The organism is Ciceribacter sp. L1K23 (assembly GCF_018122705.1).
In the GTDB taxonomy this organism is placed as follows: Bacteria; Pseudomonadota; Alphaproteobacteria; order Rhizobiales; family Rhizobiaceae; genus Allorhizobium.
The window spans coordinates 3,220,703-3,328,265 of record NZ_JAGRRC010000001.1 but is presented as its reverse complement, the minus strand read 5'-3'; the positions used below and the strand labels follow the sequence as shown (position 1 = coordinate 3,328,265).

Genomic DNA, 107,563 nt, shown 5'->3' with positions numbered 1-107,563 from the left:
GATTAAGATCACGAAAATCTAAGACCAAAACACCACCTGACCGCGCACCTCAAAACAAGAAAACCCGCCAAGCAAAAATCGGCGGGTTTGTCAGCGGTCTGGCCCGCTTCATCGAAGCGGGTTTTTTGCAAATGAGCCTCGTCAGGCAGCGTTTGATGCCTGTTCCTCGTTGAGGAAGGTGAAGATGGCTTGGGCAGAATCAGTGGCGCGAAGCTTGCTGACCATGTCCTGATCCCGCAAAACGCGCGCTATACGGGAGAGCGCCTTAAGATGATCGGCCCCGGCACCTTCCGGCGCAAGCAGCAGGAAAGCGAGATCGACCGGCTGGTCATCGAGGGCCTCGAAGTCGACCGGTGTTTCCAGTCGGGCGAAGACCCCAACAATGCTCTGGATACTGGTGAGCTTGCCGTGCGGTATGGCGATGCCGTGGCCAACGCCTGTGGAGCCAAGGCGCTCGCGCTGCAAGATGACGTCGAATATCTCCCGTTCCGGAATGGATGTGATCTTGGAGGCTTTTGCCGCCAGTTCCTGCAACAACTGCTTCTTTGAATTCACCCTCAGAGCGGGGATGATCGCATCCTGTTGCAGTAGGTCTGCCAAGGCCATTTTAAAATCCTTCACTCCGCAGAGATGAATGACACGGACCGGCCAGAGCCAGCCCGTGGCTGCATCAGCCCTTGATATTGGTCGAGTCGATCCAGCCGATGTTGCCGTCGTTACGGCGATAGACGATGTTGAGGCCGTCCTTTCCCGGGCTGCGGAAAAGCAAAACGGGCTCGTCGGTCATGTCGAGCGCCATGACGGCGGATGCTACCGTCATCGTTCGTAGTTTCTTGGTGCTTTCCGCGACGATCGTCGGCGCGAAATCTTCGGGAACCTCTTCCTGTTCCTCCGGCATCGCATCCATCACGGCGTAGGCAACTTCGACATGGTTGCCCGAATTCGTCGCATGATGGTCTTTCAGCCGACGCTTGTACCGGCGCAGACGCTTTTCGATCCTCTCAGCCGCGGCGTCGAACGCCAACTGCGGATCGTTCGCCTGACCAGCAGCATGCAGGTTGATCCCCGTGTCCAGGTGAATCATGCAATCGGCCGAAAAGCGCGATGACGATTTCGTGACGGTGATCTGTCCTGAATACCCTCCGTCGAAATATTTGGTGACTGCGTCGGAGACGCTACCCTCGATTCGCTGCCGGAAAGAATCGCCTATTTCCATATGTTTGCCGGAGACACGCACACTCATGGAGTTTCCCTTCTTATTCTAATTTACGGGTACCAGTTTACGCCAAGCCGTGCGTGCATCCAAGCGTTTCGAGCATTTCATGTCGCTCGTCTTAGGGATAAGAGGTCTTCACCGGCGAAGCTCTGCGTGCGACATTTTCCCGGTCTGTCGGGGCGGGCTTCTAGCCCCAGAGTTTTGCGGAGTCAACGCCGCAAAGCCTGTTTTCGGGCTCTTATCCGGCCGAAACCTTGGCAATCGCTCGCTTCTCGCGACGCCTTTGCACGGACGAGGGAATGTTCATGGCCTCTCGGTACTTCGCGACGGTTCGTCGCGCGAGATCGACACCGCCGCGCTTCAACGTCAGCACGATGTCGTCGTCCGACAGAACAGCTTCAGGGCTTTCCTGGGAGATAAGCTGCCGAATTCGGTGGCGAACAGCCTCCGCCGAATGCGCATCCCCGTCGTCGGCTGAACTGATCGAGACGCTGAAGAAATATTTCAATTCGAAGAGGCCACGGGGGGTCAGAATGTACTTGTTGGTCGTCACACGACTGACGGTCGACTCGTGCATCTTGATACCGTCGGCCACCGCCTTGAGGTTCAGGGGCCGGAGGTGGTCGACGCCCAGCCGCAGAAACGCATCCTGCTGGCGGACAATTTCGCTTGCGACCTTCGCGATCGTCTTTGCGCGCTGGTCGAGGCTGCGGGTCAACCAGTTGGCGTTTTGCAGGCAATCGGACAGAAAGGCCTGGTCGGCGCCGCGAGATGTTCCCTTCTTCGAGACCTCGACGAGGTAGCTCTGGTTAATTAATACGCGCGGCAGGACATCCGGATTGAGCTCTACGATCCACCCGCCATCGCGACCGGCGCGAACGATTATGTCCGGTATCACGGCTTCGCTGATCGTCGCCTCAAACCCGCTACCGGGCTTAGGATTCAACTTGCGGATTTCCCCAAGCATGTCGATCAGGTCTTCCTCGTCAACGCCGCAAAGACGTTTCAGCGTGGTGAAATCACGCTTCGCCAGCAGTTCCAAATTGTCGACGAGGGCACGCATCGCAGGATCGAGACGGTCGCGAAGCTTGAGTTGTATGGCCAGGCACTCGCTGAGGGTGCGCGCGAAAACCCCGGGTGGATCGAGCGTCTGCAAAGTGTTCAGCACGTCCTCGATGTGGCTGGAAGTGGTGCCGAAGCGTTCCACAGCCTCACCGATGTCGGCACGCAGATAACCGGCTTCGTCAAGCTGATCGATCAAGGTGAGCGCGATCAGTCTGTCTCCGGAGTTGGTTATTGCGAACGGCAGCTGCTGCAGGAGGTGGTCGCGAAGGCTCGTCTGACCCGCGACGAAATCATCCAGATCGAAGCCATCGCCGCTGGTTGCCCCCGGCATGGACTTCCATTGGCCGATCAGTTCCGGAGCGTCGGCCCTTCCGGGGCTTGCCTCGTCGGCGTAGGCCTCGCCGAAGTTCGCATCCAGCCGGTCGTCGAGGGTGTCGCCTTTGCCGCCTTCGTACCAGTCGCTGGCGAGCGAGGGGGCCGCCACGTCTCCGTCGGCATGGTCGGTATCGGCGCTGCTCTCGTTGCCGCCGGAATAGGCATCATCGCCCGAATTGTCATCATCAGACGATGGAATTTCCAGAAGCGGATTTTTTTCCACTTCCTGGGCGATGAATTGGGTGAGTTCCAGATGGGTCATCTGCAACAGCTGAATGGACTGCATCAGCTGCGGAGTCATGACCAAAGATTGACTTTGTCGCAGGTAAAGATTGGCCGACAATGCCATGGCGGACGCTAAACTCCCCTACACTTGCCCCCTGGCACGCCCTCGGGAATACCAGTTGCCCCAACTGGCCCAAAAATTGCTTTTTTAGATCGTTTGGTCAAGCGTTCATGCCGGAGGGAAGAAATTTTCTCCCTTTGGGCGCTTACAAACTGAATTTGTCGCCGAGGTAAAGGCGTCGAACGTCCGCATTGTTGACGATGTCGTTGGCCCGCCCATGCGTGAGCACCTCGCCCGCATGGATGATATAGGCTCTGTCGATGAGACCCAGTGTTTCGCGAACATTGTGGTCGGTGATCAGGACACCGATACCGCGCGCCGTCAGATGGCGGACAAGGTTCTGGATATCGGACACCGAGATGGGGTCGACACCCGCAAACGGTTCGTCCAGCAACATGAAAGTTGGGTCTGTCGCCAGCGCGCGCGCGATTTCCAGGCGACGGCGTTCGCCCCCGGAGAGAGCCACAGCGGCGGATTTGCGCAGTTTCTCGATGTGGAATTCATCGAGCAGTTCATCGAGCTTCCGTTCGCGCTTCTGCCGGTCGCTTTCGTGCACCTCCAGCACTGCGCGGATATTGTCTTCGACCGACAGTCCCCGGAAGATCGACGCCTCTTGCGGTAGGTAGCCGACGCCGAGCCTTGCGCGGCGATACATCGGCATCGTTGTCACATCGTTGCCGTCGATGGCAATCATGCCCATGTCGACGGGAACGAGACCGGTGATCATGTAGAAGCATGTCGTCTTTCCCGCGCCATTCGGGCCAAGCAGGCCGACAGCTTCCCCCCGCCGCACTACCATGGAGACGCCGTTCACAACGCGCCGCGAATTGTAGGTTTTCGTCAGGCCGCGAGCGATCAGCGTGCCATCGTAGCGCGCTTTGTCGAGCGTCGGTGCCTCGGAACCGGTCGGCTGGTCGTGCTTGGCGCCGAAAAGAGCAGGGAGTCGGGGAATTTTCACGTCAATCCGGTCTCAGTTGTTTTGCCGAGACTTCGGATCGAGCTGTATCTGTACGCGGCCGCCGCAGCTTTCCAGCCTTGCCTCTCCCGAGCGCATTTGCACTGTGAGTTTGCATCCGACGAAAACGTTCTGACCTTCGGAAAGGACCACACGATCGCCTTCCAGAACGAAAATTTCGGTGTCGAGGTTGAAAAAGCCCTTTTCAGCCGTCGCCTGCTGGGTGCCCGACGACAGGAAAACGGTGTCGGAGACGTCGATCTTCTCGATATCCGCGTTACCCGACGTCACGGCTGTTCCCTCGCCCCGGTAGTGTACGACCATACGCCCTGAGCGCAGCATGGTTGTTCCTTGCACGACCTTCACATTGCCAGAAAAGATTGCCGACTTTTCCTGTTCGCGAAACTGCAGTTCGTCGCTTTCGATCTGGATCGGCTGGTCGTTAGACAACTTCAGCCCATCCATGTTGCTGGTGGTGTTCTGCGAACGGGCTATCGCGGGCGGCAAAAGCGCCAAACCGGCGGCGATCAGCATTACCGAAAGTCTACCTTTGCGTATCATCTTGCCGGCCTTCAATTGCCCTGTTTGCGAATGGCGGAGGGTTCGATGTTCACTCGAACCGCTCCCGAGAAAACGATCGTCCGACCGTTATCGGTTATCTTCATGGAGTCTGCAACAATGGCCGCTTGTTCTGCCTTGATCGAAACCGGATCGGGGGTTTCCATCTTGCCGCCCTTGACGTCAAGATGGGCGGATTGAAAGTTGGCCTCGACACCGCTGCTGAGACGGATCGTGAAAGGTGCCGTCATGTCGAGCCTGTCCGAAGACCGGTCAAAAATGCCGCTGATCGCCTCGACTCTCGCGATCACCTTCTCGTTTAGTGGTACTGCGGCGGCGATCGTTTCAAGCGTGATGATGTTGGGGTTGGCAATATCCTGAAGGGCGCGCTCGGCTCGCATCGAGTAGCTTATGCCGTCGCGGTTCCGGCCCGATATAGCAGGCTTCTCCATCACCACTTTGCCGTTTTCTATGCGCGCGCCTTCAAGTTCGATGTTTTCCGGCAGATAGGCACGGATGACCGAGACGGCGATGAAGGAGAGGGAGATGAGGATGGCCGCGATCGGCAGCAGGACTTTTAATCGCTCGACACGACGGGTGTGCCGAACCGCTGCCGCATAGGCGCTGTTCGCCGTTCCGGCGGCGGGCGACTGTGCCTCTGCTAACCTGTTCAGCATCAAAGAACCTTGTTGAATTCCGGCATTTGCAGCGCCACAGCGATAGCGCCCGTGCGTTCGGCCGGAGAATTCGCATTATTGCAGGCGATTGCCAATATGGAAATTGCATCACGGTTTACAAGCCCGTGAAGGCCTTGCGGCGCCGGAGAGGGTCTTGAAATGCGACGGTGGGAAGTTGTTTCTTGACGGTACTGACCATGTTTGGCACTTTGTGCCCTCTTTCATGAAGTTGTTCAGGGGGCAACCGTGATCAAATCGGAACTGGTGCAGATCGTCGCCGCGCGCAATCCGCACCTTTATCATCGCGACGTCGAAAACATCGTAAACGCCGTTCTCGATGAAATCACCGATGCCCTTGCTGCGGGTAACCGCGTCGAGCTTCGGGGCTTCGGAGCCTTCTCGGTGAAAAACAGGCCATCTCGTTCAGGCCGCAATCCGAGAACCGGTGAGACGGTGTTTGTCGAGGAGAAGTGGGTTCCTTTCTTCAAGACAGGTAAGGAACTGCGCGAACGGCTGAATCCCGGCATGGGCGACGACGATAGCGATTGATCGATCGCCTGACTGTTCCCTATATGTAGGTTCGACCGGCACCCGGCTGTTCGCCGAGGTGACTGCCGTTGCATAGCAGAGGGAAATACCATGCTCCGCAAGATCATCACTCTCGTCGTCCTCGTACCGCTCGGTATCGTGCTGATCGTCCTTTCGGTCACGAACCGCCAGAGCGTGACCCTTGCGCTCAATCCCTTCCGCCCCGAGGATCAGGTGCTGTCGCTGACGGCGCCGTTCTTCGTGTTTCTCTTCGTCGCATTGATGATCGGCCTGTTGGCGGGTTCCTTTGCCACCTGGCTGTCGCAGGGCAAGCACCGCAAGCGCGCCAGGGTGGAAAAGAAGACAGCGCTGAAATGGCAGGCGGAGGCCGACAAGCACAAGAACCGGGCCGAGCAGATCGCCGTGCAGGCCCTGCCAAGTCCGCAGTCGAAGTAACGGGGCTTTCCCTGGGGCAGGTGGAATGGTAGTTGCGCCGTCTTTGGTGGCAACAGAAGTCGGAAGTCGCGTTTTGAAGAAGAGGGAACAGAGGTCCAGCAAAGGATCGCCATCACAGCGTGGCGCCGGGGGACCACCGAGGCGCGATGGCCGCCCGGGCGTTCGCAATGGCGACCAGCAGCGAAAGGCGGCGCCTATCGCCGAAACGAACACGCCGTCGGCTGAACCGGCGCGCGGACTGTCGCCGAGAAGTGGCGAGCGTCCCGCCGAGCGGGTGCCGCTCATTCTTGAATCGGATGCGGCGGGCGATTTCCACTTGATCGACAGTGGGAACGGTCAGAAGCTCGAACAGTATGGATCTTACCGCATAGTTCGTCCCGAAGCCCAGGCGCTTTGGAAACCCTCATTGCCAGACCATGTTTGGAATGGCGCCGATGCGGTCTTTACCGGCGACACTGACGAAGACGGCATGGGGCGCTGGCGCTTCCCCCGGGAGGCTCTTGGGGAGACCTGGCCCCTTTCATTGCTGGGTGTGGATTTTCATGGGCGTTTCACGGCTTTCCGCCACGTCGGGGTCTTTCCGGAGCAGATCGCGCATTGGTCCTGGATGAAAGAGCGGATCGAGACCGAGAAGCGAACACTGAAAGTGCTCAACCTCTTCGGCTATACGGGTGTCGCTTCGCTGATCGCAGCCGCTGCAGGCGCGGAGGTGACGCATGTGGACGCCTCCAAGAAGGCGATAGGCTGGGCGCGTGAGAATCAGGCCCTCAGCCGCCTCGACAAGGCGCCGATACGTTGGATCTGCGATGACGCGATGAAGTTCATTCAGCGCGAAGAACGCCGCGGCAACCGCTACGACATCATCCTGACGGATCCTCCGAAGTTCGGCAGGGGCCCGAATGGCGAGGTCTGGCAACTGTTTGATAATCTGCCATTGATGCTCGATATCTGTCGCGAATTGCTGTCGCCCAAAGCGCTCGGTCTGGTGCTGACCGCCTACTCCATACGGGCAAGCTTCTACTCCATCCATGAACTGATGCGTGAGACGATGCGCGGAAAGGGTGGCTGGGTCGAATCCGGGGAACTGGTGATCCGCGAGACGGGTCTCGACGGCAAGGCGCCAAATCGTGTTCTTTCAACTTCCCTTTTCAGTCGCTGGGTGCCGAAATGAATAACGACATCAGGCACGACGGGGCCCGGCGGGTCGGTCAGGTCAAGGAGGTCACCAGCCTTGCCAATCCCATCGTCAAGGACATCAAGGCGCTGTCTCAAAAGAAGACGCGCGACGAGACGCGATCCTTTATCGCGGAGGGCCTGAAGCTCGTCATCGACGCGCTCGATCTTGGCTGGACGATCAAAACCCTCGTCTATTCGAAGGCTGCCAAGGGCAAGCCGGTGGTCGAAAAAACCGCCGCCCGGACCATTGCGGCCGGTGGCCTTGTCCTGGAAGTCAGCGAAAAGGTCATGTCCGCGATCACCCGTCGCGACAACCCGCAGATGGTAGCGGGAGTTTTTGAGCAGCGATGGATGCCGTTGAAAACGGTATCGCCGGTTTCTGGGCAGACCTGGATCGCACTGGATCGCGTTCGTGATCCCGGCAATCTCGGTACGATCATTCGCACGGCTGATGCCTCCGGAGCATCGGGGATCATTCTGGTGGGTGATTGCACTGATCCCTTCTCGATGGAGACGGTCCGCGCAACCATGGGCTCCGTTTTCGCGGTGCCCGTGGTCAAAGCAACGGTCGGGGAGTTCCTTGCCTGGAAACGTGCGGCAGGCGTGAATATCGTCGCCACCCACCTTGCGGGTGCGGTTGACTACCGGACGATTGATTACCGGTCGCGTCCCGTCGTGCTTTTGATGGGCAATGAGCAGTCGGGGCTCCCCGACGAACTGGCCTCGGCGGCCGACTCCCTCGCGCGAATTCCCCAGTCAGGCATGGCGGATTCGCTCAATCTCGCTGTCGCGACGGGTGTCATGCTGTTCGAAGCAAGACGGCACCTGCTCTCGCTCGGAGACCATGCCTGATGGCCGGACGCACCTTGTTTTCACGTCCGATGCCGGCGGTGATCTTCGTGGTTACAATGCTGTTTCTCGATCAGTTGATCAAGTATCTCGTCGAGATCGAACTGCCGATGCACGAACTGGTCCCTGTCATGCCGTTCCTCGCGCTCTACCGGACCCATAACCTGGGAGTGGCGTTTTCAATGCTGTCGGGAATGGACGGCTGGTTCATTGTCGGTCTTCGGATTGTCATCGTGGGCTTTGTCCTATGGATGTGGCGGCGCACGGACTACACCCATCACTTCGCACATCTCGGTTACTCACTGATCATCGCAGGTGCCATCGGCAATATCATCGACCGTTTCGTGTACGGGCATGTCGTCGACTATATTCTGTTCTACACCGGCACATGGTCGTTCGCCGTGTTCAACCTCGCAGACGCCTGCATAACGATCGGAGCGGGACTCGTTCTGGTCCAGGAGTTCCTCGTACCTCACCCGAAGGACAAGGCCTGACCTGCTTTGCGTCAGTCGCGGCAGCGTGGCTTGCGTCACGAAGTTGTCGTAGAAGCGTGGTTTATGACCCGGAAAAGTAGGGCGGAGACGAATCGCCATGGGCATCGAAATTCTGGATCGCTCGACAGTCGCTGACGCAGTCACCGGACCGTCAACAGCCGATACGCAGACCATTCTTGACGTTCTTGGCCGGATCGGAAATCTTGAGACCCGTCTGGCGCGCACCGAGCGTGAAATAGACGCTGCCCAGGCGCTGCGGTTCAAGGTGTTTGCCGAGGAGATGCACGCCATCCTGCCACCGGAAGCCATGCGTCGGCAGCGTGACGCCGACCAATGGGATGCGGTCTGCGATCATCTACTCGTCCTGGACCGCTCGCTGGAAGGTGATGCGGAGGACCAGATCGTTGGAACCTACAGGCTCCTCCGACAGGAAGTCGCCTTAGACCATGGCGGGTTCTATTCTGCGTCGGAATTCCAGGTAGGTGATCTCCTGTCCCGGCATCCCGGCAAGCGCTTCATGGAACTGGGGCGCTCCTGTGTATTGCCTCCGTATCGAACCAAGCGCACCGTGGAATTGTTGTGGCAGGGGAATTGGGCCTATGCTCTCAGATACGGTGTCGATGCCATGTTCGGCTGCGGATCCTTCCCCGGGGTGCGTCCCGAGGAGCACGCCTTGGCGCTGTCGTTCCTCCATCACAACGTAGTTGCAAAAGGCGACTGGCACGTCAGCGCGCGTCCGGAACTTCATCGCGAGATGGATCTCATGCCGAGCGAAGCCGTGAATCCGAAACGGGCGCTACTGGCAATGCCGCCGCTTATCAAGGGTTACTTGCGCCTCGGTGCGATGGTGGGCAGTGGCGCGGTAGTCGATCAGGCCTTCAACACCACCGACGTGCTGATTTTGCTTCCCATCTCCAGCATTTCCGACCGCTATATCAACTACTACGGCGCCGACGCCGGACGCTTCGCGAGCTGAGGCGGCGGCTCACTTTTTCAACAAGACGATGTATCGTGGGGATCAAGCGGCAAGTCGCCGACTTCGCGCAGACTCATCTGGGTCACCGCAGGGTGTATCAGGGGATCACGCCGCCAACCCTCGGCGCCGCCCTTCTCTGTCAAAAGCGTCCGGACAATCAACGAAATCTTATAGAATATCTTGAGCATGGGCCGGTGTCCTCAGTTGGTCGCCCTATTCGGTCGACCTCAATTGCCCAAAATAAAGGGATGTCACAGCATCGCCCATTGATGCTTTCGGCACAGAGCTATAGATTTTCTGCATGAGGAACTTGAATGTCATGACCCTGAACGGTCTGAGGGCGGTGGAAGCCGTGGGGCGGCTGGGATCGCTACAGGCAGCATCCGACGAACTGGGTGTGACCATCGGCGCGGTCAGCCAGCAGGTGATCAAATGCGAAACACAGCTGGGACGGTCACTCTTCGCACGCGAGCCGCGTGGTCTCGTAGTCTTGCCGGGCGCTCGAGACTTCGTGACGCGACTGACCGAAGCCTTCGGTGGCTTGTCCCGTGCCGTGGACTGGATACGACACGAGAGGGAGGACGTCCTGACGATCTCTGTCGCTCCGGTCTTTGCGGCGAGATGGCTCGTCTTCAGGCTGGGACAGTTTGCCGAGCTTTACCCAGACATCCGCATCCGCCTGGACGCTACCGACCGCCTGATCGATCCGAATGTAGGCGATGTCGATCTTTGCATTCGCGTCGGAAAGGGTCGATGGTCCGGCGTGCAGGCCCACCTTTTGCTGCAGCAGCAGGTCTTTCCCGTCTGCTCCCCGGCAATGGCATCGAAGCTGTCGACACCCGCTGACATTCTGGACATGCCGTGGGTTGTCGATGCCCGGGCGATGTTTTCGCGAGACCTTTGGCTGGGTCGCGCCGGTCTGCCAATCGGCCGGGTGGTAGCCCGTCACGTTTTCAATGAAGCGTCGCTTTGTCTCGACGCCGTGATCGCCGGCCAGGGTGTGATGCTTGCGTGGCAGACGCTTGCCTCGCACGCCATCCAAAGCGGCCAGTTGGTCGTTCCATTCGGCCCGTTTCTGGCGACCGGCGATGCCCATTATCTGGTGACGGCGGAAAACGCGGCACGCGACCCGAAAGTCGAGGCTTTTGAAGCTTGGCTTCGGCAGGCGCTTAAAGACGACATGGCGGCACTGAACGCCTTCGTCCGAACGGCAGGCATCGAGCCGGCGGCGCTTTGAGTCTCTAGTGGGCGTTGTAAGCAGCGATTGTCGCCATGTTGACAATATCCGTATCCTTGGCGCCGTACTGTGCGATCTGCACCGACTTCTGAAGGCCGACGAGCAATGGCCCGATGACCGTCGAGCCCCCGAGTTCCTGTAGCATCTTCGTCGAGATCGCCGCAGAATGGATGGCGGGCATGACCAGCACGTTCGCGGTGCCGGAGAGGCGGCAGAACGGATACTGCTCCATGCGATGCGTGTTCAGCGCCACGTCCGCGCCCATCTCCCCGTCGTATTCGAAATCGACGTGACGCCGGTCGAGGATTTTCACCGCCTCGCGCAAACGCTCAGATCGCTCTCCGGTCGGATGTCCGAAGGTCGAATAGGCAAGCAGCGCAACGCGCGGCTCATAGCCCATCCGGCGGGCGACGCCTGCCGCTTCCTCGGCGATGTCGGCAAGTTCCTCTGCCGTCGGCATGTCGTGCACTGCCGTATCGGCCACGAGAACCGTACGACCGCGCGTGAGCGCCAGCGACACGCCGATCACCCGGTGGCCTGGCTCGGCGTCGATGCACCGACGGACATCCTCGAGCGCCGTCGAATAATTGCGCGTCGTACCCGTCACCATGGCGTCGGCATCACCAAGCGCGACCATGCAGGAGGCAAAATGGTTGCGGTCCGTGTTGATCAGACGCTGGCAATCGCGGTGGAGATATCCCTTCCGCTGCAGCCTGGAATAGAGATAGTCGGTATAGGCCTCGACACGCGTCGAGACGCGGGCGTTGACGAGTTCGATGCCAGGCCGGTCGAGATCGATGCCGGCTCTGGCCGCTGTTGCTTTCAGTGGCTCGTCGCGACCGAGCAGGATCGCCGTGCCAAGCCCCTGCGTCGCGAACGAGATGGCCGCGCGCATCACCTGTTCCTCCTCGCCCTCGGCGAAGACCACGCGCTTCGGATGCTTCTTCACGCGCTCGTAGAGCCGCTGCGTTGTCGCAGCGATCGGGTCGCGTCGAGCTGAAAGTTCGCGCGCATAGGCATCGAGATCCTCGATTGCCTTTCCAGCGACGCCGCTTTCCATCGCTGCCCGCGCGACGGCAACAGGAATGGCGGAGATGAGGCGCGGATCGAAAGGTACGGGAATGATGTATTGCGGCCCGAAGCGCGGACGGTTGCCCTGATAGGCTGCCACCACGTCGTCGGGCACGTCCTCGCGGGCAAGATCGGCGAGAGCCTCCGCGGCGGCGATCTTCATCGCCTCGTTGATCTGCGATGCGCGAACGTCGAGCGCGCCCCGGAAGATATAGGGAAAGCCCAGGACGTTGTTCACCTGGTTCGGGTAATCGGAACGCCCGGTCGCCATGATCGCGTCGGTGCGGATTTCGGCGACCTCTTCCGGTGTGATTTCGGGATCGGGATTGGCCATGGCGAAGATGATCGGGTTTGGCGCCATCGAACGGATCATGTCGGCGGAAAAAGCGCCCTTCTGAGACAGGCCGAACACGACGTCGGCTCCGGCCATGGCCTCGGCCAGAGTGCGTGTCTCCGTCTTCACCGCGTGCGCCGATTTCCACTGGTTCATGCCTTCCATGCGGCCCTGATAGATGACACCCTTCGTGTCGCAGAGGATGATGTTTTCCGGACGGAAGCCCATGCTTTTGATGAGTTCGACGCAGGCGATGGCCGCAGCGCCCGCGCCGTTGCAAACCAGCTTCGTCGTCTTGAAATCGCGACCTGTCAGTTCCAGCGCGTTGATAAGACCGGCTGCCGCGATGATCGCGGTGCCGTGCTGATCATCGTGGAAGACGGGGATATCCATCAATTCGCGCAGGCGCTGCTCGATGATAAAGCAGTCGGGTGCCTTGATATCCTCGAGATTGATGCCGCCGAACGAAGGGCCGAGATAGCGGACGCAGTTGATGAACTCGTCGACATTCTCGGTGTCGACTTCGAGGTCGATCGAGTCGACGTCTGCGAACCGCTTGAAGAGAACGGACTTGCCCTCCATCACCGGCTTGGAGGCAAGCGCCCCGAGGTTGCCGAGGCCGAGAATTGCCGTACCGTTCGAGATGACGGCAACCATGTTGCCGCGCGTGGTATAGTCATAGGCCGTTCTTGGGTCTGACGCGATGGCCTTGACCGGCACCGCCACTCCGGGTGAATAGGCGAGCGAAAGGTCGCGCTGCGTTGCCATCGCCTTCGTTGGCGTAATCTCAAGCTTGCCGGGTCGGCCCTGCGCGTGAAAATCCAGCGCTTCCTGTTCAGTGACGGACGTCTTGGCCTTTCCGGCCTTGTCGTTTGTCGGCATGTTCCCTCGACCTAGTTGTGGGCAGCGTCTCGCGCGGCCGCCCTTGCTGTTGTTTTTGGTCTCCCAAGGCCGTTAGTGTTGCACGTCGCTTTTTGAAAGAAAACATTCCGCTCGTGAGCATCAACAACCCCCTTGATATCGAGGTCCTGAAGGCCGCCGAACTTGCCTCTGAGGAGAGCCGTGCCTCGGCGACGCCGATGATGGAGCAGTTCATCGAGATCAAGGCGAACAATCCCGATAGCCTGCTGTTCTACCGGATGGGCGATTTCTACGAGCTGTTCTTCGAGGATGCGGTGGAGGCGTCCCGTGCGCTCGGCATTACGCTCACCAAGCGCGGCCAGCACATGGGCCAGGACATTCCGATGTGCGGTGTGCCGGTGCACGCGGCCGACGATTATCTGCAAAAGCTGATTTCCCTCGGTTTTCGTGTCGCCGTTTGCGAGCAGGTCGAGGATCCCGCAGAAGCAAAGAAGAGAGGATCAAAGTCGGTCGTTCGCCGGGATGTGGTGCGTCTCGTGACCCCTGGCACGCTGACGGAGGAAAAGCTTCTTTCCCCTTCCGAGTCGAACTACCTCATGGCGCTTGCCCGCATACGCGGCGCGTCGAGTTCCATGGCGCTCGCCTGGATCGATATCTCGACCGGCGTCTTTAGGCTAGCGGAGACCGACGAGCAGCGGCTGCTGGCTGATATCCTGCGGATCGAGCCGCGGGAACTGGTGCTTGCCGACAATCTGTTCCACGATCCCGAATTACGTCCGGTCATGGATGTCCTTGGACGTATCGCCGTTCCTCAGCCGGCGTTGCTCTTCGACAGCGCGACTGCCGAAGGACGTATAGCCCGCTATTTTGGTGTTGCAACGCTGGAAGGCTTCGGCAGTTTTTCCAGGGTCGAGATGGCTGCCGCCGCCGCTGCGGTGGCCTATGTCGAGAAGACCCAGATTTCCGAGCGTCCGCCGCTTGGCTTGCCGGAACGGCAGAATGCATCGTCTACGATGTTCATCGATCCGGCAACGCGCGCCAACCTTGAGCTCGTCAAGACGCTGTCCGGCGATCGCAACGGTGCGTTGTTGAAGGCCCTCGATCGCACGGTCACCGGCGGGGGGGCACGATTGCTGGCCGAGCGTCTGATGTCACCGCTTACGGATCCGGGACTGATCGCGGAACGACAGGAGGCAATTGCCTTCCTGCTCGCCGAACCCATGTTGAGCGACCGCCTTCGCGATCTGCTGAAACGGGTTCCGGACATGCCCCGCGCGCTGTCGCGTCTGGCATTGGACCGTGGCGGACCTCGCGATCTCGGCGCGATTTGCCTCGGTCTTGGCGCTGCCCGCGAAATTGCAGGGCTGCTTGCCGATCATATCGGGCTGCCGGATGAGCTGGCAAACGCGCTTGCCGATTTGCAGGCCCTGCCCAGCCGTCTGGAAGAGAGACTTGCGACCCTACTCGCCGATGATCTGCCGCTACTGAAGCGTGACGGCGGTTTCTTGCGCGATGGTGCTCGCTCGGATCTGGACGAGGCGCGCGCGCTCAGGGACCAGTCGAGGCGCGTCATCGCCGGCCTCCAGCTGCAATATTCCGACGAGACCGGGATCAAATCGCTGAAGATCAAGCACAACAACGTGCTCGGCTATTTCATCGAGGTCACGGCCAACAACGCCGGCCCGTTGACGGAAGGCGAGGCGAAGGCACGCTTCATCCACCGTCAGTCGATGGCCAACGCGATGCGGTTCACAACCACCGAATTGGCCGACCTCGAAACGCGGATTGCAAACGCTGCCGGTCAGGCTCTAACGATCGAACTGGAAGCCTTCGAAGCCATGACTGCCGATGTCGTGACCGCCGCCGAGGCGATCAAGCGCGGGGCAAAGGCGCTCGCCATTGTCGATGTAGCCGCCGCTTTGGCGGCCTTGGCCGAGGAACAGGGCTACTGCCGTCCGATGGTCGATGACAGCCGCATGTTCAGGATCGTTGCCGGACGTCACCCCGTTGTCGAGCAGGCATTGCGTCGGCAGTCGGCCGGACCGTTCATTGCGAATGGTTGCGATCTTTCGCCTGTGGCGCACGGAAGCGATGGTGCGATCTGGTTGCTCACCGGCCCCAACATGGGTGGTAAGTCGACTTTCCTTCGCCAGAACGCGCTGATCGCGATCATGGCGCAGATGGGATCCTTCGTGCCGGCGGGCGCAGCCCATATCGGTGTCGTTGACAGGCTCTTTTCCCGCGTCGGCGCTTCCGATGACCTGGCGCGGGGGCGATCCACCTTCATGGTCGAGATGGTCGAAACGGCGGCGATCCTCAACCAGGCGAGCGAACGCTCGCTGGTGATCCTCGACGAGATCGGTCGCGGAACGGCCACCTTCGACGGCTTGTCAATCGCCTGGGCGGCTGTCGAGCATCTGCATGAGGTCAATCGCTGCCGCTCTTTGTTCGCCACCCATTTTCATGAACTGACGCAGCTGTCGGAAAAGCTGCCTCGTCTCTCGAATGCGACGATGAAGGTGAAGGAATGGCAGGGCGACGTGGTGTTCCTGCACGAGGTTGGACCCGGCGCGGCTGACCGTTCCTATGGCATCCAGGTGGCTCGTCTCGCCGGCCTGCCTGCCTCCGTAGTAGCTCGCGCCCGTGAAGTGTTGACGCTGCTTGAGGATGCCGACCGCAAGAATCCGACCAGCCAGCTCATCGACGATCTGCCTCTGTTCCAGGTCGCCGTGCGGCGCGAGGAAACCGCTCGGTCTGCTTCGCCGCTTGCCTCGAAAGTCGAGGATATGCTCCGTGCGCTCGATCTGGACGATCTTACGCCGCGTCAGGCGTTGGACGCGCTTTACGCGTTGAAGCAAGAACTTGGCAAACCTTGATCGCTAATATGCTGTAACCGGCCCCTCAAAAGCGCTATAGCGCAGTCACTGCGCGTGCTCACCAATTGAAAGCGAAGACGCCATCCATGGCCCAGCCGACGATAGACAATAGCGATATCCTCGATACCGCCGCCTTGAAGGCGGAGTGCATGAAAACCGCCGTCGCCAATGCCGGACACGTGCTGAACGCCCGCGCAGCTTTGCTGCCGGTGCTGAAACAGGCCGTCGCCGAGGCACGTGAGGTCGCGCGACGGAAACTTTTCGAAGATGGCAGTGGTCTCGCCTGTGCACAGCGTCTGTCCTGGCTGCAGGACCAGTTGATCTCCATCGTCTATGAGGCCGTTGTCGCCCACATTTATCCGGAAAAAACCGATTCCATCGCCGTGGCCGCGGTCGGTGGCTACGGTCGCGGCACCTTGGCGCCCGGCTCGGATATTGACCTTCTCTTCCTGACGCCGGCAAAGGTGTCGCCCAATATGCACAAGGCGGTTGAGTTCATGCTCTACCTGCTCTGGGATATTGGTTTCAAGGTGGGTCATGCCACGCGCACGCTTGACGAATGCATCCGCCTTTCAAAGACCGACATGACCATTCGGACTGCTGTGCTGGAGTCCCGCTTCATTTGTGGCAAGGCCGACCTGGTCGCTGAGTTGATCCGCCGGTTCGATCTCGAGGTGGCGGAAGGCACGGCGCCGGAATTCATCGCCGCCAAGCTTGCCGAGCGCGATCAACGTCATCAGAAGGCCGGCGACACCCGCTATCTGGTCGAGCCGAACGTGAAGGAAGGCAAGGGCGGTCTCCGTGACCTCCAGACCCTCTTCTGGATCGCCAAATACAAGTACAATGTCCGTGATGCCGAGGACTTGGTGAAGCTCGGTGTACTGTCGAGGCAGGAATGGCGCCTGTTCCAGAAGGCGGACGATTTTCTCTGGGCCGTGCGTTGCCACATGCATTACCTGACCGGTAAGCCCGAGGAGCGCCTGTCTTTCGATATCCAGCCGGAGATCGCCCAGTCGCTCGGTTATCAACCGCGACCCGGCCTTTCTGCCGTCGAGCGTTTCATGAAGCATTACTTCCTCGTCGCCAAGGACGTGGGCGATCTGACACGGATCATCTGCGCCGCGCTTGAGGACGAGCAGGCCAAGGCTGCGCCGGGTCTGACGGCTGCGATCGGCCGTTTTGCGAACCGTCCGCGCAAGATCCCTGGAACGATCGAGTTCATCGAGGACAAGGGGCGCATCGCGCTCGCCCGAGCCGATGTCTTCAAGCGGGATCCGATTTCCATCATCCGCCTTTTTCACGTTGCCGACCTCAACGGCCTGGAATTTCATCCTGACGCGTTGAAGGGTGTAACGCGATCCCTGTCGCTGATCGACAATGACTTCCGCGAGAACGAGGAAGCCAACCGCCTCTTCATGGCGATCCTGACATCCCGTCGCGACCCGGCGCTGATCCTGCGGCGCATGAACGAGGCGGGTGTCCTTGGTCGCTTCCTGCCGGATTTCGGCAAGGTAGTGTCGATGATGCAGTTTAACATGTATCATCACTACACCGTCGACGAACACCTCATTCGGACGGTTGGCGTGCTGTCTGAGATTGAAAAGGGGCAATCCGGCGATATCCATCCGTTATCGGCGAAGCTCTTGCCAAGCATCGAGGATCGGCAGGCGCTGTATGCCGCCGTCCTGCTTCACGACGTTGCCAAGGGTCGCCAGGAGGACCATTCGATCGCCGGGGCCAAGGTTGCGCGTAAGCTCTGCCCGCGACTCGGCCTTTCGCCGAAGCAGACGGAACTCGTGGCGTGGCTCATCGAGCAGCATCTCCTGATGTCCATGGTGGCTCAGACCCGCGACCTGCATGATCGCAAGACGATCACCGACTTCGCCGAGAAGGTCCAGTCGCTTGATCGCCTCAAGATGCTGCTGGTGCTGACGGTCTGCGACATCCGCGCGGTCGGTCCCGGTGTCTGGAACGGCTGGAAGGGGCAATTGCTCCGCACGCTCTACTACGAGACGGAATTGCTCATCTCCGGCGGTTTCTCCGAGGTTTCGCGCAAGGAACGCGCCAAACATGCCGGAGACATGCTCTCAGAGGCTCTGGCAGACTGGAGCACGCGCGAACGCGAGACGTATATCAAGCTTCACTACGAGCCGTATCTGCTCGCCGTCGCTCTTGAGGATCAAGTCCGCCACGCAAATTTCATCCGGCAGGCCGACAAGTCCGGCCACGCTCTGGCGACGATGGTGCGGACGCATTCGTTCCACGCCATCACCGAGATAACTGTTCTGTCTCCCGACCACCCCCGGCTTCTCTCCATCATCGCCGGTGCCTGTGCCGCAGCCGGTGCCAATATCGCCGATGCGCAGATTTTCACGACATCGGATGGGCGCGCGCTCGATACGATCCTGGTCAATCGCGAGTTCCCGATCGATGAGGACGAGATGCGTCGGGCCGGCACGATCTGCCGCATGATCGAAGACGTTCTTTCGGGCCGCAAGCGCCTACCTGAGGTGATTGCCACGCGCAGCAAGGGGAAAAGGAAGAACAAGACATTCCCCGTCCAGCCCCACGTCACGATCTCCAACGGCCTCTCGAACAAGTTCACCGTGATCGAGATCGAGTGCCTCGATCGCATCGGTCTGCTGGCTGAGGTGACAGCTGTTCTCTCCGATCTCTCGCTCGACATCCATTCGGCGCGCATCACCACGTTCGGTGAGAAGGTCATCGACACCTTCTACGTAACCGACCTGATCGGTCAGAAGGTCACAAACGACAACCGCATCGCCACCGTCACCGGGCGACTCAAGGCGGTGATGGCCGAGCAGTCCGACGAACTGCGCGACAAGATGCCCTCCGGCATCATCGCGCCGGCGCCGCAGCGTGGGACGTTGATCCAGAAAAAGCTGAGAGCCTGAAATGAGCCTTGTCCGAAAATTTGCGACGGTCGGCGGCGCGACCCTGGGCAGCCGTATCTTTGGCTTCGCCCGCGAAACGCTGATGGCGGCCGCTCTGGGCACGGGACCCATGGCAGACGTCTTCTACGCCGCGTTCCGGTTTCCGAACCTGTTTCGCCGTCTCTTCGCCGAGGGCGCGTTCAATGCTGCCTTCGTGCCGCTTTTCTCCAAGGAAATCGAGGCGAATGGCGTGGCCGGTGCCAAGCGCTTCTCCGAGGAAGTCTTCGGCGTTCTCTTCTCCGTACTGCTGGTGATTACGATCGTCATGGAACTCTCCATGCCGCTTCTGGTGCGCTGGATCATCGCGCCTGGCTTTGCTGACGACGCTGAGAAGTTTTCCCTGACGGTCCGGTTGGCGGCCGTGATGTTCCCCTACCTCATGTGCATGTCTCTGACGGCGATGATGAGCGGCATGCTGAATTCGCTGCACCACTTTTTCGCAGCCGCCATCGCCCCGGTCTTCCTGAACGTCATCATGATCGGAGCGCTTCTGTATGCGCTACATACCGGAGCCGAACCCGCCACCACCGCGTGGTATCTCTCCTGGTCGGTCTTGGCGGCTGGGCTTCTGCAACTCGCTGTAGTCTATATCGGCGTCCGCCACGCCGGAATGAGCATTGGTTTTCGCTGGCCCAGGATCACGCCGAACGTCAAGCGCCTGCTTGTTCTGGCAGTACCGGCCGCGCTGACGGGCGGGATCACCCAGATCAACCAGATCATCGGACAAGCGATTGCCTCCGGCAAGGAGGGCGCGATCGCCGCTCTCCAGTATGCGGACCGCATCTACCAACTTCCCCTCGGTGTTGTCGGCGTTGCGGTGGGGGTCGTGCTGTTGCCGGAACTCTCCCGCGCCCTCAAAGGTGGCCATCAGGTCGAGGCGGCCAATATCCAGAATCGCTCGATAGAGTTCGTCCTTTTCCTGACCCTCCCCGCAGCCGCCGCTTTGTGGGTGTTGTCCGACGAGATTATTCGGGTGCTCTATGAACGGGGCGCCTTTTCCGAACAGAACACCGCCGTGGTCGCATCTATCCTGGCGATCTACGGGATAGGCCTGCCCGGCTTCGTCCTCATCAAGGCTCTGCAGCCAGGCTTTTACGCGCGTGAAGACACGAAAACGCCGATGCGTTTCACCGGCATATCCGTCGCGGTGAATTCCACGCTTGCGATATCCCTATTTCCCCTTATCGCCGAACGCGGTATCGCCACTGCGGAGGCGGCCGCCGGCTGGATCAACGCGGTTCTGTTGTTCGTGACGCTTCTGCGCCGCGGCGACCTGATGTGGGAGTGGCCGCTTGTCTGGCGCGCCGCAAGGCTGGTTGTTGCATCCGCTGTCATGGCGATGGTGTTGATCTACTTTTCGGATCGCTGGAGCGCGTGGCTCAGCCCTTCATCGGGTCTCCTGGAGCAGGTTGCTGCGCTCGGCGCTTTGATCGGTATCGCGATGGTCGTGTACTTTGTAACAGCATTCGCCATTGGCGGTGCCAGCCTCGGAATGATTCGCCGAAACCTGCAGCGCAGGGGCCGTCAGCAATAGGTCCAGTTGCGGCGCGGTCCGATATCGACATGGACGATGCCGTTGCAGTACCGACCCACGCCGCCAATGCCGGGAGCATGCTTAGCCGCGGCAACGATCTTTCGTTCAGAAACGCCGGGCACGCGGATGTCGGCGGCGTAACAGCGGCTGTGTTGCGACTTCCCGGACCGGGGTCGATGACCGGATGTGACGATCGGTTTCCGGCCGGTCTCGCTGGCGATGTGAGCGAGGATACGTTGAAGCTTTTCCGGAAAACATCCGACCTGCACGCTCGCTCTCTGGACGGTGTAGGCGGCAGAGTAGCTGTGCTTCATGAAGAAGGTAGCCTTGCGTTTTTCATCCTTGGCGGTGGCGTTTGGGCTTGTCATGGCAATGGCCAAGAGACAGGCAATGGCGACGCGATACATCATGCCGAGGCTCCTGTGAAAAAAGAAAATTATCGCTTGATAGCGAGGTTGCGATCGGAGGCGGGTATTTCCTTCCGAAAAGTGACCTGAATAAGGAGGAATTTGCTCTAATTCGAGAATTTCGCGCCGTATTGGTTAATGTCCGTTAAGGATACTTGCGCAGCACAAGGAGTGACCAATGGCCTCGCAGGAACTTTTTCTCGTCACGCTCGTGGTAGACGACTGCGACAAGGCGAAGACCTTTTACTGTGATGCGCTTGGCTTCGATTGTGTCGAGGACACCCAGATGGATGCCATCAGGCGCTGGCTGGTGGTTCGGCCGCCGGGCACGTCCGGTGCGGCCCTTTTGCTGGCGAAAGCCGATGGTGAGGACCAACGGGCGGCGGTCGGAAAACAGGCCGGCGGCCGGGTTGGCTTTTTCCTGCGAACCGATGACTTCGCCCGCGATTACAAGGCCTTGCTTGCAAATGGCGTACGGTTTGTCGAAGAGCCGCGCCACGAAGTTTACGGGACCGTCGTCGTCTTTGAAGACCTCCATGGCAATCGCTGGGATCTTCTAGAACCGGTCTGAAGCAGTGTTGTGTCGGCACTTGATTGTGCAGAAGGCGGGGTGCATAAGCGCTGGCGGAAATCAATCGCTAGATCAGGCCTTCCACCCGCCTGTTGGGGACGTACATGAGTGAATTCAAGCCGCTGGTTTTCTCCGGCGTTCAGCCGACCGGTAATCTTCACCTCGGCAACTACCTCGGCGCCATCAAGAAGTTTGTCGCACTGCAGGCAAAAAACGATTGCATATATTGCGTCGTCGATTTGCACGCGCTGACGGCGCAGCTTGTGCACGAGGACATGCCGAACCAGATACGCTCGATCACGGCTGCCTTCCTTGCATCGGGCATCGACCCGAAAGCGCACATCGTGTTCAACCAGTCGGCGGTGCCGCAACACGCGGAACTGGCCTGGATCTTCAACTGCGTGGCGCGGATCGGCTGGATGGAGCGCATGACCCAGTTCAAGGACAAGGCCGGTGGCAAGAACGCCGAGCAGGTTTCCTTGGGACTGCTCGCTTACCCGAGCCTCATGGCCGCCGACATTCTTGTGTACCGGGCCACGCACGTCCCCGTTGGCGACGACCAGAAGCAGCATCTGGAGCTGACCCGCGATATCGCGATGAAGTTCAACCTCGATTTCGCAAGTCAGATCCGCGAGACCGGGGCGGGAATCGATATCAAGGTCGGCGACCAACCGGTCCATGCCTATTTCCCGATGGTGGAGCCGCTCATCGATGGTCCGGCGCCGCGCGTCATGAGCCTGCGCGATGGCACGAAAAAGATGTCGAAGTCCGATGCCTCTGATCTTTCGCGCATCAACCTGATGGATGATGCCGAGACGATCTCGAAGAAGATCAAGAAGGCCAAGACCGATCCGGATGCGCTTCCGAGCGAGACGGAAGGATTGAAGGGTAGGCCGGAGGCGGACAACCTGGTTGGCATCTTCGCCGCCCTTTCAGACAAGTCGAAGGCTGACGTGCTGAAGGACTTCGGCGGACAGCAGTTTTCCGTTTTCAAGCCGGCCCTCGTTGATCTTGCGGTCGAGACCCTGGCTCCTGTGAACGGGGAGATGCGCCGGCTGATGGGGGATCCCGGCTACATCGACACGGTGCTTCGTGACGGTGGCGCAAGGGCCCGCGCCCGCGCGGAAAAAACCATGAAGGAAGTCCGCGACATCATCGGTTTCGTGCAGTAAGGTCGAGTGTGTCGCGCGGCGGGCAAACCGGAGCCCGTCGTGACGCGCGCGGTTGTGACCGGTCCGGAGGCTGGATTTCCGAATGGTTTCGAAACGGCTGTCACGACTTGAAGGCCACAGGCGCAAGTTCATGGCGATCATCGACGGGACGCCGGAATGCTACAAGGCGGTCCATTATGCGGGCCGCCGCGCCAAGAATTCGAACGGCGGCCTGGTGATGCTGTACATCATTCCCGAAGGCGACTTCCAGCAATGGCTGGGTGTTGAGGAGATCATGCGCGCCGAAGCCCGTGAGGAAGCGGAAGCGGCGATGGCAAAAGCTGCACAGACGATTCGCGAATCGATTGGGGTGGAACCGGAGATCGTCATCCGCGAAGGCAGTTCGGCGCAGCAGATAAACGCAGTTATCGAGGAAGACCGGGATATCGCGATCCTGGTCCTGGCGGCCGGATCAGCCAAGGAAGGGCCGGGCCCTCTCGTATCGATGATTGCCGGCCGTCCGGGAGCCTTTCCCATACCGGTCACCGTGCTGCCGGATACACTGAGCAACGAGGAAATCGACGCGCTCTGCTGATCGCTGGGTTATCTTCCGCTTTTGACTTGAAGACGCCGATATTCGGTCTTATTTTTGAAGAATTCTAAATTTGGCCGCGAGCCCGGGAGATACCCATGTTCATCCAGACTGAAACGACGCCGAATCCCGCTACGCTGAAATTCCTGCCTGGGAAGGTCGTCTTGGAGAGCGGGACGGCAGAATTCCTGGGCGCTGACGCGGCTCAGAACTCTCCATTGGCGAGCCGGATCTTCTCCATCCCGGGCGTTGCCGGCGTGTTCTTTGGCTATGACTTCGTGACGGTCACCAAGGACGGCCCGGAATGGCATCATCTGAAACCAGCGATACTCGGTGCCATCATGGAGCATTTCATGAGCGGCCAGCCGGTCATGGGAGCAAGCAGTCGCGGCGACTCCGACTTAGATGGTGAGTTTTTCGACGCCGGCGATGAGACCATCGTTGCCACGATCAAGGAACTTCTCGAGACGCGGGTCCGTCCCGCCGTTGCGCAGGATGGAGGCGATATAACCTTCCGCGGCTTCAAGGACGGCAAGGTCTTTCTGAACATGAAAGGCGCCTGCGCCGGTTGCCCGTCCTCGACGGCGACGTTGAAGCACGGTGTTCAGAACCTCTTGCGCCACTTCGTGCCCGAAGTGCAGGAAGTCGAGGCCGTCTGATGTCTGGCATTTCCGCTCGATGATCGTCCTCGCGCTCGACACGGCTGGAACCGATTGCGCGGCAGCGCTCTACGATACCGCAACCATGAAAATATTGGGCGAGGTGACAGAGAACATCGGGCGTGGCCATGCCGAGCGGTTGATGGCCATCGTTGATCTGGCATTGGACCAGGCTGGCGTGGATATCTCCGACGTCGGGCGGATCGCGGTCACGGTAGGACCGGGATCCTTCACCGGCATACGTGTTGGCGTGGCGGCGGCACGAGGTTTCGCTTTGTCGCTTGGCGTGGAGTCTGTCGGGATTTCTACGTTGGAAGTGCTTGCCGCAGAAGCGATCGACCGCCGACGGCGCGAAGGCGATGACGATGGCAGGCCGATCCTTGTTTCGATCGATGCTCGTCGGAGCGAAGTCTATCTGCAGCTCTTCTCTGCGACCGGTCGCCCGCTCCAGGACGCGTCTGTCCTGTCGGTGGATGGCGCCAGAGAGATTGCCGCGTCGGGCGCGGCGGAGGTTGTTGGTTCGGCCGCAAGCCTCCTTGCCGGCAATGAGGTCGCGACGTCCGCGGACCATTTTCCCATTGCCCGGGTTGCACAACTGGCTATCGCCGTAAAGCCGGGGAAGCCGAGACCACTTTACCTGCGGGGACCGGATGCGAAGCCGCAGGAAGGATTTGCCGTAGCGAGGGTATGAGCGGGAATGCTGGAAAACGTGTTTTCACGGAAGCCCGAGTTCGAGATTGTGACGATGTCGGCCGACGACTGCCGCGAAATGTCGGAACTGCACGGGCAGCGTTTCGCTCGCGGATGGAATGACGGCGAGTTCGTTAACTTGCTTCTGCAGCAGAACACGTACGGGTTCGTTGCCCGCCAGACCAACGCGCTCTTGTTCAAGCCGTCATTGGCCGGTTTTGTCCTGGCTCGCGAGGTGGCGGGGGAGGCCGAGATACTGACGATTGCAGTGCAGGAAAAGCTTCCCAGGGCCGGTCTCGGATGGCGACTGATGCTTGCCGCGATGCGGGAAGCTCAGGCGCGGGGTGGTCTCTCGATGTTCCTGGAGGTTGATGACGGCAATGGTCCCGCCCTTGGACTGTATCGGAAACTTGGTTTCGAAATCGCCGGTAAGCGCGACTCCTATTACACGGACGCCGAAGGTCGAAGATCCGCGGCGCTTGTCATGAAGCGCGATCTTGGCTAACCACCTTTTGGTGGACGGGCCTTGCATGTCGGATGTGATGAACGAAGTTTCGAAAACCCTCGAGGATCTTTGTGTCGAACGCGGCATGCGAATGACGGAGCAGCGACGCGTGATCGCGCGTATTCTCGAGCGTTCCGACGATCATCCCGACGTTGAGGAATTGTACCGCCGTTCCGTTCTCGTCGACTCGCGAATCTCGATTTCAACCGTTTACAGAACGGTGAAGCTGTTCGAAGACGCCGGGATCATCGCCCGTCACGACTTCCGCGATGGCCGGTCCCGCTACGAAACTGTCCCAGAAGAGCATCATGACCATCTCATCGACCTGAAAACCGGTGAAGTCATTGAGTTTCATTCTCCCGAGATCGAGGCGTTGCAGGAAAAGATTGCTCGCGAGCACGGCTTCAAACTCGTTGACCACCGCCTGGAACTGTATGGCATACCGCTGAAAAAGGACGAAGGCTGAGGCGTTCGACATGACCGGCGGAAGGGAACACAGACGGTGATCGACGGCGTGCGCATCGGCATCGTGTTGTCCCTCATCGCGTTGATGACGCTGGTGATGCTTCCGATACAGGCATTGGGGCTCTACTTCGATTTCCCTTACAGGCGTTGGCTTCCCGGTTATTGGCACAGGATGGCCTGCAGGCTTCTCGGCATACGCCTGCACGTTCACGGAGGACTGGAGAGCCGTCGCCCCTTGATGATTGCCGCCAATCATGCCTCCTGGAAGGACATCCTCATCCTCGGAGCGCTCGCCGACGTGGCGTTTATCGCCAAGACCGAAGTGGCGTCCTGGCCGGTGTTCGGTCTCTTCGCCAAGCTCCAGAAGAGCATTTTCGTGGTCCGCGAGGAGAAGAGTCGGACCGGAGAGCAGGTCAACGAGATTGCGACGCGAATGGCCGATGGCGAAATCGTCGTGCTCTTCCCCGAAGGCACGACTTCCGACGGCAACAGGCTACTGGGCGTAAAGTCGTCCCTGTTCGGCGCTGCTAGCGCCGCCTTGCCGCTTGCGCCCGATGGCGTCGTTCATGTCCAGCCTGTAGCGATCGCCTATACGGGCGTGTACGGCATGCCGATGGGGCGCTACCACCGTCCGATTGCCGCATGGCCCGGCGATATCGGCTTATTGCCGCACCTGATTGGCATCCTGAAGGCGGGTGCGATCGATGTCGACGTCAGTTTCGGCGAGGTGATAGAGTTTAGGGTGGGTGAAAACAGGAAGCTCCTCAGCGCGCGGGTCGAGGCTGCCATCCGGTCGATGTTGGTTGACCATCTGCGAGGGCGCTCGACGCGAGGCGGTTGAACCTCGGAAATTTTCTGTTTTATCCCGCGCAGAAAAGCACTAGATAGCCGCCATGACCGAGGAAATTGCAGAAATGTCGCCACTCGCGGCTGTGACCAGTGGTGAACCTTCGCCGGGCCGCAAAGTCTTCATCAAGACTTATGGCTGCCAGATGAACGTCTATGATTCCAGCCGCATGAGCGATGCGCTGGCCGCGGACGGCTACGTGCCGACGGACGTTATGGACGAAGCCGACCTGGTTCTCCTGAATACCTGTCACATCCGCGAAAAAGCCTCGGAAAAGGTCTATTCCGCCTTGGGCCGCCTGCGGCAGATGAAACGTCAGCGGACCAGCGAGGGTCGCGAGTTCATGATTGGCGTCGCCGGCTGCGTTGCGCAGGCTGAAGGCGAGGAAATTTCGCGTCGCGAGCCATCTGTCGATGTGGTGATAGGCCCGCAGACATATCACCGCCTTCCTGACGCGTTGAAGCGTGCCCGCAAGGGGGAGCGTGTCGTCGACACCGACTATGCGGTTGAAGACAAGTTCGAGCATCTGCCGAGCATTTCCGCACCGAGAGGAAAGGCCCGCGCCGTTACCGCGTTCCTGACGGTGCAGGAGGGCTGCGACAAGTTCTGCACATTCTGTGTTGTTCCCTACACACGTGGCTCAGAAGTTTCCCGGCCCGTTGCACAGATCGTGGCCGAGGCGGAGCGCTTGGCCGGTGAGGGCGTGCGGGAACTCACGCTGCTCGGCCAGAATGTCAATGCCTGGACCAGCGCCGGTCCTAAAGGCGAACGCTGGGGTCTCGGTGATCTCCTCTACCGTCTGGCGGAAATCCCGGGTATCGCCCGCCTTCGCTACACCACCAGCCACCCCCGCGACATGGATGATCGTCTCATTGAGGCGCACCGCGATCTGCGCATGCTGATGCCTTATCTGCATCTTCCGGTGCAGTCGGGTTCCGACCGGGTTCTGAAGGCAATGAACCGTCGCCATAATGCGCACGAATATATCGCTCTGATCGATCGCATTCGCGCCGCACGCCCCGATATCGCCCTCTCTGGTGACTTCATCGTGGGTTTTCCGGGAGAGACAGAAGCGGATTTCGAGGCCACTCTGGAACTCGTTCGGCGTGTAGGCTACGCGCAGGCCTATTCGTTCAAATACTCCTCCCGCCCTGGAACGCCAGGCGCGGATTTGCCGGATCATGTTGATGAAGAGGTAAAGTCTGAACGTCTCGCGCGGTTGCAGGAATTGCTGCTCATGCAACAAAACCGCTTTGCTGCGAGTTGTGTGGGCAAAACGATTGATCTCCTGCTCGAAAAGCCGGGCCGAAACCCGGGGCAGTTGATCGGTCGGTCGCCGTGGCTTCAGTCTGTGAATGTTGATGCAAAAACATCGCAAATCGGTGACATTATAAACGTACGAATCACCGCAACCGGACCAAACAGCTTGTTTGCCGAGGTGGCATGAAGCTAGAGTGGGTTCCGAGATACTCTGACTGTGGAGCCAGACCCGATTGAACGCACAGGAATTGGCACTTTCATCCTCGCGTAACCCACGTACCGCAGCGACCGACGCCAATCACTTCATCTTGACGTTCGAGAACAATCGGTTTGCTAGTGAGCTTTTCGGGCAGTTCGACCAGAATTTGAAGCTCATTGAAGAGCGCCTGAACATCAGCGCTCGCCCGCGTGGCAACTCCGTATCTATCTCCGGCGACCTCGTCGCCACCAACCAGGCGCGCCGTGCTCTGGATTTTCTTTACGACAGATTGCAGAAGGGTGGCACTGTGGAGCCTTCGGACGTTGAGGGCGCTCTTCGCATGGCCGTGGCCGCCGATGACCAGTTGAGCCTGCCGACGATGGAACGCAAGGCAAAACTATCCATGGCGCAGATCACGACGCGCAAGAAGACGATCGCCGCTCGCACGCCGACACAGGACGCGTATATGCGTGCGATGGAACGATCCGAACTCGTGTTCGGCGTCGGTCCCGCCGGCACAGGCAAAACCTACCTGGCAGTCGCCCACGCAGCCCAGTTGCTGGAGCGCGGGGCGGTCGACCGGATCATACTCTCTCGGCCCGCCGTCGAGGCCGGAGAGCGTCTCGGCTTTCTGCCCGGCGATATGAAGGAAAAGGTCGATCCCTATCTACGACCGCTCTATGACGCGCTCTACGACATGATGCCTGGCGACAAGGTCGAACGCGCCATCACGGCGGGCGTCATAGAAATTGCACCACTTGCGTTCATGCGCGGCCGGACCCTCGCAAACGCGGCGATCATACTCGACGAGGCGCAGAACACGACGTCGATGCAGATGAAGATGTTTCTGACGCGCCTTGGCGAGAATGGCCGGATGATCATCACCGGCGACCCGAGTCAGGTTGATCTTCCGCGTGGGGTCAAGTCGGGTCTGGTCGAGGCGCTGCAGATTCTTGACGGCGTCGACGGTATCTCGATCACGCGTTTCAAGGACGTGGACGTCGTGCGCCATCCGCTTGTCGGTCGCATCGTCAGGGCCTATGACGCCCAGTATGTCATCCAGGACGAAAGAGAGCAGATCGACCGTTGAGCACCGGCCGGCTATTGGAATGACCGAACTGGACTTGCAGATTGCCGTCGAGGACGACGGTTGGCCGGAGGAGGCGTCGTTGCGTGCGCTAGGCGAGCGCGTGTTGGCCACCGCCCTTCGCTATCTTGTCGAGAGCGAGAGGCAGCCCCTGCCGAAACAGCCGCCGGAACTCTCGCTCGTGTTCACCGACGACGCGTCGATCCGTGAAATCAACAGCGAGTGGCGTGGCCAGGACAAGCCGACCAACGTGCTCTCCTTTCCTGCCTTCCCGCTTCAACCCGGCAAGATGCCGGGCCCGATGCTAGGTGACATCGTGATGGCGCGGGAAACCTTGGAGCGGGAAGCAGCGGAACTCGAAAAAACCTTCGATGAGCATCTCTCGCATCTTCTCGTCCATGGATTCCTGCATCTTTTCGGCTACGATCACATGAACGACGAAGAGGCTTCGGTCATGGAAGGACTGGAGACTCGCATTTTGGCCCAACTTGGCCTATCTGATCCCTATGCAGGGCAGGACCCTGTCTGACAGTTTGGAACGATGAACGACTATTCGACGAAAACGGCCTCCAAGGCTAGCGAGACCGGCGACACTTCTTCCGACGACGGTTCCAGTAGTAGTACCGGCAGGCCGGAACCCGCCGCGCGTGCCATCACCTCATTCTGGACCCGAGCCGCCCGGCTCCTCCGGCCGCAGCAGGCCTCTTCTCTCCGCGAGAACTTGACCGACGCTTTGTTGGCGGACCCCGGCATTGGCGACGTCTTTTCTCCGGAAGAACGAGCGATGTTGAACAACATCCTGCGTTTCCGGGAAGTCAGGGTTGAGGACGTGATGGTCCCCCGGGCGGATATCGATGCGGTCGATCAAAGCATGACGATCGGCGATCTGATGACCGCGTTTGAGGAAACCGGGCGCTCGCGCATGCCGGTCTATTCCGACACGCTGGATGATCCCCGCGGCATGGTCCATCTGCGCGATCTGCTCGCTTACGTGACAAAACAGGCGCGCAACAAGCGACGTCCGGCCTCTCGACCCGCGGATGCTGCCGCGAAGGCGGAAAAGCCGGCACGTGCGCCTCGCGCGACCTTTGACCTTGGGCGTGTCGACCTCCTCAAGCCCGTGTCGGAAGCCGGGATCATTCGGCCGATCCTCTTCGTTCCGCCGTCGATGCACGCATCCGACCTCTTGCAGCGCATGCAGGCTGCCAGGACACAGATCGCCCTCGTCATCGACGAATATGGCGGCACCGACGGCCTCGTTTCCCACGAGGACATCGTGGAAATGGTGGTCGGCGATATCGATGACGAGCATGACGACGAAGAGGCGATGTTCACGCGGATATCGGAAGATGTCTTTGTTGCCGACGCCCGCATCGAACTCGAGGAGATCGCCGACGCGATCGGTCCGGATTTCGATATCCGCGATAAACTCGATGACATCGACACTCTCGGCGGATTGATCTTCGCCACGCTTGGACGAATTCCGGTCCGGGGCGAGGTAGTACAGGCAACGCCCGGATTCGAGTTCCATATCCTTGAAGCAGACCCCCGCCGAATCAAGCGCATTCGTATCATCCGCAAGCGCCTCGCCGTACGCCGGCGCCTGTCGAAAGGTGAGAGTGAGAACCAGCCAGCGGCGGGACGCGAGGACGCTGCGCCGGAAGACAAGGTGGAACAGTCCATGCCGGCGGCCAACGCCAGCACCTGAACCGCCGAGCCGAATGCCCGGCGGGAGACAGGCTGACGTTTTTTTGAAAGACTGCCGCCGGTGATTCGTTGGACGGAAGGGGTGCCGCATGGACCGGCTGGCAAGCAGGATCATGCTGACGTGGGGTTTTCGGAGGGTGCTCCTCGCTATCCTGGTGGGTGCGCTCGCCGCCCTGGCGCTTCCTCCGATCAGTTTCGTCGCGATTTTGTTCGTTTCCTTTCCGGTCCTGGTCTGGCTTCTCGACGGTGCGACCGGAAATCCCGACAAAGGATTTTCACAAGGCTACCGAACCGCCTTTCTCATCGGCTGGAGTTTTGGCTTCGGCTATTTCGTTGCTGGGCTCTGGTGGCTGGGCGGAGCTCTTCTTGTCGAAGCCGACGAATTTGCGTGGGCTCTGCCCTTGGCAGTCCTGGGTCTGCCGGCGGTGCTCGCCATTTTCTACGGACTTGCCACGCTCGCGGCTAAAATCCTGTGGTCGGACGGTGTAGGGCGGATCGCGGCGCTCGCCGCAGCGTTCGGTACGGCCGAATGGCTTCGTGGCTTCGTTGCCACCGGCTTTCCATGGAATGCTATCGGTTATGGCGCGATGCCTGTGCCCTTGATGATGCAGTCGGCGCAGCTGATTGGCGTCTACGGAGTCTCCGCTCTCGCGGTCTTTGTGTTTGCGGCTCCCGCGCTGGTGGGGACGGGCAAAGGTAGGCGGATCGGCTTGACGGTGGCGCTCACTCTCGCCCTCGCGCATTTCGGTTATGGCATATGGGTGCTTGCCCGACCAGACCAGCAGACGGACGAGACATTGACGGTCCGCCTGGTGCAGCCCGCCGTCGATCAGGCCCGGAAGATGGAAAATGCCGACCGCGAGGAGATATTTTCTGATCTGCTGCGGCTGACGTCCGCGCCGCCGCCGGAGGGGGGCGCAAAGCCGAACGTGATCGTCTGGCCGGAGACGTCTGTGCCTTTCATCCTGACGGAAAATCCTGATGCGTTGACCCGCATCGCCGATGCGCTCGATGATGGGCAGACATTGCTGGCGGGTGCGGTACGGGCCGAGGATCGCGGAGCGGGGCTGCCGCCGCGTTACTATAATTCGATCTACATCGTCGATGACAAGGGCCAGATCATCGGCGCCTCAGACAAGACTCACCTGACGCCGTTCGGCGAGTATGTTCCCTTTGAGGGCGTGCTGCGGGGGATGGGCGTCGACAACCTTATCAGCCTGCCGGGCGGCTTTTCGGCGGGCGTCCAGCGCAGCCTTCTCGATCTGCCGGCGGGTGGAAGGCTCTACCCTCTGATCTGCTACGAAGTCATTTTTCCGCAGGAGATGGCTGACGTTTCCGACGACGCAGGCGCAATCCTCAACGTAACCAACGATGCCTGGTTCGGTGCGACGCCCGGTCCTTACCAGCATTTTCAGCAGGCCCGCGTCCGGGCCGTGGAAACTGGCCTGCCGCTGATTCGCGCGGCCAACGATGGTATCTCAGCTGCGGTCGATGCTCGCGGCCGGATTATTTCTGGTTTGAAGCGCCATGCCAAAGGTGCTATCGATACAACGATAAGTTTACTTAACGTTTCCGTTCAGAACTTTAGTGGGCGTCAACGTAACTTCTGGTTGATAATTTCTTTTTTGTTGTTGGTCGCCGTGGTTTCCCGCCTTAGTTTTATTTCCCGGAAGAATTGACCAAAAACCCCTAAAATTGCATAGTGGATGCCGCCGGAAATCTGCCACTATGCTTCGAGTTCTTGACGCTTTCGCTGCGCCTCGTTCTGACTCACCTGCAAGCAACGCGGGTTTTGGTATCGGATGCAAACCATTTGTCAGGATCAAATCATGATCGAAAATAAGAAGAAGCCGAACCCGATCGACATTCATGTCGGGAGCAGGATTCGGCTGCGGCGCACCATGCTCGGCATGAGTCAGGAAAAGCTGGGTGAAAGCCTGGGCATTACCTTCCAGCAGATCCAGAAATACGAGAAGGGCACGAACCGCGTTGGTGCCAGCCGACTTCAGAATATCTCCAGCATTCTCAATGTGCCGGTATCGTTCTTCTTCGAGGATGCGCCTGGTGATCAGGCGTCTGGCGCTGGCATGGCGGAAGCCTCGAGCTCGAACTACGTGGTCGACTTCCTGTCCTCCTCGGAGGGTTTGCAGCTTAACAGGGCTTTTGTGAAGATCACCGATCCCAAGGTGCGGCGTCGGCTGGTCGAACTGGTCAAGACGCTGGCCGCCGAGGCGGACGCTGAATAGACCCGCGCGCGGATTTCTTGAGAAGCGGCCTTACCGGCCGCTTTTTTTATGCCTGAAATCAACGATGAAGAAAGGATATAAAGACATATTTATGTCGTTGTGCGCTTGTTTTTCGGCATTGAAATGACTAACAAGATCATGGCTTGTTCTTTGAGGGGAATCCCGCATGCGCGCGAACTATCTTTTCACCAGCGAATCCGTTTCGGAAGGGCATCCCGACAAGGTATGCGATCGCATTTCCGACGAGATTGTTGATCTGGTCTATCGGGAAGCGGCCAAGACCGGTGTCGATCCTTGGACCGTCCGCGTGGCGTGCGAAACCCTGGCGACGACGAATAAGGTTGTCATAGCGGGTGAGGTGCGACTTCCCCCGAGCCTGATGAAGAAGGACAAGAACGGAGCGGATGTCATCAACCCGTCGAAGTTCAAGTCTGCCGCCCGCAAGGCTATCCGCGATATTGGTTACGAGCAGTCCGGTTTCCATTGGAAGACGGCGAAGATCGACGTGTTGCTGCATTTTCAGTCTGCCCATATCGCTCAGGGCGTCGACAAGGCGGCTGATCACGACAACAGCGAAGGCGCCGGCGACCAAGGCATCATGTTCGGCTATGCCTGCCGGGAGACGCCGGATCTCATGCCTGCGCCCATCTACTACGCGCACAAGATCCTGCAGTTACTTTCCGCTGCCCGCAAGAAGGGGGAGGGCGACGCTGCGAAGCTCGGCCCGGACGCAAAGAGCCAGGTCACAGTGAAGTATGTCGACGGCAAACCGTCTGAGGTAACCTCCATCGTTCTCTCGACCCAGCACCTCGAGGAAAACTGGGATTCCAAGAAGGTGCGGACGGTTGTCGAGCCCTACATTCGCGAGGCTCTCGGTGACCTGAAGATCGCGGCCGACTGCAAGTGGTACATCAACCCGACCGGCAAGTTCGTCATTGGCGGTCCTGATGGCGATGCTGGCCTGACCGGACGCAAGATTATCGTCGACACCTATGGCGGAGCTGCGCCCCACGGCGGTGGCGCCTTCTCCGGCAAGGACACCACGAAGGTTGACCGTTCTGCCGCCTATGCCGCCCGTTATCTTGCCAAGAACGTTGTCGCGGCCGGTCTGTCCGACCGCTGCACGATCCAGATCGCCTACGCGATCGGCATTGCCCAGCCGCTGGCGATCTACGTCGATCTTCATGGAACCGGCAAGGTCACCGAGGAACAGGTCGAAAAGGCGATCCGCAGCGTCATGGACTTGTCGCCGACGGGTATCCGACGCCATCTTGACCTGAACAAGCCAATCTATGCCAAGACCTCGGCCTATGGTCATTTTGGTCGCAAGGCCGGACGCGACGGTTCCTTCTCCTGGGAGAAGCTCGACCTCGTGAAAGCCCTCAAGGACGCGGTCAAGCAGTGAGCAGTTCTTCGGACGGGGAAGTCCGCCGCACACGGGCGACCGAGGCCTTCTTCGGTCGCCGCAAAGGCAAGCCTTTGCGCGAGCAGCAGGTCGGGCGCATGGAGACTGTCCTGCCTGCGCTGAAAGTCGATCTGTCTGCGGAGACGCCTGAAAACCTGGCGGACCTGTTTCCGCGGCCCGTCGAGCGGATTCGGCTCGAAATCGGGTTTGGCGGTGGCGAACATCTTGTCCACAGGGCATCGTCCGAGCCTGCCACCGGCTTCATCGGCGTCGAGCCGTTCGTCAACTCGATGGCCAAGCTTCTGGCGAGTGTCGAGGACAAGGGACTCACCAATATTCGTGTTTACGATGATGATGCCACCGAATTGCTGGACTGGTTGCCAGACGGCTGTATCGACCAGATCGATCTTCTCTACCCCGACCCATGGCCGAAGCGCAAACACTGGAAGCGGCGCTTTGTTTCGCAGGTCAACCTCGACCGCTTCCACCGGGTATTGAAGCCTGGCGGTCTGTTCTGCTTTGCATCAGACATCGACACCTACGTGAACTGGGTGTTGATTCACTGTCGCGATCATGGTGGTTTCGCCTGGACGGCGCGGCAGTCTTCGGACTGGTTGACGGCCTTCGCCGGGTGGCCTGGCACGCGATACGAAGCCAAGGCCAGACGTGAAGGCCGCTCTTCAGCCTACCTCACATTCGAACGGGTTGATCAGGCCGAATGACACTGTCAGTCGCAGCCTCGCTGATATCAGTGCAGGCTGACTGTCTTCAACTCGTCTTCGGCGGCCTTGTAGAACGTGCTGGACCGGTTGTCGGTCAACAGGATTGGGGTGCCGTCCGCTCCGAACAGTGCCCAAAGATCGAGGCTGGGATCGATATCAGGCGCTTCCGGGAAACAGCGGGCCACTTCCTCCGAGCGCATTTTCCGGATGTAGCCGATTTCGCCTGAGCCGAGATGCGCCAGTTCGGATTGCGTCAGCCGGGCAGTAACTTCTCTCAATAACATTCCGATCCTCCACGGTGTGGGAGCAACGGCACATCAGGCCGTTGATGATCATTTTGACCGGGAAATGTTAATTTTTCGCACCGTTTCGACATGATCGGGCTCGACCAGTTCGATCGCCAGGAGACCCCTAGAGAGGCGCGCGGAGGCTACATCCGCACCTGGAGGAAGCAGGAATGTCCGCTGGAACTGTCGCGCGGCTATACCGCGAAAAAGATAGTCGGCTTCTCCTCGATCTTCATGGCGCCCGCGGATGACGAGCTCGCCGCCGGCGATCTGGATGTCGAGTTCCGAAGCATCGAAGCCCGCGACGGCTATCGTCAGCCGCAGTCGCACGCCTGCACCGTCCGGCAGGCGCTCTATATCATAGGGAGGGTAACCGTCACCCCGCCGGGCTTCGATCACCAGACGACCAAAGGCGAGGACCCGCCGCGGTGCCGATTGATCTCGTGATCCTGCCATGAATGCCTCTGGTGTCGCGCGAGGGGCTGATCGTTCAGTCGCTATATGGGCGGCGTCCGCCTCTGCTGCAAGTGTAGGCCAAACTTGACAAATGTCGCTCCCGGTGATTTTCAGGCCACTTTTGCGAGCCAGGAAACGCACCCATGACGTCACCCAGAAAGATCATCATCGATACCGATCCAGGACAGGATGACGCCGCCGCGATCATGCTCGCCTTCGCGAGCCCGGGCGAACTGGAAATCCTCGGCATCACAGTCGTCGCGGGCAATGTGCCGCTCCGGCTGACGAGCCGCAACGCCCGGGTGGTCTGCGAACTGTGCGGCCGGACCGATGTCAAGGTATATGAAGGTGTTGACAGGCCGATGCGCCGCGATCTGGTGACGGCCGAGCACGTTCACGGCAAGACGGGCCTCGACGGAGCCGAATTGCCTGAACCGACCATGGCGGTGCAGTCCGAGCACGCGGTGGACTTCATCATCGAGACCCTGCGCAAGGAGCCGGCTGGAACGGTAACGCTCTGCACACTCGGCCCGCTGTCGAATATCGGCAATGTTCTTGAGCGCGCGCCTGATGTCGCGCCGCGCATCCGGGAGATCGTCATGATGGGCGGTGGCTATTTCGAGGGCGGTAACATTACGCCAGCCGCAGAGTTCAACATCTATGTCGATCCCCATGCGGCGGAGATCGTTTTCCGCTCGGGAGTGCCGCTGGTCGTGATGCCGCTCGACGTCACGCATCAATTGATGACGACCAAGGCGCGTGTGTCCCGCATCGCCGCCATCGGCACTCGTCCGGCGAAGGTGATGGTGGAATGGCTGGAGTTCTTCGAGCGTTTCGACGAGGAAAAATACGGCTCAGACGGCGGCCCTCTGCACGATCCGACCGTTATCGCCTATCTGCTTCAGCCCGAGCTTTTCTCCGGCCGTGACTGCAATGTTGAGATCGAGACCGGGTCGGAGTTGACCATGGGCATGACGGTTGTCGACTGGTGGCGTGTATCCGGACGCCCGGCCAATGCCCGTGTCATGCGCAATGTCGATTCGGACGGATTCTTCGCTCTGTTGACCGACCGGTTTTCCCGCATCTGACCAAAAGAGAAGGGTCGCCGATTGTCGGCGACCCTTCGGTCCTTGGTCAACCTGGTAGCTTCTCAGAACTCTTCCCAGTCCTCGGCGACTTTGGCGTTCGCCACTGCCGGCCGTACGACCGGGCGGGAGGCCGTGCGGACAGGGACAGAACGGTCCGCCGCCGACCGCAGTGTTGTCGCCATTGTCTGCAGCCCAGCGGTCATGGATGCATCGCTGACGCGGAACCGCGTGATCAGCGACTTCAGGTTCTCCGCCTCGGCATTCAGCATCTGGCTCGCGGCGGACGTTTCCTCCACCATCGCCGTATTCTGCTGCGTCACCTGATCCATCTGGTTGACCGCCGAATTAATTTCCTTGAGCCCCACGGCCTGCTCGCTCGCGGATGCCGAAATCTGTAGCACCAGGCCGTTGATCTGCATGACCTGTTCGGCGATCTTCTGCAGCGTGTTGCCGGCCTGGCCGACGAGTTCCACTCCTTCGGAGACCTGAGAACCGGAGGTGTTGATCAGCGTCTTGATTTCCTTCGCCGCCTGAGCGGAGCGCTGGGCGAGCTCACGTACTTCCTGTGCGACGACGGCAAAACCCTTGCCGGCTTCACCGGCGCGGGCTGCTTCAACGCCGGCGTTCAGCGCCAGGAGGTTGGTCTGGAACGCGATCTCGTCGATAACGCTGATGATCCGCGAAATTTCCTGGGATGATTGCGCAATACCATTCATGGCGGCCACGGCGCGGCTTACAACCTCTCCGGAGGCCTCCGCGTCGCGGCAGGCGAGGTTGACGGTCTTTGCCGCGGTGTCGGCATTGTCGGCGCTCGAATTGACCTGCTCGGTAAGTTCGTTGAGCGCCGCCGCCGTCTCCTCGAGGCTTGCCGCCTGCTGTTCTGTCCGCTTCGAGAGATCGTTGGCGCCACGGCTGATCTCCCCGGTGCCGCTGTTGATGCTGTTTACCGCTACGCTGACAGCCTTCAGGGTTTCCTCAAGGCTCGCGACCGTCGCATTGAAGTCGGAACGCAGCTTTGCATATTCGGCTGGGAACTCCTCGGTGATCCGATAGGTAAGCTGTCCTTCGGACAAAGCCGCGAGGCCGCTGCCGAGCACGGAGACGATATGTTGCTGCTGCGCGGCGGATGCCTCGCGCTCTGCTTCGGTTTGATGCCGCTGCTTTTCGGCGGCCTCCCGTTGGCGAAGCGTCTCGCCTTCCAGAACACGGGCGTCGGCAAGCCGGTGGCGGAAGCCTTCGAGCGACTTCGCGACGAGGCCAATTTCGTCAGCGCGATCCTGGCTTGCAACCGGCTCTTCATAGCGACCATTGCTGAGTGTGTTGACCGAACTAATGAGGCCGTGCAGTGGCCGCTGCACGAAACTCCGCACGGCAGCCCAGAGTGCGGCAACGACCGCCAGCAGGACGATCAATCCGCCGACGACCATCAACTGGGTCTGCGCATTGACCGGTCCGCTGATCGCGCTCTTCGGCACGTCGACGATGACGGCCCAGGTGGTGTTCACGCCCGGCACCGCGAACGGATAGATAAGCCGGTCGAAGCTTGCTCCGTCGGCTCCTTCCAAGTCGGCCAAAAGTTCACTCTGACCGCCGGAAAGCGCGGCCGTCAGCACAGACGCGCCCGCCTCCTCATAGGGCTTCATCAGAAGGTCGTCATTAGGCGCCACCAGCCACTGACCGCCTTGTGCGACCAGCAGCACGCGACCATTGCCGAACGGCTTGATCGCCTTCAGCTTGTTGGACAGGGACAGAAGCGAGATGTCAACGCCCGCGACGCCGATCATCTTGCCGGCGGACATCACCGGATAGGCGATCGAGCTCATCGTCGTTGGAACTTCCGTACCCTCGGCCAGGTACGGCGCGGTGATGGCGCCTTTCCCGGAATCCGCCGCCAGCTTGTACCACTCGGCAGCATAATCATTGTTGAATGTCGAGAACTGAATGCCGCCGGCCTGTGTCTTCGACCAGTAAGGGGTGAAGACGCCCTTGTCGTTGGTGCCGAGATCGGTCTGGCCCGCCAGTTCCTCCATCTTGCCATCAAAGGCCTTCTCAGCCTCGCAGAACCAACTGCCAAAAGCGAACGGATTTTGCTCGACATTGGCCTTGAGGATATTAACTGCGCCCTTCCGGTCGAAGGACTGCCCTTCGTGTCCGCGACCGATGACACCGGCCATGGAGCGCGCGGCGCTCGCCATCGCGCCGACGTCGGCCGCGACTTCATTAGCGATCGCTTTCGCTTCGATCCGAGCCTGGTCCATCGTCAGGACCTCGACACGATCGCGTGTTTGGGAAATCAACACGAGGTTAGAAAACACCAGAACCAGCGCGATCGCGAGCCCGGTGACGACGAGAAGCTTGGTTGCAATTGACATGTTCTTGAAAAGCATCGGTTTGCCTCGAGCGACGGCGCCGCGGTTCCGGAAATTCGGATGCGGTGTGTTGAACGCCCCTTCATGGAGCCGAACGGAAGACATGCGAGGGATGAACCCGCCGCGAGGCTATGCAGCAGTCCTTAAAAGTCTTTGAACGGCAGGCATCCAAAAGCGCTGCATTCGCTGGTTTTTCTGCAGTGCGACATGCGATGGCGCAAAGGGGATCTAAAGGCGCGCGGCGACGTCGTCCGAGGTGGGGATGGCCGGCTGTGCGCCGGGTTTCAGGCAGGCCAGGGAACCCGCGACGGCGGCCCGACGCAGAGCGGTCTTGAATTCCAGTCCCTGATCGACGGCAGCGGCGAGATAGCCGCAAAACGTGTCGCCCGCCCCCACGGTATCGACGGGCACGATCTCAAGGCCGGGTACCGCAACGAGATCACCGTCCTTCGCCGCGATGACGCCGTCAGCTCCGAGCGTCACCACCACGATTTGGCGGGTTTCCCGATGGACGCGCAAAAGTTCATGTCGGCGTTCCTCGGCGCTCATCCCGCTTCGTGCAGCCAGTCGCTCGAACTCCGTTTCATTGGCGACGACGATATCAGCAAGCCGTGCCAGCCTCGCCGCGTCCGGTGTCAGCGGTGCGATATTGAGGATCGTCTTGATACCCTTGTCGCGCGCGAGACGAAGGGCCTTGTCGATGGCCTCCGTCGGCACCTCCAGCTGCAACATCAGGATATCGTCATGACCAAGCTTCCCGATCGCCTTCTCCGCATCATCGCCATTCACATCGCCATTGGCACCCGGAACGACGACGATCATGTTCTCGCCATCAGCACTGACCAAGATGAGTGCCGTGCCTGTAGGCTTATCCACCTTCTTTACTAGGGACAGGTCTGTACCGGCCTCTGCAAGCAGCGCCAGCGCGTCATCGGCAAATCCGTCTCGTCCGACAGCACCCGCCATCCTGACCTTCGCGCCAGCGCGCGTGGCAGCCAGCGCCTGGTTCGCACCCTTGCCGCCTGCCGCCGTCGAAAAAGTCTTGCCGGCAACCGTTTCGCCCGGTTGGGGCAATCTTTCGCTGGTTGCGATGAGATCCATGTTGATGGAGCCGAAAACAGTGATCATGCGCGCGCCTTTAGTTGTCGGCAGGAGTTATTCGACAAGGATCACTCGTCGTCAACCACTCTGAGCTTCAGCATTCCGGTCCGGCTTTCGACGCTTGGTGGCGCGCCACCCCCGTCACCACCAGAGGTCTTGCCACCCGCCGACTCGAACTCCAGCGCCTCGATTTTCGCACCACGCCTGTTGAGCTTGTCGGCCGAGGTCAGGATCATGTCGACGTCCTTCTGGGCGGCCAGGAAATGACTCTGAAGCTTGCGCGTCCGGTCGTCCAGCCTTGCCAGGTCCTCCATCAGGTGGATCACCTCGCCCTGTATGAGGTGCGCCTGCTCACGCATCCGCTGGTCTTTCAAAACCGCCTGGATGACCTGGATCGACAGCATGAGCAGGGAAGGAGAGACGATGACGACGCGTTGCTTGTGCGCCTTCTGTACGACCCCTTCAAAGTTCTCGTGGATCTCGGCGAAGATCGATTCCGACGGCACGAAAAGGAACGCCATCTCCTGCGTCTCCCCGGCGATCAAATACTTTTCGGAGATGTCCCTGATATGAACCTCGATATCCCGGCGGAATTGCTGGCTGGCCGTTTTCTTTTCGTCCGACGATTGCGCATCGCGGATGGCATTCCATGCCTCCAGGGGAAACTTGGCGTCCACCACCAGCGGCGGCGAGTTGTTCGGCATTCGGATGGTGCAGTCCGGACGCGATCCGTTCGAGAGCGTCGTCTGGAAAGCATAGGCGCCCATGGGCAGGCCGTCCGCGACAATCGTTTCCATGCGCGACTGCCCGAAGGCGCCGCGGGTCTGCTTGTTGGAGAGAATCGCCTGAAGGCCGACGACGTCCTTGGCCAGCGACTGGATATTGTTCTGTGCTGCGTCGATGACCGCCAGTCGCTCTTGCAGGTGGCGCAGATTTTCGTGGGTCGATTTTGTCTGTTCTGTGATCGTCGCGCCGATCCGCCCGGCCATGCCGTCAAGGCGCTGGTTGAACTCGGATTGCCGGCTGCTGAAAACCTCGGTCATGGCAGAGATGCGTCCCTGCATCTCCGACTGGATCTTCAGAAGCTCAGCCATCCGCGCCTCCGCCGCCGCTTCCCTGCGTAGCGCCTCCTCAGCGGCGAGCGCTCTAGACCTCGCAGCACCGCGCAGCACGAACAATATAGTCGCGATCGTCAGAGTGACTAGAATTGCGGCCGCCAGCAGAAGGTGTCCGGCCGTAAGAATGAGATCGCCGATCCTGAGGATCGGAAGGTCGAGGAAGAGTTGCTGCGTGTTCATGCCGGCACCCTATCAGATTCGCGCTCAGACAACAGATCAAAACAAGAACGGAGGCTGCTGGCATGGCAATCCGGCGACCTGTCGCCCCGATTATCCCCAAGCCATAAATTTCATAGGGTTCTTTATATGTTATTTACCGGTCGTTCAGCATCTTGAGGGCTCGGCATGGCGGCCGCATAACTCTTGAGAGATTGAAGCGATGAATGACCTGCAGGATCAAGCGCTATCGGAGCGCCTGGCGTTTCTTGATCTGGACGAGAAGAGTTGCGAGACCCTGACGGAATTGCGACCGACGCTCGATACAGAGCTCGGCCCGGTGCTCGATGCCTTCTACGCCAAGGTAGGCGCGCATCCGCGACTCGCCCGATTCTTCCGCGACGGCAGCCACATGGCGGCGGCGAAGAATGCGCAGGTTGGACACTGGGGTAAGGTTGCGAGTGGCAGATTCGATCGTGCCTATGTCGATGGCGTCACATCCATAGGTCGGGCGCATGCCCGCACGGGTTTGGAACCCCGCTGGTACATTGGCGGCTATTCGATGCTGCTGGTCGGGCTGATCGACCGGGTTCTGCACAAGCACTGGCCGTTTCGCTTCGGCCGCAGGCACGCCGAAGCGCTGAGCCGGAAACTCGGCGCGCTGGTCAAGGCATCCATGCTCGATATGGACTACTCCATATCGGTCTATCTCGAGGCGCTGGAGCAGCAGCGCCAGCAATTGGAACAGGACCGCCAGCGATACGAGGCGGACCAGAAGGTGGCGATGGATCACCTTCGCAAGGGTCTGGAGGCTCTGGCGCGCGGCGATTTCGAATCGAAGATGACCACCGATCTGCCCGAAAATTTCCGCCAGATGGCGGTCGACTACAACCAGACCGTCGAACGGCTGAACGAATCCTTTGCCGCAATTCGTCGGGCATCCGAGGAAATACTCGACGGCACGGAGAACATCGCGGGCACATCGGGGAATCTCGCCGATCGGACAAACCGTCAGGCCGCAGGACTTCAGGAGAGCTCAACCGCCCTGCAGCAGCTGTCAGTGAGTGTCAGCCAGACGGCCTCCAATGCCCAGCGCGCCTCCGCTGTGGTCAAGGATGCTCAGGATCAGGCGCGCAGTTCGGGCGCCGTTGTTGACAAGGCCATCGAGGCGATGGCCGGGATCGAGCGGTCCGCCAGCGAAATCTCCAAGATTATTGGCGTTATCGATGAAATCGCCTTCCAGACCAACCTTCTGGCATTGAATGCCGGCGTCGAGGCGGCCCGAGCTGGCGACGCCGGCAAGGGCTTTGCTGTCGTCGCGCAGGAAGTTCGCTCGCTGGCCCAGCGCAGCGCCGATGCGGCCAAGGAGATCAAGGCGCTCATCACCCAGTCCAGCGACCAGGTGAACGTCGGTGTCGATCTTGTCAGCAACACTGGCTCGGCTCTCACCGATATCATCGAACGCATCACGGCGATCAATACGATCGTGTCGGACATCGCGACATCGGCCCGCGATCAGGCCCAGGCGCTGAACGACGTCAATCTAGCCACGCGCAACATCGACGAATTGACGCAGCAGAACGCCGATATGGTCGGTCAGACGTCGCATGAAACGCAACGGTTACGTAGCGAAGTGGCGCATCTGGTCGCTCTGCTCGGTGATCTCAGGACGCGTCAGGAACCGCGCGGTGGGGAACTTAAGGGATCGGGAACGCGCCGCGCTTTATCCGCTCGCGCTGCCTGATCCGCAGGCGCCCCCGGCGCTTCCGTGACAGGCGTTTTTCGATTCCATAGCGCGAAGAGATCGGCTAAGGGATGGCCATGACGATCAAGCCTATTATCATTCTTCCAGATCCCATCCTGCGCCAGGTTTCCGCGCCGATTGAACGTGTCGACACGGACCTGCAGAAACTCGCCGACGACATGCTCGAGACGATGTACGACGCGCCAGGGATCGGTCTTGCTGCGATCCAGATCGGGATCCCCCGTCGCATGCTGGTCATCGACGTGTCCCGCGAGGGAGATCCTCGCGAGCCGCTGGTCTTCATCAATCCGGAGATCATAGCCTCTTCCGACGAGCGCTCGGTCTACGAGGAGGGATGTCTTTCGATCCCGGACTACTACGCGGAAGTCGAGCGCCCTGCGAAGGTCACGGTCAAGTCGCTCGATCGTGATGGCAAGGAAATCGTCACCGAAGCAGACGGTCTGCTGGCGACATGCCTGCAACACGAGATCGATCACCTGAACGGTGTACTCTTCATCGACCACATCTCCCGGCTGAAACGTGAGATGGTGATCAAGAAGTTCACCAAGGCCGCGAAGTCCGGCGGCAAGCTCTGACAGCATCGTCGCGTCTTGGCGACGAGCAACCGAGGTGGGCATGGCTCTCCGTATCGTTTTCATGGGAACGCCGCAGTTCTCCGTCCCGACGCTTCAGGCTTTGGTGAAGGCTGGACACAATGTCGTAGCCGCCTATACCCAGCCGCCCCGGCCCGGTGGCCGCCGCGGCCTTGATTTGCAGAAATCGCCCGTTCATCTGGCGGCCGAGGCGCTCAGGATACCCGTGCATACGCCGCTGAACTTCAAAGGCGAGGAAGAGCGCGAGGTATTCCGGTCGCACGATGCCGATGTCGCCGTTGTGGTGGCGTATGGTCTGCTGCTGCCGGAGGCCGTGCTCTCGGCGCCGAGGCTCGGCTGCTATAACGGCCACGCCTCGCTTCTTCCACGTTGGCGTGGTGCCGCTCCCATCCAAAGAGCGATCATGGCTGGCGACGCGGAAACCGGCATGATGGTCATGAAGATGGAGAAGGGCCTCGACACCGGCCCCGTCGCTCTGACGTGCCGGCTGGCGATCTCGCCTGATATGACCGCGGGAGAATTGCATGACCGCCTGATGGAAGCCGGTGCCGAGGCTATGGTCGAGGCGATGGCAAGGCTTGAGGCGGGCAACCTGCCTTTGGTACCTCAGTCGGAAGAGGGGGTCGTCTACGCAGCCAAGATCGACAAGGGCGAAACACGGATCGATTTCAATCGTCCGGCCCGCGAAGTCCACGACCGCATCCGCGGGCTCTCACCCTTTCCCGGCGCCTGGTTCGAGGTTGATCTCGGCGGACGGCCGGAGCGCGTCAAAGTTCTCGCCAGCGAACAGCTCGAAGGGGCGAAGGGGATCCCTGGAGAGGTGCTCGATCCAGAGATCGTTTCCGCCTCGGCCGGACGGCTGGTCGTGGCCTGTGCTGATGGCGCCGTCGCTTTGACGCGCCTTCAGAAGGCTGGCGGCAAACCACTCGACGCGGCGGAATTCCTGCGGGGAACGCCGGTTCCGGCCGGCACGAGGCTCGTCTGATGCCCCGTTACCGCATGACGGTCGAATATGATGGCTCATCCTATGTCGGTTGGCAGCGGCAGGAAAACGGGCTCTCCGTCCAGGAAGCCGTCGAGACGGCGATCCTCTCGTTGACCGCAGAGACGGTATCGATCCGCGCTGCCGGCCGCACCGATTCCGGCGTGCATGCGCGGGGTCAGGTCATCCACGCCGATCTTTCCCGCACCTGGGTACCTTACAAGCTCAGGAATGCCCTGAACGCGCATCTTGCCTTGGCATCGCAAGCAGTATCGATCGTTGATGTTGTCGAAGTATCGGACGAGTTCGATGCTCGGTTCTCGGCCCGCCGCCGCCATTATCTCTACCGCATCATCTGTCGGCCTTCGCGCCTAGCCATCGAGGCCAACCGCGCATGGTGGGTGCCAAAACCGCTGGACCACGAACAGATGCACGAGGCGGCGCAGCAACTCGTCGGCCACCACGACTTTACGACCTTTCGCTCGGCCCATTGCCAGGCAAAGAGCCCGATGCGCACGCTCGATCGGCTCGACGTGTCGCGCAGCGGCGATCTGATCGAGATCCGCGCATCCGCCCAGAGCTTCCTCCACAACCAGATACGCTCGTTCGCCGGCACGCTTAAGCTTGCGGGCGAGGGCAGGATGAGTGTCGGTGAGGTGCGTGCCGCCTTGGAAGCCCGCGATCGGGCGGCCTGCGGTCCGGTGGCTCCGCCCGAGGGGCTTTACTTCATGAAGGTCGACTATCCCGGCGACGAGGACTGACACAAGTCAGCCCGGATAGACGCCGAGAAACCGTTCGACGATATCGGAAAGAAGTATCGAGGGAACGAGAAGAAGCAGGGTCGTCGCCGCTGCGGTCAGCAGATGGCCGTCGCAGATCATCTGCAGGACGCGCATGTAAACGCCGATGAGGGCCAGCAGCAGGAAAAGCCACAGCAACGCCACCAAACCGCTGAGCATCGGCGCGATCATCAAAAGCAGTATGAGAAACGCGTAGGCGTAGCTGAACGGCAGGGTTAGCCAGTTCACGGCCGTCACGATAGCGGAGTAACGCGAGCCGATGCCGATCGCCCAGGCAAGCACGCCCGCGAGCACGAGCGGCACGATCCAGTTGAGCCCCTCAACGAGTGCCAGGCGGAAGAAATAGAGCGCGTCGGCGCTCGTTCCTTCGGGCATTGAGGCGAGATAGCCGCGGCGCAACCATAACCAGGAGATAGCAATGGCCGGCAGGGCGTAGACGATTGACCAGAACGAGCGCAGCGTGCCCCTGTCGCTGAGATCGAGATGCTGGAAACCTTTCGGATCTTGCCAGAGCAGCAGCCAGAGCCCTGTCAGGTAATGCTGGACTTCCCTAACGCCCGGCATGCGCGAACCAGTTTTCGATGAAGGTCTCGTAGATCCGCGTCAACGTTTCGAGGTCGGCGACCGCGACGCGTTCATCCACCATGTGCATGGTCTGCCCCACCAGGCCAAATTCCACGACCGGGCAGTAGTCCTTGATGAAGCGCGCATCGGATGTCCCGCCTGTCGTCGACAGCTTCGGCGTTGATCCCGTGACGGCCTCGACCGCCTGGCTGAGTGACCCGATCAACGCATCGTCTCGAGTCAGGAAGACGTGGCTGGGACGCTCGGCCCACGCGAGTTCATAGCGAACGGGTTCCCGGCCTGGTCGAAGCGTAGTGTCGGCTGCCGCCTTTGCCAGCCTACGCTCTATTTCCGCCTGCAGGCTCTCCGCCGTCCATGTGTCATTGAAGCGGATGTTGAAACGCGCCGTCGCCTTGGCGGGAATAACGTTCGTCGCCGGATTGCCGACATCGATCGACGTCACCTCCAGATTCGACGGCTGGAAATTGTCCGTGCCGTGGTCGAAGGGCGGATGCATCAGCGCTTCGGTAAGCCGGATGATGCCGCGTACCGGATTGTCGGCGAGATGAGGATAGGCCGCATGGCCCTGCACACCTTGCACCGTAATGGTGCCGGAGAGCGAACCGCGTCGTCCGATTTTGATCATGTCGCCCAACTGGTCCGGATTGGTCGGTTCGCCAACAAGGCAGGCATCCCAGCGCTCGCCCTTTGCCGCCGCCCATTCCAGCAGCTTGATCGTGCCGTTGATCGCCGGACCTTCCTCGTCGCCGGTGATCAGAAGCGAGATCGATCCCTCCGGCTGTCCCTTCCGTGCGATCACCCGCGCAACAGCCGCAACGAAGCAGGCGATCCCACCTTTCATGTCGACGGCGCCACGCCCGTAGAGCATGCCGTCGGCAATCTCCGCCGCAAAGGGCGGATGGCTCCAGTCGCTCTCCGCGCCTGGCGGCACCACATCGGTATGGCCCGCGAACATCAGGTGTGGTCCCTCACTGCCGATACGCGCATAGAGGTTCTCGATGTCAGGCGTATTCGCATCGGTTGCGATGATCCGGGAAACCGCGAAGCCGAGCGGCTCAAGCATCGACTGAAGAGCGGACAGTGCGCCGCCTTCAGCCGGCGTCACAGATGGGCAGCGTATGAGGGTCTGCAGATTCTCGATCGGATCTTGGGATGCCATGACGTTCACGAAGCTGGGGGTCAAACGGGCCGGGAGGTCGTTCGGAGGTTTATCCGATTGGCTCGCCTCTGTCATCCGGCGAGCCCTGCGACAGAAAGGGTCTCGTCACCGGGATCAGGACTGCGGCCAGTCCGTTTTCGGTCCGAACCTGTTGGAGCCGGGTGACGAGGGCCAGAGGCAAAGCGCGAACAGGAAAACAAACGAGAGGATCGGCACCACCATCAACACCGATACCGGAGCGGGAAGTCCGACGTCGTGAAGCCGTTTGATGGTCATCATAATTGCCGAGGCGACGGAGAGCACGACGCTGACGATGAAGACGAAGCCCCAGACGGGCATGGTGCCGTCCTCGTCCTGCGACAGCGTCGCCTTGGTCAACGTGTAGGAATTCACCATCATCCAGAACAGCCAGCCGAGGATGAACACCTGCCGCCCCGCCCTGCCGGACGGGCTGAAGAACAGCCATCCTATACTCGCTTGCCGGGCCACCGCAGCCGTCATTATCAGTCCCGCAGAAGTTCGTTGATGCCGGTCTTTGAACGTGTCTTCTCGTCGACGCGCTTGACGATCACGGCGCAGTAGAGCGCGGGACCCGGCTTGCCGTTTGCCATCGGCTTGTCGGCCGGCAGCGAGCCTGCGACGACCACGGAATATGGCGGCACTTCGCCATAGGTGATCTCACCGGTCGCGCGGTCGACGATCTTGGTCGACTTGCCGATGAAGACGCCCATCCCAAGCACCGATCCCTCGCGGATGATGCAGCCCTCGACCACTTCCGAACGGGCGCCGATGAAACAATTGTCCTCGATGATCGTCGGACCGGCCTGCATCGGCTCCAGTACCCCGCCGATGCCGACGCCACCCGACAGATGTACATGCTTGCCGATCTGGGCACAGGAGCCGACGGTAGCCCAGGTGTCGACCATCGTGCCTTTGCCGACATAGGCGCCGAGGTTGACGAAGGAGGGCATCAGGATCGCGTTCGGCGCGATATAGGCCGAGCGGCGCACCACCGCGTTTGGCACGGCGCGGAAGCCGGCAGCGCGGAACTGGTTTTCGCCCCAGCCTTCGAACTTCGAAGGCACCTTGTCCCACCACGTGGATGCGCCCGGGCCGCCGGGAACGACCTCCATGTCATTGAGGCGGAAGGAAAGCAGCACCGCCTTCTTCAGCCACTGGTGCACGGTCCAGTTTCCGTCGTCGCCGCGTGTGGCGACGCGCGCCTTGCCGCTGTCGAGCAGCTCGAGCGCTGACTCGACAGCGTCGCGGACCTCGCCTTTTGTCGACGTGTTGACGGTGTCGCGATTGTCAAAGGCGGCTTCGATGACGTGCTCGAGAGCGGAGTGTTCCGTGGCGCTCATGGGAATTCCTTAAACTTCGTTGTCTATCGTCAGGTTCGGACGGCAATCGGACCGGCGATCTGCTCTAGCGCATTCGCACGGGGATGAAAACATATCCCCGTCGCCGGCGTTGTCGTTTCTGCGGACACGGCTGGTTTCAAGGCGTCAATGACGGATGGCCAGATGTGAGCCCGTGATTGACGCATCTGAAAGGCATGGGAATGGCAAAGGCAAGAAACGGCGAACCAAGACGCAAGGATGGGGTGTGGGACCCTCTGAAAGACAGTTCGCAAGACCGCCGGAGCGCCTCGGTTGTTCCGAAGACCCCTCAGTCCGTGTCGCCGTCCTATCGCCTCGCTTATGCCGACGACGACTTTATGTGCCGCGAGGAGCTGCGTCCGGTCCGCTTGCAGCTCGAGCTTCTCAAGGCGGAAATGATCCTGTCCGAAAAGGGCATCAAGTCCACGGTCGTCATGTTTGGCGGCGCGCGCATCCCGGCGCCTGGCCAGTCCGCCTGGGCCGCACGAAACGACGTCCAGCGGAAAAACCTGGAGGCCGCCTCGGTTTACTACGAGGAGGCGCGCAAATTCGCCCGCCTCTGCTCCGAGCATTCCGCCACGCACGATCACCGCGAATACGTGGTTGTCACCGGTGGTGGCCCCGGCGTGATGGAGGCCGGCAATCGCGGCGCCGCCGAGGTCGCAGCACCCTCTATCGGTCTCAACATCGTACTGCCGCACGAACAGGCGCCGAACCCGTTTGTCACGCCGGACCTCAGCTTCAACTTCCACTACTTCGCCATCCGCAAAATGCATTTTCTCATGCGTGCCAAGGCGATCACGATTTTTCCGGGTGGCTTTGGCACGCTCGACGAGCTGTTTGAATCATTGACCCTTATCCAGACCAAGCGCATGGCGCCGATCCCGCTGATCCTCTTTGGTGAAGCCTTCTGGCGTGGGATCGTGAATTTTGAGGCCTTGGCCGAATTCGGCACCATCGCGCCGGAGGACGTTGCCCTGCTCAACTTCGCCGAGACGGCGGAACAGGCCTGGAAAATCATCAGCGACTACTACGAACACTGAACGGAAGAAGCCGCCCGCCTTGCGGCGAGCAGCTCCTACTTCTGACTGCGAACGGTGGAATTAGCGCAGCCAGCCAGGATTTTTCGGGAAATCGTCGGCAGAGATGACACCATCATCGTTGCGATCCATGCGAACGAACATCTTGTCGGCCATGGCAAGGGCCTCCGGCTTGCTGATCTGCCCGTTCTCGTCGACGTCGGCCTGACGCATCATCCGCCCGCCCATGGGACCGGGTCCGCCGTGACCCTTGCCTGCGGCCTGCTGCGGGCCATTTTCGCCACGCCAGCCATGTCGGGGTCCGTCCTCGGAACGGTTCCAGCCCCAGCGAGGTCCGCCGTCTTTGCCTTCTCCATGGCGACCTGCATGCTCCTCGCGTCGCTGTTGCCGGCGCTCGGCCCGGTCATCCTGGCGCTGCGCCCGCCATTCGTCGCGTTCTTCGCGCCAGTCTTGCATCATCGCCTGACGATGTTTGCGAAGCTCGCCCGGTGTTAGTGACCCGTCCTTGTCGGCATCGATGGCGACGAACAGCCTGTCGACCGCGGCGTTCGCCTCGTCACGCGAAATCTGGCCATTCTTGTCGGTATCGGCCTGCTGCAGCATGTGGACAAACATCGCGGCCCTGGCCTGACCCTTCATAGGTCCGTTGCCTTCAGGCGCGGCAAAGGCCACTGCCGATGTGCCAACCGCAAGGCTAGCGGCGATACCCGCGATAATCAGCTTTGTCTTGGTCATGATCCATTCCTTTCCTCGTTGCTGAAAACGAGCATAGGAGCCGCAGATCGCCGGACCTACTTAAACATCCGTAAGGCAGATGAAACTTTCGTAAGCTTTTGCGAAAGTTAGCGGAGCAGAATGGATTGCAGGAACCCTGTCAGATCGTCCGTGATGTAGTCGATCGCGTCCTGGGTATCGCTGGCGTCCGCGCGCTCGAAGCTTTCGAGGACGGTATCTTCCAGATTGCGCGGCACGAGCAGCACCGTCCGCATGCCAAGCGATTTGGGAACGGTGAGATTGCGCGGCAGATCCTCGAACATCGCCGCGTTCTTCGTGTCGACGCGGTTGAGGTTCAGAAACTTGTCGTATGTGCTGCCGGCCGGCTTCGGCACGTAGTCGGCCGCGACAATGTCGAAGATGTGGTCGAAGTGATCGAGAATGCCAAGCGCCCCGGCCGCCGCTTCTGCGTGTTTCACGGTGCCGTTCGTAAATATGAATTTGCGCCCTGGCAGTGCCTTGATCGACCGACCAAGCTCGGGATGCGGCAGCAGCGCCGAATAGTCAATTGCGTGAGCCCGCTCCAGAAAAGCGTCGGGTTTGACGCCGTGATGCAGCATCAGACCCGCCAGCGTCGTCCCGTGGTCATGATAATACTGCTTCTGCAGCTTCTTCGCTTCGTCATGCTCCAGTTGCAGCAGTTCAGCCACGAACCCGGTCATGTTCCGGTCTATCTGTGCGAACAGGTTGATGTGATGCGGATAGAGCGTGTTGTCGAGATCGAACACCCAGTCGGTAACATGGGCGAAGTCGGCGGAATTGGCAGTGGTGCTGAGGGCGTTGGTCATCCGGCGGTTATGCACGGATCGGCGGGCAAAGAAAAGGGACCGGACCGTTCACGATCGAACCGGCCTTGGCGACGGGTCGGGGCGGGTGTATGCCCGCTGTCATGGAACTCTGGATCCCCGTCACAGTCGCAGCCGCCTTCCTGCAAAACCTCCGCTCCGCCCTGCAGAAGCATCTGAAGGGACGCATGGGCACGACCGGCGCTACCTTTGTCCGCTTCGGCTACGGTGTGCCGTTCGCGCTCGCTTACCTGGCTGTTCTCCACCTCACGCTCGGTCGGCCGCTTCCCGTTCCGAATGCGTCCTTCGGGCTATGGGCAATCGTCGGCGCCTTTGCCCAGATCGCGGCAACCTTCCTGCTGGTGCATCTTTTCGCCTTCCGCAACTTCGCGGTTGGTACCGCCTATTCCCGGACGGAGCCCGCACAGGCGGCGATCATCGCCCTGCTTCTGTTCGGCGAGGGGATCGGCTGGTCGGTCATCGCGGCGATCGTCATTTCGGTGGTGGGCGTCATGTTGATCTCCGTCGCCCGGACCGCGGTCACGCCGGCGTCGCTGCTGACGTCTGTGGCCAGCCGAACCGCCCGCATTGGTCTGATGTCTGGTTTCCTGTTCGGCATTTCGGGCATTGCCTACCGCCAGGCGTCGCTGGCTCTCGCGTCCAGCCTGCCGCACCCGGATGCTGTCATGCAGGCGAGCTACACGCTCGTCGTCGTGATCGTGATCCAGGCCGTCGCGATGTTAATTTGGATGGTGAGGTACGATCCGGATGAGCTGCGTCGCGTCGTCGAGGCAAGACGTGTCGGCCTGCTCGTCGGCTTTGTCGGCGCTACGGCGTCATTTGGGTGGTTCACCGCCATGACGCTGCAACAGGTTGCCGTGGTCAAGGCGCTGGCTCAGATCGAGATGCTCTTCACGTTCGCCTCCTCAGTCTTCGTCTTCAAGGAGAAGATCAACGCGCTGGAACTGGCCGGCTGCCTCCTGATCGTACTCGGCATTCTGGCGCTGCTTCTGCTGTGATCGCGTTGCCCACGATGCATCATGGGCTTATGATTGTCTGATGAACACCGTCGTTGAAGTTTGCCGACAGCCCTTGTTTTCCCAGTGGTTTGCCTCACCGCTCGGCGACATTGTCGCCGTGGCCGACGACACACATCTGCGTGTCCTTTCCTTCTTTGAACGGAAGAGTGAAGTCGAGGACCGGGCGACCCTGTCTCGATATGGGCAAGGCGAGGTGCGCCCGGAAGGAAATTCGGTCACATCGACGATCGGTCAGGAGTTGGAGGCCTATTTCGCTGGCGAGAGCAGCGACTTCTCTGTCCCGCTCAGTCCGGCCGGCAGTGAGTTCGAGAAAGCGGTCTGGTCCGAACTGCTGAAGGTCCCGCTCGCCGAGACATGCTCTTATGGCGATATTGCCAGGAATGTCGGCGGGATGGAAACGGTGCGCGCGGTGGGAAAGGCCAATGGCGCCAATCCCATCGTGATCGTCATCCCGTGCCATCGCTGCATCGGATCGGACGGATCCCTTGTCGGTTATGGTGCCGGCCTGTGGCGCAAGAAATGGCTCCTGCGCCACGAAGGCAAGATGCGCCCCGTCGGCCTGTTCGCGCTCTGACGGAACCGGGGCTGGTCCTCAGGGAACGATGAGCGTGCCCGCGCCACCTTCGGTGAAGATTTCGAGCAGCACGGCGTGCGAAACCTTGCCGTTCAGGATGACGACGCCCTGAACGCCCGCATTGATCGCGTCGATGCAGGTTTCGACCTTGGGGATCATGCCGCCGGAGATCGTCCCATCCTTGATCAGCGCGCGGGCTTCGGACACGGACAGTTCCTTGATCAGTTCGCCGTTCTTGTTCAGCACGCCTGGAACGTCGGTCAGGAAGAGCAGGCGGGTAGCACGCAGAGCGCCCGCGATCGCGCCGGCAAACGTATCGGCGTTGATATTGTAAGTATGTCCGTCGCGGCCCGGAGCCACCGGCGCGATCACTGGGATCATCTCGGACTTGGCGAGCAGGTCGAGCAGGGTACGGTCGACCTCGACCACCTCACCGACGAACCCGAGATCGAGGACCCTCTCGATATTGCTGTCCGGATCGGTAATGGTCTTCTTGGCCTTCTCGGCAAAGACCATGTTGCCGTCCTTGCCGCAAAGCCCGATTGCCCATTCGCCGGTCTGGTTGATCAGGGCGACGATTTCCTTGTTGATCGATCCCGCGAGAACCATCTCGACGATCTCGACCGTCTTCTGGTCGGTGACGCGCAGGCCGCCCTCGAATTTCGATTCGATGCCCATCTTCGTCAGCATCGCCCCGATCTGCGGGCCCCCTCCATGCACTACGATCGGATTGACACCCGACTGCTTGAGCAGCGCGATATCGGCAGCGAACGCTTTGCCGAGCTCGGAATCGCCCATGGCGTGGCCGCCGTATTTCACGACGATCGTCTTGTTCTCGTAGCGCTGCATGTAAGGCAGCGCCTGGGCGAGCAGCCGTGCCTGGATTTCACCTTCCGAAGCGGTCATGGAACATCCCTTGTGTTTGTCGCGGCCTTTTAGCGTAAACTCCACCGCGATGGAATAATCGCGGCTGAAGATAACGCGCGGATGATCCATCCCGCTCCCGTCCTCGTAGCCTACAGGTAGCGGCGTGCGCCGGCGGTGGCGTGCCCGGGAAGAGGACGCGAGCTGATGTCTGCCGACTTGACAGCGCTCCTGGGGCGGATCGCCCTCAAGGATCGCGACGCGTTTGCCGGTCTCTATCGGGAGACTGGACCGAAACTTTTTGCCGTCTGCATTCGTATGTTGCGAGATCGGGCCGAAGCCGAGGATGCCCTCCAGGAGGTTTTCGTGCGCATATGGCAGCGCGCGGACACCTTCGCAGGGACCAGTGCTAGCCCCATGGCCTGGTTGTGTTCGATCGCCCGGCACTATTGCATTGACCGGCTGCGGGTGGTGCGCCGGCCGGCGTCAACGATCGAGGAAGCCGCAGACCTCGTCGATCCCGGCCATAACCCGGAAACGGTGGCGGTTATATCGAGCGAGGGAAAGCGCATTGACAGGTGCATGGAACAGTTGGAATCTGAGCGCGCGCAGGCGGTACGATACGCCTATGTCGAGGGACTGAGCTATCAGGAGCTCGCCGATCGGTTCGAAGTGCCGTTGAACACAATGAGAACGTGGCTCCGTCGCAGCCTGCTGAAATTGAGAGAGTGTTTGGAGACATGACAGGGCCGGACCAGAGCAAGGGCGATCGATCCCGCGACGAGGTGCTGGCGGGTGAATACGTTCTGGGTGCCTTGGATACGGACGCCAGGCGTGAGGTCGAGGAGCGCATGCGTCGCGACCGGCAATTCGCCGCCATCGTCTGGCGCTGGGAAGAGAACCTCTCACAGTTCAGCGAAACCTACGCGGAAGAGCCAGTCCCGGCCCAGACCTTCGCGCAGATCGAGGCTCGGCTCTTTGGGTCGGTAGTCGTTGCTTCTGTCTGGACAAGAGTTTGGCAGTCCCTGCCGTTTTGGCGCGGCCTCTCGCTTGCCGGTGTCGCCGGATTGGCGGCCTTCACAGCCTTCGCTGTGGCTCCGCGCCTGGCACCGGAACCGGCACCTCTCGTTGCCGAAATGGCCGGTGAGGATGGTGCTGTCAATCTGCTGGCGCGCTACGATGAACGATCCGGCCGGCTGAGCGTTACACCGGTCGCAGCCGGCGATGGCACCGAGAGATCTCTCGAGCTCTGGCTGATCATCGGCTCCGGCGCGCCTCGCTCCCTGGGCGTCCTTCCGCAGACGGGAGAGGGCGAACTGGCTGTCCCCACAAACTTGCGCCGCGACCTTGCCGCCGGCGCCGTGCTCGCCGTCAGCGTCGAACCACTTGGTGGCTCGCCGACCGGTCGAGCAACCGGGCCTGTCATTGCCGTCGGACCGATCGGTTTCTGACGGCGCAAAAATAGCGACGTTGTTTCAAAGACTTGATTCCTCGTTTCCGATTTTCCTCGATGTGCTGAAACTTCTTTTCCGAACGTCTCGTCTTTTTTGAAGATCCCGCAAGACGGATCGCCAACCCCGGTCCCGGACGTCGATCCGACAATGTGACCGGAGAACAAGGAAGAGGAGATCACCATGACCAAAGCCCGTATCCGCATGCTTCTTGCCGCAACCGTCATCGGCCTCGGCGCCTCGGTGGCCCACGCCGAAAACCCGATGGTCGGCGGTGCCGCCATGTATGAAGACAAGAACATCGTCGAGAACGCCGTCAACTCGAAGGATCACACCACCCTCGTCGCCGCCGTCCAGGCCGCTGGTCTTGTCGACACCCTTTCCGGCGCCGGACCGTTCACCGTTTTTGCGCCGACCAATGAAGCCTTTGCGGCGCTGCCTGCTGGAACTATCGATACCCTGCTGAAGCCTGAAAACAAGGACCAGCTGACCAAGGTCCTGACCTGCCATGTGGTCGCGGCTGAGGCAATGTCGTCCGCCGTGGCCAAGATGATCGCCGACGATGGCGGCGAGCACGATGTGACGACCGTCGGCGGCTGCGTACTGAAGGCGAAAGAGGACATGGGCAAGATCACCCTGACCGACGAGACCGGCGGCGTCGCCACCGTCACTATCGCCGACGTCAAGCAGTCGAACGGCGTAATCCACGTCATCGACAAGGTTCTGCTGCCGAAGTCGTAAAGGGTCAGGCAGTGGAATAGGGGTCTCGGGGTCGCGTCAGGCTCCGAGACCCACGGCGTCGTTGATCGCGGCTCTCAACTCGTCGAGACCTCCACCCTTTTCCGAAGAGGTTGCGATCACGACGGGGTAGGCGGCGGGCCGCTTGCGGATTTTCTCCAGTGTCTCGGAGACGAGCTTCGGAACGGCGGGATCCTTGATCTTGTCGGTTTTGGTGAGCACGATCTGGTACGACACGGCCGCCTTGTCGAGCAGGCTCAAAACCTCCTCGTCGTTCTTCTTGATGCCGTGCCGGGCATCGATCAGCACATAGACGCGCTTCAGCGTCGAGCGTCCTCTCAGATAGTCGAAGACGAGCTTGGTCCAGGCGTCCACCTGTTCCTTCGGCGCCTGGGCGTAGCCATAGCCCGGCATGTCCACGATCGCCGTCGGCGGCAGGTCGGTCGCATGGCCCGTATAGCCCTCGGGCACGAAGTAATTAAGCTCCTGCGTTCGCCCCGGCGTATTGGAGGTCCGTGCCAGACCCTTGTGTCCCACCAGCGCATTGATCAGCGACGATTTGCCGACATTGGACCGCCCGGCGAAGGCGATTTCCGGCGGACCTTCCGGCGGGAGAAATTTCATTGCCGGAACGCCGCGGATGAAGATCCACGGATTGCCGAAGATGGGGCGCGTCGTCCCGTCGCTGCTGCTGGTCATCATACCGTCTTCCGTTGTCATCCGGCGGAATCGGTGTTTTGCGGCCCGGAGTCAAGCCTTCGCGCCGATTCGGTGGATGAACGAGCGCTGCGTCAGATGGTCGGAGGTACCGCCCGGGGCGTCCTCGGGTTCTGCCGCCGCAGTTCGAATCCGAGGTAGACGACGAGTGCAACGAGAATGACGCTGCCGCCGACAACCGTCCGGCTGTCGGGGATTTCGTCATGCAACAAAGCCACCCAGATCGGCCCGAGCATCGTCTCCATCGTGCCGAGCAGGGCAGCGAGCGCGGCGGGAATCGTTCGGGCACCGGTCACGAAGAGGGCCATGCCGAGGCCGAGGTTGAGAGCGCCGAATGCGAAGAGGAGAGCGAGATCAGGCGCCGAGACCACCCATGTGCCCGCAAGGCTTCCCGCAATCGCCGATGCCGCGAAGCAGCCGACGCACGCAGCCGGTGTCATTCTCACATGCGGATAGCGTCGGGTAACGACGGTGGTCAAGGCAAACACCACGGCGATCAACAGGGCGAGACCATTTCCGATCGGCGATATCCGTCCCTCGAGCGAGCCGGATACCATGATCGCAACACCCCCAATCACCGCCGCGATCGCCGCCCAAGTTATCCGGGAAATCGGCTCCCGGAAGATCAGCCAGGAGATCAGCGCGGCAAACAGCGGTACCCCTGCCTGCAGCAGCACCACGTTGGCGACCGTCGTATAGCTGATCGCGATGATGAAGCAGGTCGATGCGGTCGCAAAGCCCATGGCAACCGTCAGTCCGGGCCATCCCATGTCGCGGAACAATCGCAGGGTCCCGCGACCGCCATCGCGAATGAGCATGAAGGTCAGGAGGAAAAGACCCGCGAACAGACAGCGCCAGAAGACGATTGTCCAGCTATCCTGAACCTCGAGATAGCGCGCGATGGCACCGCCGAAGCTCCAGGCGATCGCCGATCCCAGCACGAGCGCGACACCGCCGATGTCCAGCCGTCCGGCCTGTGTCGCAACATTTCCGACACGCGTCATGTCGCTCATGCCTCTGTGTCTCCCGCTCATGCCTCGACGGCATGCTCCACCACTCTGCAACAGATTTAAAGCCCGGCCATGCCGCGCAATGCGCCGGCGGCGACCAAGGCTGATCCGCTTGCGAACACTCGAAAAGAAAAAAGGCCGGACAAGTGCCCGGCCTCCTGATCATTTGCTTGCGGCAGGTTTTCGCCGGAAAATGTTCTTGATGTTGTCGAGCAGTTCGATCTTCACCCCGTGGCGCTTCATGATGATCGACTGCTGCAGGACCGAGAGCGTGTTGTTCCAGGCCCAGTAGATCACGAGACCGGCCGGGAAGGTACCGAGCATGAACGTGAAGATCACGGGCATCCAGTTGAACAGCATCGCCTGGGTGGGGTCCGGCGGCGTCGGGTTCATCCGCATCTGCATCCACATGGTGATACCCATGATGATCGGCCAGACGCCGAGATGCAGGAAGGTCGGACCCTCGAACGGAAGCAGGCCGAACAGGTTGATGAAGGTCGTCGGATCGGGAGCCGACAGGTCCTGGATCCAGCCAAAGAACGGTGCATGACGCATCTCGATGGTGACGTAGATCACCTTGTAGAGCGCGAAGAACACCGGGATCTGCAGGAGGATCGGCCAGCAGCCGGCCACCGGGTTGATCTTCTCGTCCTTGTAGAGCTGCATCATCGCCTGCTGCAGCGCCATGCGGTCATCGCCATGCTTGGCCTTCAGCTCTTCCATTTTCGGCTGCACGCGCTTCATGTTGGCCATGGAGGCGTACTGCTTGTTGGCGAGCGGGAAGAACAGAAGCTTCACGACGATCGTGGTAAGCAGGATCGCCACGCCGAAGTTGCCAACCATCCGGAAGAAGAAATCCATCAGTTTGAACATCGGCTTGGTGATGAAGTAGAACCAGCCCCAGTCGATCAGGAGATCGAACTTCGGAATCGAAAGGTCGGCTTCGTAGCTGTCGACGACAGGCACTTCCTTCGCGCCGGCGAACACGCGGGTGGTCATCGCCACGCTCTGTCCGGCGCCGACTGACACTGCATCGGTCTTGTAGTCAGCCTGGTAGCGCGTCTGGCCGTCGGTAAAGTGCGAGAAGCGGCTTTCGTAGGCGGTATCCTGTTGTGGGATGATCGCCGTCGCCCAGTACTTGTCTGTCACGCCGAACCAGCCCCCGGTCGCCTTGGGCGCGAGATATGGTTCTTCCTCGATATTGCTGTACTTTTCCTCGACAAGCCCACCATCGGTTCCAAAGACACCGAGAAAGCCTTCGTGCAGGACATAGATCGATGGAGTAGACGGCTTGTTGTAGCGCGTCACGCGGCCATAGGGCGAAAGAGAAGCGGTCGCCGTCCCCCCGTTGCTGACGGTATCTTCCACCGTGAACATATAATGTTCATCGACGGAAATCTTGCGCGTGAAGGTAAGGCCCGCATCGTTTGTGTAGGTCAGCGTGACAGGGGTCGTTTCCGTCAGTTTGTCGCCTTCCGAAAGCGTCCAGACCGTTGCAGGTCCGGGCACACTGCCGGCTTCGCTCGAGCCGACATAGCCAAGCTCGGTGAAATAGCCGCTGCGGCTGTCGGCCGGGCTGAGCAGGGTGATGATCGGGCTGTCGTCATCCACCGTCTCGCGGTAGTCCTTGAGCTTCAGGTCATCGAAGCGGGCGCCGGCAAGGTTGATGGAACCGACCAGCGCGTTCGTCTCGATTGCAACGCGCGGGGATTTGGCTATGGCCTGCTCGCGTGTCGCCTCGGCGGTTGCCTGGGTCGCACCGGGCAGGGCTCCGTCGACCGCCGGCGCCTGGGCCGGGCTTGCTGGTTGGGCGGCCTGCTGCTGTGCCTGCTGCGCTTCCTGGGCCTGCTGCGCCTGGCGCTGCGCCTCGATCCTCGGATTCATGTAGAGGAACTGCCATGCCAGCACGATCAGCACCGACAGCGCGATGGCAATGAAGTAGTTGCGTTTGTTTTCCATCATACCTTCCTGGAGCGAGGGCCGTTGGACCGCTCGTTTCTGGGTCTGGCTTCTATACGTTGCGTCAGTTGACTGGCAAGTTCGTTGAAAGGCGCGGTCAGCGCGTCCCTTCGGCCGACGATGACATAGTCGTGTCCCGGCTTCATTGCAAATGCCGCGGAAAGGCGAACAGCCTCTCTGAGGCGTCGGCGCATCCGGTTGCGCTCGACGGCGTTGCCGTGTTTCTTGGTAACGGTGAAGCCGACGCGGGCCGGTGCGTCAGGATCTCCATGGTCGAGGACCTCGAGGAGAAAGAAGCGGCCCTTGCGCTGTTCGCCTGCGCGAACCGCAAGAAACTGCGGCCGGCTTTTCAGCCGGCCGACAGCCGATTTGGAACCATGAGTGCGCCTATGCCCGGTTTTGCTCACGGGCGTGCACTGTATGTTAGGCCGACAGGCGCGCGCGACCGCGAGCGCGACGAGCGGCGATAACCTTGCGGCCGCCCTTGGTGGCCATGCGCGCACGAAAACCGTGGCGACGCTTGCGAACAAGCTTGGAAGGTTGGTAGGTACGCTTCATTTATTTGATACCGCGGTGTGCGGCCCTTCTTGGTTTTGCAACAAGTGCAAGAGCGTTGGTTTGATCTCCGGCGGCGTTAAGTCGCAACACGACGAGCCTGTCCGAATGACGGCGGCTTATACGGGCGAAGGCTGTCGGAGTCAATTGCCGCATAGGCTCCTTTGTCGCGCAAACGGTGCCGCGGGCCCGGTTGGAAAATCCACCATGATGTTCTAAAGTATAAGTGCGCAAAACGACTGTGGAACAGCCACGGTCGACCGAGGAGATCAGACGATGCCGGGCGGGCAGACCGACGGACAGCAGCGTGATGAGATAGAGAGCGCCGCACCCCGTCTGGTGAGGGGGCTGTCGACGCGTCTTCTCTGGCTGACAGTCATGTTCGTGATGATCGCCGAGGTCCTCATCTTCGTACCCTCCGTTGCCAATATGCGGCTTGCCTGGCTGCGGGACAGGCTGAACACGGCCGGCGCGGCGAGCGTTGTGATCGATGGGCTGCAGCCGATCGAGCTTCCGCGCGCCGTTCAGGACAGTGCCCTTATGGCGACCGGCACCAAGGCGATCGCGCTCCGCAGTGACGGCACTTCCAAACTTTTGGCGGTCGAGAACATGCCGCCGCAGGTCGACCTCACTTACGACCTGCGCGACGTGCCGATGCTGGATGCTGTCCGCGATGCCCTGTCGACGCTCCTGTTTGGTGGCGACCGTATCATGCAGGTCTATGGCCCCGTTGGAGACAGCGATACAGAGATAGAACTCCTTCTGGAGGAAAGCAGCCTCCGCAACGCCATGCTGGCTTATGCCCGCCAGGTGTTCAGCGTCTCGATCATCATCTCGCTGTTCACCGCCGTCCTCATCTTCCTTGCCATTAACCGCATGATGATCGTTCCCATGCGCCGGCTGACCCGCAGCATGCAGGCTTTTGCCGCCGAGCCGGAAAACCCCGCCCGCGTCCTGAGAGCCGGAAGCGGCGGTGATGAGATCGCGGTCGCCGAGCGCCATCTGGCCGCCATGCAGGAGCAGTTGCAGAAGACGCTGAAGCAACAGAAGAACCTTGCCGATCTTGGCCTGGCGGTCTCGAAGATCAACCACGACATGCGCAACATTCTCGCCTCCGCCCAATTGATGTCGGACCGTCTGGTCGATGTCGAGGACCCGATGGTGAAGAGCTTCGCGCCGAAGCTGTTGCGTACCATCGACCGCGCCGTGGGCTATACCAGCGAGGTGCTGGCCTATGGTCAGGCCTCCGAAGCCGAACCGCGCCGCCGACGTTTCCCGCTCTGTCACCTCGTCCAGGAAGTGCGCGATATTCTCGCTATAGATCCGGCCCACGGCATCCAGTTCGTGGATGTGGTGCCCGAGGATTTGGAGGTCGATGCCGACAGCGAGCAGCTTTTCCGGGTTATTCACAACATCTGCCGAAACGCGGTCCAGGCGCTGTCGAATCATCTTCCTTCCGATGCATCGCAGGAGCGATGCGTGACGCTGACGGCACACCGCGTCGGAACCGTGGTGTCGATTTCGATCGACGACACCGGTCCTGGCATGCCGCCGAAAGCCCGCGAAAATCTCTTCGCCGCTTTTCGCGGTTCGGCCCGTTCCGGCGGCACGGGGCTTGGCCTCGCCATTGCTCGCGAACTGGTCCTTGCCCATCGCGGCACCATCGCCCTGGTGGAGAAGCCCGATCCGGGAACGTTATTCCGCATCGAGATTCCGGATCGGCCGGTGGCGCTGGAAGACTGGCGTGCCCGCCTCGAGCGTCAATGACGTCGGCCAACGGATCCACCGGAGAAAAAGCTATCGTCGTTTTTTTCCGAAATCCTCTTGCATTCGCTTCGCTCTCGCTTTAGAGGATCGCCACGCAGCCGGCGACGCCGGTCTGAGGCAAGCACCCGTAGCTCAGCTGGATAGAGCACCAGACTACGAATCTGGGGGTCAGGAGTTCGAATCTCTTCGGGTGCGCCATTTTTTCCTGACATTTTGATTGCTTTGTTCGCGTTGGCTGAATGCTGCCCGCGAACGAACGCGTTGTTGCGCGCGAGGGCCGCCGCGAACCCATGCGTTGCCCGCATGACTGCCCTGTTTGACCATTTGATAAAAATCAATGTTGCGGCGCCGATCTTCCGCCATCTGGTAATGCGGCCTTTATTTCAGGGCCGGCGTCCAGGCCGATTTTCAGGAGCAACTCATGCTGCGTGACCGCATTCGCCACAAATCGCTGCTCGATCGAGTCATCACCGCCGATCAGGCTGCCGCGATGATTAGGGATGGCATGACGGTGGGCATGAGCGGTTTCACGCGGGCTGGCGAAGCGAAGGCCGTGCCGCTGGCGCTCGCCGAGCGTGCCAGGACCGATCCCTTGAAGATCACGCTCATCACCGGTGCCTCCCTCGGCAATGACCTCGACCGGACGCTGGCCGAAGCGCATGTCACGGCCCGCCGCATGCCCTTCCAGTCCGATCCGGGGCTGCGCAAGCTGATCAACGCAGGCGAGGTGATGTTCATCGACCAGCATCTCTCCGAAACGGTGGAACAGCTCCGCACCGGGCAGTTGCCGCCCGTCGACATCGCGGTCATCGAGGCGGTCGCCATCCTCGATCATGGCGGCATCGTGCCGACCACCTCCGTCGGTAATTCCGCCAGCTTCGCTATTCTCGCCGACAAGGTGATCGTCGAACTGAACATGTCGCAGCCGACCACGCTGGAAGGCCTGCACGACATCTTCATCCCGCAGCGCCGTCCATCGCGCATGCCGATTCCGGTGGTTACTGCCGACAGTCGCATAGGTCTGCCATACATTCCGGTGCCGCCGGAAAAGATCGCTGGCATCGTCATCTCGGAAAAGCACGACAGCTTCGCCAATGTCGACAAACCGGACGACGACACCCGCGCCATTGCCGGCCACCTGACGGATTTCCTGCTGAACGAGGTCCATAAGGGCCGCATGGGCTACGATCTCCAACCCCTTCAGGCCGGCATCGGGACGATTGCGAACGCCGTTCTCCACGGCTTCATTGACGCTCCCTTCCATGACCTGAAGATGTATTCCGAGGTTCTGCAGGATTCGACCTTCGAACTGCTCGATTCCGGCAAGCTGACCTTCGCCTCGGGTTCGTCGATCACGCTCTCGAGCGAGATGAACGCCCACATCCTGCCGCGCCTGGCGGAATACAAGCATCACCTGATCCTCAGGCCGCAGGAGATCAGCAATCATCCGGAAGTCATCCGGCGGCTCGGTCTCATCTGCATCAATACCGCGCTTGAGTTCGACATCTACGGCAACGTCAACTCAACCCATGTTGGCGGCACCCATATGATGAACGGCATCGGCGGCTCCGGAGATTTCGCCCGCAACGCCTACATGTCGATCTTCGTGACGAAATCGACGGCCAAGAAGGGTACAATCTCCTCCGTCGTGCCAATGGTAAGTCATGTCGATCATACAGAGCACGACGTCGACATCCTGATCACCGAGAAAGGCCTTGCGGATCTGCGCGGGCTCGCCCCGCGCGAGCGCGCCGAAGTGATCATCCGCAACTGCGTTCACGAGGGTTACAGGGATGCCCTGGCGGATTATTTCGACCGGGCAAGAGCGCGCGGCGGACAAACACCGCACGTCATCGAGGAAGCTCTCTCCTGGCATGTCGCTCTGCGCGAGCGCGGCACCATGATGCCTGGCTGAACGGCAACAAATCCGTGGCCAATATGCAGCAACTGATATATCACGAACACATGTGTTGTGGCCAAGGGCGCCAGCGCCGGCCCGCGCGGGTCCAGGCGGTGAAGGGGTGACGAACCATGCGTTGGAAGCGCACGATCCAGTTGATCGATGTTCATTGCGAAGGCGAAATCGGCAAGATCGCCGTCGGCGGCGTCCCCAAGATCCCAGGCACCACGATAGCCGAGCAGTTGCACTGGCTTAACACCGATCCCAAGGGCGAGGCGCTGCGTCGTTTTCTTGTTCTCGAACCGCGCGGCGCTCCGATCGGCTCCGTCAACCTGCTCCTGCCGGCCAAGCACCCCGATGCCGATGCGGGAATGGTCATTCTACAACCGGACCAGGCACATGCCAGTTCCGGTTCCAACTCCATCTGCATGACGACGGCGCTGCTCGAAAGCGGTATCGTCGAGATGAAGGAGCCCGAAACGGTCGTCGTTCTCGATACGGCGGCGGGCCTCGTCCGTGCGGTAGCGACCTGCCATGACGGTCGCTGCGAAAAGGTCACGCTGACAATGGTGCCGTCCTTCGTCGATACGCTCGACCTTCCCATAGAGACGGAAGAATGGGGCACCATCAGCGTCGACATCTGCTTTGGCGGCATCTTCTATGCGCTGGTTGATGCCGCATCGATCGGCGTGAAGATCGAGAAGGCCAATGCCCGCAAGCTGGTCGAAGCCGGCATGGTTCTCAAGGACCTGATCAACCGCACCGTTCCCGTGACGCATCCTGAAATCGAGGCGATTTCCGGCGTCGCCTATGTCATGTTCCGCGATATCGATCCGGATGGCGCCGTCCGCACCTGCACCACCATGTGGCCGGGCCGCGTCGACCGCTCTCCCTGCGGCACGGGCAATTCCGCAAATCTTGCGGCGCTTTACGCCCGCGGCAAGGTCAAGGTCGGCGATGTGTTCAAGTCGCGGTCGATCATCGGTTCCGAATTCGAGGTGGGGCTTTCGGCGACGACAACGATCGCCGGTCGTTCCGCCATCGTGCCGACGATAGCCGGACGCGGCTTCACCTTCGGTCTTCACCAGGTTGCGCTCGATCCCTTTGATCCTCTGGGCGACGGCTTCGCCCTGACGGACGTGTGGGGACCCTCGGCTGGAACTATTCTCTAGCCACGCCGGATCCGGCCGACCGCCGCGTTGTCTTCGCCCTTTATCAGCTTCTTCTGAATTGGACGTTTTTTGGCGCACATCGGTAAAATTGTCCGGATTTGCTTCAGCCAATTTCAGTCTGCTTTTGATAAATCCTCGTGGATACCGGCACTCCTCCAGATGAGGCTCTGCCGCAGGCGTATCGGGGTGGACTGACGGCGCTGCCGTCGACGGGAGCAGTTATGGCGATCTTGATCATTGAGGACAATGCGACCAACGCAATGGTGCTCAAGCACCTTGCGAAGAAGGTGACAACCGACGACATCGTGATTGAGGCCGATCCGGTCCGTGCTCTGGAGCTTTGCCATCACACGCGTTTCCGCCTGTTGATCGTCGACCATGTTCTGCCGGGCATGAATGGCGTCCAGTTCACCAAGGCAGTTCGCATGATGGAGCGCTATGACGACGTTCCGATGATCATGGTTACGGCAGACAGCGAACCAGGGCTTCGCCACGCGGCGATCGAGGCAGGCGTCACGGATTTCCTGACCAAGCCGGTCGAGGCCATCGCGTTCCGAACGCTGCTGTTTACGCATTACGGGCGGGCAGACGCCGCCGCCGTCGGCTGAAACGGACCGGTCATGAAAGCCTTACCTCCGCCGCATCCTCCGTTTCTGCAGTCGTTGCCGGCTCTGGCGCGGTCGTGGTGTCATGGAGGAGGGCTATGACCAGGTTCTCCAACATCAGCGGCGATATCATCCGCAAGGCTGGCAAGACCACATTCATCCTTCAGGTGCTTTCAGCCGCGTTGCTCGTGGTTCTCGTTATTCTTTTCGCCGACATATCCAGCCGCTTCCGCAAACTTCAGGATGGCATTCGCGAGAATGTCGTGTGGTCGACCTACCAACTGGATCGCGAGGTGAGGGGGCTGGACCACGATCTCGCGGAAATTGTCTCCGGACGCGCCGCGCACCCGACCATGGTCTACGCGCTTGCCGCGCTGGAAAGCCGCTATGAAGGCGTGTCAGCTCGCGTTTCCGAGATCAGGGATTCGCTGCGTTCGGATTATTTCTCTGGCGACATGGTCGTCGACGTGATGGTGAGCGATATCGAGGCCGAGATCGGTGCGCTTGCACCTCTTATTGCAAGCCTCGCGCCGCGTGGCGATCTGGACGATAATGCCGTGACCGCCTTCGACCAGGCGACGGTTCGGCTGGCCGCCAGGACGGATGAGCTGCTGCTGCACACCAATGAGCGATTGAAGGGCGAGCGGGCTCGAAGCCAGGCTGCGGTGCGCGAACTCGAAAAGACGTCCGCCATCATGCTCGTCCTGTTGATGGCGTCGGTGATTTTTCTCGTCGTCACGCTGCGGCGCCAGTTGAAATCGGTCCGCGCCGCCGGCCTGAGCCTGGAAGCGATGACGCACGAACTGACGGACGCCTATGAGGCGGCCGATGCCGGCAACCGTGCCAAATCGCAATTCATGGCGACTATGGGACACGAGATTCGCACCCCCCTCAACGCGATCCTCGGCATGGCCGAACTCCTGCAGCTGTCGAAGCTGCCGGACGATGCCGCTGCCAGCGTGAAGACGATCCGGGCCTCGGGCGAGGCGTTGCTGGAAGTCATCAACGAGATCCTCGACTATTCGAAGATCGAGCACGGCAAGCTCGAACTGGAGGAACGCGCGGTCGATATTCGCAGCCTCTCCGAAAGCACCGTCGGCATCATCCGCGGTCGCGCGGACGAACACTGCAACACCGTCGTTCTCGATATCCCCGATTCGCTCCACGCCCGCTACGTGCGCACCGATCCGACGCGCTTGCGCCAGGTTCTGCTGAACCTGCTCAGCAACGCGGTGAAATTCACCAGCGAAGGCACGGTCACTCTGCGCCTGCGCGAGTTCTACCGTGACAGTGCCCTGATGCTGCGGTTCGAGGTCGAGGATACCGGCATCGGCATCGAGGAATCAGGCATAGAGAAACTGTTCAAGCCCTTTTCCCAGGTTGATGCCTCGATCAGCCGCAAATACGGCGGCACCGGGCTCGGCCTCACGATCTGCAAGCAGATCGTTGAAAAGCTCGGCGGCGAACTGGGCATGAGCAGCACCGTCGGCGTCGGCAGCATCTTCTGGTTCGAACTGGCGGTCACGCCCACCGTTCGCGAGGAAGTTCGCCACCAGGCACGCATCAACGAGCTGCTGGAAGACCTCCCGCACCTGCGAATTCTTCTCGTCGAGGACAATGCCGTCAACCAGCAGGTGGCCGTGCGCTTCCTCGAACGCCTCGGCCAGGACGTAACAGTCGCCGCGGATGGCGTCGAAGCGCTTGATCTAACGTCTCGCGAGGACTTCGACCTAATTTTGATGGATATGCAGATGCCCGTGATGGATGGAATAGAAGCGACGCGTCGCATCCTGGAGCGCGGGGGCCGCGCAGCCGCAACGCCGATCGTGGCGATGACCGCAAATGCCTCCGACGATGATCGCCGCCGCTGCGCCGAGGCAGGTATGTCCGGCTTCGAATCGAAGCCGGTGACGATGGAACGGCTTCGCAGCGTCATCGCTCATCACGCCGCCGGCCCCGAGCCTCAGGTCGAGGTCGACTACACTGCGGAAGCCGCATCGGCCGAAGACCTCAATCCCTTCGCCGGCATCGACGAACTCGTCGGCTTCGATGAGGCGCGTCAGAATGAACTTCTCGACGCTCTGGGAGAAGATGTCTTCCGCGAACTGATGGAATGTTTCTTCACGGATGCCGACCAGTTGATCGGTGAGTTGCAGGATGTCGTTGCCAAGGGCGAGCCCCAGGCGGTCGACCGCGTCCTGCATACGATCAAGGGTGCTGCCGTGAATGTTGGACTGAACGGCATCGCAGAGCGCGCCCACGCCCTGCGCCAAAGCCCGCCCACGCCCGCCGATATCCAGGATCTCAGCGGCGAAATCGAATTCATGAAATCAAGGCTTGTCGCCTGAACGGCACGGAGGAAGTCATGCGTATTCTCCTGGTGGACGATAACAACACCAACCTGAAACTGATCACCAAGCTGGTGGCCAAGCTCGAAGGCTGCGAAGCCTTGCCCTTTTCGAGTCCTGACGCCGTGCTGTCTGCGCTGCCGGATCTCGATTTCGATGTCGCCATCCTGGATTTCCAGATGCCGGTTTACAACGGGGTAGAGCTCTACACCGAAATCGCCCGCTTCGAAAAATACGCGGCGGTCCCGGTCATCTTCATCACAGCTGACACCGATATGACGACGCGCATGGAGGCGCTGAATGCCGGCGCGATCGATTTCCTGACGAAGCCGGTCAATCCTGTGGAGTTCCACGCGCGCGTCCACAATATCGTCAGCCTCGCCGATGCGCGCCGCAAGCTCGCAGACCAGGCGGAATGGCTGCGCCGCGAGGTGGACAAGGCGGTGGTTCAACTGCGCGAGCGCGAGCAGGAGATCATTCATCGCCTGACGCTTGCCGCCGGTTACAAGGACCCTGAAACCGCCCGCCACACCAAGCGCGTCGCCGCCTATTCGGAGGCAATTGCGCGCGAACTGGGTCTGTCCGAAGAGCAGTGCCGCGATATTCTTCTCGCCGCGCCCATGCACGACATTGGCCAGGTCGCCATTCCCGATACGGTCCTGCTCAAGCAGGGTCGGCTGACGGAAGCCGAGTATCGCCAGATGCAGGCCCACACGCAGGCTGGAAGCGATATCCTCGCCCGCACACATTCTTCGCTTCTGCAACTGGCATCGGAGATTGCCGCCAGCCATCACGAACGCTGGGACGGACAGGGATATCCGAACCGGCTCGCTGGCGAGGCGATCCCGCTTGTCGGCCGCATCGTTTGCATCGCCGACAATTTCGATGCGCTGACGACCGAGCGTCCCTACAAATCGGCCTGGACCTACGAGCGCACCGTGGAGCACATTCTCGGCCGCGCCGGCACCCAGTTCGACCCGGCTTGCGTCGCAGCGTTCGAACGTGCCCTTCCTGTCATTCGCGACATCATGGAGGTGGATCGCCGTGAGCGTCTGCTTGAGGCTGCGGAAAAAGCTGGCGACATGGTGAGGGAAAAAATCGCCTGACAACAGGCAATCTCCTTGTCTTGGCGGCATGACGTGGTATCGACGGGCAACCTTGAAACAGCGTGAGGCCCGTCATGAAAACCCTGAGCATCCGCCGTCCCGACGACTGGCATCTGCATCTGCGCGACGGGGCGATGCTGGAAGGCGTTGTCGGTGATACGAGCCGCCATTTTGGCCGCGCCATCATCATGCCCAACCTTGTTCCGCCCGTTGTCACGACGGCGGATGCTGCGTCCTATCGCGATCGGATTCGGGCGGCGATGTCTCCCGGTGATGCCTTCAAGCCGCTAATGACGCTCTATCTGACGGAGCACACCGATCCCGCCGACGTCGAGGCCGGCCAGCGTTCGGGTCTGATCACCGCCGTCAAGCTTTATCCTGCCGGAGCTACGACCAACTCCCACGGCGGTGTCCGTGACATGGAAAAGGCCATGCCGGTGCTGGAGCGCATGGCTGACATCGGCCTGCCGCTCTGCGTCCACGGCGAGGTGACGACGCCAGAGGTCGACATCTTCGATCGCGAGGCGGTATTCATCGAGACGGTTCTCGATCCGCTGCGTCGCCGTCTGCCGGAGCTGAAAGTGACGATGGAGCATGTCACCACCAAGGAAGGCATCGACTATATCCTCTCGTCGAAGAAGAACCTCGCGGGGTCGATCACCACCCATCACCTGATCATCAACCGCAATGCGATCCTGGTTGGTGGCATCCGCCCGCATTATTATTGCCTGCCGGTCGCCAAGCGCGAGCATCATCGTCTCGCTTTGCGCGCCGCCGCCACGTCCGGCGATGCCCGCTTCTTCCTCGGCACCGATTCCGCCCCCCATGTTGATCCGTTGAAGGAGTGCGGCTGCGGATGCGCCGGCATCTACACCTCGATCAACACGATGAGCTGTCTCGCTCATGTGTTCGAGGAGGAGAATGCGCTGGAGAAGCTTGAGGCTTTCACCTCGCTCAACGGTCCTGCATGGTACGGCCTGCCGGCCAACGAGGACAGGATCACCCTGGTGCGGCGGGAAGAACCGGCTTCCTATCCGGCAAAGATCGAAACCGGCGCCGGCCCCGTCACCGTCTTCGATCCGATGTTCCCTCTGCACTGGGCGGTCGAGTAGTCGTCTTCAAGACCATTTTTGCGCCGATAGATGCCGATCCCGTTGTCCTGCACAGGCAGCCAGCGTAAACCTCACCTGCGTGGGAGTTTGCAAGGGATCGTAGAAAATGGATTTTCAAACCGCAGTCCGCACAGTTCTTTCGAAATATGCCACCTTCAACGGACGCGCATCGCGCCCTGAATTCTGGTGGTTCGTCCTCTTTGTTTTTCTCGTCAACATCGTCACGTCGATAATCGACAGCGTGATCTTCGGGACGCCACTGCTGAATTCCATTGCCGCGCTCGGCTTATTGCTGCCGCAACTCGCCGTCGGCGCCCGCCGTCTCCACGATACCGATCGCAGCGGCTGGTGGCTTCTGATTGCGTTCATCCCGCTGATCGGCTGGATCGTGTTGATCTACTTCAACATCCAGCCCAGCCAGCAGGGTGACAACCGCTTCGGCCCTCAACCGGCGGCCTGACATTCAAGAAATGCCCGGGACCTATGTTCCGGGCATTTTTCGTCATACGCGGGCTACTCAGCTCATGACCTGCGGTAACAGTCCGGCAAGCCCGATCAGGATCAGGTATATTGCCACAACGTAATTCAGCAGGCGCGGCATGATCAGGATCAGAATGCCGGCGATCAGGGCGATCAGCGGCTGGATGATGAGATAGTTGTTCATGGGGTCTCCTTTGTAAGTCCGGCGTCGTCGGTCTGGGTTGTGGACGGTATGCCGCGCGCGCGTTCGAACGCGGCCCGAAGTTCCTGTTCCTTCGATGTGTCGAGATTGGTGCGGATGATCCGGCCGCCGTGCATCGACAGCTTGTCGATCACCTTGTCGGAGGCTGCACGATCCGCCAGAACGAAGAGCGCCGCCTGGCCGGGTTGAAGAACGCCGGCCACGTCCTTCATGAAGTTGTCGTTGATGCCGTAGTCGGTCAGCGCGCCTGCAAGCGCGCCGGCGCCCGCGCCGGCCGCCACGCCAATCAGCGGATTGAAGAACAGGATGCCCGCAAGCAACCCCCATAAGGCGCCGCCCGATGCTCCGATGCTCCACATCGACACCATCTGGTGCAGCTTGATCTCTCCGATGTCGTTCGCTTCCGCGACGACCGCATCCTTGATTTCGACGAGATATTCCTTCGAAAGCTGATAGAGCGTGTTGCGCGCCCCTTCTGCCGTCTGGCTGTCTGGATAGCCGATAACTATGAGTTCAGACATGGAAGTCACTCCTCTCGCCCTGACGGGCTGGTGGTTGGCTCATTAACAGATCTGATGTGGGGAAGGTTCCGGCCGGCCGTTAGAGGCGCCCGGATTAATTCTGGGTCATCTAACGGTTTGCTATCGCCGCCGGGGCGGTCCATCGTCTGGTCAGTCGGGCCTGTTGCTGCTATGGCGCTCTTGGCAACCAGCGACAGGAGCAAGCGATGATCCAGACCAATTTCCCCGAACCCGCCGTGATGGCCGAGCTCGTCGCGAAAATGCTCTGGGAGATCAAGGCGGTCCATTTCTCCGCCGACAAGCCCTACAAGCTTTCGTCCGGCATGATGAGCCCGGTCTACATCGATTGCCGCAAGCTTATTTCCTATCCGCGCGTGCGTTCCGCCGTTATGGATTTCGCCGCCGCGACAATCATGCGCAATGCCGGCTTCGAGCAGTTCGACGCGGTCGCCGGCGGCGAGACCGCGGGTATTCCGTTCGCGGCTTTCCTGTCGGAGCGTCTCGGCCTGCCGATGATCTATGTCCGCAAGCAGCCCAAGGGCCATGGCCGCAATGCCCAGATCGAGGGCCACATGCCGGAAGGCGCTCGCGTCCTGGTCATTGAGGATCTGACGACGGCTGGCGGCAGCATGTTCAAGTTCATCGACGCCATCCGCGCCGCCGGCGGCGTCGTCGACCACGGAATGGCGCTCTTCTTCTACGGGATCTTCCCGGAAGCACATGCCCGTTTCGACAACGGCAAGGTGAAGCTCCACTACATCGCGACCTGGCGCAACGTGCTCGCCGTGGCGCGCGATCAGAAACTCTTCGACGAGAAAACCCTTGCCGACGTCGAGGCATTCCTCGACGCTCCGCTCGAATGGTCCGGCCGCAACGGCGGCGTAAGTGAGCTTTCGCTCTAGTAAGTTGGCAAAAGCTCAGTTATCGATTTCGGAACAAGAGTTAGCATCGGGAGGACATCATGATTGTATGCTGCGGCGAAGCCCTCATTGACATGCTGCCGCGTGAAACCACGCTCGGCGAAAAAGCCTTCGCGCCCTATGCCGGCGGTGCGATCTTCAACACCGCGATCGCGCTCGGCCGCCTCGGCATCGAGACCGGCTTCTTCACTGGCCTCTCCGACGACATGCTGGGCGATATCCTGCGCGAGACGCTGAAATCCTCCGGCGTCGACTTCAGCTATTGCGCCACCCTGTCGCGCCCGTGCACGATCGCGCTCGTCAAGCTCACCAACGGTCAGGCAACCTACGCCTTCTACGACGAGAACACCGCCGGCCGCATGATCACTGAAGCCGATCTTCCAACCTTCGATGACAGCTGCGAGGCCCTGCATTTCGGCGCGATCAGCCTCATTCCGGAACCCTGCGGCTCGACCTACGAGGCGCTGATGACCCGCGAGCACAAGACCCGCGTCATCTCGCTCGACCCGAACATCCGCCCGGGCTTCATCAAGGATAAGGCCGCCCACCAGGCCCGCATCGCGCGCATGGCCGATATGTCCGACATCCTCAAATTCTCCGATGAAGACCTCGACTGGTTCGAGCTGCCGGGCACCCAGGACGAGCGCGCCGCCCATTGGCTGACGCGCGGCGCGAAGCTCGTGGTCCTGACCAAGGGTGCTGAAGGGGCCACCGCCTACACCGCCAATTTCAAGGTCTCTGTGCCCTCTGAAAAGGTCGAGGTCGTCGACACGGTCGGCGCCGGCGACACCTTCGACGCCGGCATCCTCGCCTCGCTCAAGCGTCAGGGCCTGCTGACCAAGGACAAGGTTGCCACGCTCTCGGAAGACGCCGTGCGCGAGGCGCTGACGGTCGGGGCGAAGGCCGCGGCCGTGACTGTGTCGCGCGCCGGCGCCAATCCGCCGACGGCGGCCGAAATCGGCTTCTGAGCGAGTTGGCGTGGCTCAGACCGCCCCATCCTCGCGAAATTCGAGGATGTCCCCCGGCTGACAGTCGAGCACGCGGCAGATGTTCTCCAGCGTGTCGAAGCGCACGCCCTTGACCTTGCCCGACTTCAGCAGGGAAATGTTCTGCTCGGTAATTCCAACCCGCTCGGCCAGTTCCCTCGATCGCATTTTTCTCTTGGCCAGCATCACGTCCAGGTTCACGACGATAGGCATCCGTCAAACGAAGCTCCGATAGTCGGCCTCGAGGTCTGCCCCCACCGCCATGATATGGCCGAGCAGGACCAGCATCCCTGCGAGCAGCAGGAGGAAGAGTTCCGTGGTCCCAAATGCCAATGTCAGCATCTTCTGCCCCGGCGGATTGGCGTAGGTAACCGCCAGGATCGCGGCCGTCCGCGATACGACGGACGATAAAGCGCCCGCAAAGGCGAATATCCCTGCCCGACGTAAGAGCACACCACACCGCGCGGAAAACACCTCGCCGTGTGCGTAGCGATCGAAGAGTGACCAAACGGCGAGCAAACCTCCGGAGGCGATGACCGTATTGATACAGCCGATGAGGATGAGCACGCCAATGGCGACGGGCGTGAAGGTCATCGGCAAGGAAGCACCGGACAGGTAGCGTCCGATGTCCGTCGTGAAGTTCTGCAAATCAAACGAAAGCCTCCAGGCACAGTAGGCAAGGGTGGCACCGCCGGTGAGCGCGATGGCCATCACCAGCAGTTTCAAGACTTCGCTCAGGCGGCGGATTTTCTGAAAGGCGTCACCAGTCATGATAATTTCCCGTTGCTTTTCGTATAAAAATTATCGTAAAACAATAAATCAATATCGTCAAACAATATGTGAGCAACGGGATGTCCTCTTCACCTCTGCCTGCCGTCGCTGCGTTCGTCTTGGTGTTGTCACTCCTCTCCTCGTGCACAACGGTCGATCCGCAAACGGCCGCGAAACTTGCCGCGCTCTCACCGCTTGATGCCGATCCTGGTCAGTTGCGTGTCGCAATAAAGCTTCCTGCCCCTCTCGAACTCGGCAACGGCAACGCGCTTCTGACGATGGGCTGGTCGCCGGGCGGCGGAGTGCCGATCCATCATACATACAGATTGAATGTAACGGAAACTCCGAATGCCATCGCCGGACTGGAGGTCCTCCTGGGGCCGGGCGAAAAACTGGTCGTCCTGTCGCTCGCCGCTCGCGATGTCGTCGGCCTGCGCGCCTTTCAGGGGAAGATCCGGGCGGAGAAGCAGGAGGGCAGCGACGGCAAGGGAAGCCTCAGCGTACGAATTTCTGGTGGCTGTTGGCAGGGCGACTTTCCGGCCGCCACCAGCAGATTGCCGTTCGAGATATGGTTGCGGACATCTCCGCACGAAGACTATCTGCCGCTGGTCCAGAACGCGAACCTCATGGATGGCTTAAGCCCCGCCGGAGTGACGACTATCCAGAGATGTTCGTGAGGTGCTCAAGTCACCCCCGCGCCTTGAGCAGCGCTTTCACCAGCCCCGCCGTCGAGCTATCGTGCCCCTCGGCGCTGTCCTTGCCCTGCACCACCGGCAACAGCCCCGTCGCCAGCTCCTTGCCGAGCTCCACGCCCCACTGATCGAACGAGTTGATGTCGAACAGCGCGCCCTCGACGAAGACGCGGTGCTCGTAAAGCGCGATCAGACGTCCGAGCGCGAACGGCGTCAGCTGGTCGTAGACGAAGGTGATCGAAGGACGGTTGCCGGCAAACACACGGTGCGGCGCAATTCGTTCGATTTCCGCCTCGTTCATCTTGCCCTTGAGCTGCGCCCTGGCCTCGTCGAGGGATCGTCCCTTCATCAGGGCTTCCGATTGCGCTAGGCAATTCGCCATCAGCAGTTCGTGCTGGTGACGGAGATCCGGCTCGAATCCGTTGGCGGCGATCATGAATTCCGCCGGGATGATGTCCGTGCCCTGGTGGATCAGCTGGTAGAAGGCGTGCTGGCCGTTTGTTCCAGGCTCGCCCCAGACGACGGGCCCCGTCGGTCCGGCGACGGGCTTGCTGCCGATCGTCACACTCTTGCCGTTCGATTCCATGTCGAGCTGCTGCAGATAGGCCGGAAAGCGCGACAGCCGCTGGTCGTAGGGCAGGATGGCTCGGGTCGGATAGCCGAGCACGACGCGGTGATAGTAGCCGATCAGGCCGAGCAGCATGGGCAGGTTCGAGGCCGTCGGCGCCTCGCGGAAATGCCGGTCCATCGCATGCGCGCCGTCTAGGAAGGCACCGAAATTCTCCGGGCCGATCGCGATCATCAGTGGCAGGCCGATCGCCGACCAGATGGAATAGCGTCCGCCAACCCAGTCCCAGAAGCCGAACACGCGGGAGCCGTCGATACCGAAGGCCGCAACCTTGTCGAGTGCGGTGGAGACCGCCGCGAAATGATGGCCGACGGCATCTTCTCCAAGCGCATCGGCGATGAATGTCCGCGCCGTTTGCGCGTTGGTCATCGTTTCGATTGTCGTGAAGGTCTTCGACGCGACGATAAAGAGCGTCGTTTCGGCGTTGAGCAGCTTCAGCGTGTCGGCGATATGCGCCCCGTCGACATTGGAGACGAAATGCAGGCGTGGCCCGTCATGGAACGGCGCCATCGCCAGCGTCGCCATCGCCGGTCCGAGATCTGAGCCGCCGATGCCGATATTGACGACATCGGTGATCGCCTTGCCGGTCGCGCCCTTGATCGTGCCGTCGCGGATACCGTCCGCGAACGCGCCCATGGCCGCCAGCACGCCGTTGACGTCAGGCATGACATCCTTGCCGTCCACTATGACAGGCGTGTTGGCACGGTTGCGAAGCGCCGTGTGCAGGACCGCGCGCCCCTCGGTGAAGTTGATCGGCGCGCCGGCAAACATCGCATCGCGCTTCTTGGCGACACCCGCCGCATCGGCAATCTGGCCGAGCAGGCTCATGATTTCGCCGTTCACCGCGCATTTGGAGTAATCCATCAACAGGTCGTCGAGCCGCGCGCTAAACGTCGAAAACCGCGATGCATCGGCCTTGAAGGCGGCGCGCAGGTCGGTGGCCTTGGTGGCGGCCACGGTGTCTTTGAGTTTGGCGATGATGGATTGCATGGAGCGCTTCCTCCGGCTGGCATGGAGGCGCAAACTAGTCCTGTTGAGTGACGTAAATCAAGTTCACCCGAGGCTAAAAAGCGAACGGCGCCCGAAGGCGCCGCCACGTCGAACCTTGCGTTCAAATCTCAGCCGCGCAAATCCTTCCTCAGGATCTTGCCGACATTGGTCTTCGGCAGTTCGGTGCGGAACTCCACGAACCGGGGACGCTTGTAGTTGGTCAGGTTCTGGGCGCAATGCGCCTTCACCTGTTCCTCGGTAAGCGCCGGATCCTTCCGGACCACGAAAAGCTTCACGGCCTCGCCCGAATGCGGGTCCGGAACACCGATCGCCGCCGCCTCCAGGATGCCGGGATGCATGGCCGCCACTTCCTCGATCTCGTTCGGATAGACGTTGAAGCCCGAGACCAGGATCATGTCCTTCTTGCGGTCGACGATCTTGATGTAGCCGCGCTCGTCCATCAGGCCCATGTCGCCGGAGCGGAAGAAACCGTCGGCGGTCATCACATTGGCGGTGTCCTCGGGACGTCCCCAGTAGCCCGCCATCACCTGCGGCCCGCGAATACAGATCTCGCCGACCTCGCCGATCGGCAGCGTCTTGCCATCCTCGTCGCGAATCTCGACATCGGTCGAGGGAAGCGGCAACCCGATCATCCCCGAGAACTCTAGGCTGTCGAGCCTGTTGACGGTCGCAACAGGCGATGTCTCCGAAAGCCCGTAGCCTTCCGCGATCGGGCAGCCCGTCATCTCGCGCCAGCGCTCGGCGACTGGCCGCTGCACCGCCATGCCGCCGCCGAGCACCAGCAGCAGCGAGGAAAAGTCCACCTTGGTGAATTCCGGATTGTTCATCATCGCGTTGAACAGCGTGTTGAGGCCCGGAAACACGTGCGCCTTGTGTTGCTGCAACTCTTTCAGGAACGCGGGAATATCGCGCGGATTGGCGATCAGCAGATTGTGGCTGCCGGTCGCGATCCCCATCAACGAGTTCACCGTCAGCGCGAAGATATGATAGAGCGGCAGCGCGCAGATGAAGGTCATCGTCTCCGGCCGCCCCTTGCGAATGAAGACATCCTCGAGCCAGAGGCTGATCTGCATCTTGTTGGCGAGCAAATTGGCATGCGTCAGCGTCGCGCCCTTCGAGACACCGGTGGTGCCGCCGGTATATTGCAGGAACGCCACGTCGTCGCGTTTCACGCCCGCCGGTTTCAGGGACAGGCCACGCCCGCCCTTCAGGGCCTGCTTGAAGCTTGTGTGGCCGGGGATCGACCAGGCCGGCACCAGCTTTTTCACGCGACGCACGACAAGGTTGACGATCAGGCCCTTGGGCCCCAGCATGTCACCCATGGTCGCAACGACCACCGTCTTCACAGAGGTCTGCGGCAGCACCTGCTGCACCGTGTGGGCGAAGTTCTCCAGAACGAAGATGATCTTGGCCCCGGCATCGTTGAGCTGATGCTGCAGTTCGCGTGGGGTATAGAGCGGATTGACGTTCACCACCGTATAGCCGGCGCGCAGGATGCCGTAGACGATCACCGGGTTCTGCAGGATGTTCGGCAACATCACGGCAACCCGGTCGCCCTTTGCCAATCCCTGCGCCTGCAGCCATGCGCCTATTGCGCGCGAATGCGCCTCGATCTCGCCGAAGCTCATGCCACGGCCCATGCTCGAAAAGGCGAGACGATCGCCATACTTCGCACAGCTTGCCTCGAACAGATCTCCGAGCGAGTTGTACTCAAACGCCGGAATTTCGGCGGGTACGGATGCCGGATAGGAGGAAAGCCACAGCTTTTCCTCGGCTTTCCCGCTCGGACGTGTCGAAAGGTCCGTCATTCTTCTTTTCTCCTCCCTTGGCACTCCCGACCGGCGACTGTCCTCCTTGCCGGAAAGGCCTCCTCGCTAGCCTCGTCGCAGATTATGCCATTGCAGTGTCACGGCAAGAGGCAATAATCTGAATTTACCTTAACGTAAACGTTAAAACGATTCGTGCAACGGGGGCGTTCCTTTCTGGCTGTCCGCCACGCGATGAACGGATGTCATAAAGGTCCTGTAACGGCAGGCAGGTCTTGCCCCGGCTTTCCCTAGCCCTTAAGACTTTCGTCAGAACCCGCCTCGGAGATGTCGATCATCCATGACTGCTAAGCCCGTTCTCGTGGTTGGGGGTGCCGGTTACATCGGCTCCCACACCTGCCTCCACCTGTCGCGCAAGGGCTTTCTGCCCATCGTCTACGACAATCTCACCAACGGTCATTCCGAGTTCGTAAAATGGGGTCCGCTGGAGCAGGGCGATATCCGCGACCGCGCCCGTCTCGACAAGGTTCTGGCGAAGCACAAGCCCGTGGCGATCATGCATTTCGCCGCGCTCATCGAGGTTGGTGAAAGCGTCAAGGAACCCGTCGCCTTCTACGAGAACAACGTCATCGGTTCGCTGACCCTGCTGTCCGCCGCCCAGGCGGCCGGGATCAAGGCCTTTGTGTTCTCCTCGACCTGTGCCACCTATGGACTGCCGCAGCAGGTGCCGATGGACGAGACCCATCCCCAGGCGCCGATCAATCCATATGGCCGAACCAAGTGGATCATCGAGCAGGCGCTCAAGGACTACGACGCCTATACCGGCTTCCGTTCGGCCATCTTGCGCTATTTCAATGCGGCCGGCGCCGATTTCGAGGGTCGCATCGGCGAATGGCACACGCCCGAGACTCACGCGATCCCGCTTGCGATCGAGGCGGCGCTCGGCCGGCGCCAAGGTTTCAAGGTCTTTGGCACTGACTACGACACCCGCGACGGCACCTGCGTGCGCGACTACATCCACGTCATGGATCTCGCTGATGCGCATGTTCGGGCGCTGCAGCATCTCCTCGATGGCGGTGGTTCGGTCGAGCTCAATCTCGGCACCGGCACCGGCACGACCGTCAAGGAACTGCTGGAAACGATCATCCGGGTCTCCGGCAAGGATTTCGCGGTCGAACAGACGGACCGGCGCCCCGGCGATTCACCCGCTCTCGTGGCCAACAATGCCAAGGCATTCGAGGTGCTGGGCTGGCAGCCGCGCTGCACCCTCGACGAGATCATCGACACCGCCTGGCGCTGGCATTCGTCCAGCAACATGCACGATTGACGCAACGATATTATAGGCTTGCTGCTTGCCCGACCGTGCTTCTGCACTGGTTGTAGCGGAATGTGGCGCGGCCTCTGGTCATTCGGGTGTTAACCCTTCGCTGATCGTCCCCTTGGCTTGTTCCTGGGCAGGCGCTATGGCTTCGGCTCGCGCTGCCGGCAGCATCACCTGCAGACAGCGCGTCACCATCTTTGGGGAGTGATTTACGTGCGCATCGCGATCATCGGTACCGGTTATGTCGGCCTCGTGTCCGGCGTGTGCCTTTCTGAATTCGGCCATCAGGTCGTCTGCATCGACAAGATCGCCGACAAGATCGACCGGCTGAAGGCGGGCGAGGTGCCGATTTACGAACCAGGGCTCGATGATCTCATCGCCAGGAACGTCGCGGCCGGTCGTCTGTCCTTCACCACCGATCTAGCAGGCCCCGTCGCCGAGGCGGACGCGGTCTTCATCGCTGTCGGAACGCCCTCGCGCAAGAGCGATGGTCACGCCGATCTGCGCTATGTCTTCGCCGCCGCTGCCGAAGTCGCACGCGCGGTGCAAGGCTTCACCGTCGTCGTGACGAAGTCGACCGTGCCGGTCGGCACCGGCGACGAGATCGAGCGCATAATCCACGAGGCCAACCCGCACGCCGATGTCGCCGTGGTCTCCAATCCCGAATTCCTGCGCGAGGGTGCGGCGATCGAGGACTTCATGAAGCCCGATCGCGTCGTGATCGGCATGAACGACGATCGCGCTCGCCAGATCATGGCCGACATCTACAAGCCGCTGGACGCGGAAAAGCACCCGGTCGTCTTCACCGCGCGCCGCACCTCCGAACTTATAAAGTACGCCGCCAATTCTTTCCTGGCGCTGAAACTCGCCTATATCAACGAAATCGCCGATCTCTGCGAACACGTGGGCGCAAACATTCAGGATGTCTCGCTCGGCATGGGCCTCGACACGCGCATCGGCCGCAAGTTCCTCAATGCCGGTCCCGGCTATGGCGGTTCCTGCTTCCCCAAGGATACCCTCGCTCTCGTCAAGACGGCGCAGGACCACAGCGCTCCCATCCGTCTGATCGAAACCATCGTCGGCATCAACGAAACCCGAAAGCGCGCCATGGCCCGCAAGATCGAGCTCGCCGTCGGCGGCGATCTGCGCGGCAAGACGATTGGTATTCTCGGTTTGACCTTCAAGCCTGACACTGACGACATCCGGGAATCACCGGCGCTGTCGATTGTTCAGGCTCTGCTCGACAAAGGCGCCCGGCTGAAGGCTTACGATCCCGAGGGCATGCCGGCCTTCAGCGAGACCATGCCCGACCTCGATTACAAGTCAGGCATCGGTGAAGTCGCCGATGGAGTGGATGCGCTTGTGATCATCACGGAATGGAGCCATTTCCGCGATCTCGACTTTGCCGATCTCGCAAAGCGCATGAAACGGCCGGTTCTGGTCGACCTCCGCAACATCTACGACCGAAAGGCCGTCGCGGCGGCCGGCTTCGAATACCATAGTGTCGGCCGCGCCGACTGAAGAGCCGGGTTTCGATGAAATGAGTCAGTTCGTTCGCGGTGGCGGCGAACTCTCCGCCCTGTCTTCAGACTCGAATTCACGAACGAGGCCGAAAAAGGCGCGCATGAAACGCTCCATGATGCCGATCGAACGATCCACCTCTGCATCGCTCGGCAGGTTCTCGCCGGACGATGAAAGGCCCGTAGCGCCGGCTTTGTCCTCCAGCGCTTTCACCCGCTTTTCCAGACGGTCGAGCTGTTCTTCATAGGCCGCGCGCTCGTCCGCCGCCATCCGGCAGATCAGGCTACCTTCCCTGTCCTGGCAGAGCGACATTGCGCCGGTGCGCGTGTCGAGCCGCACGATACCGTTCTCGGTGCGCTCCAGTTGGAAACGCCGGGCATCTGCGACCTGGGCTGCGGCCGGGCCGGCTATCGTGATCACGGCGACGAGTGCGATGAGGCGTATGGCTGACACGGGATGGTTCCTCCTGGGCTGCGCTTCCCATCGATAACGCACGACATGGACAGGCGCTGCATTTCTCAGTATGCGCTTGCAAACAGCGTAAGGACAGGCGGCGAGATGACCACAATCTACAAGATCGTGCCGGAGGAATTATGGCAACCGGCGCGGCAAAGCGGCGAATTCGCCGGCGCGCCCATCGACCTAAAGGACGGCTTCATCCATTTTTCCACCGCCGCCCAGGTCCGCGAGACGGCGCGGCTGCATTTCTCTGGACAGGAAAACCTGCTGCTTGTGGCTGTTGATGCCGACGTTCTGGGCGAGGCGCTTCGCTTCGAAGCCTCTCGCGGCGGTGACCTTTTCCCGCATCTCTATGCCACGTTGCCCCTCGGGGCGGTTCTTTGGGAGGCGCCGCTACCGGTCGGCGCCGACGGTCTGCATACCTTTCCGGAGCTCCACCCATGATCGACCCCTTCAAGATCGGCCGCCGCGGCCTCTTCCTCTTCGATCCGGAAACGGCGCATGGCCTGTCGGTCGCCGCCCTGAAATCCGGCCTCGTTCCCTCCTGCCGCGCGCCGCACGATCCGCGCCTCGTGCAGCAGGTCGCCGGGCTGACCTTCCCCAATCCGCTGGGAATGGCCGCCGGCTACGACAAGAATGCCGAGGTTCCGGACGCGCTGCTGAACCTCGGCTTCGGCTTCGCCGAAGTGGGCACTCTCACGCCTAAGCCGCAGTCAGGTAACCCGAGGCCCCGCATCTTCCGCCTTGAGCGCGACAATGCGGTCATCAACCGGCTCGGCTTTAACAATGAGGGTCACGCCTCGGCCCTTGCCCGGCTACAGGCGCGCAAGGGCGTCGGCATCGTCGGCGTCAACATCGGCGCCAACAAGGACAGCGACGACCGCATCGCCGACTATGTAACCGGCATTCATCGCTTCTACGGCGTGGCAGGCTATTTCACCGCCAACATCTCCTCGCCGAACACGCCCGGCCTGCGTGATCTGCAGGCGCGTGAAAGCCTCGCCGCTCTCCTGAAGGCGGTGCTTGCCGCCCGCGACGAGAAGGTTCTGTCCGCCGGCATCCGCCGCCCCGTCTTCCTGAAGATCGCCCCCGATCTGACGGAAGAGGGCATGGACGACATCGCCGAAGAGGTTCTAGCGAGTGGCCTCGATGGCCTCATCGTCTCCAACACCACCCTGTCGCGCGAAGGCCTGACCGACACGCGGCAGGCTTCCGAAGCCGGCGGCCTGTCAGGCGCGCCGCTGTTCGAAACATCGACGGCGGTACTCGCCCGAATGCGCAAGCGCGTCGGACCCGACCTGCCGATCATTGGCGTCGGCGGCGTCTCGTCGGTGGAAACGGCGCTCGAAAAGATCCGCGCCGGCGCCGATCTAGTGCAGCTTTATTCCTCGATGGTCTACGAAGGCCCGGCACTTCCCGGCCGCATCGTGCGTGGCCTCTCGAAATACTGCGCCGACAATGGCGTCGCTTCGATCCGCGACCTTCGCGACAGCCGCCTGGATCACTGGGTCGCGGCGAAGGTCTGATCGAGCTTCGGCTTCAGGCGCGCAAGCAGGAACAGCCCACGCATCGCCAGAAACAGGTTGAGCGCGATCCACAGGCCGTGATTGCCGAGCGTCGGGACCAGAACCGCCAGCGACGCCATGTAGCCGGCGAACGCCGCCAGCATCATGTTGCGCATGTCCCGCGACCATGTTGCACCAATGAACACCCCGTCCATCTGAAAGGCGAGCGCCCCGCTGAAAGCCGTAATCGCCGCCCAGGGAAGATACTGGTAGGCGGTCGCGCGTACCTCTTCCGACGTCGTCATCACGTCGATCACATTCGCTCCGAAGATGAGGAAGAAGGCGGTCGTGACGCCTGCGAGGCCGAACGACCAGATGGCGGTGAGCCTGACGGCCCTGACGAAACCGGGTTTGTAGTTCGCGCCGATCGCCCGTCCCGTGATCTGCTCGGCGGCATTGGCGAACCCGTCGAGATAGTAACCGGCGACGAGAAAGATATTCATCAGCACGGCATTCGCGGCAAGTGCGACGGGACCGAAGGTCGTGCCGATCCGGGTCATGGTGGTAAACGCGATCAGCAGCGCGAACGAACGGATCAGGATATCGCGATTGATCGAGAACAGCCGCCGCAGTTCGGTAGCATCCAATATCTCGGCAAGGCTCGGCTTCTCCCTGCCGCGGCCCCCTGCCAGCACGATCGAGAGCCCGATTATCATGGCGACCGCCTCGCCGATCACCGTCCCCCAGGCAACGCCGGCAATCCCCCAGCCAAGCGTCAGCCCCAAGTGGATCGATAGCACGATATTCGTCCCGTTCAGCAGCGCCTGCAGTAACAGTCCCGTCTTGCCACGCCCTTGTCCGAGAACGAAACCGAGCAGCGTGAAATTTGCGAGCGTCAGCGGCCCCGCCAGGATGCGGATCAAGAAATAGGTCGAGGTTGCCTCCGCCACCTCGCCCTCCGGTCCCATCAGCCATAGCCCGGCCTGAAGCAGAAGCGGCGACAGGATCAGTAGGGCAAGTCCCAGTGCAACGGACAGAACGAAGGATCGCCAGAACACTGCCTGCTGTTCTTTCCCGTCGCCCCTTCCATAGGCCTGCGCCGTCAGCGCCGTCGTGGATGCCCTGAGAAAACCCAGCGACGCGAAGATCAGGTCGAAGAGAGCCGCGCCGATCGCCAGCCCGGCGAGCGCGGAGGCTTCGCCGGTCCGCCCGACAACGGCTGTATCGGTCAGTCCGAGCAGTGGTGTCGTCAGAAAGCCAAGCGTCATCGGAATGGCGATCGACAGCACCAGCCGGTTGGTGACGTCGAAAGGTCGGGACGCGGGGGAGGGTAGTTGCATGGGGTGCTCTCGGTAATGCCGAGATGCCAGAATCGCCTCAGCTGGACAACACCATGGCCCAATAAGGCCGCCCACCGGAAGAGGGATTATGCGCGACCGCAACGCCGAGCGCGGTATAGCTGCCGAGCATGTTTTCGCGATGCCGGGCCGAGTCGATCCAGGCCTGCACGGCCCTTGACACGCTGTCCTGCCCGGCCGCCACGTTTTCGGCCGCCGGAAGTGGCACATTGCCGGCCTTCATCCGGTCGAGAAAGCTGTCGTTCGGCGACAGAAGGTGCGCCATCTTGCCGGCCGCCGCCATCCGTCGTGCCTGCACAACAGCTGCGACCTCCGCCGGTTCGCCCTTCGTAAGCTCAGGTAAAGACGATTTTTTCCGGAGTGCGTTGACCATAGGCAGCGCTTCGTCCGTATGCCGGGTGGCGAGATCGTCGCCAGTCGGCAGGATGTCCGTGCTGCGGCAGCTGGCAAGGCCCGTCGCGAGCAGACTGCCTCCAAGGATCAGGAGGCGCCGCCGCGACGGGAGAAGAAGGGCGCGTGCATCCATGTCAGGAGCGTGAGCTCATCAGCCGGATCACGATGAACACCGGGATCACCACCGTCGCGCCGAGCAAAAGATAGTCGCCTATCCGTCCAAGCGCGGCAAAACCCGTATGCCAGAGATCGAGGATGAAGTTGCGGATGCTGTACAGGATGTCGGCCGGCACGACCCCGAACACGGCCATGATGAAGCCGACGATCAGGGAAACGACCACCAGCTTGACGATGGTCCGGCCGGGCGTATCGCCCAGGAATCTGTTGACGCTGTCCGACATGGTGCAAATCTCCTGTTTGGGGCAGAGATAGGCGGCAAATGCGGCGCTCGCAAGCTCTCGGCACGCTTCCATGAGATTGCGCTTGAGTTTTTCCTTGGGATCGGCGATGAGCGCGCACCTTTCTCGGAAAACTCTGACATGCACCCGATGCAGTTCTCCTCCGGCGACGTCGTGACAGACCGTCGTGCCGATTACGCGAAGATGCTCGATGACGCCGGCGATCCTGCCGCTGCCGCCGAACTGATGGAACAGGCGCTGGAACTCGCCCCCCGATGGACAGCCGGCTGGCAGCAGCTCGCTGAGTACCGCGAGAAGTCCGGTGACGAAAAGGGTGCGGAGACGGCCCTGCGTCGTGTTCTGGAACTCGATCCAGAGGACATCTTTGCCGCCTCGCTCAAGCTCGCCCGTCTCGGCGCCATCGAAGTGCCGGACCAGCCGCCGAGCCGCTATGTAGAGGCGCTGTTTGACGACTATGCCGACCGCTTCGAAACAGCGCTCGTCGAGAAGTTGGATTATAGCGTGCCGCCCAAACTCTCGTCGCTTCTCCGCCGCGTCGCGGGCGAAGGACGCCGTTTTCGCCACGCGGTCGATCTCGGCTGCGGCACCGGATTGCTCGGCATCGAAATCCGCGATCTGGCTGACCGGCTCGAAGGCTTCGATCTGTCGGCCGGTATGCTTGCAAAGGCCGAGGAAAAGGGCGTTTACGATCTGCTCGCCCAGGCCGACCTGTCGCTCGACCCTCCTGCGTCGGGCCTCTTCGCCGACCGACTGGCCGAGGCCCGTGCCGATCTCGTCTGTGCCGCTGACGTCTTCATGTATCTCGGCAGCCTTGAGGCGACCCTGGAGCTTGTACAGCGGCTTGCGGCAACAGGCGCCACGCTCGCCTTTTCCGTCGAGGATGGCGGCGACGTTGACGGTTTCGGCCTGGCAGAGTCTTTGCGCTACGTGCATTCAGAGACCTACGTTCGGAGCCTGCTCGACCGCTTCGGCTTCAAAACCCTCTGCATCGAAAAAACCACCATTCGCATGGATGGCGGAAAACCGGTCTTCGGCATTCTGTTTGTTGCCGTGCGGGATGCCTGACGGCAACAAGATTGCGAAGATGTCGATAGGTCAGTATTGTTGACTTATCACCCTTGCGAACCAGCGGATCTGCGGTACCCTTTGTCCGCTTAGGCTTCTTCTGGAGACGAAATCATGGCGCATATGAGCAGCATGCTTGGTATCTGGAATACGAACCCGTCCCGCCACACCCCGGCCGAGGACGTTCAAGGGATTCTTGCCGGTAGCATGATCGCGGCGCTCGGCCTCTATCTTCTTGCTAAGGTCGGCCTTCTGACCGGTGGCATGGCCGGCCTTGCCTTCGTCATCCACTACTGGAGTGGCCTCAGCTTCGGTCTGCTGTTCTTCGTGCTCAACCTGCCCTTCTATCTGCTATCGCTTCGCCGCGTCGGCCTCGATTTCACGCTGAAGACATTCGTTGCCGTCGGCCTCACATCCTTCCTCGTCGAAATCGAAAGCCGCTTCCTCGTTATCCAAGAGATCGCGCCGATCTGGGCCGCCATCCTCGGCGGCCTGCTCGTCGGTTTCGGTCTTCTCGCGCTCTATCGCCACCGCGCCAGCCTCGGCGGCCTCGGCATTCTCGCGGTCTACATCCAGGATCGCTTCGGCATTCGCGCCGGCCTCGTCCAGCTCGGCTTCGACCTCTGCGTCATGGCGCTCGCCTTCGCGGTGCTCAACCCTGGCGTCGTCCTCTATTCGATCGTCGGCGCCGTGGTTCTCAACCTCTTCCTCGCCATCAACCACCGCTCCGACCGCTACATCGCGCTCCGCTGAGCGGTCGGTTTGGCTTTGCCGTTACGTCGGCCTCCTCTTGATCCCCACCGATGATCGGGACTAAGAGACGGAAAAGCTAAGCAAGGAACGATAGACGAGTAAGCAAGGAACGATAGACGAGATGGCGCAGACTCGGTTCGGCGAATGGATCACCTCCACCCCCGATCGCCATTCGGTGATCGAGGACGCGCAGGGGCTCGCCGCCGGCGCCATCATGGCCTCGCTCGGCGTGCTTTTCCTGTCGAGCGCTGGCCTGCTGACCGGTGGTACCGCCGGCGTCGCCTTCTTGCTGCATTACGCGACGGGCTATGCCTTCGGCCTCGTCTTCTTCGCGGTGAACCTGCCGTTCTACTGGCTGGCCTTCCGCCGCTTCGGCCTTGCATTCTGCGTCAAGACCTTCATCGCCATCGCCGCCACCTCCTTCCTCAGCGAAGCGGTGCCGCGCGCCATCGGCATTTCCCATATTGATCCGCTGATCGCCGCGATCTTCGGCGGCCTGCTGATCGGCACCGGTCTCCTCATCCTCTTCCGCCACCGCGCCAGCCTCGGCGGCTTCGGCATCCTGGCGCTCTATCTCCAGGAGCGCTTCGGTTGGCGCGCCGGTCTCGTGCAGCTGGTCTTCGATGGCTGTGTGCTTGTTTTCTCCTTCTTCCTCGCCAGCCCCTACATCATCTTCTGCTCGGTTGTCGGCGCCGTGGTGCTGAACCTCACGCTTGCCATCAATCACAGGAAAGACCGCTACATCGCGATGTAAGGAGCGGGCGCCGATCAGGGCTTCTCTTTTCGACCGCCGCCACTACCTTGTGAGCGTGAACGCCGCTGATTCCGTCTCCCCGGTTTTGCCCGATCCCTTCCTCCGCTGGTTCGTGGACAGGGGCTGGTCGCCGCGCGCCCACCAGCTGGAGCTCGTGCGCCGCGCCGAGGCTGGCGAGAGCACGCTGCTGATCGCGCCCACCGGCGCCGGCAAGACGCTAGCCGGCTTCCTGCCCTCGCTGGTCGATCTTGGCAGGCGCGGCAAGCGAAAACCGGGCGCGGCCTTCACCGGCATCCACACGCTCTACATTTCCCCGCTCAAGGCGCTCGCGGTCGATATCGAGCGCAACCTGATGAAACCCGTTGGCGAGATGGGCCTGCCGGTCACCGTCGAGAACCGCACCGGCGATACGCCCCAGGCCAAGCGCCAGCGTCAGAAGCTCAATCCGCCGGATATCCTGCTGACCACGCCCGAACAACTGGCGCTGCTGCTGGCCAATGGCGAGGCCGACCGCTTCTTCAAGGATCTTCGCTTCGTCATCTTCGACGAGTTGCACTCGCTGGTCACCTCCAAGCGCGGCCATCTGTTGTCGCTCGGCCTCGCGCGTCTGCGCCGCCATGCGCCCGGGATGCAGACCATCGGCCTCTCGGCCACGGTCGCCGATCCGCCGGAACTGCAGCGCTGGCTGGTCGGCCAGACTCCGGACACTGAAACCATGGCCGGCCTCGTCACCGTGGATGGCGGCGCGAAGCCGATCATCTCGATCCTGACGACCGAGGAGCGCATCCCGTGGTCCGGCCACTCGGCGCGCTACGCCATGCCGGAGCTCTATGAGACGCTGAAGCATTTCGCGACGACGCTGATCTTCGTCAACACCCGCTCGCAGGCGGAGATGCTGTTCCAGGAACTCTGGACCATCAACGACGACAACATGCCGATCGCGCTGCACCACGGTTCGCTCGATGTCGGCCAGCGCCGCAAGGTCGAGGCCGCCATGGCCGACAATCGGCTGCGCGCCGTCGTCGCCACCTCCACGCTCGATCTCGGTATCGACTGGGGCGATGTCGATCTCGTCGTCCATGTCGGCGCGCCCAAGGGGGCCTCTCGTCTGGCCCAGCGCATAGGCCGCGCCAACCACCGCATGGATGAGCCGTCGCGCGCCATTCTCGTGCCCGCCAACCGCTTCGAGGTCATGGAGTGCCAGGCGGCGCTCGATGCCAACTATCTCGGCGCACAGGACACGCCGCCGATGGGCGAGGGGGCGCTCGACGTTCTCGCCCAGCACGTGCTCGGCATGGCCTGTGCCGATCCGTTCTCCGCCGATGAGCTGTATGCCGAAGTGATCAGCGCCGCCCCCTATGCCGACCTTGCGCGGGATACCTTCGATCGCATCGTCGAATTCGTCGCCACCGGCGGTTATGCGCTGAAAACCTACGAGCGCTACGCCAAGATCCGGCTCAACAAGGACGGCCTGTGGCGGGTCTCGAGCCCGCAGGTCGCCCAGCAATATCGGCTGAACCTCGGCACCATCGTCGAAATGCCGATGCTCAACGTCCGTCTCGTCAGGCGCAATCATCTTGGCTCCATCGGTCGCGGCGGCATGACGCTCGGCAAGGTCGAGGAATATTTCCTCGAACAGCTGTCCCAGGGAGATACCTTCCTGTTCGGCGGCAAGGTGCTGCGCTTCGAGGGCATCCGCGAAAACGAATGCCTGGTCTCCAATGCCTTCTCGCAGGACCCGAAGATCCCCGCCTATGCCGGCGGCAAGTTCCCCCTCTCCACCTATCTCGCCGAGCAGGTGCGCGCCATGCTGGACGATCCCGGCCGCTGGCGGGAGCTGCCGGATCAGGTGCGCGACTGGCTGGAGATCCAGCGCGAGAAGTCCGTCCTGCCGAAGCGCGGCGAACTGCTGATCGAGACCTTCCCGCGATCGAAGCGCTTCTTCCTCGTTGCCTATCCGTTTGAGGGCCGGCTTGCCCACCAGACGCTCGGCATGCTCCTGACCCGCAGGCTGGAACGCATGGGCGGAAAGCCGCTCGGCTTTGTCGCCACGGATTACTCGCTTGCTATCTGGGGACTGGAGGACATGGGCTCGATGATCGCCCGGGGGCGCCTCTCGCTGCAGGACCTGTTCGACGAGGACATGCTGGGCGATGATCTCGAAGCCTGGCTCGACGAAAGCTGGATGCTGAAGCGTACCTTCCGCACCTGCGCCGTCATCGCCGGTCTGATCGAGAAACGCCATCCGGGAAAGGAAAAGTCCGGCCGTCAGGTCACGGTTTCCGCCGATCTCATTTACGACGTATTGCGCAGCCATGAGCCCGACCACATCCTGCTGCAGGCCACGCGTCAGGATGCCGCTCGCGGCCTGCTGGATATTGCCCGCCTTGCAGATATGCTAAAACGAATCAGGGGCCACATCACCCACAAGCGGCTCGACCACATCTCGCCGCTCGCGGTGCCGGTCATGCTGGAAATCGGCAAGGAGCCGGTGGTGGGAGAGGCCCACGAAGATGTTCTGGCTGAAGCCGCCGACGATCTGATCGCCGAAGCGATGGCCTGAGGATGTGGCCGAGAAAATGGAATTGGACGGTCCAACGAGTTCTTTCTCCCGGTCCTTACAGGGAGAAGGTGCCGGCAGGCGGATGAGGGGCATCTGAGGAAGAGGCCCGAACGAGAGACGGAATGACTGGATTGATGGCAAGGCGCCTCGTGGCGCCCGACGTTCCCGCGGTAGCGGCTGAAATCGGCTTCAACGGCGCGGCCGCCGTCTGCGATCCCTTTGGCGCGCTTTACCTGCCGGATGTCCGCGCGCTCGTTGTATCGGACCTGCATCTGGAGAAGGGGGCAGCCTTCGCCCGTCGCGGCCAGCTTCTGCCGCCCTACGACACGCTGGCAACGCTCCGCCTGCTCGATGCGGTGATTACCCGCTACGATCCGGCGGTCGTCATCAGTCTCGGCGACAATTTCCATGACCGGCGCGGATCGGCCGAACTGCCGGATGCCTTCCGCCGCATGATTGCAGCCATGGCGGCGGGCCGCGAGTGGATATGGGTCAACGGCAACCACGATCCGGATGGCGTCCACGACCTGCCTGGCATTTCGGCCGATGAACTCGTCTATGCGGGACTGACCTTCCGCCACGAGCCGACGCTGCGCTCATCAGTCGGTGAAGTCGCTGGCCATCTTCATCCTTGTGCCACCGTCCGCCGGCGGGAAAAGGCCGTGCGTCGCCCTTGCTTCGCGATCGATAGCAGACGGTTGATCATGCCCTCGTTCGGCGTGACCACAGGCGGGCTCGACCTACGCCACAAGGCCTTTACCGGCCTCTTCGACCGGGCGACGCTGGTCGCGCACCTGATGGGGCGCGACCGCATCTACTCGGTGAAGTTCTCTAACCTCATCGGTTGATCGACAGGATCAGCTCTGATCGTCACTCTTGGTCAGTCGGAGGATCGTCGATCCGCCGCCGCCGCGCTGCTCGGTCACCGCGAACACACTGCCGTCAGGCGCCACCTTCACGTCACGGATGCGGGCGTCGAGATTGACGCGCTCCTCATGCGCCACGCGGTCACCCTCCATGTGCAGTACCACGATCCCGCGGCTCACAAGCCCGCCGACAAGAAAGGCGTTCTGCCATTCCGGAATGGCCTCGGCATTGTAATAGGCCATGCCAGAGGGCGCGATGACAGGGTCCCAATAGTAGACCGGCTGCTCCGTGCCTTCCTGCGACGTAATGCCGTCGCCGACCGCGCGGCCGCTGTATTCGACCCCGTAGGTCACCTCTGGCCAGCCGTAGTTCTTGCCGGCTTCCGGTCGGTTCAGCTCGTCGCCGCCTTTGGGTCCGTGCTCGATCGTCCACAGTCGCCCGTCACCATCGAGTGCCGCCGCCTGCACATTGCGGTGACCAAGACTCCAGATTTCCGGCAGCGCGCCATCGGTGCCGACGAACGGGTTGTCGTCGAGCGCCTCGCCGCTGGTATTGATGCGGAACACCTTGCCGAAACCGCTTGCCAGATCCTGGGCGCCGGTGCGCACCTCCGCATCCGAACGTTCGCCGACGGTCACATAGAGCTCACCCTCGGGCCCGAACACCAGGCGCGAGCCGAAATGCTTGTTACCGTCATAGCTCGGCATCTGCTGGAAGATAACGTTGACGTCCTCCAGCCGCGCGGCGCCATTATCGCCCTCGACGAGCTTCGCGGACGCGACCGACGTGCCGTTGCCATCCTCGCGCGACTCCGAGAACGAGAAGTAGATCATCTTGGATGTTTCGAAGTCCGGCGCCAGCGCCACGTCGAGCAGACCGCCCTGGCCATTCGACATCACATCCGGCACGCCCTCGATCGCCGGACCTGCGGAGCCGTCCTCCCGTGAGACGATATGCATGTCGCCCTGCTTTGCCGTCACCAGCATGCGCCCGTCCGGCAGGAATTCCATCGACCAGAGATGCGGCAGATCCTCCGCCACCGTTTCCACCTCGATCTCGGGCGAAGCTTCCGGCAACGGCGCCCGCGTCTGGTTCTCGAAGGCCGGCGTCTGGCTGGGTGCGTTGGGTCGTTTGGTCTCCGCCGTCTGGGCGAACGCCACGGGTGCGGCGAGCACGGCGGCGAGAATGGTGCTGGCGAAAAGGGTTCCTGTTCTCGGCATGATGTTATCCTTTCGGTCGCGTCGTGAAATCGGGGATGGCGCGGCCTGGGCGCCTCGACAGGATTAAGGATGGGGAGCCGGTTTGGTTTCGGAAGGTGGCATCAAGATAAGTTTATCGACGCGTGACACGCCCACGCCGTCAAGGTCTCATCCGTTTGTCCGGCCATGGATTGAGACCGTCGCGAAGCCATAGCAGGCTGTCGATCCAGAAACCGCCGGCATGGCGGTCGTGAAACAGGTCGAAGTGCCCCAATCTTTCGAAGCCCAGATCGGCGGGTGAGAGCAGCACCGCGCTGTGATCCGCATTCCTGTAGTAATCGAGCGTCCGACGGATCGCGCGGGGCGTCGCGAGTGCGTCGTCCGTCACGCCGATGGCGAGGATTGGCCCGCGGAATTCCGCAAACCGTCGCAGTACGTCCTCCCGTTCCCGGCGCGGATGCGTGTCCTCCATCCGCCTTCCGCGGAAGGCCCATTCGAGCGCTACACCGGATGGCAGGTCCTCGAGCCAGCCCAGCCGCTTGCCCGGAAAATAGCCGCAGGCCGCCGTTAAGGCCGGCATCGCCACATGCCATTTCAAAAAGAGCCGGAGCCTCTGCCGCCGATCGTAGTCCCGCCACCACGCATATTGCGCCCCGACTGTCAGCATCCGGTCAACAAGGCGCGCATTGTCCGCCAGTCCAGGAAGATAGCCGCCTATGCTGTGCCCGACGACCAAAACGGGACCAGCCGCCGTCTCGCTGAGCAGGAGATCGAGCGCGGCTCGAAAATCCTGTTCGCCCCAGTCGCGCCACCGGTACCCGCAGCCCCGAAGTCTCTCCGGCCGCGACAGTGCGATACCCCGGTAGTCATAGGTCAGCACCTCGAAACCATGGGCCGCAAGAAACTGCGCATAGCGGTGATAATAGCGCGCGGCGACGCCCGTCGCCGGATTGATGATGACCCGGCCTAGCGGCGATCCCGTGGCCCCACGCCACAGGTGGCCGCCAAGCTTCACACCGTCCGCACAGGTCACTGTCACGGCTTCGGGCCGTCCGGCGACGTGTGTTTCGGCTATCGCAGCGGCCTCGTCCATTGTCATGGCTCCCTGTTGTGTCAGCCACCGAGGCTTAGCAACTTCGCACCGTTGTGGACACTCACTGGTCGGTATACATTGACCACATGGACATGCCATCGACCTCAACGCGCGACCGTATCATCGCCGCCGCCGCCAAGCTCTTCTACGACGAGGGCATAAGGCGCGTCAGCGTCGATGCCATCGCCGGCGAGGCCGGCGTCACCAAACGCACGCTCTACTACCATTTCGAGAGCAAGGACGATCTCGTCGCTGCCTATTTGGAAGGCCGCGACCGGCCGAACTTCGCCTGGTTCCAGCGCTGGTATGCGGAAGCCGAAGGGCCGCTGCCGGAGCGCATTCGCGCCCTGTTTCACGGTCTCTCCCGGGCCGCGCGCCACGAAAAATGGAAAGGCTGCGGTTTCCTGCGCACCGCTGCAGAACTCGCCAATCTACCCGGTCATCCGGCGATTGTCATAGGCAAGGCCCACAAGCAGAGGCTTGAAGATTGGCTGTGCGGTCTCTTTGAGCAAGATAGCATCAGAGAGCCGCGCGCGCTCGCCCGCCAGATGGTGCTGCTGATCGATGGCGCTTTCGCCGTCGTTCTCCTCAATCGCGATCCGAGCTATATGGAAACCGCCGGCGACGCCGCCGCCACGCTTGTCGAAATGGCGCCAAGGGCGATCCGATGATGGCGAAAACGATTGAGGAACACCGCTCCGGCTGCCCCATCAATCTCACGCTCGAAGTGCTGGGCGACCGCTGGAGCCTGATCGTCATCCGCGACGTGATGTTTGGCAATCGCCGCCATTTCCGCGAGATCCTGCGCAATTCGGAGGAGGGCATTGCCTCCAACATTCTCGCCGACCGGCTGAAGCGGCTGGTCGAGTCTGGAATGCTGACGCGCGAGGACGATCCCTCGCATCGACAGAAGGCGCTCTACAGCCTGACCGAGATGTCGATTGCGCTGGTCCCGCTGCTCGCCGAGATGGGCGCCTGGGGACGCCGCTTCCGGCCGGTCTCGGAAGACCTCGCGATCCGCGCCGAATTGCTTGAAAACGGTGGGCGTTCGTTCTGGAACGAGTTCATGGACGAGTTGCGCGCTCTGCATCTCGGCAAGCCATTGCCTGCAGGCACTCCCTCGGCGCTGGCGCGACTCACCGATGCCTATCTCGAGGTCAAGGCGCGCCAGGACGCCGCCGGCTGATCAGTCCTTGCGGAACAGCACGCTTGCTCCCCAGCCGGTGATCAGCGCCAGCATCACTGAAAACAATCCATAGCCGAGCGGGCTTTGATGCGCCGCCTCGGTGATGGTCTGTTCGAGACCTGTCTTGATCACCCTGAGCGGCAGTTCCTTCTGGGTAATGAATTCGCCGCTCTTGAACAGATAGGCGTGAACGATATGAACCCCGTCCGGAATGTTCGCCGGCAGCCGTAGCGTTGCCTTGAACAGGCTGGAGGACACAAAGCGGACACCGTTCGTCTCGCTCTGGTAGAGCCCGCCGCTCTGCTTGAGCCGGCGATAGGCCTCGCGAAAGTCACCCAGGCTGTTGGTGCTGGAAAAGTAGCCGACCGGTGTCAACGGAATATGGTTCAGCCCGACGCCCAGCTGGTTCAGCACCTGCTGGTCGGCGATATCCTCCACCGGCCGGGTGCTGGCGAGCGAATAGGATTCCGGCGGACGCTCGAACGTCATCGAATAGCGGTTGATCCAGATACCGAAAATCCGTTCCTTCTGCCGCACGGTGGCGTCGGCACGCGGCCCTTCCAGCGTCACGATCACGTCGTATTGCCCGATCGCAAGCAGCAGGGTGTCCGGATTCGTCAGCGCGCCGAAGATCGTCAGGTCGGCGCCGCGAAAGTCGGAGGTGATGGCGATCTCGCTGGTCGAGGTGCCGATATCCAGTCCTTCCGTGCCATCGACGCTCGGCGTCAGCGGGCTCTGCGCCATTGCCGAGGTGGCGCAGAACATCAGGCCGGCAAGGAGGGAAACGAGAGGGCGCATCAGTTGGCGAAGCTCCCCACGGCAACGGAGAACAGGTCCTCCGGGGTGATGACAAGCTCGATCGCCAGACGCAGGCCGACGGCAAGGACCAAAAGCCCGAGCAGCGCGCGCAACTGCTCGCCGCGCAGCCTTTGGCCCACCCTTACACCATATTGTGCCCCGATCACGCCCGCGATCATCAGGATGAAGGCAAGCACCACATCGACGGAATAGTTGGTCATCGCCTGCACGACGGTCGTGTAGGCCGTCACGAAGATGATCTGGAACAGTGAGGTTCCGACGACGACATTGGTGGGAATACGCAGCAGGTAGATCATCGCCGGCACCATGATGAAGCCGCCGCCCACGCCCATCACCGAGGTCAGGATGCCGATGCCGAAGCCGAGCGCGATCACCGGGATGACGCTCAGGTAGATCTTCGACTTCTTGAACCGCATCTTGAAGGGCAGGCGGTGCACCCAGTTGTGCTGGCCCGGCCGCTTCAGGTTGATCGGCTGGTTGTTCGCCGCCCGCCGCAGCGCTCTCAGGCTTTCCATCAGCATCAGCGAGCCGATCGTGCCGAGGAAGACGACGTAGAGCAGCGAAATGATCAGGTCGAGCTGGCCTAGGCGCCGGAGCCACGAGAAGATGCCGACGCCGGCCGTGGCGCCGACCAGGCCGCCGGCGAGCAAAACGAGTCCAAGCTTGATGTCTAGCGTGCCACGCCGGAAATGCGTGATCGCGCCTGATACCGATGAGGCGACAACCTGGTTCGCGCCGGTCGCAACCGCCACGACGGGCGGAATGTTGTAGAAGATCAGGAGCGGCGTGATCAGGAAGCCACCGCCCACGCCGAACATGCCGGACAGGAATCCGACAGCCGCACCCATCCCGAGGATGATGAATACGTTTACAGACAATTCTGCGATCGGCAGATAGATTGTCACGATCGGGCCCCGATATGTGATTGGCCGCAGCGGAGACCTGCTCCATCGGGGCCGTGCCATGGCCGTCGGGAGCAGTTGGCGAAAACACCCAAGCCTTTGGCGTGCTTGGCTTTGCGTTGGTTTCCGTCATGCGCCCCCGGGGCGCGTGAGTCAATTCTGGCGTCGTCGATAAGGCCCGATTTTAGACCTTTTATGACGCCGGCGTCACTTGTTGCGCGCCAGCAGTTCGGTCACCAGGGCATCGTCGATTTTGCCTGTTTCCTTCTGGCCGATCGATTTCTGGAAGGCTTTGATCGCAGCGACGGTTTTCGCCCCCATAACGCCATCGGCAGGCCCGGCGTCGAAGCCGTTATTGCCGAGAATCGCCTGAACGTTGCGGATTACCTTGCTCATGTCGACGCTGGCCGTCTTCGTACCCTTGCCGACCCATTCGTCCGGCAGGTCAACGGCATTGGCATCGACGTCGAGCGGACGGACCTTGAAACTCTCGACCTGCGCCTTGGCGCGCTCCAGCTGTTCCGGCTTCATGGCGTTCGCCACGTCGTCGCGCTTCTGGGCGGCATCCTTGTCGCCATCGCGTGCGGCGATCGCGAACCATTTGTAGGAGGCCTCGAGATCCTGCGGGATGCCGTTGCCGCGCGCATAAAGGATAGCGAGGTTGAACTGGCTGTCGGCCACGCCGAACTCGGCCGCCTTGCCGAACCATTCGGCCGCCTTGGCATAGTCCTGCTCGCCCATGCTGCCGTTGGCATAGAGCACCGCAAGGTTATGCATTGCACTCGCATTGCCCTTCGCGGCGGCCATCTCATAGAGCTGGCGCGCCTGTTCCATGTCGCGCTTAACGCCCGTGCCCTTTTCGTAAAGATTCGCGAGCCGGTATTGTGCCGGCGCGAAATCCTTCTCCGCCGAGCGCTCGTACCAGAGCGCGGCTTGCGCGAGGTCGGTGCCCAGTCCGCCGCGGCCTTCGGTGTAGCGGGCGCCGATCTCGAACAATGCCTTGGGATCGCCTTCGGCGGCGGCCTTGGCCAGCGATGGCGGCGTGATGGATGCCGGAACTTCGTAGGTTGGCGAAGCCGTCGGTGTCGATGCGGCGGCGGCTTCGGACCTGCCTCCGTCCGGTGCTGCGTCGGCCGTCAGGCTCTCGGTTGCCGGCGCCGGCTCTGCCAGCGGTGCGACCGTCATGTCGTTCTGGCCGACACTCGTCTCTCCGGCCGAAACCTCTCCGGTCTCGCTCGGAGCGGCAAGCGTGGCGATTGCGGGATCATTAGCGCCTGGTGGTTGGACCAGCCGGCTGCTTTCGTCGGTAGGGCTCTCTTCAGTCGGTGCTGCAAGCGGTGCGGCGGGCGCCGTCGCTTGCGGCTCCGGCACCGTCGCCGGTGCCACATCGGTTTGTTTGGTTGTCGTCTCGATGGTCGGCTGAGGAGCGCTGGCGCCCTTCGTCAGCGTGCGCACCAGCGGCATCGCCATGACGACCAGCAGGATCGCGCCCGCCGCCATCAGGATCGGCCGGCGATAGCGCGACAGCATGGATGAGCCGTCCTTTCCACTGGACGGCTTTTCGCCTGCGACCGCCGGTGTCTGGCTCGCCTCGATGGCTGCCGCCTGTGCCGCGCGACGTGCCGCTGCGATATAGTCCGCGCGGTCGCCCTCGGCGAGCGGTGGCAGGGAGCCGGCCTCGCCGCCACGGGCCTTGGAGGCGCGTACCCGTTCCAGGATCTTGCGCACATCAGGCGCTCCGGAACCGGGTTCGATCAGTTCGTTGGCCTCGTCCGACGGCAGCACGTCGGCGGGATCGATGGACGGCGATGGCTCCACCATCTGCCGTGCCGCGGGCGCGCCATCGTCCTTCTTGCGGCCAGGTATCAGCCGCTTGCCGAGCCCCGCGAGCAGGCTGGGCTTTGACGGCGCGCGGGGCTCCGCGTCTGTGTGCACGCCATCGTCGGCGAGAAGGTCCAGCGGTTCGTTGTCAAGGGCAAATGCCGTTGCTTCCTGCTGCGGCCGGCCCTCCGGCGCGCCACCTGCAAAAGCCATCGCCGGCTGCGGCGGAACCGGGTTTGCCACCACGTGTGATGCCGCCATCGGCTCGCGGTCGAGCTTTTCCAGGCGGTCCGCGATGTCGAGCAGGGTTGATTGCAGGCTTTCCAGCGTCCGGTGGCTGCGTTCCTCGGTGTTGCGGCTGATGTCCTGCAGATGCTTCAGGCTGTCGGCGAGGGCCGCGACGGTCTCGGCGTCCGCACCTGTCGGAGCGTTTCCGCCACGACCGGACTGCGCATAGTTCGCCATCACCGCTTCGGCTGCCTGGCGGGCCGCCTCGATGATGTACTCGTCGCTCGTCGCCACATAGTCTTCAAGCGCCGTTATACGCCCGGTCAGTTCACCGCCGCCTTCAGCGAGGTTGGGTGAGGCGCCGTTGAAGAGGCTGGAGAGATGGGCAATCTGGTCCTCAAGGCCGCGAAGCGCCTCGCTGTCCTGTGCCGGCGCCCGCAGGGTGTCATCAAGCCGCTCGGCGATCATGGCCAGCCGGTCGTCCAGGCTTCGCAGCAACCGGTCGTCGGCCGGCGCCGGTTGCGCCGTGCGTTCTTCCAGTCCCTCGATGACGCGTGCCAGCCGCTCGAGCCGTTCGGCAAGCTGATCGTTGACGGCGCCGGTTTCGAGCGCGTCGATCTTGCGCGAAATGTCGTACAGCGCATCGGCCAGATCCGGCTGCGCCGCATGCTGTTGTGGCTTTTGCAGCAGTTGTGCCAGATGGTCGAGCCGTTCCTCGAGCCGGCCGGCCGCGCCATCGCTCGCCAGTTCCTCGACCCGGTCGGCCAGCAGGTCGAGCCTGCGCGCCATCTCGTCGACGCCGCTGTCGCGTGCCGGCGGCTCGCTGAAAAGGGTGTCGATCTGGCGGGCCAGTGCCGCAATCCGGTCTTCGATCCGCTCCATTGCCCGCGTATCGACCGGCGCGGAGCTGCCGCGATTGCTTGCCACGATCGCGCGGCTGATTTCATCGAGCCTGAGGTCGAGGCCGGCAAACTGTTCCTGCAGCCGCTGCTCGCCCGGATCCATGTGCGATCCGATCTGCTCCAGCGCTTTCGCCACCGTCAGCAGCTTATCCTCGACCGAGCGGATCGCGCGATTATCGCCAAGGCCGCCGATCTGGGTCTTGATGTCGTCGAGCCGCATGGCCAGCCGGCCGAGTTCGTCCTGCAGCAGTTCGCCGTCCAGGCTCTCCAGCCGTCCCTCGATGCCACGGACCGAGTCCTCGCGTGCCAGGCCGTCCATCAGCGAGCGCAGCTCTTCGAATTCGCGCCGCAGCGCATTGCCGGATGTCCCGGCCGCCGGTTCGAGCCGGCCGATGCTTTGCGCCAGCCGGTTCATGTCGGCGCGCAGATCCTCGTCGGGTGTATGTGTGGTCGCGATCGACTTCAGGTCGCGCAGTTCCTGACGCACGTCGCGCAGTTCGCGGGCGAGGTTGTCGGAGAGATCGGCTTTCAGTTCCTGCCGCAGGGTGAGCAGCGCCTGCGTGATATCGGCAAGCGGCGCCTCCTCGCGGGTCGCAGGGGTCTCTCGACGCGGCGGCGCCATGCGGTTTTCCGAGGAGCGATGGCGCGACGCTTCAAGCGCTCTCTGCCGCTCGCGGATTTCCTGCAGCGGGTCGAAACGATCCGCCCGCATCGGTGCTGCGCGTCCGCGCAAGGGCGCATCGTCGCGCGCCGGCATCGGCCCGCGTGTCGACGTGCTGGTCATCAGCCCCTCGATTCGAGCTTCCAGTCCTTCGATCGTCCGGCTGAGCGCGTCGAGTGAAGACGTCTTGTCCGCGCGGGGTGGGTGAGATCGCGATCGGTTCATTCTGCTGCTCGCTTCGACGGTTCCGGGGATCATCCGCCGGCCATTTGGTCTTGCGGTACGGCTGGCTTGCGGGGTGAGCCGACTCGCGTCCGGTGGCTCGGCCCGGCATGCTTCGCCGCGTCGTGTTTCATCGGCAACAATTCACGAAACGTGGTAAACAACGCGTTAAGCGATCTAAAAAATTTTTAACGAATTGTAGAAGCGCGTCCGCCATGATGGCTGGTGGGAAGGGGCTCTCGTGGATGCGGCTGGGGAGGTCGGATCGGGAAACTTTTCCATTGACGTTTACGCAAACGTCAATATTTATTGGAAGCATGATCTGGCCGGCCCGCCGGCGATACGTCTTGGAGGAAGATGACCCATGCCTGTCTACAAGGCCCCGGTGAACGACACGCTTTTCGTCCTGAACAACGTCCTCGGCATTGACCGCTATCACAACCTGCCCGGCTTCGAGGATGCGACCCCCGACATGATCGAGGCGATCGTCAGCGAGGCGGCGAAACTCGCCGAGGAACAGCTGTTTCCCGTCAATCTCTCGGGCGACCAGGAAGGCTGCACCCGCCACGACGATGCCACGGTCACCGTGCCGAAGGGCTTCAAGGAAGCCTATGATGCCTACTGCCAGGGCGGCTGGCTCGGCCTTGCCGTTCCCGCCGAATACGGTGGGCAGGGTCTTCCGTACACGCTGCACTCTGCTGTCGGCGAATACATGTCGTCCGCCAACATGGCGTTGATGATGTATCCGGGTCTGACCCAGGGCGCGATCGCGGCGATCCTCGTCCACGGCTCCGAAGAGCAGAAGGCCACCTACCTGCCGAAGATGGTCGAAGGCACCTGGTCCGGCACCATGAACCTCACTGAACCCCATTGCGGCACCGATCTCGGCCTGCTGCGCACCAAGGCGGTGCCCAACGGTGACGGCTCCTACAAGATCTCCGGCCAGAAGATCTTCATCTCCGCCGGCGAACACTCGATGACGGACAACATCATCCATCTCGTCCTCGCCCGCATTGAGGGTGCGCCCGAGGGCACCAAGGGCATCTCGCTGTTCATCGTGCCGAAGTTCATGGTCGGCGAGGATGGCTCCGTCGGCGCCCGCAATGGCGTGACCTGCGGCGCCATCGAGCACAAGATGGGCATCCACGGCAACGCCACCTGCGTCATGAATTATGACGAGGCGACCGGCTACCTGATCGGTGCCGAGAACAAGGGCCTCGCGGCCATGTTCGTCATGATGAACGAGGCCCGCCTCGGCGTCGGCCTCCAGGGCCTGTCGATCGCCGAGATCGCCTACCAGAACGCCGCGAACTATGCCCGCGAACGCATCCAGGGCCGCTCGCTGTCAGGCGTCAAGGCGCCCGACAAGAAGGCCGACCCGATCATCGTTCATCCGGATATCCGCCGCTCGCTGCTGACCATCAAGGCCTTCACCGAGGCCGGTCGTGCCTTCACGCTCTGGACCGCGCTGCAGTCCGACATTGCCCATCGCTCCGGCGACGAGAAGGAAAAGCAGCTGGCCGACGACCTGCTCGGCCTGATGACCCCGATCCTCAAGGGCGTGCTCACCGACAAGGGCTTCGATCATGCCGTCATGGCCCAGCAGGTCTATGGCGGCCACGGCTACATCGAGGAATGGGGCATGAGCCAGTACGTGCGTGATGCCCGTATCGCCATGATCTACGAGGGCGCCAACGGCATCCAGGCGCTCGACCTGGTCGGCCGCAAGCTCGGCCTCAACGGGGGGCGCGCCGTCATGGCCCTCTTCAACGAGATTGGCGCCTTCTGCGAGGAAAACCGCGAAGACGAGAAGATGGTGGTCTACACAAAGGGCCTCAAGAAGGGCCTGAACGACCTCCAGGCCTCCACCATGTGGTTCATGCAGAACGCCATGGCCAAGCCCGACAATGCCGGCGCCGGCTCCACCGACTACATGCACCTCTTCGGCCTCGTCGTGCTCGGCTACATGTGGGCAAAGATGGCGAAATCCGCCAACGAAGCCCTTGCCGCCGGCACCGGCGATGCCGACTTCTACCAGAACAAGCTTTTGACCGGCCGCTTCTACATGGAACGCATCATGCCCGAAACGGCGCTGCGCAAGACCCGGATCGAAGCCGGCGCCGACACCATGATGGAAATGGCGGCGGAAGCGTTTTGAGGCCTTTGCCCCTCACCCTGACCCTCTCCCCGCATGCGGGGAGAGGGGACGCCCCACCGGCGGCGTCGATGGATGCGGAAACGGTGCGGCATATTCCTTCTCCCCGTTGAACGGGGAGAAGGTGGCGGCAGCCGGATGAGGGGCTGCAAACGCGAAATTCCAAGGCAACCCGGTTGCCAGCAAGGGAGAGAAACCAATGACAGACGCCTTCATCTACGATCACGTGCGTACCCCCCGGGGGCGCGGCAAGAAGGATGGTTCGCTGCACGAGGTGCCGACGCCGCGGCTGGCGGCAAAGACGCTGGAAGCCCTGCGCGACCGTAACGGTCTTGATACCAAGACGGTCGACGACATCATCTTCGGCTGCGTCGATCCGGTCATGGAAGCCGGCGCCGTCATCCCCAAGGCCGCCGCTTTCGAGGCAGGCTACGACTTCAAGGCGCCCGGCATGCAGATCTCCCGCTTCTGCGCCTCGGGCCTTGATGCCATCAACCTCGCCGCCGGCAAGGTCAAGGCCGGCTCCGACGACATCGTCATCGCTGGCGGTGTCGAGAGCATGTCCCGAGTCGGCATGGGCATGTCGGGCGGCGCCTGGTACATGGACCCCTCCGTCAACTTCCCAGCCTATTTCATGCCGCAGGGCGTCTCCGCCGACCTGATCGCCACGAAGTACGGCTTTAGCCGCGACGACGTCGACGCCTATGCTGTCGAAAGTCAGAAGCGCGCCGGTGAATCCTGGGCCAAGGGCAATTTTTCGAAGTCGGTGATCCCGGTGAAGGACGTAAACGGCCTCGTGATCCTCGACCGTGACGAACACATGCGCCCCGGCACCGACATGCAGTCGCTGGCGCAGTTGCAGCCCTCCTTCCAGATGCCGGGCGAGATGGGCGGCTTCGATGCCGTCGCCATCCAGGCCCACCCGGAAGTCGAGCGCATCAGCTATGTCCACCATGCCGGCAACTCCTCAGGCATCGTCGATGGTGCCGCTGCCGTGCTGGTCGGCTCCAAGGCCGGTGGCGAGGCCATGGGCCTGAAACCCCGCGCCCGCATCCGCGCTTTCACCAATATCGGCTCCGACCCGGCTCTGATGCTCACCGGCCCGGTCGACGTCACCGAAAAGCTGCTTGCCCGCACCGGCATGAAGATCTCCGACTTCGACCTGTTCGAATTGAACGAAGCCTTCGCCGCGGTCGTCCTGCGCTTCATGCAGCGTTTCGAGATCGACCATTTGAAGATGAACGTCGCCGGCGGCGCGATTGCCATGGGCCACCCGCTCGGCGCTACCGGCGCCATGATCCTCGGCACCGTGCTCGACGAACTGGAACGCCGCGACCTGAACACTGCCCTCGTCACGCTCTGCATCGGCGCCGGCATGGGCACGGCCACCGTCATCGAACGCGTCTGATCGTCGGGAGGAGAAAAGCTATGACTTACAAGAATTTCACCATCGAAACCGACGCAGACGGCATTGCTCTCGTCACCTGGGACATGCCTGACAAGTCGATGAACGTCTTCACCGTCGAGGTGATGGACGAGATCGACCGGATCGTCGACGAGACCGTCGCCGACGACAAGGTCAAGGGCGTGGTCTTCACGTCGGGCAAGAAGACCTTCTCCGGCGGCGCTGACCTGACCATGCTCAAGGGCATGTTCTCGATGATCGAGGAAGAGCGCGCCAGGGACCCCGCCGGCGCCGTGAAGAAACTCTTCGACGCCGCCGGTCGCATGACCTGGCTCTGGCGCAAGATCGAGCTGAACGGTAAGCCCTGGGTTTCCGCCATCAACGGCACCTGCATGGGTGGCGCCTTCGAACTGTCGCTCGCCTGCCATGGCCGCGTCGCCTCCAATGCCAAGTCCGTCAAGCTGGCGCTGCCCGAGGTTAAGGTCGGCATTTTCCCCGGCGCCGGCGGCACCCAGCGCGTGCCGCGCCTTGCCAATGCGCAGGACGCCCTGCAGATGATGACGACGGGCTCCAGCCTCACCGCCGCCCGCGCCAAGGCCATGAACCTCGTCCACGAGGTCGTCGAACCGGACCAGCTGATCGCCGCCGCCAAGCAGATGATCAAGAACGGGCTGAAGCCCGTAGCCCCCTGGGACGAGAAGGGCTTCAAGGCCCCCGGCGGCGGCATCTGGACCCCGGCCGCGGCCCAGCTCTGGCCGGCCGCATCCGCCATCCTGCGTCGCGAAACCGCCGGCAACTATCCTGCGGCACTCGCCATCCTGAAAAGCGTCTACGAGGGCCTGCAGGTCCCGTTCGATACCGGCCTTCGCATCGAGCAGCGCTATTTCACCCAGATCCTGCAGACCACCGAGGCCTTCTCAATGATCCGCTCGCTCTTCGTCTCCATGCAGGAGCTCGGCAAGGGCGCCCGCCGCCCGGCAGGGGTCGACAAGACGGAGCTGAAGAAGGTCGGCGTGGTCGGCGCCGGCTTCATGGGTGCGTCCATCGCCTATGTCACCGCCGCCGCCGGCATTCCGGTCGTCCTGATCGACCGCGACATGGAGGCTGCCGGTAAGGGCAAGACCGTCTCCGAAGGCCTCGTCACGGGCTCCATTGGTAAAGGCAGGATGACCAAGGAGGAGGGCGAGAAGCTGCTCTCCCTCATCACCCCCAGTGACGACTACGCCTCGCTTAAGGATGCCGATCTTGTCATCGAGGCGGTGTTCGAGGACCGCAACGTCAAGAAGGACGTGATCGAGAAGGTCGAGGCCGTGCTGCCCGAAACCTCGATCTTCGCCTCCAACACCTCGACCCTGCCGATCACAGGTCTCGCGCAGAACTCGAAGCGCCCGGCCCAGTTCATCGGCGTGCACTTCTTCTCGCCGGTCGAGAAGATGATGCTGACCGAGGTGATCCTCGGCAAGGACACCGGCGACAAGGCGCTGGCCGTCGCGCTCGATTACGTCGCGGCGATCAAGAAGACCCCCATCGTCGTCAACGACACGCGCGGCTTCTACGTCAACCGCTGCGTCTTCCGCTACATCAACGAGGCCTATGACATGCTGGCCGAGGGCGTGCCGGCGGTCATGATCGAGAACGCCGCCAAGTTCGCCGGCATGCCGGTCGGCCCGCTCTCGCTCAACGACGAGGTCGCGGTGGATCTTTCCCAGAAGATCATGCGCGCCTCGATCGCCGATCTGGGCGAGGCCTCCGTCAAGCCGGGACACATGAAACTCATCGACAAGATGGTCGACGATCTCGACCGTCGCGGCCGCAAGAACGGCAAGGGCTTCTACGAGTATCCCGCCAAGCCGGCGAAGAAATTCTTGTGGCCGGGCCTCAAGGATCTCTACCCGCAGAAGAACCCCGCCGATGTCGACATGGAGGTGTTGAAGCAGCGCCTGCTCGTCACCATCGCGCTGGAAGCCGCCCGCACCATGGAGGAGGGCATCGTCACCGATCCGCGCGAGGCCGATGTCGGCTCCATCCTCGGCTTCGGGTTCGCCCCCTATACCGGCGGCACGCTCTCCTACATCGACGGCATGGGCGTGAAGACCTTCGTAAGCCTCTGCGAACGCCTCGCGAAGGAGTACGGCGACCACTTCCAGCCGACGCCTCTGCTCAAGGAGATGGCGGCCAGGGGCGAAACCTTCTACGGCCGCTTCGATCCCTACGGCGAAGGCGCCAAGGCCGCCTGACCGGCGCGCATCCCTCGGTGACACCCATGCGGCCCGGGTCTGACCCGGGCCGTTCTCGTTCAGTCTTCGGCGGACGTATCGCCCGAGGCCGCCGCGCGCCACAGGAATGCGCCCGCCGCCGGTCACAGCACCCGCTCGAACATGATCACCGCCCTCTCGTGATAGCTGCTGCGTGCGAACGGTTTCAGCCCCACTTTTCCGGCGATTTTCAGCGAGGCGCTATTCTCGGGCGAAATGATCGCGGTCGCCCGTCGCCCGGCAAAGTTTGCCGATCCCCAGTCGAACAGCGCCATCGCCGCCTCGCTGGCATAGCCTCGTCCGCGAACGGCGGAAAGAAAGGTCCAGCCCGCTTCCAGCGTGCCCGCGAGTGATGGCTTAATGTCCCGTTTCAGATCCTGGAACCCCACCTGTCCCACCATGCGCCCGCTCGCCCGTTCGGTCACGGTGAGATAGCCATAGCCCATGTAATGCCAACCGCCCGCCTGCCGCAGGAACCGTCCCCAGATTTCCTCCTGCGAAAACCCCTTCGGCGAGATATGACGCAACACCTCCGGATCCGACCACATCGCCGCATAGGCCTCGAAGTCCTCCATGTCCGGCCGCCTGAGCTCCAGCCTCTCCGTCGTAATCATCGCGTCTGCCTCTTTGTCATGTCCGCTTCTCCTTGCGGCAGAGCGCCTGCCAAGTCCACCCCGGCGCCCGTCGTCATGGAGGTGGCTCGTGTCTTGCAGCCAGTACACCCGCCCCTCAACCGGCTGTCGCCACCCGGCCGGCTTTTCGCCAGAGCTCAAGTCGTTCGTTGCTGCCTCTCTCCAGCCTCATGCTGAGGTGCGCCGCAGGCGCGTCGAAGCATCGGGGCTGGCCAGTTGTGCCGGGTGGCTGCCGCCACCTTCTCCCCGTGGACACGGGGAGAAGGGACTCGTGGTACCGCCGGCGCTCCATCTCCCTTCTCCCCGCGAGCGGGGAGAAGGTGCCGGCAGGCGGATGAGGGGCATGCGCTGCCATCTCCAAGTGTCGCTGCATCATCCATCTCCTCAATCCATCCCCTCCCAAAATCCGCGCACCCCAAAACCCCGTAGAGGCTCTCCCCCTCCGGTTCGGCATCACCTGTAATGTCTTCCCCTCAACTCCAGACACAGGGGAAGCGGACGGGGTACCGGGGGCACCTCGTTTAGTTAGTATGTGGTACCTTCCGGTACCCCGTTCGGCGGTTTTTATCCGCGACTTCGGTCTCTCTGCGGGAGCGTCGGGTTTCCGGTGGAGGATAAACCCCACCCCGCATGCGCCGCCGGGACTTGTCAGGTCCGTTGGCCCGCGCCGCATGCATACCCCGCGCTCCCCTCCGTGCCCCACAGGCACACCCGGCGCCCGG

General features: G+C 61.5%; 102 protein-coding genes, 1 tRNA gene and 1 pseudogene. 64 read left to right on the top strand and 40 right to left on the bottom strand.

Going from position 1 to position 107,563, the window contains the following annotated elements:
- Positions 1 to 141: 141 nt before the first annotated feature.
- The 6 genes and pseudogenes from ptsN to lptC form a co-directional block, all read right to left on the bottom strand.
- Entirely contained in the window at positions 142 to 606 is a 465-nt protein-coding gene (ptsN, locus tag J5J10_RS16070; protein WP_208548291.1) for a PTS IIA-like nitrogen regulatory protein PtsN, read from the bottom strand.
- Between the two features lie 64 nt (positions 607 to 670).
- The gene (raiA, locus tag J5J10_RS16065; protein ID WP_208548292.1) at positions 671 to 1,243 is read right to left on the bottom strand and encodes a ribosome-associated translation inhibitor RaiA; all 573 of its coding nucleotides are present in this window, start codon (positions 1,241 to 1,243) and stop codon (positions 671 to 673) included.
- 211 nt (positions 1,244 to 1,454) lie between these two features.
- Entirely contained in the window at positions 1,455 to 3,005 is a 1,551-nt protein-coding gene (rpoN, locus tag J5J10_RS16060) for an RNA polymerase factor sigma-54 (protein ID WP_211930628.1), read from the bottom strand.
- Between the two features lie 142 nt (positions 3,006 to 3,147).
- Positions 3,148 to 3,888 (bottom strand): annotated as a pseudogene (lptB, locus tag J5J10_RS16055) (LPS export ABC transporter ATP-binding protein); the annotation flags it as partial.
- 84 nt (positions 3,889 to 3,972) lie between these two features.
- On the bottom strand, positions 3,973 to 4,518 hold the full coding sequence (locus J5J10_RS16050; RefSeq protein WP_208548294.1) for an LptA/OstA family protein: 546 nt from the start codon (positions 4,516 to 4,518) through the stop codon (positions 3,973 to 3,975).
- A gap of 11 nt (positions 4,519 to 4,529) precedes the next feature.
- Entirely contained in the window at positions 4,530 to 5,192 is a 663-nt protein-coding gene (lptC, locus tag J5J10_RS16045; protein ID WP_211930627.1) for an LPS export ABC transporter periplasmic protein LptC, read from the bottom strand.
- Positions 5,193 to 5,393: 201 nt separating this feature from the next.
- On the opposite strand from lptC, the gene J5J10_RS16040 reads away from it, so the two are divergent.
- The 7 genes from J5J10_RS16040 (at position 5,394) to J5J10_RS16010 (ending at position 10,908) form a co-directional block, all read left to right on the top strand.
- The gene (locus J5J10_RS16040) at positions 5,394 to 5,741 is read left to right on the top strand and encodes an integration host factor subunit beta (RefSeq protein ID WP_208548296.1); all 348 of its coding nucleotides are present in this window, start codon (positions 5,394 to 5,396) and stop codon (positions 5,739 to 5,741) included.
- Positions 5,742 to 5,831: 90 nt separating this feature from the next.
- Entirely contained in the window at positions 5,832 to 6,176 is a 345-nt protein-coding gene (locus J5J10_RS16035; protein ID WP_208548297.1) for a DUF1049 domain-containing protein, read from the top strand.
- Positions 6,177 to 6,249: 73 nt separating this feature from the next.
- The gene (locus J5J10_RS16030; protein WP_211930626.1) at positions 6,250 to 7,347 is read left to right on the top strand and encodes a class I SAM-dependent rRNA methyltransferase; all 1,098 of its coding nucleotides are present in this window, start codon (positions 6,250 to 6,252) and stop codon (positions 7,345 to 7,347) included.
- Positions 7,344 to 8,204 (top strand): RNA methyltransferase, encoded by an 861-nt coding sequence (locus J5J10_RS16025; protein ID WP_211930625.1) that lies wholly within the window; start codon positions 7,344 to 7,346, stop codon positions 8,202 to 8,204. Before J5J10_RS16030 ends, J5J10_RS16025 begins: the two co-directional genes overlap by 4 nt.
- Positions 8,204 to 8,695 carry a signal peptidase II gene (gene lspA, locus J5J10_RS16020; RefSeq protein WP_211930624.1) on the top strand — a complete coding sequence of 164 codons (492 nt, stop codon included), beginning with the start codon at positions 8,204 to 8,206 and terminating at the stop codon, positions 8,693 to 8,695. Before J5J10_RS16025 ends, lspA begins: the two co-directional genes overlap by 1 nt.
- 97 nt (positions 8,696 to 8,792) lie before the next feature.
- On the top strand, positions 8,793 to 9,671 hold the full coding sequence (locus J5J10_RS16015; RefSeq protein ID WP_208548301.1) for a GNAT family N-acetyltransferase: 879 nt from the start codon (positions 8,793 to 8,795) through the stop codon (positions 9,669 to 9,671).
- A 301-nt stretch (positions 9,672 to 9,972) separates the two neighbouring features.
- Positions 9,973 to 10,908: a LysR substrate-binding domain-containing protein gene (locus tag J5J10_RS16010; RefSeq protein ID WP_211930623.1), complete on the top strand. Its 936-nt coding sequence runs from the start codon at positions 9,973 to 9,975 to the stop codon at positions 10,906 to 10,908.
- A gap of 4 nt (positions 10,909 to 10,912) precedes the next feature.
- On the opposite strand, the gene J5J10_RS16005 is transcribed toward J5J10_RS16010, so the two are convergent.
- A complete protein-coding gene (locus J5J10_RS16005) occupies positions 10,913 to 13,195 on the bottom strand; it encodes an NADP-dependent malic enzyme (RefSeq protein WP_211930622.1) in 2,283 nt (760 codons plus the stop codon).
- A 113-nt stretch (positions 13,196 to 13,308) separates the two neighbouring features.
- On the opposite strand from J5J10_RS16005, the gene mutS reads away from it, so the two are divergent.
- The 3 genes from mutS (at position 13,309) to murJ (ending at position 20,538) form a co-directional block, all read left to right on the top strand.
- Positions 13,309 to 16,050 (top strand): DNA mismatch repair protein MutS, encoded by a 2,742-nt coding sequence (mutS, locus tag J5J10_RS16000; RefSeq protein ID WP_349252074.1) that lies wholly within the window; start codon positions 13,309 to 13,311, stop codon positions 16,048 to 16,050.
- Positions 16,051 to 16,115: 65 nt separating this feature from the next.
- Complete coding sequence (locus tag J5J10_RS15995; protein ID WP_282959990.1) at positions 16,116 to 18,965, top strand: [protein-PII] uridylyltransferase; 2,850 nt, start codon at positions 16,116 to 16,118, stop codon at positions 18,963 to 18,965.
- Position 18,966: 1 nt separating this feature from the next.
- On the top strand, positions 18,967 to 20,538 hold the full coding sequence (gene murJ / locus J5J10_RS15990; protein WP_211930620.1) for a murein biosynthesis integral membrane protein MurJ: 1,572 nt from the start codon (positions 18,967 to 18,969) through the stop codon (positions 20,536 to 20,538).
- Here murJ and J5J10_RS15985 read toward each other — a convergent pair.
- Positions 20,529 to 20,948, bottom strand: coding sequence for a DUF882 domain-containing protein (locus J5J10_RS15985; protein ID WP_211930619.1), 420 nt, complete (start codon positions 20,946 to 20,948; stop codon positions 20,529 to 20,531). The two genes, murJ and J5J10_RS15985, sit on opposite strands and share 10 nt — an antisense overlap.
- 175 nt (positions 20,949 to 21,123) lie before the next feature.
- Between J5J10_RS15985 and J5J10_RS15980 the strand changes: the two genes are divergently transcribed.
- The 16 genes from J5J10_RS15980 (at position 21,124) to J5J10_RS15905 (ending at position 35,051) form a co-directional block, all read left to right on the top strand.
- Positions 21,124 to 21,516, top strand: a complete 393-nt coding sequence (locus J5J10_RS15980; RefSeq protein WP_211930618.1) for a VOC family protein — start codon at positions 21,124 to 21,126, stop codon at positions 21,514 to 21,516.
- Between the two features lie 104 nt (positions 21,517 to 21,620).
- Positions 21,621 to 22,688: a tryptophan--tRNA ligase gene (gene trpS, locus J5J10_RS15975; protein ID WP_211930617.1), complete on the top strand. Its 1,068-nt coding sequence runs from the start codon at positions 21,621 to 21,623 to the stop codon at positions 22,686 to 22,688.
- An 82-nt stretch (positions 22,689 to 22,770) separates the two neighbouring features.
- Positions 22,771 to 23,262, top strand: coding sequence for a universal stress protein (locus tag J5J10_RS15970; protein ID WP_208548310.1), 492 nt, complete (start codon positions 22,771 to 22,773; stop codon positions 23,260 to 23,262).
- A 95-nt stretch (positions 23,263 to 23,357) separates the two neighbouring features.
- The gene (locus J5J10_RS15965) at positions 23,358 to 23,918 is read left to right on the top strand and encodes a NifU family protein (RefSeq protein WP_211930615.1); all 561 of its coding nucleotides are present in this window, start codon (positions 23,358 to 23,360) and stop codon (positions 23,916 to 23,918) included.
- Between the two features lie 19 nt (positions 23,919 to 23,937).
- Positions 23,938 to 24,609 (top strand): tRNA (adenosine(37)-N6)-threonylcarbamoyltransferase complex dimerization subunit type 1 TsaB, encoded by a 672-nt coding sequence (gene tsaB / locus J5J10_RS15960; RefSeq protein ID WP_211930614.1) that lies wholly within the window; start codon positions 23,938 to 23,940, stop codon positions 24,607 to 24,609.
- A 6-nt stretch (positions 24,610 to 24,615) separates the two neighbouring features.
- Complete coding sequence (locus tag J5J10_RS15955; protein WP_211930613.1) at positions 24,616 to 25,113, top strand: N-acetyltransferase; 498 nt, start codon at positions 24,616 to 24,618, stop codon at positions 25,111 to 25,113.
- 37 nt (positions 25,114 to 25,150) lie between these two features.
- Positions 25,151 to 25,579 (top strand): Fur family transcriptional regulator, encoded by a 429-nt coding sequence (locus tag J5J10_RS15950; protein ID WP_208553023.1) that lies wholly within the window; start codon positions 25,151 to 25,153, stop codon positions 25,577 to 25,579.
- A gap of 36 nt (positions 25,580 to 25,615) precedes the next feature.
- A complete protein-coding gene (locus J5J10_RS15945) occupies positions 25,616 to 26,419 on the top strand; it encodes a lysophospholipid acyltransferase family protein (RefSeq protein WP_208548314.1) in 804 nt (267 codons plus the stop codon).
- Positions 26,420 to 26,471: 52 nt separating this feature from the next.
- On the top strand, positions 26,472 to 27,872 hold the full coding sequence (miaB, locus tag J5J10_RS15940; RefSeq protein WP_211930612.1) for a tRNA (N6-isopentenyl adenosine(37)-C2)-methylthiotransferase MiaB: 1,401 nt from the start codon (positions 26,472 to 26,474) through the stop codon (positions 27,870 to 27,872).
- A 46-nt stretch (positions 27,873 to 27,918) separates the two neighbouring features.
- Entirely contained in the window at positions 27,919 to 28,974 is a 1,056-nt protein-coding gene (locus J5J10_RS15935; protein WP_211930611.1) for a PhoH family protein, read from the top strand.
- Positions 28,975 to 28,993: 19 nt separating this feature from the next.
- Positions 28,994 to 29,500 carry an rRNA maturation RNase YbeY gene (gene ybeY, locus J5J10_RS15930; RefSeq protein ID WP_211930610.1) on the top strand — a complete coding sequence of 169 codons (507 nt, stop codon included), beginning with the start codon at positions 28,994 to 28,996 and terminating at the stop codon, positions 29,498 to 29,500.
- A 12-nt stretch (positions 29,501 to 29,512) separates the two neighbouring features.
- A complete protein-coding gene (locus tag J5J10_RS15925; protein ID WP_211930609.1) occupies positions 29,513 to 30,679 on the top strand; it encodes a hemolysin family protein in 1,167 nt (388 codons plus the stop codon).
- 88 nt (positions 30,680 to 30,767) lie between these two features.
- The gene (gene lnt / locus J5J10_RS15920) at positions 30,768 to 32,357 is read left to right on the top strand and encodes an apolipoprotein N-acyltransferase (protein WP_211930608.1); all 1,590 of its coding nucleotides are present in this window, start codon (positions 30,768 to 30,770) and stop codon (positions 32,355 to 32,357) included.
- Between the two features lie 150 nt (positions 32,358 to 32,507).
- Entirely contained in the window at positions 32,508 to 32,924 is a 417-nt protein-coding gene (locus J5J10_RS15915) for a helix-turn-helix transcriptional regulator (protein ID WP_208548320.1), read from the top strand.
- A gap of 166 nt (positions 32,925 to 33,090) precedes the next feature.
- Positions 33,091 to 34,329, top strand: coding sequence for a methionine adenosyltransferase (gene metK / locus J5J10_RS15910; RefSeq protein ID WP_208548321.1), 1,239 nt, complete (start codon positions 33,091 to 33,093; stop codon positions 34,327 to 34,329).
- Positions 34,326 to 35,051 (top strand): tRNA (guanosine(46)-N(7))-methyltransferase TrmB, encoded by a 726-nt coding sequence (locus J5J10_RS15905; protein WP_211930607.1) that lies wholly within the window; start codon positions 34,326 to 34,328, stop codon positions 35,049 to 35,051. The genes metK and J5J10_RS15905 overlap by 4 nt, the downstream gene beginning before the upstream one ends.
- A gap of 26 nt (positions 35,052 to 35,077) precedes the next feature.
- On the opposite strand, the gene J5J10_RS15900 is transcribed toward J5J10_RS15905, so the two are convergent.
- Positions 35,078 to 35,335, bottom strand: a complete 258-nt coding sequence (locus tag J5J10_RS15900; protein WP_208548323.1) for a DUF1150 family protein — start codon at positions 35,333 to 35,335, stop codon at positions 35,078 to 35,080.
- 90 nt (positions 35,336 to 35,425) lie between these two features.
- Between J5J10_RS15900 and J5J10_RS22520 the strand changes: the two genes are divergently transcribed.
- Positions 35,426 to 35,785, top strand: coding sequence for a hypothetical protein (locus J5J10_RS22520; RefSeq protein WP_249116757.1), 360 nt, complete (start codon positions 35,426 to 35,428; stop codon positions 35,783 to 35,785).
- A gap of 152 nt (positions 35,786 to 35,937) precedes the next feature.
- Positions 35,938 to 36,882 carry a nucleoside hydrolase gene (locus tag J5J10_RS15890; protein WP_211930605.1) on the top strand — a complete coding sequence of 315 codons (945 nt, stop codon included), beginning with the start codon at positions 35,938 to 35,940 and terminating at the stop codon, positions 36,880 to 36,882.
- Between the two features lie 62 nt (positions 36,883 to 36,944).
- Here the strand turns inward: J5J10_RS15890 and J5J10_RS15885 are convergent, their stop codons facing one another.
- From J5J10_RS15885 to rmuC, 3 genes are all read right to left on the bottom strand, one after another.
- Complete coding sequence (locus J5J10_RS15885) at positions 36,945 to 39,269, bottom strand: methyl-accepting chemotaxis protein (protein ID WP_211930604.1); 2,325 nt, start codon at positions 39,267 to 39,269, stop codon at positions 36,945 to 36,947.
- Positions 39,270 to 39,479: 210 nt separating this feature from the next.
- Positions 39,480 to 40,379 (bottom strand): ribokinase, encoded by a 900-nt coding sequence (locus tag J5J10_RS15880; protein ID WP_211930603.1) that lies wholly within the window; start codon positions 40,377 to 40,379, stop codon positions 39,480 to 39,482.
- 41 nt (positions 40,380 to 40,420) lie between these two features.
- Positions 40,421 to 41,650 (bottom strand): DNA recombination protein RmuC, encoded by a 1,230-nt coding sequence (rmuC, locus tag J5J10_RS15875; RefSeq protein ID WP_211930602.1) that lies wholly within the window; start codon positions 41,648 to 41,650, stop codon positions 40,421 to 40,423.
- Between the two features lie 199 nt (positions 41,651 to 41,849).
- Between rmuC and J5J10_RS15870 the strand changes: the two genes are divergently transcribed.
- From J5J10_RS15870 to truA, 4 genes are all read left to right on the top strand, one after another.
- On the top strand, positions 41,850 to 43,370 hold the full coding sequence (locus J5J10_RS15870; protein ID WP_211930601.1) for a globin-coupled sensor protein: 1,521 nt from the start codon (positions 41,850 to 41,852) through the stop codon (positions 43,368 to 43,370).
- Positions 43,371 to 43,447: 77 nt separating this feature from the next.
- Positions 43,448 to 43,966 (top strand): peptide deformylase, encoded by a 519-nt coding sequence (gene def, locus J5J10_RS15865; protein ID WP_211930600.1) that lies wholly within the window; start codon positions 43,448 to 43,450, stop codon positions 43,964 to 43,966.
- Positions 43,967 to 44,006: 40 nt separating this feature from the next.
- Entirely contained in the window at positions 44,007 to 44,969 is a 963-nt protein-coding gene (fmt, locus tag J5J10_RS15860) for a methionyl-tRNA formyltransferase (RefSeq protein WP_211930599.1), read from the top strand.
- Positions 44,969 to 45,727 (top strand): tRNA pseudouridine(38-40) synthase TruA, encoded by a 759-nt coding sequence (gene truA / locus J5J10_RS15855; protein WP_211930598.1) that lies wholly within the window; start codon positions 44,969 to 44,971, stop codon positions 45,725 to 45,727. The genes fmt and truA overlap by 1 nt, the downstream gene beginning before the upstream one ends.
- A gap of 6 nt (positions 45,728 to 45,733) precedes the next feature.
- Here truA and J5J10_RS15850 read toward each other — a convergent pair whose 3' ends face one another.
- From J5J10_RS15850 to dapD, 4 genes are all read right to left on the bottom strand, one after another.
- Positions 45,734 to 46,330 carry a hypothetical protein gene (locus J5J10_RS15850; RefSeq protein WP_211930597.1) on the bottom strand — a complete coding sequence of 199 codons (597 nt, stop codon included), beginning with the start codon at positions 46,328 to 46,330 and terminating at the stop codon, positions 45,734 to 45,736.
- Positions 46,317 to 47,510, bottom strand: a complete 1,194-nt coding sequence (dapE, locus tag J5J10_RS15845; RefSeq protein ID WP_211930596.1) for a succinyl-diaminopimelate desuccinylase — start codon at positions 47,508 to 47,510, stop codon at positions 46,317 to 46,319. Before dapE ends, J5J10_RS15850 begins: the two co-directional genes overlap by 14 nt.
- 114 nt (positions 47,511 to 47,624) lie before the next feature.
- Entirely contained in the window at positions 47,625 to 48,011 is a 387-nt protein-coding gene (locus J5J10_RS15840) for a DUF805 domain-containing protein (protein WP_211930595.1), read from the bottom strand.
- A 2-nt stretch (positions 48,012 to 48,013) separates the two neighbouring features.
- Positions 48,014 to 48,871 (bottom strand): 2,3,4,5-tetrahydropyridine-2,6-dicarboxylate N-succinyltransferase, encoded by an 858-nt coding sequence (gene dapD, locus J5J10_RS15835; protein WP_211930594.1) that lies wholly within the window; start codon positions 48,869 to 48,871, stop codon positions 48,014 to 48,016.
- Positions 48,872 to 49,071: 200 nt separating this feature from the next.
- Here dapD and J5J10_RS15830 point away from each other — a divergent pair, with 200 nt between their 5' ends.
- Positions 49,072 to 49,932, top strand: a complete 861-nt coding sequence (locus tag J5J10_RS15830) for an LOG family protein (protein WP_208548337.1) — start codon at positions 49,072 to 49,074, stop codon at positions 49,930 to 49,932.
- Between the two features lie 60 nt (positions 49,933 to 49,992).
- On the opposite strand, the gene J5J10_RS15825 is transcribed toward J5J10_RS15830, so the two are convergent.
- Together J5J10_RS15825 and J5J10_RS15820 are read right to left on the bottom strand one after the other, a co-directional pair.
- Positions 49,993 to 50,664: a calcium-binding protein gene (locus tag J5J10_RS15825; RefSeq protein WP_211930593.1), complete on the bottom strand. Its 672-nt coding sequence runs from the start codon at positions 50,662 to 50,664 to the stop codon at positions 49,993 to 49,995.
- 107 nt (positions 50,665 to 50,771) lie between these two features.
- The gene (locus J5J10_RS15820; RefSeq protein WP_208548339.1) at positions 50,772 to 51,491 is read right to left on the bottom strand and encodes a pyrimidine 5'-nucleotidase; all 720 of its coding nucleotides are present in this window, start codon (positions 51,489 to 51,491) and stop codon (positions 50,772 to 50,774) included.
- A 101-nt stretch (positions 51,492 to 51,592) separates the two neighbouring features.
- On the opposite strand from J5J10_RS15820, the gene J5J10_RS15815 reads away from it, so the two are divergent.
- Positions 51,593 to 52,507: an EamA family transporter gene (locus J5J10_RS15815; protein ID WP_211931270.1), complete on the top strand. Its 915-nt coding sequence runs from the start codon at positions 51,593 to 51,595 to the stop codon at positions 52,505 to 52,507.
- A 40-nt stretch (positions 52,508 to 52,547) separates the two neighbouring features.
- Positions 52,548 to 53,102, top strand: a complete 555-nt coding sequence (locus J5J10_RS15810; RefSeq protein WP_211930592.1) for a methylated-DNA--[protein]-cysteine S-methyltransferase — start codon at positions 52,548 to 52,550, stop codon at positions 53,100 to 53,102.
- An 18-nt stretch (positions 53,103 to 53,120) separates the two neighbouring features.
- On the opposite strand, the gene argB is transcribed toward J5J10_RS15810, so the two are convergent.
- Positions 53,121 to 54,008, bottom strand: a complete 888-nt coding sequence (gene argB / locus J5J10_RS15805) for an acetylglutamate kinase (protein WP_208548341.1) — start codon at positions 54,006 to 54,008, stop codon at positions 53,121 to 53,123.
- Between the two features lie 162 nt (positions 54,009 to 54,170).
- Between argB and J5J10_RS15800 the strand changes: the two genes are divergently transcribed.
- The 3 genes from J5J10_RS15800 to J5J10_RS15790 all read left to right on the top strand — a co-directional run bounded on the left by J5J10_RS15800 (position 54,171) and on the right by J5J10_RS15790 (position 56,158).
- The gene (locus J5J10_RS15800) at positions 54,171 to 54,710 is read left to right on the top strand and encodes a sigma-70 family RNA polymerase sigma factor (protein WP_211931269.1); all 540 of its coding nucleotides are present in this window, start codon (positions 54,171 to 54,173) and stop codon (positions 54,708 to 54,710) included.
- Complete coding sequence (locus J5J10_RS15795; protein ID WP_211930591.1) at positions 54,707 to 55,417, top strand: anti-sigma factor; 711 nt, start codon at positions 54,707 to 54,709, stop codon at positions 55,415 to 55,417. Before J5J10_RS15800 ends, J5J10_RS15795 begins: the two co-directional genes overlap by 4 nt.
- 183 nt (positions 55,418 to 55,600) lie before the next feature.
- Positions 55,601 to 56,158: a fasciclin domain-containing protein gene (locus J5J10_RS15790; RefSeq protein ID WP_211930590.1), complete on the top strand. Its 558-nt coding sequence runs from the start codon at positions 55,601 to 55,603 to the stop codon at positions 56,156 to 56,158.
- A gap of 36 nt (positions 56,159 to 56,194) precedes the next feature.
- On the opposite strand, the gene yihA is transcribed toward J5J10_RS15790, so the two are convergent.
- From yihA to rpmH, 5 genes are all read right to left on the bottom strand, one after another.
- Positions 56,195 to 56,854, bottom strand: a complete 660-nt coding sequence (yihA, locus tag J5J10_RS15785) for a ribosome biogenesis GTP-binding protein YihA/YsxC (protein WP_211930589.1) — start codon at positions 56,852 to 56,854, stop codon at positions 56,195 to 56,197.
- Between the two features lie 92 nt (positions 56,855 to 56,946).
- The gene (locus tag J5J10_RS15780) at positions 56,947 to 57,876 is read right to left on the bottom strand and encodes a DMT family transporter (protein WP_249116931.1); all 930 of its coding nucleotides are present in this window, start codon (positions 57,874 to 57,876) and stop codon (positions 56,947 to 56,949) included.
- A 168-nt stretch (positions 57,877 to 58,044) separates the two neighbouring features.
- The gene (gene yidC, locus J5J10_RS15775) at positions 58,045 to 59,844 is read right to left on the bottom strand and encodes a membrane protein insertase YidC (RefSeq protein ID WP_211930587.1); all 1,800 of its coding nucleotides are present in this window, start codon (positions 59,842 to 59,844) and stop codon (positions 58,045 to 58,047) included.
- Positions 59,841 to 60,248 carry a ribonuclease P protein component gene (gene rnpA, locus J5J10_RS15770; RefSeq protein ID WP_349252073.1) on the bottom strand — a complete coding sequence of 136 codons (408 nt, stop codon included), beginning with the start codon at positions 60,246 to 60,248 and terminating at the stop codon, positions 59,841 to 59,843. Before rnpA ends, yidC begins: the two co-directional genes overlap by 4 nt.
- Before the next feature lie 16 nt (positions 60,249 to 60,264).
- On the bottom strand, positions 60,265 to 60,399 hold the full coding sequence (gene rpmH / locus J5J10_RS22515; RefSeq protein WP_208548348.1) for a 50S ribosomal protein L34: 135 nt from the start codon (positions 60,397 to 60,399) through the stop codon (positions 60,265 to 60,267).
- Positions 60,400 to 60,672: 273 nt separating this feature from the next.
- On the opposite strand from rpmH, the gene J5J10_RS15765 reads away from it, so the two are divergent.
- The 9 genes from J5J10_RS15765 (at position 60,673) to J5J10_RS15725 (ending at position 70,866) form a co-directional block, all read left to right on the top strand.
- Positions 60,673 to 62,163, top strand: a complete 1,491-nt coding sequence (locus tag J5J10_RS15765) for a HAMP domain-containing sensor histidine kinase (RefSeq protein ID WP_211930586.1) — start codon at positions 60,673 to 60,675, stop codon at positions 62,161 to 62,163.
- A 121-nt stretch (positions 62,164 to 62,284) separates the two neighbouring features.
- Positions 62,285 to 62,361 (top strand) — tRNA-Arg (locus tag J5J10_RS15760).
- 223 nt (positions 62,362 to 62,584) lie between these two features.
- A complete protein-coding gene (locus J5J10_RS15755) occupies positions 62,585 to 64,078 on the top strand; it encodes an acetyl-CoA hydrolase/transferase family protein (protein ID WP_211930585.1) in 1,494 nt (497 codons plus the stop codon).
- A 116-nt stretch (positions 64,079 to 64,194) separates the two neighbouring features.
- Positions 64,195 to 65,235, top strand: coding sequence for a proline racemase family protein (locus J5J10_RS15750; RefSeq protein ID WP_211930584.1), 1,041 nt, complete (start codon positions 64,195 to 64,197; stop codon positions 65,233 to 65,235).
- A 221-nt stretch (positions 65,236 to 65,456) separates the two neighbouring features.
- The gene (locus J5J10_RS15745; RefSeq protein WP_211930583.1) at positions 65,457 to 65,843 is read left to right on the top strand and encodes a response regulator; all 387 of its coding nucleotides are present in this window, start codon (positions 65,457 to 65,459) and stop codon (positions 65,841 to 65,843) included.
- Between the two features lie 95 nt (positions 65,844 to 65,938).
- Complete coding sequence (locus J5J10_RS15740; protein WP_211930582.1) at positions 65,939 to 68,188, top strand: ATP-binding protein; 2,250 nt, start codon at positions 65,939 to 65,941, stop codon at positions 68,186 to 68,188.
- A gap of 17 nt (positions 68,189 to 68,205) precedes the next feature.
- Positions 68,206 to 69,294 carry an HD domain-containing phosphohydrolase gene (locus J5J10_RS15735; RefSeq protein WP_211930581.1) on the top strand — a complete coding sequence of 363 codons (1,089 nt, stop codon included), beginning with the start codon at positions 68,206 to 68,208 and terminating at the stop codon, positions 69,292 to 69,294.
- Positions 69,295 to 69,368: 74 nt separating this feature from the next.
- Positions 69,369 to 70,406, top strand: a complete 1,038-nt coding sequence (pyrC, locus tag J5J10_RS15730) for a dihydroorotase (protein WP_211930580.1) — start codon at positions 69,369 to 69,371, stop codon at positions 70,404 to 70,406.
- Positions 70,407 to 70,512: 106 nt separating this feature from the next.
- On the top strand, positions 70,513 to 70,866 hold the full coding sequence (locus tag J5J10_RS15725) for a DUF805 domain-containing protein (RefSeq protein WP_211930579.1): 354 nt from the start codon (positions 70,513 to 70,515) through the stop codon (positions 70,864 to 70,866).
- Positions 70,867 to 70,923: 57 nt separating this feature from the next.
- Here J5J10_RS15725 and J5J10_RS15720 read toward each other — a convergent pair whose 3' ends face one another.
- The gene (locus tag J5J10_RS15720; protein WP_208548358.1) at positions 70,924 to 71,070 is read right to left on the bottom strand and encodes a DUF3096 domain-containing protein; all 147 of its coding nucleotides are present in this window, start codon (positions 71,068 to 71,070) and stop codon (positions 70,924 to 70,926) included.
- Positions 71,067 to 71,609, bottom strand: a complete 543-nt coding sequence (locus J5J10_RS15715; RefSeq protein WP_211930578.1) for a DUF1269 domain-containing protein — start codon at positions 71,607 to 71,609, stop codon at positions 71,067 to 71,069. The genes J5J10_RS15720 and J5J10_RS15715 overlap by 4 nt, the downstream gene beginning before the upstream one ends.
- A 206-nt stretch (positions 71,610 to 71,815) precedes the next feature.
- Between J5J10_RS15715 and J5J10_RS15710 the strand changes: the two genes are divergently transcribed.
- Positions 71,816 to 72,511 carry an orotate phosphoribosyltransferase gene (locus J5J10_RS15710; RefSeq protein ID WP_211930577.1) on the top strand — a complete coding sequence of 232 codons (696 nt, stop codon included), beginning with the start codon at positions 71,816 to 71,818 and terminating at the stop codon, positions 72,509 to 72,511.
- 59 nt (positions 72,512 to 72,570) lie between these two features.
- Entirely contained in the window at positions 72,571 to 73,497 is a 927-nt protein-coding gene (locus tag J5J10_RS15705; RefSeq protein WP_211930576.1) for a carbohydrate kinase, read from the top strand.
- Positions 73,498 to 73,512: 15 nt separating this feature from the next.
- On the opposite strand, the gene J5J10_RS15700 is transcribed toward J5J10_RS15705, so the two are convergent.
- Positions 73,513 to 73,728, bottom strand: coding sequence for a helix-turn-helix transcriptional regulator (locus J5J10_RS15700; protein WP_208548362.1), 216 nt, complete (start codon positions 73,726 to 73,728; stop codon positions 73,513 to 73,515).
- 3 nt (positions 73,729 to 73,731) lie between these two features.
- On the bottom strand, positions 73,732 to 74,286 hold the full coding sequence (locus J5J10_RS15695; RefSeq protein ID WP_211930575.1) for a DUF2975 domain-containing protein: 555 nt from the start codon (positions 74,284 to 74,286) through the stop codon (positions 73,732 to 73,734).
- A gap of 80 nt (positions 74,287 to 74,366) precedes the next feature.
- On the opposite strand from J5J10_RS15695, the gene J5J10_RS15690 reads away from it, so the two are divergent.
- On the top strand, positions 74,367 to 74,963 hold the full coding sequence (locus J5J10_RS15690; RefSeq protein ID WP_211930574.1) for a hypothetical protein: 597 nt from the start codon (positions 74,367 to 74,369) through the stop codon (positions 74,961 to 74,963).
- Between the two features lie 10 nt (positions 74,964 to 74,973).
- Here J5J10_RS15690 and pgi read toward each other — a convergent pair whose 3' ends face one another.
- Together pgi and J5J10_RS15680 are read right to left on the bottom strand one after the other, a co-directional pair.
- The gene (gene pgi, locus J5J10_RS15685; RefSeq protein WP_211930573.1) at positions 74,974 to 76,596 is read right to left on the bottom strand and encodes a glucose-6-phosphate isomerase; all 1,623 of its coding nucleotides are present in this window, start codon (positions 76,594 to 76,596) and stop codon (positions 74,974 to 74,976) included.
- A gap of 128 nt (positions 76,597 to 76,724) precedes the next feature.
- Complete coding sequence (locus J5J10_RS15680) at positions 76,725 to 78,425, bottom strand: long-chain fatty acid--CoA ligase (protein ID WP_211930572.1); 1,701 nt, start codon at positions 78,423 to 78,425, stop codon at positions 76,725 to 76,727.
- 298 nt (positions 78,426 to 78,723) lie between these two features.
- On the opposite strand from J5J10_RS15680, the gene galE reads away from it, so the two are divergent.
- Both galE and J5J10_RS15670 read left to right on the top strand, forming a co-directional pair.
- Positions 78,724 to 79,710: a UDP-glucose 4-epimerase GalE gene (gene galE, locus J5J10_RS15675; protein ID WP_211930571.1), complete on the top strand. Its 987-nt coding sequence runs from the start codon at positions 78,724 to 78,726 to the stop codon at positions 79,708 to 79,710.
- A gap of 207 nt (positions 79,711 to 79,917) precedes the next feature.
- Positions 79,918 to 81,225 carry a UDP-glucose/GDP-mannose dehydrogenase family protein gene (locus tag J5J10_RS15670; RefSeq protein ID WP_211930570.1) on the top strand — a complete coding sequence of 436 codons (1,308 nt, stop codon included), beginning with the start codon at positions 79,918 to 79,920 and terminating at the stop codon, positions 81,223 to 81,225.
- A 24-nt stretch (positions 81,226 to 81,249) separates the two neighbouring features.
- On the opposite strand, the gene J5J10_RS15665 is transcribed toward J5J10_RS15670, so the two are convergent.
- Positions 81,250 to 81,669 (bottom strand): hypothetical protein, encoded by a 420-nt coding sequence (locus tag J5J10_RS15665; RefSeq protein WP_211931267.1) that lies wholly within the window; start codon positions 81,667 to 81,669, stop codon positions 81,250 to 81,252.
- A 114-nt stretch (positions 81,670 to 81,783) separates the two neighbouring features.
- Here J5J10_RS15665 and J5J10_RS15660 point away from each other — a divergent pair, with 114 nt between their 5' ends.
- Both J5J10_RS15660 and J5J10_RS15655 read left to right on the top strand, forming a co-directional pair.
- Complete coding sequence (locus J5J10_RS15660; RefSeq protein WP_211930569.1) at positions 81,784 to 82,128, top strand: DUF952 domain-containing protein; 345 nt, start codon at positions 81,784 to 81,786, stop codon at positions 82,126 to 82,128.
- Positions 82,125 to 83,210 carry a quinone-dependent dihydroorotate dehydrogenase gene (locus J5J10_RS15655; protein ID WP_211930568.1) on the top strand — a complete coding sequence of 362 codons (1,086 nt, stop codon included), beginning with the start codon at positions 82,125 to 82,127 and terminating at the stop codon, positions 83,208 to 83,210. The genes J5J10_RS15660 and J5J10_RS15655 overlap by 4 nt, the downstream gene beginning before the upstream one ends.
- On the opposite strand, the gene J5J10_RS15650 is transcribed toward J5J10_RS15655, so the two are convergent.
- From J5J10_RS15650 to J5J10_RS15640, 3 genes are read right to left on the bottom strand one after another with little or no spacing between them, the layout of a single operon-like run.
- Positions 83,186 to 84,529 carry an MATE family efflux transporter gene (locus J5J10_RS15650; RefSeq protein WP_211930567.1) on the bottom strand — a complete coding sequence of 448 codons (1,344 nt, stop codon included), beginning with the start codon at positions 84,527 to 84,529 and terminating at the stop codon, positions 83,186 to 83,188. The genes J5J10_RS15655 and J5J10_RS15650 overlap by 25 nt on opposite strands.
- A gap of 37 nt (positions 84,530 to 84,566) precedes the next feature.
- On the bottom strand, positions 84,567 to 85,073 hold the full coding sequence (locus J5J10_RS15645; protein WP_211930566.1) for a CAP domain-containing protein: 507 nt from the start codon (positions 85,071 to 85,073) through the stop codon (positions 84,567 to 84,569).
- A 1-nt stretch (position 85,074) separates the two neighbouring features.
- Positions 85,075 to 85,341: a DUF6460 domain-containing protein gene (locus tag J5J10_RS15640; RefSeq protein WP_208548373.1), complete on the bottom strand. Its 267-nt coding sequence runs from the start codon at positions 85,339 to 85,341 to the stop codon at positions 85,075 to 85,077.
- Between the two features lie 138 nt (positions 85,342 to 85,479).
- Here J5J10_RS15640 and J5J10_RS15635 point away from each other — a divergent pair, with 138 nt between their 5' ends.
- The 5 genes from J5J10_RS15635 (at position 85,480) to pdeM (ending at position 91,342) form a co-directional block, all read left to right on the top strand.
- Complete coding sequence (locus J5J10_RS15635) at positions 85,480 to 86,424, top strand: methyltransferase domain-containing protein (RefSeq protein WP_211930565.1); 945 nt, start codon at positions 85,480 to 85,482, stop codon at positions 86,422 to 86,424.
- A 114-nt stretch (positions 86,425 to 86,538) separates the two neighbouring features.
- A complete protein-coding gene (locus J5J10_RS15630) occupies positions 86,539 to 87,177 on the top strand; it encodes a YitT family protein (RefSeq protein ID WP_211930564.1) in 639 nt (212 codons plus the stop codon).
- Positions 87,178 to 87,298: 121 nt separating this feature from the next.
- A complete protein-coding gene (locus tag J5J10_RS15625; protein ID WP_211930563.1) occupies positions 87,299 to 87,931 on the top strand; it encodes a YitT family protein in 633 nt (210 codons plus the stop codon).
- 55 nt (positions 87,932 to 87,986) lie between these two features.
- Positions 87,987 to 90,494, top strand: a complete 2,508-nt coding sequence (locus J5J10_RS15620; protein WP_211930562.1) for a ligase-associated DNA damage response DEXH box helicase — start codon at positions 87,987 to 87,989, stop codon at positions 90,492 to 90,494.
- Between the two features lie 134 nt (positions 90,495 to 90,628).
- Positions 90,629 to 91,342: a ligase-associated DNA damage response endonuclease PdeM gene (gene pdeM / locus J5J10_RS15615; protein WP_211931266.1), complete on the top strand. Its 714-nt coding sequence runs from the start codon at positions 90,629 to 90,631 to the stop codon at positions 91,340 to 91,342.
- A gap of 9 nt (positions 91,343 to 91,351) precedes the next feature.
- Here pdeM and J5J10_RS15610 read toward each other — a convergent pair whose 3' ends face one another.
- Together J5J10_RS15610 and J5J10_RS15605 are read right to left on the bottom strand one after the other, a co-directional pair.
- Positions 91,352 to 92,581 (bottom strand): PQQ-dependent sugar dehydrogenase, encoded by a 1,230-nt coding sequence (locus tag J5J10_RS15610; RefSeq protein ID WP_211930561.1) that lies wholly within the window; start codon positions 92,579 to 92,581, stop codon positions 91,352 to 91,354.
- A 139-nt stretch (positions 92,582 to 92,720) separates the two neighbouring features.
- Entirely contained in the window at positions 92,721 to 93,653 is a 933-nt protein-coding gene (locus tag J5J10_RS15605; protein WP_211930560.1) for an alpha/beta fold hydrolase, read from the bottom strand.
- Positions 93,654 to 93,745: 92 nt separating this feature from the next.
- Here J5J10_RS15605 and J5J10_RS15600 point away from each other — a divergent pair, with 92 nt between their 5' ends.
- Both J5J10_RS15600 and J5J10_RS15595 read left to right on the top strand, forming a co-directional pair.
- The gene (locus J5J10_RS15600; protein WP_211930559.1) at positions 93,746 to 94,324 is read left to right on the top strand and encodes a TetR/AcrR family transcriptional regulator; all 579 of its coding nucleotides are present in this window, start codon (positions 93,746 to 93,748) and stop codon (positions 94,322 to 94,324) included.
- Entirely contained in the window at positions 94,324 to 94,839 is a 516-nt protein-coding gene (locus J5J10_RS15595) for a helix-turn-helix domain-containing protein (protein ID WP_211930558.1), read from the top strand. The genes J5J10_RS15600 and J5J10_RS15595 overlap by 1 nt, the downstream gene beginning before the upstream one ends.
- Here the strand turns inward: J5J10_RS15595 and J5J10_RS15590 are convergent, their stop codons facing one another.
- The 3 genes from J5J10_RS15590 to J5J10_RS15580 form a co-directional block, all read right to left on the bottom strand.
- Positions 94,840 to 95,637, bottom strand: a complete 798-nt coding sequence (locus tag J5J10_RS15590; RefSeq protein ID WP_211930557.1) for a TIGR02186 family protein — start codon at positions 95,635 to 95,637, stop codon at positions 94,840 to 94,842.
- Positions 95,637 to 96,563 (bottom strand): sulfite exporter TauE/SafE family protein, encoded by a 927-nt coding sequence (locus J5J10_RS15585; protein WP_208548384.1) that lies wholly within the window; start codon positions 96,561 to 96,563, stop codon positions 95,637 to 95,639. The genes J5J10_RS15590 and J5J10_RS15585 overlap by 1 nt, the downstream gene beginning before the upstream one ends.
- A gap of 204 nt (positions 96,564 to 96,767) precedes the next feature.
- Complete coding sequence (locus J5J10_RS15580) at positions 96,768 to 100,397, bottom strand: peptidoglycan-binding protein (RefSeq protein WP_211930556.1); 3,630 nt, start codon at positions 100,395 to 100,397, stop codon at positions 96,768 to 96,770.
- A 361-nt stretch (positions 100,398 to 100,758) separates the two neighbouring features.
- Between J5J10_RS15580 and J5J10_RS15575 the strand changes: the two genes are divergently transcribed.
- The 3 genes from J5J10_RS15575 to J5J10_RS15565 all read left to right on the top strand — a co-directional run bounded on the left by J5J10_RS15575 (position 100,759) and on the right by J5J10_RS15565 (position 106,191).
- Complete coding sequence (locus J5J10_RS15575; RefSeq protein ID WP_211930555.1) at positions 100,759 to 102,552, top strand: acyl-CoA dehydrogenase C-terminal domain-containing protein; 1,794 nt, start codon at positions 100,759 to 100,761, stop codon at positions 102,550 to 102,552.
- 196 nt (positions 102,553 to 102,748) lie between these two features.
- Complete coding sequence (locus tag J5J10_RS15570) at positions 102,749 to 103,957, top strand: acetyl-CoA C-acetyltransferase (RefSeq protein WP_211930554.1); 1,209 nt, start codon at positions 102,749 to 102,751, stop codon at positions 103,955 to 103,957.
- Between the two features lie 20 nt (positions 103,958 to 103,977).
- Positions 103,978 to 106,191, top strand: a complete 2,214-nt coding sequence (locus J5J10_RS15565) for an FAD-dependent oxidoreductase (RefSeq protein ID WP_211930553.1) — start codon at positions 103,978 to 103,980, stop codon at positions 106,189 to 106,191.
- A 122-nt stretch (positions 106,192 to 106,313) separates the two neighbouring features.
- Here the strand turns inward: J5J10_RS15565 and J5J10_RS15560 are convergent, their stop codons facing one another.
- On the bottom strand, positions 106,314 to 106,823 hold the full coding sequence (locus J5J10_RS15560) for a GNAT family N-acetyltransferase (RefSeq protein WP_211930552.1): 510 nt from the start codon (positions 106,821 to 106,823) through the stop codon (positions 106,314 to 106,316).
- Positions 106,824 to 107,563 lie beyond the last annotated feature (740 nt).

What these genes read in the sequence shown, in the direction of transcription:
- J5J10_RS15715 (WP_211930578.1), bottom strand. Translation starts at nt 71,609, where the DNA reads ATGTCTGAACTCATAGTTATCGGCTATCCAGACAGCCAGACGGCAGAA.
- J5J10_RS15610 (WP_211930561.1), bottom strand. Translation starts at nt 92,581, where the DNA reads ATGCCGAGAACAGGAACCCTTTTCGCCAGCACCATTCTCGCCGCCGTG.
- dapD (WP_211930594.1), bottom strand. Translation starts at nt 48,871, where the DNA reads ATGAGCGCCACGGAACACTCCGCTCTCGAGCACGTCATCGAAGCCGCC.
- J5J10_RS15955 (WP_211930613.1), top strand. Translation starts at nt 24,616, where the DNA reads ATGCTGGAAAACGTGTTTTCACGGAAGCCCGAGTTCGAGATTGTGACG.
- J5J10_RS15755 (WP_211930585.1), top strand. Translation starts at nt 62,585, where the DNA reads ATGCTGCGTGACCGCATTCGCCACAAATCGCTGCTCGATCGAGTCATC.
- J5J10_RS15690 (WP_211930574.1), top strand. Translation starts at nt 74,367, where the DNA reads ATGTCCTCTTCACCTCTGCCTGCCGTCGCTGCGTTCGTCTTGGTGTTG.
- J5J10_RS15780 (WP_249116931.1), bottom strand. Translation starts at nt 57,876, where the DNA reads ATGACGCGTGTCGGAAATGTTGCGACACAGGCCGGACGGCTGGACATC.
- J5J10_RS15900 (WP_208548323.1), bottom strand. Translation starts at nt 35,335, where the DNA reads ATGTTATTGAGAGAAGTTACTGCCCGGCTGACGCAATCCGAACTGGCG.
- J5J10_RS15660 (WP_211930569.1), top strand. Translation starts at nt 81,784, where the DNA reads ATGACCACAATCTACAAGATCGTGCCGGAGGAATTATGGCAACCGGCG.
- J5J10_RS15695 (WP_211930575.1), bottom strand. Translation starts at nt 74,286, where the DNA reads ATGACTGGTGACGCCTTTCAGAAAATCCGCCGCCTGAGCGAAGTCTTG.
- rpmH (WP_208548348.1), bottom strand. Translation starts at nt 60,399, where the DNA reads ATGAAGCGTACCTACCAACCTTCCAAGCTTGTTCGCAAGCGTCGCCAC.
- pyrC (WP_211930580.1), top strand. Translation starts at nt 69,369, where the DNA reads ATGAAAACCCTGAGCATCCGCCGTCCCGACGACTGGCATCTGCATCTG.
- J5J10_RS15680 (WP_211930572.1), bottom strand. Translation starts at nt 78,425, where the DNA reads ATGACGGACCTTTCGACACGTCCGAGCGGGAAAGCCGAGGAAAAGCTG.
- J5J10_RS15825 (WP_211930593.1), bottom strand. Translation starts at nt 50,664, where the DNA reads ATGACCAAGACAAAGCTGATTATCGCGGGTATCGCCGCTAGCCTTGCG.
- J5J10_RS15795 (WP_211930591.1), top strand. Translation starts at nt 54,707, where the DNA reads ATGACAGGGCCGGACCAGAGCAAGGGCGATCGATCCCGCGACGAGGTG.
- raiA (WP_208548292.1), bottom strand. Translation starts at nt 1,243, where the DNA reads ATGAGTGTGCGTGTCTCCGGCAAACATATGGAAATAGGCGATTCTTTC.
- miaB (WP_211930612.1), top strand. Translation starts at nt 26,472, where the DNA reads ATGACCGAGGAAATTGCAGAAATGTCGCCACTCGCGGCTGTGACCAGT.
- J5J10_RS15915 (WP_208548320.1), top strand. Translation starts at nt 32,508, where the DNA reads ATGATCGAAAATAAGAAGAAGCCGAACCCGATCGACATTCATGTCGGG.
- J5J10_RS15605 (WP_211930560.1), bottom strand. Translation starts at nt 93,653, where the DNA reads ATGGACGAGGCCGCTGCGATAGCCGAAACACACGTCGCCGGACGGCCC.
- J5J10_RS15655 (WP_211930568.1), top strand. Translation starts at nt 82,125, where the DNA reads ATGATCGACCCCTTCAAGATCGGCCGCCGCGGCCTCTTCCTCTTCGAT.
- J5J10_RS15815 (WP_211931270.1), top strand. Translation starts at nt 51,593, where the DNA reads ATGGAACTCTGGATCCCCGTCACAGTCGCAGCCGCCTTCCTGCAAAAC.
- lspA (WP_211930624.1), top strand. Translation starts at nt 8,204, where the DNA reads ATGGCCGGACGCACCTTGTTTTCACGTCCGATGCCGGCGGTGATCTTC.
- J5J10_RS15890 (WP_211930605.1), top strand. Translation starts at nt 35,938, where the DNA reads ATGACGTCACCCAGAAAGATCATCATCGATACCGATCCAGGACAGGAT.
- J5J10_RS16050 (WP_208548294.1), bottom strand. Translation starts at nt 4,518, where the DNA reads ATGATACGCAAAGGTAGACTTTCGGTAATGCTGATCGCCGCCGGTTTG.
- galE (WP_211930571.1), top strand. Translation starts at nt 78,724, where the DNA reads ATGACTGCTAAGCCCGTTCTCGTGGTTGGGGGTGCCGGTTACATCGGC.
- J5J10_RS15580 (WP_211930556.1), bottom strand. Translation starts at nt 100,397, where the DNA reads ATGAACCGATCGCGATCTCACCCACCCCGCGCGGACAAGACGTCTTCA.
- lnt (WP_211930608.1), top strand. Translation starts at nt 30,768, where the DNA reads ATGGACCGGCTGGCAAGCAGGATCATGCTGACGTGGGGTTTTCGGAGG.
- J5J10_RS15820 (WP_208548339.1), bottom strand. Translation starts at nt 51,491, where the DNA reads ATGACCAACGCCCTCAGCACCACTGCCAATTCCGCCGACTTCGCCCAT.
- J5J10_RS16025 (WP_211930625.1), top strand. Translation starts at nt 7,344, where the DNA reads ATGAATAACGACATCAGGCACGACGGGGCCCGGCGGGTCGGTCAGGTC.
- J5J10_RS15965 (WP_211930615.1), top strand. Translation starts at nt 23,358, where the DNA reads ATGTTCATCCAGACTGAAACGACGCCGAATCCCGCTACGCTGAAATTC.
- J5J10_RS15710 (WP_211930577.1), top strand. Translation starts at nt 71,816, where the DNA reads ATGATCCAGACCAATTTCCCCGAACCCGCCGTGATGGCCGAGCTCGTC.
- J5J10_RS16010 (WP_211930623.1), top strand. Translation starts at nt 9,973, where the DNA reads ATGAGGAACTTGAATGTCATGACCCTGAACGGTCTGAGGGCGGTGGAA.
- J5J10_RS15600 (WP_211930559.1), top strand. Translation starts at nt 93,746, where the DNA reads ATGCCATCGACCTCAACGCGCGACCGTATCATCGCCGCCGCCGCCAAG.
- J5J10_RS15765 (WP_211930586.1), top strand. Translation starts at nt 60,673, where the DNA reads ATGCCGGGCGGGCAGACCGACGGACAGCAGCGTGATGAGATAGAGAGC.
- J5J10_RS15720 (WP_208548358.1), bottom strand. Translation starts at nt 71,070, where the DNA reads ATGAACAACTATCTCATCATCCAGCCGCTGATCGCCCTGATCGCCGGC.
- J5J10_RS15560 (WP_211930552.1), bottom strand. Translation starts at nt 106,823, where the DNA reads ATGATTACGACGGAGAGGCTGGAGCTCAGGCGGCCGGACATGGAGGAC.
- J5J10_RS15745 (WP_211930583.1), top strand. Translation starts at nt 65,457, where the DNA reads ATGGCGATCTTGATCATTGAGGACAATGCGACCAACGCAATGGTGCTC.
- J5J10_RS15635 (WP_211930565.1), top strand. Translation starts at nt 85,480, where the DNA reads ATGCACCCGATGCAGTTCTCCTCCGGCGACGTCGTGACAGACCGTCGT.
- J5J10_RS15870 (WP_211930601.1), top strand. Translation starts at nt 41,850, where the DNA reads ATGAATGACCTGCAGGATCAAGCGCTATCGGAGCGCCTGGCGTTTCTT.
- J5J10_RS15880 (WP_211930603.1), bottom strand. Translation starts at nt 40,379, where the DNA reads ATGATCACTGTTTTCGGCTCCATCAACATGGATCTCATCGCAACCAGC.
- J5J10_RS15950 (WP_208553023.1), top strand. Translation starts at nt 25,151, where the DNA reads ATGAACGAAGTTTCGAAAACCCTCGAGGATCTTTGTGTCGAACGCGGC.
- rpoN (WP_211930628.1), bottom strand. Translation starts at nt 3,005, where the DNA reads ATGGCATTGTCGGCCAATCTTTACCTGCGACAAAGTCAATCTTTGGTC.
- J5J10_RS16015 (WP_208548301.1), top strand. Translation starts at nt 8,793, where the DNA reads ATGGGCATCGAAATTCTGGATCGCTCGACAGTCGCTGACGCAGTCACC.
- J5J10_RS15790 (WP_211930590.1), top strand. Translation starts at nt 55,601, where the DNA reads ATGACCAAAGCCCGTATCCGCATGCTTCTTGCCGCAACCGTCATCGGC.
- murJ (WP_211930620.1), top strand. Translation starts at nt 18,967, where the DNA reads ATGAGCCTTGTCCGAAAATTTGCGACGGTCGGCGGCGCGACCCTGGGC.
- pgi (WP_211930573.1), bottom strand. Translation starts at nt 76,596, where the DNA reads ATGCAATCCATCATCGCCAAACTCAAAGACACCGTGGCCGCCACCAAG.
- J5J10_RS15985 (WP_211930619.1), bottom strand. Translation starts at nt 20,948, where the DNA reads ATGATGTATCGCGTCGCCATTGCCTGTCTCTTGGCCATTGCCATGACA.
- J5J10_RS15625 (WP_211930563.1), top strand. Translation starts at nt 87,299, where the DNA reads ATGGCGCAGACTCGGTTCGGCGAATGGATCACCTCCACCCCCGATCGC.
- tsaB (WP_211930614.1), top strand. Translation starts at nt 23,938, where the DNA reads ATGATCGTCCTCGCGCTCGACACGGCTGGAACCGATTGCGCGGCAGCG.
- J5J10_RS15725 (WP_211930579.1), top strand. Translation starts at nt 70,513, where the DNA reads ATGGATTTTCAAACCGCAGTCCGCACAGTTCTTTCGAAATATGCCACC.
- yidC (WP_211930587.1), bottom strand. Translation starts at nt 59,844, where the DNA reads ATGATGGAAAACAAACGCAACTACTTCATTGCCATCGCGCTGTCGGTG.
- metK (WP_208548321.1), top strand. Translation starts at nt 33,091, where the DNA reads ATGCGCGCGAACTATCTTTTCACCAGCGAATCCGTTTCGGAAGGGCAT.
- J5J10_RS15650 (WP_211930567.1), bottom strand. Translation starts at nt 84,529, where the DNA reads ATGCAACTACCCTCCCCCGCGTCCCGACCTTTCGACGTCACCAACCGG.
- J5J10_RS15640 (WP_208548373.1), bottom strand. Translation starts at nt 85,341, where the DNA reads ATGTCGGACAGCGTCAACAGATTCCTGGGCGATACGCCCGGCCGGACC.
- pdeM (WP_211931266.1), top strand. Translation starts at nt 90,629, where the DNA reads ATGGCAAGGCGCCTCGTGGCGCCCGACGTTCCCGCGGTAGCGGCTGAA.
- J5J10_RS15740 (WP_211930582.1), top strand. Translation starts at nt 65,939, where the DNA reads ATGACCAGGTTCTCCAACATCAGCGGCGATATCATCCGCAAGGCTGGC.
- trpS (WP_211930617.1), top strand. Translation starts at nt 21,621, where the DNA reads ATGAGTGAATTCAAGCCGCTGGTTTTCTCCGGCGTTCAGCCGACCGGT.
- ptsN (WP_208548291.1), bottom strand. Translation starts at nt 606, where the DNA reads ATGGCCTTGGCAGACCTACTGCAACAGGATGCGATCATCCCCGCTCTG.
- J5J10_RS15830 (WP_208548337.1), top strand. Translation starts at nt 49,072, where the DNA reads ATGGCAAAGGCAAGAAACGGCGAACCAAGACGCAAGGATGGGGTGTGG.
- J5J10_RS15735 (WP_211930581.1), top strand. Translation starts at nt 68,206, where the DNA reads ATGCGTATTCTCCTGGTGGACGATAACAACACCAACCTGAAACTGATC.
- def (WP_211930600.1), top strand. Translation starts at nt 43,448, where the DNA reads ATGACGATCAAGCCTATTATCATTCTTCCAGATCCCATCCTGCGCCAG.
- J5J10_RS15840 (WP_211930595.1), bottom strand. Translation starts at nt 48,011, where the DNA reads ATGACGGCTGCGGTGGCCCGGCAAGCGAGTATAGGATGGCTGTTCTTC.
- J5J10_RS15980 (WP_211930618.1), top strand. Translation starts at nt 21,124, where the DNA reads ATGGCCTCGCAGGAACTTTTTCTCGTCACGCTCGTGGTAGACGACTGC.
- J5J10_RS15705 (WP_211930576.1), top strand. Translation starts at nt 72,571, where the DNA reads ATGATTGTATGCTGCGGCGAAGCCCTCATTGACATGCTGCCGCGTGAA.
- J5J10_RS15565 (WP_211930553.1), top strand. Translation starts at nt 103,978, where the DNA reads ATGACTTACAAGAATTTCACCATCGAAACCGACGCAGACGGCATTGCT.
- J5J10_RS15850 (WP_211930597.1), bottom strand. Translation starts at nt 46,330, where the DNA reads ATGCCGGGCGTTAGGGAAGTCCAGCATTACCTGACAGGGCTCTGGCTG.
- J5J10_RS16035 (WP_208548297.1), top strand. Translation starts at nt 5,832, where the DNA reads ATGCTCCGCAAGATCATCACTCTCGTCGTCCTCGTACCGCTCGGTATC.
- yihA (WP_211930589.1), bottom strand. Translation starts at nt 56,854, where the DNA reads ATGACCAGCAGCAGCGACGGGACGACGCGCCCCATCTTCGGCAATCCG.
- J5J10_RS15925 (WP_211930609.1), top strand. Translation starts at nt 29,513, where the DNA reads ATGAACGACTATTCGACGAAAACGGCCTCCAAGGCTAGCGAGACCGGC.
- J5J10_RS15575 (WP_211930555.1), top strand. Translation starts at nt 100,759, where the DNA reads ATGCCTGTCTACAAGGCCCCGGTGAACGACACGCTTTTCGTCCTGAAC.
- argB (WP_208548341.1), bottom strand. Translation starts at nt 54,008, where the DNA reads ATGACCGCTTCGGAAGGTGAAATCCAGGCACGGCTGCTCGCCCAGGCG.
- J5J10_RS15645 (WP_211930566.1), bottom strand. Translation starts at nt 85,073, where the DNA reads ATGGATGCACGCGCCCTTCTTCTCCCGTCGCGGCGGCGCCTCCTGATC.
- J5J10_RS15590 (WP_211930557.1), bottom strand. Translation starts at nt 95,637, where the DNA reads ATGCGCCCTCTCGTTTCCCTCCTTGCCGGCCTGATGTTCTGCGCCACC.
- J5J10_RS15700 (WP_208548362.1), bottom strand. Translation starts at nt 73,728, where the DNA reads ATGCCTATCGTCGTGAACCTGGACGTGATGCTGGCCAAGAGAAAAATG.
- dapE (WP_211930596.1), bottom strand. Translation starts at nt 47,510, where the DNA reads ATGGCATCCCAAGATCCGATCGAGAATCTGCAGACCCTCATACGCTGC.
- J5J10_RS22520 (WP_249116757.1), top strand. Translation starts at nt 35,426, where the DNA reads ATGATCGGGCTCGACCAGTTCGATCGCCAGGAGACCCCTAGAGAGGCG.
- J5J10_RS15595 (WP_211930558.1), top strand. Translation starts at nt 94,324, where the DNA reads ATGGCGAAAACGATTGAGGAACACCGCTCCGGCTGCCCCATCAATCTC.
- J5J10_RS15885 (WP_211930604.1), bottom strand. Translation starts at nt 39,269, where the DNA reads ATGCTTTTCAAGAACATGTCAATTGCAACCAAGCTTCTCGTCGTCACC.
- truA (WP_211930598.1), top strand. Translation starts at nt 44,969, where the DNA reads ATGCCCCGTTACCGCATGACGGTCGAATATGATGGCTCATCCTATGTC.
- rmuC (WP_211930602.1), bottom strand. Translation starts at nt 41,650, where the DNA reads ATGAACACGCAGCAACTCTTCCTCGACCTTCCGATCCTCAGGATCGGC.
- J5J10_RS15630 (WP_211930564.1), top strand. Translation starts at nt 86,539, where the DNA reads ATGGCGCATATGAGCAGCATGCTTGGTATCTGGAATACGAACCCGTCC.
- ybeY (WP_211930610.1), top strand. Translation starts at nt 28,994, where the DNA reads ATGACCGAACTGGACTTGCAGATTGCCGTCGAGGACGACGGTTGGCCG.
- J5J10_RS15810 (WP_211930592.1), top strand. Translation starts at nt 52,548, where the DNA reads ATGAACACCGTCGTTGAAGTTTGCCGACAGCCCTTGTTTTCCCAGTGG.
- J5J10_RS15970 (WP_208548310.1), top strand. Translation starts at nt 22,771, where the DNA reads ATGGTTTCGAAACGGCTGTCACGACTTGAAGGCCACAGGCGCAAGTTC.
- J5J10_RS15750 (WP_211930584.1), top strand. Translation starts at nt 64,195, where the DNA reads ATGCGTTGGAAGCGCACGATCCAGTTGATCGATGTTCATTGCGAAGGC.
- lptC (WP_211930627.1), bottom strand. Translation starts at nt 5,192, where the DNA reads ATGCTGAACAGGTTAGCAGAGGCACAGTCGCCCGCCGCCGGAACGGCG.
- J5J10_RS16005 (WP_211930622.1), bottom strand. Translation starts at nt 13,195, where the DNA reads ATGCCGACAAACGACAAGGCCGGAAAGGCCAAGACGTCCGTCACTGAA.
- J5J10_RS15570 (WP_211930554.1), top strand. Translation starts at nt 102,749, where the DNA reads ATGACAGACGCCTTCATCTACGATCACGTGCGTACCCCCCGGGGGCGC.
- fmt (WP_211930599.1), top strand. Translation starts at nt 44,007, where the DNA reads ATGGCTCTCCGTATCGTTTTCATGGGAACGCCGCAGTTCTCCGTCCCG.